Raw genomic sequence first — 85,263 nt, forward strand, 5'->3', positions numbered from 1 at the left:
ATCATCTTCTGGATAATGGACTCTTTCATTTCTTTGGAGTAGCGAGTCATAACAGCCTCTTTTTGTATGCTCTCAATTATTGAGAGTCATGAATCAAAAGAGGCGACATCTATCCTGACACAGCGGGATTGTTTATTATTACTATTTGTAGTTGTATTTGTAATAACAGAAATAAGCGTAATCCTACTACTTGGTCTGCTGGTGGTTGCTGTGGATTCGATGTCAGTTGATTAAATTCATGACTCAGTTCATTTTGCAGTGTAGCCTGTTGCAAGTTGAGTGCTTGTATAGGTGGTTGGCTTTGAGGTTCACCATTTATGGCTGGTAATATTGCGATCAGTTTACATTGTATATTTACTATGTCATTTGCTTTTTTTATAAGTTTACAGAGACAGGCGCTGTTCTCTGGGTGAGAACACTCCTGTGCTTTTACAGTTTGGAAAAAAACTGGAAGAAATAGGAGGGCTGTAAATAATTTTATCACTTTGATTGTTTCCATAGATGAAAATAGAGTTCTGATTTAAGGTGTAATAAATGCATTCGATTCGTTCCGGGGCTGATTCCCTTTACCTGGCCTGACGAATTTTCGGCGCGAGCCTGAAGCGGAGGTGTTGAGTGGTAAACGAACACCAAGACTTCGAAGTTAGTTTATATATGATGGTAGTTTTTTTGAATCTAATGCTTGGTTTTCAAACCTGATCTGTTTTTTGTATGATTCGTACTCATCTTTTAAAATCAAAGTTTGTAAAAAATAACTAAATGCTTCTGTGTAATCTGAAGGATTCGCTGTTTTTTTGTGGAGTAAAATATCTTTAGATAAATCATCTAAATTCAAAGCTGAAATAAAAATTTCGATTTCAGACTCGCTCATGTTTTTTAATAAACTATCCCAGGTTGGCGCTATCCATACTAAACCGTTTCCATATTCTGGAAAGCCGGAATAACAACATTCTGAATTAAAATAGAAGGCTGAACCATCTATCATTTCACCAAATACATGCCATATGTTTTCATCACCTAATCTTATCCAAACATAGGAAATAACGAATTTTATGTTTTCTTTTGAAATTTTAACCAAAGGTTTGTACTCAATCATACCATGCATTGGCACGCCCCTTATGTGACCATTGATCTCCGGGTCGTCAAATTCATCTTCAGATTCACAGAACCAATGTGTAAACGCTCTATAGTCATGCCATCCTTGATCTTGATCTTCGCACTCTCGCCATAGAAAAGGCTCAATGTAGTCAAGGTTGAAAGCACTGATTCTATTGTACAAATCGTCTTCTATAAAGAGGCTAATGCTTTGATAAACCCCAATATCAAGAGCTTCCATTAGAGAAAAAATATCTTTAGCGGAAAAGTAACTTAGGATTAATGCCCTGAGTGTAGGTATGCTTAAAACTCGAAAAAAATCACCTGCATTAGCCTTTGTCGTTGCACTTAAAGTTAGAGCTAATAAAAGTATTGCGAATACAAAATATGATCGTATATGGATTAGCATTATCATTATCTCGGTTAAGTTGAGCGTTCGAGTATAGTCACTTAACGGGTGGTTGGGGTAAATTCTGCTCACCAGGGTTCCACCCGACACATCAAGGGTGAAGATTGACCCAGGCGTTATTCCTACTTAACAAAAGCTTCATCACTGTCATTGTTATTATTTTGTTCATAGTATTCAGGGAAATCTTCTCGATCCACTTGTTTCATTTGATCTAGTTGTTTCTGGAGCCATTGTTTAGAACGATCATAAATATCTTTCTCGGAGAGTTTTGGATCAGTCTTTCTGATAGAATTACCAATAATTCTAATTACTTCTTGCACTAATTGAGGACGTAAGTCATCAGGTACTCTATTTCTAAAAAGAGACTCGACATGCTCTGTTAATAACAAATCTTCATTTGTCACTACAAGACAGCCATCAGGTTGAGCACAAATTTTATAGGTGACTGCCAGAAATAATAGAGCTGCACGATTGGTCATCATTTCAATATTCAGTTTTAAAAGCTATATGTCGGACCGATAGTATAGGCATAACAAATGCCTTCTGCTCGTTTCAGGCTTCGACCTCATCCGAAGTGCCTTCCAAGTAAGGTGGAAGCAGGTGTTGACCTGCAGAAAAATCCTCAAAGTATCGCAGAACCGGTAAATAATATTCTTACTCCCGTCCCTCGGAACAGCTGCTGACCGGCACTTTTGAGAACCCCTGCCCTGAATTAGCTGGTCGATCATGCTGGGTATTTCTATCTTTCATGATCATTGGAAAAGTTCGGACCGTAGGCTATTGACCATACAGCTACTGAAGAGTTTTTATCTTCGCAATCGCTAAACCCAAAGGTTTTTCATAATATTCTTGGTAATGACTTAATATATCTTCAACAGTATGAAAATAGATATTAGAACCTCCTATTTTACCTATACAAACATTATCTCCAATATGAATAAATGTATGAACAAGTTCCTTGTTATTTAAAATTACAACAGTAATGAAATGATCCTTTATGTCTGAATCTTTTAGGGCTGTAAGGTGAGGGTAAAGTTTATCATGATATGATGTTGAATTGACCTCCATAAAAGTCACAAATTGAAAGCAGGTTGTTGGAGTTTTTTTACCTTTATAAAGGTCGCTAAAAGTTTTATTTCCTGGTAAACGATCTTCTAATTCTGGAGGTAAATCATCAAAAATATTTTTTAATCCTTGATTTATACATTTTATGAATCGTTCTTGCCATGAATTTGAAGGTTTGTAGTCGTGATTTCCATCTTGGGTTTTGATGTTAAAAGATATAACCTTTTTTGGCGTGTTGTCACCAATTATCTTAGCTAAATCATTATCTCTTTCATTACCATCGATGCAGTTAAAAAGATCATCTTCTATTTCAAATGGAAGATACTTTAATACCGCTTTCTTCTCCAGGCCACTTTCAAGTAACCCAGTAAAAATGCTGTCTCTTTTTTTAGATCTATCAATCTTGATAGAGACTAATGGCTCTACAGATTCCAAGGACATGCTATAGAACGCAGCCTCAGTTTTTTGTAAATCGCAAGCGTTCTGTTTGTTGGCCATGTCTGTTGTTGGGAACAATCCATGATTTGAAGTATTACTGATCGGTGTGCTCATGATTAGACTCCTTTTTTCTTTATCAATAGTGCTCAGAGTCGCCATCATGGTTAAAGTTCATAACATTGTGGGCAGTATGCATGACAATGGGCGGCAGTATAGCCCTCTGGGCTTCTGACGGCCAACGCTGGACGTGGTGTTATGTTCTTGGGCAAGTCTGTGCTATAACTCAGGTGTGTATGATCGGGATGCTTTAAAGACGATGAATTCTTTGGAAATAGCAGAGTCTTACTTCCAACTCTCAAACGACAGTAACTTTGATGAAATTACAAAGCTGTTTTGTGAAAGTTCTACCTACAAATCAGGAAATGGAGAGCTTTTTCTGGGAGTGAATGACATCATGTCTGTGCAGAGGCTTTATCATGGTATGTTTGCAAGGCTCGAGTGGAAAGTAATCAGCGTCACAGAAACCAAGCCTGGGATAGTTCATTTCAATTTTAACTTTGTGGGTGAAACTCACACTGGTGAGACAGTAGAGTATTCTGGTTTGGAAGATGTAGTCGTGTATGATGGTAGAATTCAGCACATCCAGATTCAACGCCTTTAAACCTTGCAGCCTCTTATAACAAGCCCATTACCTTGTTTCATAAGTAGTTTCTTCTATAATTGTCACGTCAGATTCTGGGTTTAGTACCAGAAAAGATACGTGAGTCTGTTTTATGAAAACACTAATTCCTTGTCTACTAATTATCATCCTTTCTCTTGCTGGTTGCAGTACGAATAGCTCGGACGAACTGGAGTCCGGACCTTTGGCTGGTTCTGATCGGGATGAGCATGGTTGCATTGGCTCTGCTGGCTATCTTTGGTGTGAGCGTACACACAGCTGTGAGAGGCCTTGGGAACTCGCCCGCAAAGCTGGATTTGAAAACTCCGAGAAGGGCTTTTTAAACTATTGCAACCAGCTTAATAGTCACTAAACATGAGCTTGAGCCGATTAAACGAACGGTTCAAATTAGATGGGGATATCATTTAATTGGTACCGGTGGGCGGACTCGAACCGCCACGCCCGCAAAGGCGGGGGATTTTGAATCCCCTATGTCTACCAATTCCATCACACCGGCACTGTTTTTCAGAACTGAGCTGTCCTGAGAAGATGTGGCGTAGTATACATAACCCCGTACCGTTTTCAACAGCCGTTCTGCGTTGAGTGTTGGGGGGCAGCGTTTCTGTTCGTATTCTCTTTATCTTCCTCATCGTGACTGAAGCAAACGTGTGTGGAATCTTGCCTGACAGGACCACAGTTTTGCAGTATATTGACGCGTTTTTTTAAGAAATGGCCCTGTTCAACCGGAGTTGTGTTTCGAACGGGTCGAGTTGCTTCTGGCTGTTTAGTCTTCTAGTACGAGACCACACACATAATTATGCGCGTCAGTGATTTTGATTTTGAGCTGCCCGACGAACAGATTGCCCGTTTTCCTGCCCGGGAGCGAACCGGTAGTCGACTGTTGCGGCTTGATGGTCCTACAGAAACCATTACCCATGGGCAGTTTGCCGATGTAGAAAATCTGATTGAGCCCGGCGATCTGCTGGTTATGAATAACACCCGGGTGATTCCTGCCAGATTGTTTGGCCGAAAGGAAACCGGTGGCAAGCTGGAAGTTCTGATAGAGCGTATTTTAGAGGAACGAAAAGTTTTAGCGCACGTTCGCTCCAGCAAAGCGCCAAAACCGGGCAGTCGTATCTTTCTGGCTGATGATTGCATTCAAGCTGAAGTGACGGGGCGACAGGGAGCGCTGTTTCTCATGGACTTTGATAAGCCTGTGCTGTCTCAGTTAAAGGAGCATGGTCATATGCCCCTTCCTCCCTATATTGATCGTGAAGATGGCAGTGCGGATCGCCTGAGGTATCAGACGGTGTTTGCTCAAAAAGACGGTGCTGTGGCAGCACCTACTGCTGGCCTGCATTTTGACGAGGCTATGTTGCAACGTCTGAAAGATAAAGGCGTTGAGCAAGCTTTTGTTACATTGCATGTAGGCTCTGGCACCTTTCAGCCAGTTCGGGTTGATAATATTGCTGACCATAAAATGCATTCTGAGTACATAGAAGTACCAGAAAAAGTCTGTGAGGCAGTCAAAGCAGCACGTGCCCGGGGGAATAAAGTGGTAGCAGTGGGGACCACGTCGGTACGTTCCCTGGAGTCGGCCTCCAGAGGCGGGGAAATCAGCCCCTTCTTCGGCGATACCGATATCTTTATTTTTCCGGGTTATGAATTCCGTTCCGTGGATGCCATGATCACGAACTTCCACCTTCCACAGTCAACATTACTAATGCTGGTCAGTGCGTTTTCAGGTAAAGACGCCATACTTCGGGCCTATAACGAGGCAGTGAAAGAAGGCTATCGATTCTTCAGTTATGGCGATGCCATGTGGCTGACCCGAAAAGCCTGAAAAAGAAAGTCGAACGTCGGGCTTGAAAAAGTCCGGACCCGTTCCCACTTTAAAAGCTGGTTAAATTTTGGAAATGAGTCAGATGAATGCAGTCTGCTGTGTCATCTGAATTGAGAGGCTCATGAGTAGAGAAGAGTGCTTCATGCAGTTCGAAGGTCTGGCCACTGATGGTGAAGCTCGGCGTGGACGGCTGACCTTTCCCCGCGGCTCGGTTGAAACGCCCTGTTTTATGCCCGTTGGCACCTACGGCACTGTTAAAGGCATGATGCCCAGGGATATTGCCGACACCGGAGCGGAGATCATTCTCGGGAATACGTTCCATCTGATGCTGCGTCCCGGTACCGAGATTATTCGAGAGCATGGGGATCTGCACGATTTCAATCAATGGCAGGGGCCAATTCTGACAGACTCGGGTGGTTTTCAGGTATTCAGCCTGGGAAAATTGCGCAAGATTACTGAAGAGGGGGTTTCATTCAAGTCGCCTGTGGATGGTTCCCCGGTATTCCTGAGTCCGGAAGTGTCCATGCAGGTTCAGCGTGAGCTGGGTTCTGATATTGTCATGATCTTTGATGAATGTACCGATGGCGAAGCCACAGAAAAAGAAGCAGAAGAGTCTATGGAGTTGTCTCTTCGCTGGGCAAAGCGATCCAGAGAGGCTCACGGCGACAGTCCTTCAGCCCTGTTTGGCATTATCCAGGGTGGTATGTTTGAGCATCTGCGTGATCGTTCCCTGGAGGGGCTGACCGAGATCGGCTTTGATGGTTATGCCATTGGTGGTCTTTCTGTGGGTGAAACCAAGGAAGACATGATGCGCATTCTGTCACACATCACCAATAAAGTTCCTGAAGGCCATCCCCGTTACCTGATGGGTGTGGGCAAGCCAGAGGATATTGTTGAAGCCGTGCGTCGTGGGGTGGATATGTTTGACTGTGTGATGCCGACCCGAAATGCCCGAAATGGTCATCTCTTTGTGGATGAGGGTGTCATTAAAATTCGCAACGCCGTTCATAAGCGGGATAACCGGCCATTGGAAGAAAGTTGCGACTGCTATACTTGCCAGAATTTCAGTCGCTCCTATCTGCATCATCTGGACAAATGTGGTGAGATTTTGGGTTCTATGCTCAATACAATCCACAATCTTCGCTACTACCAGAGGGTCATGACAGGTTTGCGAGACGCCATTGAACAAGGTAAATTGGATAACTTTGTCGAAGAGTTCTACCAAAAGCGTGGTCAACCAGTACCGTTATTGTGAGGTGGGTACGGCCCTGTTTTTGTTGTAACGGAATTTAACTGTGTATTGTTTTTAAGGAGTATCTGAATGATCCCATTCATCAGTCCGGCATTTGCTGAAGCGGCTGGCTCAGCCCCTGCGGGTCCTGGCATGTACGGTCAGCTGATCATGCTGGGAGGTTTTGTACTGATTTTCTGGTTGTTGATCTGGCGCCCGCAGTCCAAGCGTGCCAAGGAACACAAAAACCTGCTCAGCAACCTGTCTAAGGGGGATGAGGTCGTCACCACTGGTGGTATCGTTGGCAAGGTCATGAACACTACGGATGAGTTTATTACCCTTAAGGTTGCCGAGAATATCGAGCTGAATTTCCAAAAATCTTCAGTGGCTGCTTCTCTGCCCAAGGGTACTATTAAAGCCATTCAGTAGCAGCCATGAGCTAATTAAGAGCCATGTTTTAAAGAAATAATTTTTCTGCATCGCCGATGATGAAAAATTTTTCATGATAAAAAGCGCGACCGGAAATCGAGGATGGTTTCCGGTTATTTCTGGAGAAACGGACTTTGCCTGAGTATCAGGGAGAGTTTTTGTTCCTTGAACAGGCTCCTGATCCAGGCATTTAATATATAGAACAGGAACCGGTGGGCCATGCTCAATCGATATCCGCTGTGGAAGTACCTGCTGATTGCAATCATCGTTGCCCTTGGCTTTGTGTACGCTCTGCCCAACTTGTACCCCGATGATCCTGCTATTCAGATATCGGGCGCCAGTTCAACAGAAACCATGAATGCTGGTGTGCAGGGTAAGGCACAAGAAGCGCTGACCAAGGCCAATATTGAGGTCAAGGCCAGTGATAACAAAAATGATGCCTTGTTGATTCGACTGAAGCATGCTGATCAACAGCAGTTGGCTAAGTCGGTGATTAAGGATGCGCTGGGCGATGATTATATTGTAGCGCTCAATCTGGCACCGACGACACCGGAATGGCTGACTTCTATGGGGGCTTATCCCATGAAACTGGGTCTGGATTTGTCCGGCGGTGTGCACTTCCAACTGGAGGTAGATACGGAGCGGGCCGTTAAGACCAAGCTGGATATTTCCAATACCGAAATTCGCACGCTGCTGCGCAAGGAAAGACTGCGCTATCGCACTATGCCTGAGCGTGCTGACGGTGCCCGCCAACTGGCATTTCTGGATGAAGCGACTCGTGACAAAGCCGAGCGTCTTATCAAGCGTGAGTTTCCTGATCTGCTGGTAGAGGCAGAAGATCTGGGAGAGCGTCATGCTGTTTCCTATCGTTATTCCGAACAGTACATCCGTGAACTGGAAGATTATGCGGTTAAGCAAAACCTGACGACGGTTCGAAACCGTGTTAACGAGCTGGGTGTTTCTGAGCCTCTGGTGCAGCGTCAGGGACGAAACAGTATCGTTGTTGAGCTTCCCGGTGTTCAGGATACCGCAGAAGCCAAGCGTATTCTCGGTAAAACCGCTAACCTTGAGTTCCGTCTTGAGGCGCTGCCCAATGCTCCCCAAAGCACTACAGAGACGTTCGATTATCAGGGGCGCACCGTTAATCTGGAGCGCGACATTATTATTACCGGTGAGCGTGTTTCCAGTGCCCAGTCCAACTTTGATACCGAAAGTGGACAGCCTCAGGTAAACATTAGTCTGGACAGTACCGGCGGTAAGAAGATGAATAACGCCACCCGGAATAATATCGGGCGCAGCATGGCGGTCATCTTCATTGAGCAGAAGCCTGTGACCCGAAGTGAGACCCGTGAAATTGACGGAAAATCTGTCAAGGTTAAGGTGCCTGGTTTCCGTGAAGAAAAACGAGTGATCAGTCTGGCCACTATTCAGTCAGCGCTGGGTAACCAGTTCCGTATTACCGGCCTTGATTCGTCCAGTGAAGCCTCTGAGCTGGCTTTGTTGCTCAGAGCAGGTTCACTGGCAGCGCCTATGTACTTTGTGGAAGAGCGCACAGTCGGTCCAAGCCTGGGTGCCGAGAATATTAAAATGGGGCTGGACTCTACTCTGATGGGGCTTGGTCTGGTCGTTATGTTCATGGTGGTGGTCTACCGGGTGTTTGGTTTGCTGGCGAATATTGCCCTGACCATAAACCTGATGTTGCTGATTGCTGTCATGAGTATCTTTGGCGCTACCCTGACCATGCCTGGTATTGCCGGTATCGTTCTGACGCTGGGTATGGCAGTGGATGCCAACGTGCTGGTGTTCTCGCGTATTCGGGAAGAGATTAAGCTGGGGCGTCCGGTGCAGCGTGCGATTCATGATGGTTATGACCGTGCTTTTGTATCGATCTTTGACGGTAATATTACCACGCTTTTGGTGGGCCTCATTCTCTTTGCCGTCGGAACCGGTCCAATCAAGGGCTTCGCTGTGACTCTGTCTATCGGTATCGTCACATCCATGTTCACCGCGATTATGGTGACCCGCTCACTGGTGAATCTGGTGTACGGCGGTCGTCGTGATCTGAAGAAACTGAGCATCTGAGGTGGTCTCAATGGCAGATAAGAAAGCAGCCCAGAGCGATAAAGTAGCCCTGAGCTATAAAACCATTAATTTTATGAAGTTGCGAACCTACGCAACCATTCTTTCCGTTGTCATGATCGTGGGCTCCCTGGCTTCTCTGGCTACCAAGGGAATCAACTGGGGGCTGGATTTTACGGGGGGTACCCTGATTGAGCTGGTTTATGATCAGCCAGCGAACACGGAAGAGATTCGTAACCAGCTGGGTGAGGCCGGTTATAGTGATGCCGTTGTTCAGGAGTTCGGTTCTGTGCGTGATATTCTGGTTCGTATCCCCGGTGATGATCCGGCTCTGGGTCATAATATTGCCAAGCTTCTGGACCAGAATCACGATGGTAGTGTTGTCGTCAAGCGAGTAGAGTTTGTTGGTCCTCAGGTGGGTGAGCGACTGAGAGAGCAGGGGGGGCTGGGTATGTTGATGGCCCTGGGGCTGGTGATGCTTTATATCGCTTTCCGATTCCAGTTCAAGTTCTCTGTTGGTGCCGTTCTGGCGCTGACTCATGACACTATTATTGTCTTGGGGTTGTTCTCCTTTCTGCAGTTGCAGTTTGACCTCACAGTTCTGGCGGCGATACTGGCGGTCATTGGTTACTCCTTGAACGATACCATTATTGTGTACGACAGAATTCGTGAAAACTTCAGGAAACTGCGAAAGGGGGGTGCTGATGAAATCATCAATGTATCCCTGACCCAGACACTGGGTAGGACATTGGCCACTTCTGGTACAACCTTGATGGTGTTGCTCTCACTTTTCCTGTTTGGTGGAGAGATGATCAATGGTTTTGCCACAGCCCTGATTGTGGGTATTGGTGTGGGTACTTATTCCTCCATCTATATTGCGTCTAACCTGCTGATTTACATGAAGATCAGTCGTGAAGACTTGATTGTTCCTGTTAAGGAAGACGATGCTGATCACAGACCCTGATGGTTGTCTTTATCAAGTCTTTTTATGGAGACTCCTGTTAGCCTGATGAAAAACCGGCCTGTAAAAAGGTCGGTTTTTTTGTGGTGCGCCAAGTATGGCGCTGTTCGAGTATGCGTGTTGGCGGCTGGATGGCTTCGAGCTGAAAGTCCACTATCAGACCGGCAGCATTTGCTCTTTTTCTCGGGCATTGATGCTCATAGGAACCGAATTAGCGTTTGGGGCGTTATCTGCAACTGTCTGCCTGTGGGCGAAATGGTCGGGACGCCAGATGATGGATGGAGCGATGATCGTGGTCAGCTCTATTGTGGTGGGCTTTCATTCAGATAGGAGTAGTTTGTGATTTAATAAATCAGTGATTCTCCCATGTTGAGGTGTCAGTATGCTGAGTCAGAATAATACTGCTCTGGTCATTGTTGATGTTCAAGGTAAGCTTGCCACATTGATGTATAAGCAGGAAAAAATGCATGATGCGCTGGTGAAAATGATCAAAGGGGCTCAAAAGCTTGAGTTGCCTGTTTTCTGGCTGGAGCAGCTGCCCGAAAAACTTGGACGAACGACTCCCGAGGTTGCCGATGAGTTGGAAGGTGTCTCTCCTATAGCTAAGGCATCATTCAGTGCCTGTGGGCAGAAGACGTTTATGGACTCGCTCAAGGCTTCAGGAAAAACACAAATTCTGTTGGCAGGTATTGAGGCTCACATATGTGTCTATCAAACGGCTCTGGATTTAATGGCTTCGGGTTATGAAGTTGAAGTAGTGGTAGATGCGACATCCTCCAGATCAGAGCATAGCAAGCGACTGGCGTTAGACAAGTTGGCGCGCATGGGGGTTGAGATGACCAATGTTGAAATGTCACTGTTTGAACTGATGAGAACAGCAAAGTGCGATGTTTTTCGAGATGTGGCTAAACTGGTGAAGTGATTTTGCCTCACAAGTGAGCCCTACCCCAAGAAGGGTAAGGCTCTGGTAGATCAGCGTCCCATATTGTCATGGGCAAATGGGCGAATGCGCTGCAGTACTTCTTTGAAGCACTTGGGGTTGGCGGCGACGACCTGCCCCTTGTCAAGGAAGTCGTGTCTACCGTTAAAATCGCTGCACAGACCGCCGGCTTCCTGAATCAGCAGTATGCCGGCCGCCATATCGTATTTCTGCAGGCCGAATTCCCAGAAAGCATCCAGACGGCCGCAGGCCACGTAGGCCAGATCCAGTGCGGCAGCACCAGCACGACGAATGCCAGCTGTATCGCCCAGCAGGGAGCGCATCATGTTCAGGTAGCCATCCAGATGGTTCAGGTGGTTGCCCGAGAATGGAATGCCAGTACCGATTAAAGCGCCTTCAAGGCTCTTGCGACTGCTCACGCGAATGCGTTTGCTGTTCAGTGTGGCGCCTTGTCCACGGCTGGCACAAAATGCTTCGTCGCGAATGGGGTCGAGCACAACAGCGTGTTCAATGCGGCCACGGAACTGACAGGCGATGGAAATAGCAAAAGTAGGAATGCCACGGATGAAGTTGGTAGTGCCGTCCAGTGGATCAATGATCCAGAGGTAGTCCTTGCCTTCATCTTTTCCTTCAATAATTCCGGACTCTTCGCCAAAGAATCCGTGGTCGGGGTACGCCTTCTTTAAAGCGCCTATAATGACTTTCTCGGAAGCTTTGTCTACTTCAGTGACAAAGTCGTTCCGGTCTTTTGCCTGCACCTTGAGGCTCTCGAGGTCCTGGTGGGCGTGAAGGATAATTTCGGCGGCTGAGCGAGCTGCTCGCAAGGCCATATTCACCATGGGTTGCATAGGCTGGACTACGTCTGACTGTGAAAGATCAAAATGCTGACCGAGGGGGTCGGCAGCCTGGTACTGGTACAGACTGGTTTCCTTCTCCGGAATCATAAAGCTCCGGTTGCTGGGCCAGTGACTGGGAAAACAGGCGGTGGAGTATAGCAGTGTTATTTGTGGTTAGGAACCTTTCGATGTGTTTCTGTGCAGTATCTGTTTAACGATGATGCTCAGGATGAGGGTACGGGTTGTTATCAGTTTTTCGGTTACGGCTAATAGAGACTTCGCTCTCGTGGCTGTCAGTCATTGTTTGGGTTACACTCCCCGATTGGATTGTTTGCATCATAAAATTCGTCCGCTACAAAATTTGGATGCGTTTTATGGTTCTTGATGAGCTTTTGGCTCCTTTTGTGGTTCAAACGAGATATTCCCCAGTGAGTGACGCAGTCGCAATTGAGCCATTGGTGCTCGACAATATTTCCATTATTCTGATCAATACCACTCATCCGGGTAATATCGGAGCGGCGGCAAGGGCTATGAAGACCATGGGGCTCAGCAAGCTGGTGTTGGTAGAGCCGCAGGAATTTCCCTCAGGTAAGGCTGATGCACTGGCATCCGGAGCTGATGATCTGCTGGTCAATGCCCGAGTGGTCAGGACTTTGGAAGAGGCGGTGGCGGACTGCCACTTTGTGGTAGGTACCAGTGCCAGAGTCAGAGGGGTGTCACTGCCTCTTGTGGATCCACGTGCCTGTGCTAACCAGATTCTTTGTGAAGCAAGTTCAGGGGATATTGCTCTGGTTTTTGGCAGGGAAGATCGTGGAATGACTAATGAAGAGTTACAGATGTGTCATCTACAGGTGCATGTCCCCACCAATCCAGATTTTAGCTCTCTGAACCTCGGAGCCGCTGTTCAGGTGATGACTTATGAATTAAGAATGGCATGGCTGGCCATCACCCGGGGCGAGGTGCCGCTGCCTTCACCGAGAACCCATGATCTGGCATCTCAGGATGATGTGGAGCGTTTCTATGAACATTTGTATAAGACGCTGGTACAAATTGGCTTTCTTGAGCACAGCAGTCATGAGAAGATCATGGCTAAGCTCAGGCGGATGTACGGTCGCATTCGTCCAGACCGCGTCGAGCTGAGTATTCTGAGAGGTATTTTGTCAGAGACCGGAAAGTTTGCCGGTTGTGGTGATAGGGCCGGAAATATTCAAAAGAAGTAAGAGTGAAGATTCAAAAATAACAGTAGTTACTAGATAACAAGTGACGTATTGACCCATGCTAAAACGTTTAAAAGAAGACATAAGAACGGTCATGGAGCGTGATCCGGCTGCTCGGAGCACCTTTGAGGTTCTTACCAACTATCCGGGGCTTCATGCTTTGTTGTTGCATCGTGCAGCGCATAAGATCTGGAAATCTGGTTTCTGTTGGTTGGGTCGGTCACTGTCTACATTCAGTCGCTGGTTGACCGGCGTAGAAATACATCCTGGTGCCAGCATTGGTCGACGCTTCTTCATAGATCATGGGATGGGCGTGGTGATCGGTGAGACAGCCATCATTCATGATGATGTGACTCTTTACCATGGTGTGACGCTGGGAGGAACTTCACCCAACAGGGGGAAAAAACACCCTTCCAATCAGGGTAAACGTCACCCGACGCTTATGCGGGGTGTTGTGGTCGGTGCTGGTGCCAAGGTGCTCGGTCCCTTTGTTGTGGGCGCAAATGCCAAAATTGGTTCTAATTCAGTGGTAGTCCGTGAAGTGCCTGAAGGTGCGACCGTGGTGGGCATACCGGGGCGTATCGTCAAAAAGCGCGAAGAAGTGGACAGTCGGCGCCAGAAAATGGCTGAAAAAATTGGTTTTGATGCTTACGCAGTTACCGAAGATATGCCCGACCCTACGGCAAATGCAATATCTGTCATGTTGGATCATATGCAGGCAGTGGATGGCCGTATAGAGGCACTCTGTAGCACACTTAGGGAGCTTGGGCTTGATTGCGGTGACAAGCAGCTGCCTGAATTAAGGGAAGAAGACTTTGCCAGCGTCAAATCCGATACCGAAGATGAGGCTTTCTCGACCCCATAATTTGCTTGGACGCAGAGCGCTGCTTGTATACAATAGCGTCGGCTTATAGGTCGCAGCACTTTTGTAGCACCCTTGAGTCGCATTTCTGGATGGTTGGGCAGTTGATTATTAAGCTAAATCGACTGCTTTAAAATTCCTGACTTAGTCTCTGTTTGATTCTTTTCTAATCCTTCCTGCTTTGGCTGGTTTAAGGCTAAAAGGGGGCTTTCACGCTATTATTTATAATACTTGACTAAATTACTAGGGTATTCCATAATCCGCACGAATACTGATCCTGTCGTGGTTTCTATACGTATGCAGGGTGAAGCGGCTGTCGGGACAGGCAGCAAATCAGTAGATCGGATTCTTTAGATAACACCGGCTCATGTCGGCTAGTTCGGAGATGGTGCCAGCATGCGATTAACAACGAAGGGGCGTTATGCCGTAACCGCTATGTTGGATCTGGCCCTTCATGCTGATGAAGGTACGGTGGCACTGGCTGATATTTCCGATCGCCAGGGTATTTCTCTGTCCTATCTGGAGCAGCTGTTCTCTCGTCTCCGTCGGGAAGATCTGGTCTGCAGTGTTCGGGGGCCCGGAGGCGGTTACCGCCTGAGTCGTGATATGGATGAAATCTATGTGGCAGAAGTGATTGACGCAGTTAATGAATCGGTCGATGCCACACGATGTCATGGCAGTGGTTCCTGTCAGAAGGGAGCTAAATGCCTTACCCATGATCTCTGGCATGATCTCAGCCAGCAAATCCACGAATTCCTTAGTGGTATCAGTCTTGCTGATCTCGTTGCCAGACGTGAAATTCAGAGTGTTGCAATCCGTCAGGATGAGCAGCAGGGACTGAAAAACAAGAGCGCGATCAATAGCCTTCTTTGATGAGGGGATGTTATTTGATCGCAGGGACAAACAGCCTTGAGCGACTCGGGCATCACGAATGCCCGAGAGCCTGGAGATGTACGGGATGAAACTACCTATATACCTGGATTATTCAGCAACAACACCGTGTGATCCCCGCGTTGCTGACAAGATGAGTCAATGTCTGCTATCTGAAGGCAATTTCGGTAATCCTGCATCCCGTTCACATGTATTTGGCTGGAAGGCGGAAGAAGCAGTTGAAAATGCTCGCAGGCAGGTTGCAGACCTATTGAATGCTGACCCCCGTGAAATTGTCTGGACTTCAGGTGCTACTGAGTCTGATAACCTGGCTATTAAAGGTGTGGCGCACTTCTACAGCAAAAAAGGCAAGCACATCATTACTTCCAGGATTGAGCACAAAGCGGTCCTGGATGCCTGCCGTCAGTTGGAGCGTGAAGGCTATGAGGTGACCTACCTTGAACCAGACTCTGAAGGCATGATTACCACCGGGCAGGTCAGTGATGCCTTGCGCGAAGACACCATTCTGGTCAGTCTCATGCATGTCAATAATGAGATTGGTGTGGTTACTGATATCGCAGCCATTGGTGAAATCACCCGTGCTAACAAGGTTCTGTTTCACGTAGATGCCTCCCAGAGTGCTGGCAAGCTTCCAATTGATCTGAGTAGCCTCAAAGTGGATCTGATGTCTTTATCTGCTCACAAAATGTATGGTCCTAAAGGTGTGGGTGTTTTGTACGTACGTCGCAAGCCGCGTGTTCGTATTGAGGCTCAAATTCATGGTGGCGGTCATGAACGTGGTATGCGTTCAGGTACTCTTCCTACTCATCAGCTTGTGGGTATGGGTGAGGCCTGTCGTATCGCCAGGGAAGAGATGGGTGCTGACAACGAGCACAGCCTGAAACTCCGTCAGCGTTTTCTGAACAGTATTTCAGACATGGAAGAAGTGCATGTCAACGGCAGCCTTGAGCACCGCGTTGCTGGTAATCTCAACATCAGCTTTGCCTTCGTAGAGGGTGAGTCTCTGATTATGTCCCTGAAAGATCTTGCTGTTTCTTCCGGATCGGCCTGTACTTCAGCCAGTCTGGAGCCGTCTTATGTGTTGCGCGCACTGGGCGTCAGCGATGAACTGGCACACAGTTCACTGCGTTTCAGCTTTGGTCGTTTCACAACGGCTGAAGAAGTGGATTATGCTGTCGCCCAGGTGAGAGAGGCTGTAGAAAAACTGCGTGAGCTGTCGCCTCTGTGGGACATGTACAAAGATGGCGTAGATCTGAGTACTGTTCAGTGGGTAGCACATTAATATCGAACCGGGTGGGAGGAAAATATCATGGCATACAGTGAAAAAGTAATCGATCACTACGAGAATCCCCGAAACGTCGGCAAGCTTGACGACAAATCTGATAAGGTCGGTACCGGGATGGTCGGAGCACCTGCCTGTGGCGATGTAATGCGTCTTCAGATTCAGGTCAGCGACGAGGGTGTGATTGAAGATGCCCGTTTTAAAACCTACGGGTGTGGCTCTGCTATTGCCTCCAGCTCTCTGGCAACAGAGTGGATGAAAGGCAAGACGCTGGATCAGGCATCGGAAATCAAAAACACGGATATTGCCGAAGAGTTGGCGCTCCCTCCTGTGAAGATACACTGTTCAGTACTGGCTGAGGATGCGATCAAGGCTGCAATCGACGATTATCGTACCAAGCACGGCGAGTCTTAAGGTTAATGGTATTCCATTGGCCTATTGGATTTATGTATTGAGTTGGAGTATTTCATGGCGATCACCATGACAGAGGCCGCAGCCCGGCATGTAAGGGGTCAACTGAAGAAGCGCGGCAGGGGGCTTGGCATCCGTGTTGCGGTGCGAACTTCTGGCTGCTCGGGCATGGCTTATGTGCTGGAGTTCGTGGATGAAACAGCTATAGACGAGTTGTCTTTTGAAAGTAAGGGCGTCAACATATACTCCGATCAGAAAAGTCTGGTCTACCTTGATGGCACTGAGCTTGATTTTGTCAGGGAAGGTTTAAATGAAGGCTTTCAGTTCAACAACCCCAATGCATCCAGTGAATGCGGTTGTGGTGAGAGCTTCAACGTTTGAACGCTCGCTTACAGTGATATCCATGCAGTCTGAACCCACCCCTTTTTGAATGCATTGAAGAGTCTTTCATCACTCAGGTGGCGAAGGGCTTTTTGTCATTGGAAGGTGAGCATAATAAAGGTTGCGTAATAAATAGGTTTCGGGATTTCAGGCATTTTATTTGCCCATATAATTCCGACCTCTACTCATTTGGAATGTCTGGTATCGTGGTCGATTTAACTAAGAATTTTTTCGAGCTGTTTCAATTGCCTGTCGGATTTCAAGTCGATCAGGCGTTATTATCCGAACGATATCGTGAATTGCAAAAGTCTGTTCATCCTGACCGGTTTGCTGGTGAAGATGAGCGTCAGCAAAGGTTGGCGGTTCAGTACGCAGCCTATGTTAACGAAGGGCTCGAAACACTGAAGTCGCCTCTCAATCGTTCTCTTTACTTGCTGGAACTCGCTGGGCGACCCGTTGATCTTGAAAATAATACGGTTATGGATACGATCTTTCTGATGGAGCAGATGGAGCTGAGAGAAGCTGTCAGCGAAATTCGTGAACATCAGGATCCTGAATCTGAACTAGAGCGGCTGATGGCACAGGTGAATCAAATTATGGCAGATTATCAAAGCGAATTTGCCTCTCTCTGGCAAAAGGGGGGTGAGGCTTCTCTGGAGCAGGCTGCGGCTGTCGTTCAAAAAATGCAATTCATGGTGAAGCTGTCTGCCGAAATGGAGCAGTTGGAAGCCGAGCTTCTGGGTGATTGAGAATCGAATATGGCACTTCTTCAGATATCTGAGCCCGGGCTGGCTCCGGAGCCTCATCAGCAAAAACGCGCAGTAGGCATTGATCTGGGAACTACCAACTCTCTGGTAGCGACGGTTCGATCCGGCTCTGTGGAAACATTACCTGATCATGATGGTTATCATATCCTGCCCTCAGTCGTTCGATACGCAGAACAGGGAGTTGAGGTTGGGCTGGCAGCTAAAGCTCACGTGATAGATGATTCACTGAATACTATTGTCTCAATTAAACGACTGATGGGGCGTGGTCTTGAAGATGTCAATACACTGGGTGAGGTGATGCCTTATCACTTCGGCCGGTCAGAAAGCAGTATGCCTCTTATAGAAACCCGTCGTGGTGCTGTCAGTCCGGTTGAAGTGTCTGCTGAAATTCTTCGTTCATTGGCGCAGCGTGCCAGTGAAAGCCTGGGGGGTGAGTTGGATGGTGCGGTCATTACCGTACCTGCCTATTTTGATGATGCACAACGGCAGGCGACTAAATATGCAGCCAAGCTGGCCGGGTTACACGTATATCGGCTTTTGAATGAGCCTACAGCAGCAGCTGTTGCCTACGGTCTGGATGTCGGGTCTGAAGGAGTTATTGCTGTCTTCGATCTCGGTGGTGGTACCTTCGATATCTCTGTACTCAGGCTTAAGAAAGGCGTGTTTGAAGTCATGGCTACGGGGGGGGATTCGGCACTGGGTGGTGATGATTTTGACAAAGCGGTTGCACGTTGGATTCTGGAGTCTGCTTCTGTGTCTGAAACGGATCTTGATAGTGGTAGTTACAGGTCGGTAATGACTGAGGCCTGCAGGGTCAAAGAGTTCCTGACTGATTCAGATAGCGTATCAGTTGCCTTTGCCGGCTGGCAGGGTGAACTGAGCCGTGTTCAGTTTAACGAGCTGGTAAAGCCACTGGTTTCTAAAACCATCAGAGCGTTCAAGCGAGCCTTGCGTGATGCAGGTGTTAAGGCTGCTGATATTCATGAAGTGGTTATGGTAGGTGGTTCTACTCGTGTGCCTTTTGTTCGTGAATCTGTGGCCGAATTTACTGGCAAGAAACCACTGACGTCTATTGATCCGGATCGGGTTGTTGCAATGGGTGCTGCACAACAGGCTAATGTGTTGGCAGGGAATAAGTCTGCTGAAGAAATGTTGCTGCTGGATGTAATTCCTCTGTCGCTCGGTTTGGAAACCATGGGTGGACTGATGGAAAAAGTCATTCACAGGAATACGACTATTCCAGTCAGTAGGGCTCAGGAATTTACCACTTACAAAGAGGGCCAGACAGCAATGGCCATTCAGGTTCTGCAAGGTGAGCGAGAGCTGGTGAGTGATAACCGTTCGCTGGCGCATTTCGAATTGCGCGGTATTCCCCCAATGCCTGCGGGTGCTGCCAAGATTCGTGTGACTTTCCAGGTTGATGCAGATGGTCTGCTGGATGTATCCGCGGAAGAAATGGCTACGGGTGTCAGAAGTAGTGTGCAGGTCAAGCCTTCCTTCGGTCTGACCGATGATGAAATCGCTCGTATGCTGAAAGAGTCCATGAGCAGTGCTGTCGAAGACCGTGATGCCAGAAAACTGCGGGAGCAGGAAGTAGAGGCTGATCGTTTAACACAAGCTTTGGTAACGGCACTCGAGGCTGATGGGCGTGAACTGCTGAGTGAAGATGAATTTAACCGACTGGTGGCTGACCTTGAAAGCCTGGGCGCTGTGAGGCGTCAGGGCGATGCAGAGGCCATCAAGCTCGAAATTGAACGTATCAGCAAGGCCAGTGATGAGTTTGCTGCCCGGCGTATGAATTCTGGCATACGAAAGGCACTCTCGGGCCATAAGATTGACGAATTCAAGGAGTCCTGAACATGCCACAAATCGTATTTCTGCCTCATGATGAAATCTGCCCGGAAGGGGCCGTGATTGAGGCTGAGGCGGGAATGACCGTATGCGATGCGGCTCTGGCTAATGGCATTGAAATTGAACATGCCTGCGAAAAGTCCTGTGCCTGTACGACCTGTCATGTGGTTGTCCGTGAAGGCTTTGACAGTATGGAGGAGGCGGATGAGCTGGAAGAAGATCTGCTCGACAAAGCCTGGGGTCTGGAGCCTGAGTCTCGCTTGAGCTGTCAGGCGGTGGTGGCTGAAGAGAATCTGGTGGTGGAAATACCCATGTACACGCTTAACCAGGTGTCAGAAAAGCATTGAGCCTGCTGTGCTTTCGATTGAGAGACTCTTATGAGTCTCTTTCTCTCTGCTGATTAGGTCACCGGATATAAGGTAGAAAGATTATGAGGTGGACAGACATCTTCGACATTGCTACTGAGCTGGCTGATGCGCACCCGGATGTTGATCCGAAATTTGTTAATTTTGTTGATCTGAGAGCGTGGGTGATGGCTCTGGAAGATTTTGATGATGATCCGGCGCGTTGTGGAGAAAAGATTTTGGAAGCTATTCAGGCGGCCTGGATTGAAGAGCTTGAGTGATCAGTCTGACTGGCAGGATCAATGAGAACCTTGCAGTCATCATTGATCTTTTTTCTTTCAGTTAACGGTAGTTAAGGGTTTCAGGGTGAAGTATTTGCCCTATAAAGAGTATTCTCCCTGTGTCCTTATGTCGCAAAATATAAAGAAATGGTCTGTTAAAATTAATTTTGATATTTCTTCTGATGCCATCGACAAAGCACGTTTGAGTGATTGCTGAAGCTTCAGTCCCCAATTCATTGACTTTTATGGCGCAGTTTTGTTGAATGCCGGACAAGAAGATCCCTTTTGAGGAGCCGACTAGCATGCCTCCTAAAGTCACCCTACCTTGTTGAAATAAGCATTCCAGGCCCGTGTTTCTCAACACAGAACTCAACTCAGTTCCAGAGTAGCTTTCAAAGGCAGGTAAAGTAAGATCTATTTCTGGCACAGCTTGCAGTGACGCAAGTAAATTGGCCATTATTTCAGGAGATGCCGTTGAGAGTGCTGTTCCTTCCGGTGGCAAAACCAGTACCATTTCATAGTTTCCACGGTAGGGAACCGTTACTGCTTGCCACTCATTTTGGATAGCGTACCCTGTGTGTCGTATCTCTTGATGTAAAACTCTTCTGAGGTGTACATTTGTACCGTTTTCCAGAGTAAAGAGTCCTCCTCCGTTTTTACGATAGAAAGGTTGCTTCCACAGCCCTCTGAAGTAAACAGAATTTATGAGAATGAGTGCGGTCTCTGTGTTCCATTGATTGGCACTGCAAAAAGATCGAATCATGCCATGGGTTAAATAGCAGAACTCTTGATTAAGCTGTTCAGCGAGTGCTTTTAAGGATGGCCTGTTGCGGAAGTCAATGTTGTCATGAATAGCCGTGCTCATCTTTTCGGCTTCCCTGCGATAGGAATCCTGAAGCTGGTACCGGGAGGCTAATAATAAAGCGTTGCCGGCAGTGTAAACCACGCTTTGCCCTGGACTGGCACCTGGTGCTTCTGTTGTGGAAGAGGAGGGAGAATTCCTTTCCAAAAATTTTGCCAGTAACTCCTGAGTAGTGTCGGAGGCGCCCGCGAGTAAAGCCGACAGAGCCTGAAAGAGACTGTCAGGGGAAAAAATAAAATTTGAATCTGGCTGCGCTTGCGCTGCCAACATAAAAAGCCGCATCACCCATTTTAATTGTTGGGAGTGTTGTGTTTCTGGTTGAGCTGGCGGGTCAGCAGGTGCCGGGTGGCAGATTGGGCAGACTAGAAAATCATCATCATTATAAACATTCTTGCACTTCTGGCATACATGAGGGGTAGCCTGAAGGGGAGTTGATGTTGATACAAAGAAAAATAATAACAGTGTAAGCCGGATTGCCCCGTATCCAGAAGAGCGTCTGGTTATCCTGTCTGTTAAAGTCATATTTATCCTTGTCATGTTAAGTTATTCAGAAGCCAAGACAATTGCTAATTACCCTGCACTCCCGCGAGTGCGTTAGAATTGTAGTTGCTCATTGAGAACACTGCTGATAATTGGCATGGAATATCCGGGGTGACATTGTCTTGAAATTCGATGACCTGAATTTGGTTTCGACTTGTATGATTTTGTGCGGATAAAACTGACACTGAGATAGTGATCGTTTACAATGCCATCCAAGCTTCCCCAATGACTGGAGGTAGCGCATTGAATTATAAACTTGACCTGTAATGGGCCAATAGAAGAACGTTTGGAGAGTGTAATGGCCGTAGAGCGCACTTTGTCAATTATCAAGCCTGACGCTGTTGCTAAAAATGTCATCGGCGAAATTTTTAGCCGCTTTGAAAAAGCTGGCCTCAAAGTTGTTGGAACCCGCATGGTTCAGCTGAGCAAAGAGAAGGCAGAAGGTTTTTATGCTGAGCATAAAGAGCGTCCTTTCTTTAACGATCTGGTGTCTTTCATGACCTCGGGCCCTGTTGTTGTATCGGTTCTGGAAGGCGAAAACGCTGTTGCTCATCACCGTGAGCTTATGGGAGCTACCAATCCGGCTGAAGCCGCTGCCGGGACTATCCGTGCTGATTTTGCTCAGACTATTGATGAAAATGCAGTGCATGGTTCGGATTCTCCGGCTTCTGCTGCCAGAGAAGTGTCCTACTTCTTTGAAGATGCAGACGTTTGTCCTCGTACTCGATAATGACATAACGGGGTATTCATGCTGTCCCCTGAAATCAGGGTTCAGGTGTGCCCCGTATTTTTATCTATGAAAATGCCGTGGCTATTGTGGTTTAATGGCGCACATGTTTTTTCGTGAATCATTTTTCATTAACTCAATGTCGGCCTCCCACAGTCTCTCATCGCAGTTAATGAGAATGCAGCCATTTCAGGAGTGTATTTCATTCCGGGCGAGGAATAATGCGTGCCCGTCCTATGGCTGTCGTGCGTCATGTAACGCTCATGGCTTTTTGAGGTATTAACAATGTCAGAGTTGATCACCGTAAGTGCTGAGGCCGGTGAGGTTCAGAACGAATTCGTCAACTTGTTGGATCTGTCCCGCAATAAGATGGTGGATTTTTTTCTCAGCATAGGTGAAAAGAAGTTTCGTGCCGAGCAGATGCTCAAGTGGATTCATCATTTTGGCATCGATAACTTTGATGAAATGACCAATATCAGCAAAACCCTCAAACAAAAGCTGAAAGAGGTGGCTGAAATTCGTGGTCCCCAAGTTGTCAGTAGCCAGTTTTCTGAAGATGGCACCTGCAAGTGGGTAGTCAGAGTCACTTCGGGCAGCTGTGTTGAAACAGTTTATATCCCGGACGGAAAGCGTGGCACCCTGTGTGTATCTTCCCAGGCAGGCTGTTCACTGGATTGCAGCTTCTGCTCAACCGGCAAGCAGGGTTTTAACTCCGACCTTACTGTGGCCGAAATTATCGGTCAGGTCTGGATTGCTGCGCGTCACTTTAATAATGTCCCCGCAAAGAAAGATCGTTCTATCACCAACGTCGTAATGATGGGGATGGGCGAGCCTTTGATGAACTTTGATAATGTGGTCGACGCCATGAATCTGATGATGGACGACCTCGGTTATGGTCTGTCCAAGCGCAGGGTGACGCTGAGCACCTCGGGTGTTGTTCCTGCGCTGCGTAAATTGGGTGAAGTGACTGATGTATCTCTGGCTGTCTCACTTCATGCTCCTAATGACGAATTGAGGAATGTGCTGGTTCCGATCAACCGCAAGTATCCACTGTCAGAATTGCTGGATGCGATCGATCAATACATGAGCGGGCTTCCTGACAAACGTGTCGTAACCATTGAGTACACGCTACTGGCCGGAGTGAATGATCAGCCTGAGCATGCGGCCCAACTGATTCAGTTGTTGAAAAACGTCCCCTGTAAAATCAACCTGATCCCCTTTAATCCGTTCCCGCATTCCGGTTACCAACGCCCCAGCAATAATGCTGTACGTCGCTTTCAGGAACAACTGCAGGAAGCTGGCTTTAATGTGACTGTGCGCAGGACTCGTGGTGACGATATTGACGCTGCCTGTGGTCAGCTGGTGGGGCAGGTTGCTGACAAAACACGAAGAAGTGAACGCTATATCACTGCTCGCCAGGTGAATGCCAGCTGATTAGAGTATCCGGTTGTCAATTCATTGGCTTTGATAACAGCTTGTTTGAGCTGAAAGTTACGATAGTTGGGGGCAAATTTCTGTGGCCTTGGCTATCCCGGTTCACTTACTATGTTCAAAATAATTAAAAAACGGGGAAAAGCATGATCGCAAAACTGAGAATCAGTGCAGTTTTGTTCAGTATCATCCTGAGTGGCTGTGTGACAAGCGGTGGGCCTGAGCCCGTCAATGAAAACGAAGCTGTCCGTAGCTACCTGGAACTGGCCAGAGGATATGTGCAACAGGGCTTAACCGAGAAAGCAGTTAAGCCTATCAACCGGGCGTTGGAGATCCAGCCTCGATCAGCTGATGCTTATGGCATGTTGGGGCTGGTTTATCAGCTTCAGGGAGAGGCAAGTCTAGCTGAAAAATCCTTCAAGGAAGCTCTTTCCCTGAATTCTGATTCTTCTGAAATTCATAATAACTTCGGTGTTTTTCTCTTCAGTCAGAACCGTCTGAGCGAAGCCTACCGCGAATTTGAGAAGGCCGCTGATGACGTTCGGTACAGTAGCCGAAGTCGAGCTTATGAAAATCTGGGGTTGGTGGCATTAAGACAAGGCCGCTTAACCCTGGCTGCGGAGCATTTTGACAAGGCTCTGAAACTGAACAGTAATTTACCCCGTGCAAGTCTGGAATTAGCAGCAATACTTGAGAAGCAGGGCCAGTTTCGTGAAGCCTGGAAGCACTATCAGGTCTTTACCCGTCTTTCCCGTCAGAATGAGCGATCCCTGAGACTGGGGGTTCGTTTGGCCAGAATCAATGGTGATCAGGATGCCGCAGCCAGTTATTCTTTGCAATTAGGGCGCTTATTCCCTTCTTCCACTGGAGAGGGAGTGCGGAGTAGAAGCAGTTATGAATACTGATGAGCAAAACAGTGAGGAAGGTCTGGAGGCGGATGCTGATCATTCTCCGGGCCGGTTACTTCAATCTGGAAGGCATAAAGCAGGACTTTCAGTGGAGGAAGTTGCAGATCGACTGAAAGTACCAGAGTCGTATATTCTGGCCATAGAGAGTAATGAGTTTGAGGCGTTGCCAGGCTTGGTTTTTGCCCGGGGATACGTCAGATCTTATGCCCGGGTTCTTGAACTGGATGGCAATGAGCTGGTGGATCACTTTGATCGTTTCACTGGGCACAGAGGTTCAGAAACTACTCACCTTAAAGCGGGCACTTCTTTGATAAGCCGGCGTCCGATGTCTCCTTTGCTTGCCTGGGGCGCGAGCCTTCTCACCGTTATTCTGGTGGGCGCGGGCAGTTATTATGAATGGAATTTGGACGACCCTTCTGTTTCCCCGTCGGGAGTGAATTCCCGGCAACAGGCTCCCGTTCTTATTGAGCCTGAAGCAGAATTAGAAAAGGACGTTCTACCTGCTGTTGCCCATGACAGTGAAGAATCTGTTAGTCAGTCTCAAGGTTCTCTTTCGGAAACTGATGGCGCTTTTCCCGAAGTTGAGAATGCCCTTCCTGAAGCCGTTAGCCCCCCTCCTGAAGTTGAAGGCGCCGTTCCTGAAGCTAACGGCTCTCCCTACGAAGCAGATGGCTCTCTGGTCAGTCTGGCTGTTGAGTTTGCAGAGGACTGTTGGATCCAGATCAAGGATATGAGTGGTCATGACCTCTATACCGATGTTCACAGAGCGGGTTCTAATCTGAGGCTCGAAGTGCCTTCTTCCGTTCAGGTCCGTTTTGGCAATGTTAAAGGTGTGGCGGATCTCAAGTTTGATGGCAAAAAAGTCGCGATCAAGGCACCTGAGCCCGGCCGCAGGGTAGCAAGCCTGGTATTGGAAGCGGGCTGATTAAGATACGGATTCCGTGACGAACCTATCTGTCATGTACTCGGGGCTCCGGAAAAGTTATAGTTGACGCTTTTGCGTTGGAATAAGCATTTTTGAGCAATTGTTGCCGGTCTGTAGTAACACTTCTGGCATTATCTGCCATTATTACCTGTTCACCAACGCTACTTTAGAGGATTGAGAGGACCTCAGAACTTGGCAAAGCAACTTCAAGCCATTCGCGGGATGAATGACATCCTGCCAGATCAGAGTCCAGCCTGGCAGTATCTGGAATCCAGACTCCGTAACCTGATGGCGACCTACAGTTATCGCGAAATCAGAATGCCTGTGGTTGAGCCCGGTCCTCTGTTTAGCCGGGGTATTGGTGCAGGTACGGATATTGTCGAAAAGGAAATGTATACCTTTGAGGATCGCAACGGCGAGAGTCTTTCTCTGCGTCCTGAAGGTACAGCGGGTTGTGTACGTGCTGGTATCCAGCATGGTCTGCTTTATAACCAGACACAAAGACTCTGGACTATGGGCCCCATGTTCCGTTATGAGCGCCCACAGAAAGGACGTTATCGTCAGTTTCACCAGTTCAGTGTTGAAACCTTCGGCATGGCTGGCCCCGATATTGACGCAGAACTCATATTGTTGACTGCCAGGCTCTGGAAAGAGCTGGGTATCCATAAACATGTGCGTCTGGAACTGAATACTCTGGGAACATTGGAAGCTCGCCAGAATTATCGTGAGGCTTTGGTCGAGTACCTATCCCGCTTTGAGCAGGAACTGGATGAAGACAGTCGAAATCGTTTGAGTATTAACCCTCTCAGAATTCTCGATAGCAAAGATAAGCGCACCCGGGAAATTGTTGCAGATGCCCCTGTACTGCACGATTATCTGGACGCTGAATCGGCCGGGCATTTTGAAACCCTGAAAAGTATTCTTGATGCAGCAGGGATTTCTTATGATGTCAATCCACGTCTGGTTCGCGGGCTGGATTACTATAGTCGGACCGTGTTTGAATGGATAACAGAGAGTCTTGGCGCACAGGGAACCGTCTGCGGTGGTGGCCGCTACGATGCCCTGGTTGAATTGCTGGGTGGCAAGCCAACACCGGCAGTAGGGTTTGCCATGGGGCTTGAGCGTCTGGTGTTAATGTTGGAAACACTCAACCTGGTTCCCGGGTCAGTTCATAAAACCGTTGATGTCGCAGTCGTCACCCGAGGGGAGGGTGTCAGTGCTAAAGCTCTCCCTATGATCGAGCAAATAAGAACAGGTGTTCCAGGCGTGCGCATTTTGGTGAATTGCGGCGGAGGCTTTAAAGGGCAGATGAAGAGGGCCTTCAGCAGCGGAGCTGATTACGCTTTCATCGTTGGAGAAGATGAGTTGGCCAGTCAGTCGGTATCCGTTAAGCCTTTGTCAACGGATGGTGAGCAGGAGAGCATGGGTATTCCTGCTGTGGTTGAATTTTTGAAAAAGCGAATTCAGGAGTAAAGCGTGAGTCGCTCAGATGAAGAAGAAGTAGAACTGCTCAAAAACCTCTGGCAGGAATACGGAAAGCCCGTTGTTGCCAGTGTCGCTATCACAGTCATCGCTATTTTTGGCTACAAGGCTTACCAGAAGAATCAACTGGAGACAGCAGCTGCTTCATCACAGCTTTACCAGAGTCTTCTGGAAGCTACCCAGACAGCTCATGGACAGCCACTGTCAGAGCAGCAGAAATCCACCGTTAAACACGTAGTGGAAACTCTGCAGTCTGATTATGAGAGCACTGATTATGCGGCTTTTGCAACGCTGTTTCAGGCTCGTGAACAGGTTCTGGATAACGATCTTGAGGGTGCTCGTTCTTCTCTTGAATGGGTGCTGGCTCAAAAGCCTGATCTGGAAGTTGAGTTGGTAACTCGTGCCAGGTTGGCGCGAGTGATGCTCAGCCAGTCTGGCGATAACGCTCAAGCAGCGCTGGATGTCCTGACCAAGGCCAAGTCAGAAGCCGGTTTTGTAGCTACAATCGAGTCTGTTCGAGGCGATGCGTATCTGGCGATGGGTCAGAGAGACAAAGCACGTGAATCCTATGAAAAGGCACTGGAAGCCGCCCGCACCAACGGAGAGTCCCGGCCTTTGCTGCAGTTCAAACTGGATGACCTGGCAGCCAACATAAAAGAGGGCTAATGGATGGAAAGGATAATCAGATCACTGCTGATCGTTTCCCTGACACTGGGGCTGGCTGCCTGCAGCCTTTTTTCCGATGATGAGGAAATAGTCCGCAAACCAAAACCTCTGACTGAGTTTGAACCAGATATTGAGTTGAAAGAGGTCTGGTCCAAAAGCATCGGTAAAGGTGTCGAGGACAGTTATGAGCGGCTGGTGCCCTCTGTATCTGGCGACGTAATTTATGTTGCAGGCGCCCAAGGAAATGTCTCTGCCCTGGATCTCGGGTCCGGCAGGGAAATCTGGAAGAAGAGTCTGGAATTACCCGTCGGTGGTGGTATTACTGCTGACTACGGAATGTTACTTATTGGAACCCTGGACGGTCATGTCATTGCTCTCAGAGAGGAAGATGGCAGTGAGCTCTGGAAAGCCAGAGTGAGCAGTGAAGTCATTTCTTCTCCCCAAACTAATGGCCGTGTTGTAATGGTCCAGAGTATTGATGACACCATTACCGCTCTGGATGCTGAGACCGGTAAAGAGCTTTGGCATCAGGAAAACCTGCAGCCTGCTCTGACTTTGAGAGGCTCCAGCACACCCCTTATTGAGGGGGAAGCTGTCTTTGTAGGGCTCTCCAATGGTGAGGCGAAAGCATTCAGAGTTAATGATGGAGGTCCTTTGTGGAACAGTCGTGTCTCTCTTCCTAAAGGAACCTCCGAGCTGGAGAGAATGGTCGACATTAAGGCCGAGCCACTGGTTGTAGGTGACAATCTGTTTATGGTCAGTTTTCAGGGTAATGTAGCTGCCCTGGATATGTATAGCGGGCGTATACGCTGGAGTCGAGAGCTATCGAGCTACAAATCCATTGCGGAAGGTTTTGGATCTCTGTATCTGACCGATGACAGCAGTTATATCAGTTCTCTGGATCAACGCAGCGGTGCGGTTAGCTGGAGGCAGGATAAGCTGGAATATCGTTTGCTGACAGCACCGGCGACTTACAGCAGCTTTGTGGCCGTAGGTGATTTGGAAGGCTATGTTCATCTTTTGTCTCAGGTTGATGGTGCCATGGCAGGTCGCTTTAAGGCGAGTTCATCGGCGATTAAAGCACCTCCTGTGGTATCGGGTGATTTTCTGTATGTGCTCAGTGCTGACGGTATCCTGACTGCGCTGAATCAAAAGTGATTTGCTGAATTAAGCAGTGAGTTTGGCAAAGGAAGAAAGCCGGGCTGAACCTCAGGAGGTTCGGCCCTTTTTCTGTTATTAGAATGCTGGGAATCTGTTGCCATTGGGCTTTAAGGCCCTGTTCAAACAGGTTTCAGGACAGATTGTTCCCTCTTGAACGGCAGTTTGTCTGTAACTGGTTAATCTTTGGGGGTATTCAATAGCCCCTGTGGAATGAAGTCTATGGTTCCTGTAATTGCCCTGGTGGGGCGACCCAACGTCGGTAAGTCTACTCTGTTCAATCGTCTGACGCGCTCTCGTGATGCTCTGGTTGCTAATGTAGCCGGTCTTACTCGTGATCGTAAGTATGGGGAAGGCAGAATGGGCTCCAGGCCCTATATCGTTGTTGATACCGGCGGTATCAGTGGTGATGAGGAAGGTATTGATTCGGCTATGGCAGAACAATCCCTGGCGGCTATCCGGGAAGCAGACATTGTTCTGTTTCTGGTCGATGCCAGAGCCGGATTGACGGCCGCTGATGAAATGATTGCTGATCATCTGCGTAAGCAAAACAAACAGTACCATCTGGTTCTTAACAAGACGGATACCGTTGATGCTGATCAGGCAGAAGCTGATTTTGCCGTTCTTGGTTTTGGTGATGCCTTTCATATTGCGGCCGTTCATGGCCGTGGTGTCAAAGGCATGATTGAAGGTGTCCTCGAAGAAGTGATGGGCCCGGAGTCTGATGAGTTTGAAGAAGATGAAGAGGACTCGGAAACGGTCAAGGCCAGAGGTATCAAGATTGGTATCGTTGGGCGCCCGAATGTTGGTAAGTCGACACTGGTCAATCGTTTGCTGGGTGAAGAACGTGTTGTCGTTTATGATCAGGCCGGAACTACCCGCGACAGCGTTTACATACCCTATGAACGCTGGGGGCAGGATTACACTCTGATCGATACGGCGGGCGTTCGCCGCCGAGGTAAAGTCCATGAAGTGGCTGAAAAGTTTTCGGTCATTAAAACTCTTCAGGCTATTGAAGATGCCAATGTCGTGGTACTGGTTGTTGATGCCAGGGAAGGTATCGTGGAACAGGATCTGCATTTGCTGGGCTTTGTACTGGAGGCAGGTCGTGCCGTTGTGATTGCCGTTAACAAGTGGGACGGCATGAAAGAAGAAGAGCGAAAAAAGGTAAAAGAAGAACTGGCCAGAAGACTCGAGTTCATCAATTTTGCCCGTATACATATGATCTCTGCCAAGCACGGCACAAATGTTGGTCATCTCTACGATTCCATTGATGAAGCGTATGAGTGTGCGACTCGCAAGTTGTCTACTAACCAGCTGACACGAATTTTGGAAGATGCTACTAAAATTCACCAACCGCCCATGGTTCGAAATCGTCGTATCAAACTGCGTTATTGCCATGCGGGAGCTATGAACCCGCCAACTATCATTATTCACGGCAACCAGACGGAGGAAGTACCTGCTTCCTACAAGCGCTATCTGGAAAATACCTTCAGAAAGGTTCTCAAGATCATGGGGACACCAATTCGTATTGAATTCCGTTCTTCAGAGAATCCTTATGCAGAACGCAAAGTCGTTCACAAGAAGAATCCTGGCGGTGAACGGAAGGTGACTCATAAGCGTCGTATTATTGAGCTGAAAGGCAAAAAGACGGACGGCAGGAAGAAGAAGCAGAAATCCCGCCGTTAGAGATTGCTTAATCAGATAAAAAAACTGGGTGCAAATATTGCGCTCAGTTCCATTCTATCCAGTGTCTAAATGACCAGCGACATGATTATTCAATGGTTTACCGGTTGGAATGGAATTTATTGAGACTTTCGTCAAATTAAACAGTTGTTTGAAAATAGTTATACTGTACATTGGTACTTACTATGATTTGAGATTGCATTGACATGAATACCGATGAGCAGTTAGTAAGTATTGTCCAGCAGTTCTTCCATGCAGTACCCCACTGTCGTATATTGGGGATGAAGCCGGAGCATGCATCTTCTGAAAATGTTATCGTCAGCATGCCGTTTAACGAAGAGCTGGAGGCCAACCCGGGAAGTGGTATCATTCATTCAGGAGCGATAACAACCTTAATGGATAGTGCTTTTGGTGTAGCCGCCTGCATTAGTCTGCCCGATTTTGAGACCTGTCCTACCATTGACCTGCGAATTGACCATTTGGGGTTTCCTGATCCTTTCAAGCCGGTTCGCTGCTCTGCTGAAGCCTATCGAGTCACTAAAACCGTTGTCTTTACCAGAGGCGTGGCCTACCAGGACAACCTTAGCGAACCTTTTGCTCATGGTGTGGGGACCTTTATGAGATCCGGGCGAACGTTGAGTCAAATGGCTAAGAGGCTGGCAAAATGAACATTCAGAACGGTTTTCGAGAGGTTTTGCTTCAGGCCAGGGCGACCAGTGATTACAGTCGTCTGACGGAGCTTCTGCCCTACGCCAGGAAAATTGGTATGCGTTGCCAGTCCCTGGGTGATGATGCCCTTTTCGTTCTGCCTGAAAACAGGGAGAACACAGGTAATCCTGTTTTGCCAGCACTCCATGGCGGAGTGCTGGGTGGTTTCATGGAAATGTCTGCTGTCATTCACCTGATGCTGTTTATGGATGAACCTAAAATTCCCAAGATTGTGGATTTTTCTATTGATTATTTGAGAAGCTCAAAAGTTCAGGATGTTTTTGCTGAATGCGATGTGGTGAGGCAGGGTAGTCGGATCGCCAATGTTTCGATCACTGCCTGGCAAAGCCGCAGGGAAACACCGGTGGCTACAGCCAGAGCACACTTCCGGCTCGATAGCTGATACTGCCTGACTTCATCCACTCAGGCGTGACTGTAATTCATGTCTGAGTGGTGCTTTCCTGAACACTTCCTGATACATTCCCCGACAATTATCTATTGATACAGAGAAGGCCATGAGTGGAACCTTTAATTTAGCAATTTATGATGCACAGAGTCTTGCCGGGGAAGCTGTGTTGACCGTTTTGGAAGAGAGTCATTTAGTACCTGGTGTGGTCTATCCACTGTCAGGATCTGAAGAGTCCACTGAGCCTGGTGATGAGGCTACAGTCACTTTCAAAGGCACTGAGCTTGATGTTCTCAGTGCGCTGACGTTTAACTATGCCGATGCCGACCTTCTGATTATCCCCGCTGGGTCACAAGTTAATCCTGAGGTTCTGAATCTGGCCGGTGAGGATGGCTGCCGTGTGGTTAATGGCGCTATCGGTGCTGAGGCCGAGATATACTTACCAGGTCTGTCGGATGCGGCCAAGCTGAAAGGCTTGCAGGAGGTGGCTATTCCTGCCAGCCCTGCTGCTTTGATGCTTCAGGTCATGAAGACTCTTCAAAACGCAGTGGGTATTGATTCTGTCAATGTCATGGTCAACCTTTCATTGGCTGAAAGTGGTCAGAAAGGGATTGAAGAATTGCGTGGGCAGACGATTGACCTGCTCAGTGGCAAACCGGTCAGGAAACAGCTTTTTGAGCAGCGAATTGCTTTTAATGTCTTGCCTCAAGTGGGTGATGTCACTGAGGGGGGCTTTACATCAGTGGAGCGACTGATCGCAGAAGAACTTGTGAAGGGGCTGGATCAGGATGATCTCAGGGTCAGTGCTACTTGTGTGCGTGTGCCTGTGTTCTTCGGTGACAGTCTGGCAGTGCATCTGGATCTTGATCGTTCAGTGGATGAGCAGACTATCAGGCAGCTTCTTACCGGGATCGCTGGCATTGAGTTGGCAGCCGTTGATGAAATGCCTTCTGTTGAAACCGTCGCGGGAAAAAATGTCATTGTTGTTGGCCGGATTCGTCAAAATCCGGACCATGCTGATCAAATATGTCTCTGGATTGTCGCCGATCCTGTGCGGTGTGGCGCAATTCAGGCATTGGCGGTGGCAGAGATATTGCTAAAAGACTTTTTAAAATGATAACTTAGCTAAGAATAGTGACAGTTCCCTATTGAAATTGTCAGAATGATTTTTTGTCCCGGGGCCTTGCCTTGAACGGGTAGAGGCTTCCTGACTATTAACTGTACCGGTTTTACGGCTATGAACGATCATAGTTTTTGATGTATTCCATGTTGGATACACAATGGGCACCTGTCTTCTGTTTGAGGGTACCGCATGCATCTGAAAAGCCGTTTATTATAAAAATAGTCGTCAGTGAAAAAACCTTGAGACCGAAAAGGCGAGGGTTGAGAGGTGTTGATGACCGGAATTAAGCCGTGTCTGACTCGGTTCTGCTTCTGGCGTCGATGTAAGGTGTGTTTACGGGCGGGTTTGCTTATACGCGCAGATAACAAGGATTCATAATGAAACTGCAAAAGCTTGTAGCAGCTATGGTCATATCGGGAGCAATGGGTTCCGGTCTGGCTAATGCGCTGGGGTTGGGTGAAGTGCGCTTAAATTCTGCACTCAATCAACCGCTGGATGCCGAGATTGAATTGCTGCAAGTCAGAGAGTTGACCCGGAACGAGATTCTGCCCAATCTTGCCACTCGTGAAGATTTTCAACGGGCAGGGCTCGACAGGCCTTTCAGTCTATCGGGCCTGAAGTTCAAAACCATTCTGAGAGAGGATGGCACGGGCTTTATTCATGTCACCAGTAATCAGGTTATTCGTGAACCCTTCCTTAATTTCCTGCTGGAAGTGCACTGGCCCAGTGGCCGCTTGCTCCGGGAATACACCATGCTGCTCGATCCGCCTGCCTTCAGCCAGGAACCAGCGGCTCCGGTAACCCCTGCGTTTACCCAGACGTACAACAGTGGTTACCCTTCGCCTTCACGTGGTCAGAATGTGAATCCGTTTGACCAGAGGGGTTTCTCTGAGAGCCAACCTTCCAGCTACCAGCCAGAAGAAACAACCAGACCTATCCGGGGGACACCGGTCAGGGAACAGCCTATTCGCACCGGTATTGGTAACTACTCCGGACAAAGCCAGTCAGATACTTATAAAGTGCAGCCTAATGACAATCTTTGGAATATTGCCAAAAGTGTCAGGCCTGCCAGTGATTTGAGTGTTCAGCAGACAATGCTGGCCGTGCAGAAGAAGAACCCTAAAGCCTTTATTGAAAACAATATTAATCGTCTCAAAAAAGGGCAGGTGTTGCGTTTGCCTGACAGAGTGGAAATTGAAGAAGTGAGTTTCCAGGATGCTGTTGGTGAGGTGGCTCGACAGAATCGTGAATGGCAGGCTCGTCTTGAACAACTGGATGCAACTCGACGAAGCTCTGCTGTAACAAGTGATGACGATGCTGGCAACAATGGGCGTTTGTCGATTGTTGCCACTAATGACAGCACCGGTGCTGGCAGCGATCTGGGGGGTGGGGCAGCAAATTCGACAGCCACGGCCCTGCAGAGTGAGTTGGCAATGACTCGTGAGAAGATGGATGACTTGACTCGCGAGAATGAAGAGCTTAAGAGTCGTTTAAAAGATCTCGATGATCAGATCAGTACCCTGAAGCGGCTGATAAATCTGAAAGATGATCAGATGGCTGCCTTGACGCAGCAGCCCGGAGGGGCAACGGAGCAAGAATCGCTGGAAAGCAGAACGCTTCCGACACCTGTGCAGCCATTACCAGAATCTGAGCCTGGTTTCCTGAGCTTCCTGTTCAGTCATCCCCTTTATCTGGCTTTGTCAGCTCTGCTTCCATTAGGTTTAATTGCGGCTTTGCTAGTCTACCGTCGGCGCAGGCAGGAAGAAGAGGATGAGATTGAGATTGAGGAAGAGTCCAATCTGGAACCTATGACACTGATTTCTGATGAGCCTCAGGAGGGGCGGGAAGAGTTCGAACTGGATGAGACGCTTGAAATTGATGAAGACACTTTGCTGGCAGATGAAGAACAAGAAGAGACGACTCAACAGACCGACGATGCGATCAGTGAAGCCGATATCTATATTGCCTACGGCCGATTTCCACAAGCTGTTGAGTTGCTGGAGAAAGCCATTGAGAATGAGCCTGATCGAGCAGATTTGAGACTCAAACTGCTGGAAGTTCATGCTGAAAATAATGATCTGGAGAGCTTTAAAGACGCTCTGGCGGGTGTTGAGTCGCTGGATGATCAGGATGCCCTTCGTCAGGCTGATGCCTATAAAGCCCGCTTCTCATCTGAAGCATTCTCCGAAGAGGCTTTTTCCGGAGATATTGCTCCGCAAGCGGCTATTGAAGAAGATGATGATCTTGAGTCATTTGATCTGAATGAAGCACTCGGCGATGAAAGCGATGTTGATCCTGACGCCGAACTTGGTGATCTGGATTTTGATCTGGATGACTTGGAATTAGATAATGAGGTCACTGAGTCCACTGATGATCTGGACTTCCAGCTGGATGATTCTGATCTCGAGTCTGAACAGGTCAGGGATGATGCTTCTCAGGCTTTTGATGGGCTGGAACTGTCGTCAGAGTCGGCAGCAACTGCTCAGGAAGAGAATTCAGCTTCAGTCGATGATCTGGATGTTCCGGGGCTCGAATTGGATGAAGTCGGTCTTGATGCGGAAGAAGAGTCTCTGGGTCTTGGTGATGGGCTGCCGGATTTGGAATCAGTTCTGGAAGATGATGATCTGGACTTCCTTTCTGATGATGATGAAGCGGCAACCAAATTGGATTTGGCAAGAGCTTATATTGACATGGGTGATAATGAAGGGGCCCGGGATATTCTGCTTGAGGTGCTGGAATCTGGCAGCGACGAACAAAAGCAGGAAGCTCAGGCATTGATGGAGCAAGCGGGTTAACAGACTTTAATCATGACAGACAAAGCCCGGAATAGACCCACTCCGGGCTTTTTATTCATCTTTCTACCCCTACCAATTCTTTCTGCCTCCTGATAAATTTCCCTCCTTTTAATGAATGGAGTGAGTGTTTTTCATGCCGCGATTAGCTGCCAGTGTTCAATATGATGGTTCCCGCTACCACGGTTGGCAAAGTTTGAAGTCAGGGCTTCCCTCGGTTCAGGCTGCTGTAGAAAAGGCGTTGTCAAAAGTAGCCAATCATCCTGTCGCTGTCGTTTGTGCAGGAAGAACGGATGCCGGTGTGCATGGTTGTAACCAGATTATTCACTTTGACACTGAGTCAGTTCGTAGTGGCTACGGCTGGACATTTGGTGGGAATTCCAACTTGCCGGATGACATCACCTTCAACTGGGTCCAGCCTGTCAGTGAAGACTTTCATGCTCGCTACTCTGCTTTGTGGCGCAGATATCGCTACATAATTCTTAATCGCCCGGTGAGACCTGCTCATCTGCCCAGAGGTGTCACCTTTTACTACCGTCCACTGGATGTAGAGTGGATGAATATTGCCGGGCAGTACCTCATGGGTGAACATGACTTTGATTCTTACCGTGCGGTGCAGTGTCAGGCGAAACATGCGGTTCGTGAAATTCAGCACCTGAATGTTTACAGGCATGGCGATATGGTTGTGATAGATGTCAGGGCGAATGCGTTTCTTCATCATATGGTAAGAAACATCACGGGTGTTCTTCTGGAGATTGGTGCCGGTAGAAAGCCACCTGTCTGGGCAAAAGAAGTGTTGGATGCCAGAAGTCGTTCTGAAGGGGGTGTTACAGCAAAGCCCCATGGTCTTTATTTTGTCGATGTAGGTTACCCGGCAGAGTATGAACTGCCAAAAAGTGAACCGAACCCTTTCTTTGTAGCTTCGGCGCTGCCCTGGTGACCCGGAGGTTCCTTGACAACCCGGTGTCCTGTGGGGTCTGTTATTGAATAGGGCATCTGGCTTTATCGATTAGTATCCTTTACAGCCGCGAAAATGCTTTTTCGTTCATGGCTATTTTAAGGCAACCAGGGATGGGTGATGAGAAAACGACATATGTCTACAGTAGGCTTTATTGTCTTCGTTGCAGCTCTATTGGTGTTGAGTGGATTCACTCGGGCCGGATCACTGGAATGGGGCGGTCAGGAGGAGGGGGTCTGTCTGCAGGAGGGTTCGAAGGAGCGAGACCAATGGAGTCAGAATATTAAAAAAAAGTTTAACTGGCTGCCTCACTTCAGCGGTGGAAGATTGGCCTATTCCCGGTCTTGTGATCAGGACAAAATGCAAGACTGGGAGGTAGATGAAGATGAGGTGGTTTCTGGAGAAGGCAGAAGGCTGAATGTTTTCCGATGGCGCAAGCAGTTTTATCCATTAACGTCAGAGCGCAAATTTGGTGTCCTTTATCCGGTTCGGTATCTGCAGCAACGTTTGAGCTTTCAATTCAGAGATAGTCGCTACTGTCTGGTATTGAACAAGAATAAGCGCTTTGAAAGCCTTTCCTGGGAGCAGTGTCTGCAATCTGTCGACACTCGCTGGTTATTCGATCTGCCAACTGATCCTGGTGAGGATGGGTTGATAGGTCTGGCAGGAATTGACAGTAATCAAGATGGTGTTCGTGATGATGTTGAACGGTTTATTGAGAGAGCATTAGGAGGTTCTGAAAAGGAGAGGAAAGCTGCTCTGTCATTTGCCAATAGTCTCCAGAAAGAGTTGATAAGCGCATATGACCAAAACGCAGTGATAGCTCTTGAGCCAGAAACAGGCGCCGCACTGGACTGTATGTCATTTGTTTTGGAGGATAAGGCAACAAAGTTTCTCTTGGAGTTAGAAGCAAAAACATACAATACGTCAGAGAGATTGAGGGCATGGAACAAGCTAAACAGTTACTTCAGCGGTATGACATTCACTTTGACTGATGATTTGGAGAGTCAATGTAACTTTAAACGTGAACAGCAGAACTAAATATTCAGGGAAGAATATGAAAAATTATTTGATAGTGCTGCTTTTGCTAGCGGCTTCAATAGTGAATGCAAATGAATGTCAGGTTTCTCCACCCGAATTGGCTCTTTACTACGGTAATGGGATGTTTAATAGTCAAAAAGCTGCTCGAGAGTCAAGGAATAGCTTAATTCGACTGATGAGAAATCAGCTGCCCGGCTACAGGATCAACTATAAGCTTTCTTATAACTACAATGAAAACCCTGTCGATCAAGTACTCGAAGTGGCGCGACAAAAGCTGCTGCAGGATTACAGTAATTTTTTGTTGTGGCTTTCGGGTCTGGAGTTGGCACCGGACTGGTTCCGGGAAGGGTTGGAGCTGATTGTAACCAGCTATGATGCATTCAGTTACCTGTTCGACAGTGATCTTCGCAGGCATATCAGTCAATACACGCAAGACATCAACCAATGCCGGAAGGTTTTGCTAGCAGCCTGTCGGACTTAAGCGTCCGTAGCGAGGATTGCAAGAAATTGAGGATAAAAATTTCTGCTTCTGAGGAGAATAGCGAGCTATTTGACGAAGAAGCAGGAATTTTTAGACCAATTTATTGCAACCGCAGTAGGACAGTCTTAAGTCCGACAGGCTGCTAGTGGCTCATTCTCAGGGGAACTTTTATGGTAATGAGTCCTGGCGTTCGGTTTATCAGACTTCGACTGCCGGTATTGCCTGGAATGAGTTGAAGTTAATGGGCATGGTGTCAGTGGCGACTCCGGCCAGTCAGGTAGGTTATCCCTTGAGTTATCCAGTTGATCAGCAGAGTGTGACCCGATACCTGACGCTTTTTGATGATCTGGTGATTAATTTATTGAGAAGCGCTGCCTTTGGACCTTTACCTGCCAATGTAACAAACAGTACTGTGAGCGACGACTGGAAAAATCATAGCTTTGGGATGAGTTATGTTTTAGGTGATCCCAGTGGCCAGTTGTTGAAGGACCAGATCAGAAGCGTTGCCTACAGTCTGGAAACCTTACCCTTTGATCGGCAGCCGGTAGACTCATCGGCGCTGGCATCTGCAGGCTATGATCCAACAGCCCGGATACTGGAAATCGAGTTTGTGGGTAGTGACAGTCTCTATCGATATTACGATGTGCCTAAGAGTGTCTATCAGGATTTGCTGTCTGCTGACTCTGTCGGTCGTTATTACAATCTGGCCATCAGGGGGCAATACCCTTCCAGGCGTTTGAACTGAGGTGAGTCTTACTCTTGATTTGGCTCTTGTCTTTTCAGTATGAGACAAGAGTCGGCTGTTTCTGCTAACATCCACCTTCTGCTTTCAGATCCTGTTTCATTTCCTGCTCCTGCAGGGGGAAGCTGTATGGAAGCATCCTGTTCAATGACTCCCATCGCTTACTCATCATAGAAACCTTATTGAACCGGTTTGTCTGATGATCGGGAGAGTTCGCTGTCATCGAATGCTATTGGCGTTCTTTATCAGCTATAGGCATTAGGAGAGGTATCGTTGAAGACTCGGATCAAGGTCTGTGGAGTCACCTCTGTAGAAGAAGCGCTGGAAGCGGTTAATGCGGGTGCTGATGCACTGGGTCTGGTGTTTTATGCGCCCAGCAAGCGGTTTGTGACCGTCCGTAAGGCTCGAGAAATTGCCACGGCAATCCCACCTTTTATCACCCTGGTGGGTTTGTTTGTTGACGCTGAGGAATCCGTTATCCGGGAGGTTCTGGATCACGTCCCGCTGGATCTGTTGCAGTTTCATGGCAATGAGACCGATCAGGAGTGTGAGCGATGGCGAAGAAGATATATCAAGGCACTCAGAGTACGTCCCGGGACGTCTGTTAAGGAAAGTGCTGCCGCTTATCCCGGTGCCTGTGGTCTGCTTCTGGATTCTTATCGTAAAGGTATACCCGGCGGAACCGGTGAGGCTTTTGACTGGCAGTTGATACCGGACAGTCTGGATAAGCCCGTTATTCTGGCGGGTGGTCTGAATCCTGAGAACGTTTCGCAAGCCATAGAACAGGTTGCGCCCTTTGCTGTCGATGTCAGCAGTGGTGTAGAGAATGACAGGGGCAAAGACCCCGAAAAGATGAAAGCCTTTGTCGAGGCGGTAAAACAATGACTGTAGATTATAAGACTCTGGATTATAAAAAGTTGCACGAGCTGCCGGATGAATCCGGTCATTTTGGTCGTTTTGGTGGACGCTATGTCGCAGAAACACTCATGTGTGTTCTTGAAGAGCTGGAATTGACCTACAAGAAGCTTTGGAATGACCCCGATTTTCAGGCTGATTTTGACCGTGATCTGGCTCATTACGTAGGCAGGCCCTCACCGCTCTATCATGCTGAGCGCTGGTCTGAAAGTCTGGGTGGTGCACAAATCTACCTGAAGCGTGAAGATCTGAATCATACCGGTGCCCACAAGATCAATCATGCAATTGGTCAGGCGCTGCTGGCCAAACACATGGGTAAAAAGAGGATCATTGCCGAAACCGGTGCAGGTCAGCATGGTGTAGCTACCGCCACGGTTGCCGCGAGGCTGGGTCTGGAATGTATCGTTTACATGGGTGCCAAAGACGTTAAACGTCAGGCGTTGAATGTTTACCGAATGAAGCTGCTTGGGGCCACAGTTGTGCCGGTAGAGAGTGGCTCTCAAACACTGAAAGATGCTATCAACGAAGCACTCCGTGACTGGGTAACCCGTCCGGAAGAAACCTTTTATATTCTGGGAACGGTTTGTGGTCCTCATCCGTACCCGGAAATGGTGCGTAATTTTCAGAGTGTTATTGGTCGTGAAGCTCGCAGGCAATGTCTGGAAATGACCCGGCGTCTGCCCGATGCTCTGGTAGCCTGTGTAGGTGGTGGCTCCAACGCTATGGGATTATTCTACGAATTTTTGCAGGATGAAAACGTCAAAATCTACGGTGTTGAAGCCGGTGGTCACGGTGTTGAGTCTGGAGAGCATGCTGCAAGAATGTCTGGAGAGAGGCAGGGCGTTTTCCAGGGGCAGCGCAGTTTCCTGATGTGTGACGACGATGGTCAGATAACTGAAAGCTATTCAGTATCGGCTGGTTTGGATTATCCGGGAGTAGGCCCCGAGCACAGTCATCTCAGATCTGTGGGTCGTGCTGAATATCCCTGTGTCACAGATGATGAGGCTCTGGCTGCATTCAGAAACCTGACACGTATGGAAGGTATTATGCCGGCTCTTGAGAGTTCTCATGCCCTGGCTTTTGCTGAGCAGCTGGCTCCAACCATGGAGAAAGATCAGATTATTCTTGTCAACCTGTCTGGTCGGGGCGACAAGGATATTCATACCGTGGCTGAAATTGATGGACTTACGTTCTAAGCATTGAGGGAGAAATCATAATGAGAATTAAACCATGCTTTGAGCGATTGTCTTCGGAAGGTCGTAAGGCCTTGATGCCCTACATGACGGCGGGTGATCCGGCGGATAAGACCGTAGACATCATGCACAAGATGGTAGCCAGCGGTGCTGATCTGATCGAATTGGGTTTCCCGTTTTCGGATCCCGTGGCTGACGGACCGGTGATTGCAGAGGCTCATGAGCGGGCATTATCACAAGGTGTTACATTGAATGACGTTTTTTCAATGGTAACTCGCTTCAGGGAAAACGATAATACGACCCCGATTGTCCTGATGGGCTACCTTAACCCGGTAGAAGTTATGGGTTATGGGGTGTTTGCTGCGCGGGCCGCTGAAGCCGGTGTCGATGGTGTACTGATTGTTGATTTGCCCGCGGAGTTTGCTGGCGGTCTGGTTGAGCATTTAAAGCCCAGGCAGATTGATATGATCAACCTGATTACGCCCACTACCACCGATGAGCGCATTCAAAAGATCTGCTCTGTTGCTTCAGGGTTCGTATATTACGTTTCAGTGAAGGGAGTGACAGGCTCAAACAAGCTGGATCTCGGCAGTGTTCAGTCCAGAGTGGCTCACATCAAAGGGTTTACCGACCTGCCTGTTGGTGTCGGTTTTGGTATTCGTGATGGTGAGTCTGCAGCAGCCATTTCTTCGGTTGCAGATGGTGTGGTAGTAGGGTCCCTGTTGGTATCCGAGCTGGCCAATTACCAACGCCAGGGCGAAGGTGCTATCGACCGGGTCTCTGGTCATCTACAAGCAATGCGTCAGGCAATGGATAAAGGTTAACCCGATGAATTAAGGCGATAGACAATAGGGAGTGCCCTGAACATTCAGGCGCTCTCTATTTTCAATCTTGCCAATAGACAGGTAGCGTGAATGAGTAACTGGCTAGTCGATAAATTGATACCTTCGCTGTCACGTTCTACAAGTCAGCAGAAGAGCAGTAATGTGCCAGAAGGATTATGGCGCAAGTGTGTTAAGTGTGAGTCGGTTCTGTATCGCCCAGAGCTTGAGAGAAATCTGTACGTTTGTCCAAAATGCAGTCACCACATGCGTATCGGTGCCCGAAAGCGTCTGGAGTACTTTCTGGACAAAAGCACTACTGAAGAATTGTTCTCTGAGATAGAGCCTGTCGATAAGCTCAAGTTCCGGGATTCAAAGAAATACAAGGACCGTCTGGCATCTGCTCAAAAGCAGACGGGTGAAAAAGATGCTCTGGTCGCTATGAAAGGCCAGCTGGATGGTCTGCCTGTGGTTGCTGTGGCTTTTGAATTCAGCTTTATGGGTGGATCAATGGGTTCTGTTGTTGGCGAGAAGTTTGCCCGTGCCGCAGAGCTGAGTCTGGAACTCAAGGTTCCTTTTGTTTGTTTTTCAGCCAGTGGTGGTGCCCGCATGCAGGAGGCTTTGTTTTCCCTGATGCAGATGGCAAAAACCAGTGCGGCATTAGAGCGAATGAAACAACAGGGAGTACCTTATTTCTCTGTGCTCACAGATCCCGTTTATGGAGGTGTATCTGCCTCTTTGGCTATGCTGGGTGATGTGAATATTGCCGAGCCCGGTGCATTAATCGGTTTTGCGGGTCCACGGGTGATCGAACAGACGGTTCGTGAAAAGTTGCCTGAAGGTTTTCAGCGTAGTGAGTTTCTGCTGGAGCATGGGGCAATCGATATGATTGTTGATCGGGGCGAAATGCGTTCGACGGTCGCTCGACTTTGCAGAAAAATGCAGGGAATGGCTTCAGTGCCTGTTGAGTCGGATTCGGAATTCGGTGCAGATGGGGAAGACGTGATTACTGCAACTGGGTGATACCTGTAAAGTTGGCCGGAGATTTCAAAAAGTGCTTTTTTCTTGATCTTGCACAACGGTGAATATACGTTGTTGGGCTTAATGTGGCTATGCGTCCTGAAGTTGCTGTTTTTTTAAATCAGAGTGAGCGCAGGGGATTTTTAAAATCATCTGAGTTGCTTTAAGTGCAGTATTCTGGCTATGTCTACTACGTCTGCACTGATACGGTAGTAAGCTACGTATTCAGTTCCGGCAACAGGTAGCTTTCGATATAAGCGTTCCTTATGGCCTGCCTCTGGGAATGCTTCAATTTGCTCCAGGGTAGCCGACATAAATTGAGCGATTTTGCCTGCAGCATTTGGGTGTAGTCGATCAAGGTGTTCGATATGACTGAGGAAGTCATCCTCGGCTCGTTTTGATATTCTTGACTTCATGGCTTTTTAGACAGACTTTCTTTGGCTTCTGTCAAAAAGTCACCCAGTGGTCTTGTAGAGACTTCTCCAGAGTCAATACCCTCTAGTGTCTTTTCAACCTCTTCTATTTGCCACGCTGTCTTGTCAATCAGATCATTCACAGCTTCACGGATTAGATAAGAGACGTCTCGATCTCTTATCCGTGCTAGCTCATTAAGTTTATCAAGCGTTTCCTGTTCAAATTTTACGCTTTTGACTGCCATGGGCATAGCGCTGCTCTCTCTGGAGTATTTTGCAGTAGTTCAAGGTAGTACGACCTTTCACAAATAACAATAATAAGCTCAGGGGTATTTAATTTGAGGCATGTTTAGCCTCGCCAAAATTCATTAGAGATCACCCGTTCAAAGCCAGACGTAGAACGATTTGAGTGGTTGGAATGACATCAGCAATAGCTGCTACGAGTCTTTATGTACTGTTAGTTAGTCGCACTACACTAGATATTTATTAATGAGTTAGTCTGGCCAAAATTCATCATTGATCACCTGTTCAAAGGGCCACTCGCATTGTGTGGGAAATGTCGTTTCTGGTAGGCCAGTCTCTTTGAATGCTCTGATTTTTGCAGCGTCGTAAGCTTCGGCAGCTGCCTCAGGGAGTCTGGGCTTAAGTCCCGGATTTTCCTCAATGAATTTTTTTAGGCGGAATCTTTGTTCTTTGATTGAGCCCTGCCAGCTTGTGCTCCTGTTTTCAGGTTGGAATTTCCACTTCAAAAGATGCATGAGCAATACGTCCAGTCGATGACTCAGCTGGCGATATTCGCTTCTGCCCATGCTTTCGATTTCCTCGAGAATGTTATCCAAATCCAGTTCTCCCAGTCGACCCTGACGGATTAAATTGGCTTGTTGCTGTGTCCAGCTATAAAAATCAGTCTCGTAAAGCTGTTGAGTCATCGAAATTCCCAACAATGGATTCACCCGAAGGTCAGATGTAGAATGATTTGAGCAAATATGCAACCATACGTCCCCCAAGATGTTCTTCTAAGGAATCCCCTGCATGACATACCAGCAAAACGGTCAGCCTCCCTTCGAGCAGCTGTCTGATTGGCTTGACTGGTTGGAAAACACCCGGCCTGAACACGAAATGGAACTTGGGCTGGACAGTATAAGAAAAGTGGCTGAAAGGTTGGATCTTACAAAACCTGCTCCTTTCGTTATCACGGTTGGTGGCACTAATGGTAAGGGGTCAACGGTCGCTATTCTTGAGTCTATTCTCTCGGCTGCTGGTTACAAAGTAGGCGTCTACACCTCTCCGCATCTGCACAGATTCAATGAGCGTATTAAAGTCAATGGTGTTGAAGCAAGCGATGAAAGCCTGTGTGCCTCCTTTCAAAAAGTGAACGACGGGCTTGGCGGTGACTGGCTTTCCTATTTCGAATTCGCAGTGCTGTTGGCCGTAGATGTTTTTCAGAAAGAAAAAGTAGACATTGCGCTTATGGAGGTTGGGCTGGGCGGTCGTCTGGATGCCACTAATGTGATTGAGCCGGATGTCTCCGTAATCACTACAGTAGGGTTGGATCATCAGGACTGGTTGGGTTACAGTATTGAAGCGATCGCAAAAGAAAAAGCAGGTATTTTTCGCTCCGAAAAACCAGCCATATTTGGTGGTGTGGAGACTCCAGGCAGTATCGTCGATCAAGCTGTCAGGCTGGAGTCAGCTCTGTACAGAAGAGATAAAGAATTCGAGCTAAAAGAAGAAAGTAGAACATGGAGTTGGAAGGGTTTAAACAAAACGGGTGAATGTATTGAGTATGTCGACCTGCCTATGCCCGCATTAGTTATTGATAACGCTGCTACTGCTCTGCAAGCAATTCAGTTTTTACCTGATGCTGTAAGCCGTGATGCAATCGTAGAAGGTTTAAAAATATCGAGCCTCCCTGGTCGTTATGAAAAAGTGATGGAGATCAATAAAAGGGGGAAAAAAGTTCAGGCTATTCTCGATGTTGCGCATAATCCGCAGGCAGCAACAAAGCTGGCAGAGCGCCTGAAGGCAGATCCGGTCTCAGGAAAAACTCGTGCACTGATTGGGATCTACAAAGATAAGGATTATCACGGAGTTATCGAGTCTCTGTCTGAAGTGGTCGATGAGTGGGTGGTTGCCGATTTTGATTCGCCCAGAGCGCTTGATAAGACTGTTCTGAGTGAAGCGGTTGCCAGATATTCTGAACTACTGCCTGTTATCGCTGAAAATGTAGAGTTAGGTTTTCAGCAACTAAAAGAAGTATCAACTAGCAGGGACAGGGTGCTTGTTGTGGGTTCGTTTTTGATGGTTGGTGCAATTTTGTGCGGTGGTGCTGAAGTTTCTCCTTCGAATTGATTTATCTTCTATTATTGTCTCGTTTTCCTGAGTGTATTTAAGGTTATTTTGTAAAGTTGTCGTTTAATGCAGGTGGTTTTCACTGATGATCATGTGTAGGATTAACCCCTTTATCGTAATGCTGCGTGATGGTTAGATAAGTCTGTCGATCACAAACTTCCTGGTTTTGCAATACCTGCTAGAGCTATTTAGTCAATAAATAGTAGGTAATTTTTAAGCTGCTTTTCAGAGAGAGTGTAATCTGAAGGGCGGTAGCGTGAATAAATGCTGGGTATATTTTTTATTTTTCGGAATTTTAAAGAGTAAAAGTCTTGCTCGGCGAGAATGTCAACTATCATAAAATCCGAAGCTTATGCAAGAGGTTTGTTTGTTGTCAGAACTGGCTCAGCCAGCTTAAAGAAGTCGGCAGGTGAAAATTAAGCAATGATTGAGAGAGTGTCTGGTGCGATTGACTAAATCCGAGCAGCAAGCCATTGTGACAGTTATCCGGCAGCTTGACCCTGATGCTGAAATTTGGCTTTTTGGATCGAGAGTTGATGACCAGGCCAGAGGTGGGGATATAGACTTACTGATTCTGTCGCATAAATTGAACTCGGCGGATAAACAGAAGATCAGGTTAGCGCTCTATGAAAAGCTGGGAGAACAAAAAATAGACTTGGTCATTGCTGCTGATGATTCTGACCCATTTACTCGAATAGCATTGGCAGAAGGAGTTTCTCTGTGAATGAAGGCAAAGCCGAAAAACGACGGGTAGCGATAAAAGAAGACCAGTTGTTGCTATTGCAGCAACAGTTGGAAAGCATGAAGCACATGGAGGAGTTGCTTGAATGGTCTTTGGCTCGTTGCCAGTCTGTGAGCCTTCAAAAGGAAAGCATGCCAGAGCTTGAAGATCTGGAAAAGTTTGAATCCCTCACCGCTCGCTTTGCCCGTTTTAATGACATCTTGCTGCAGAAAATATTCCGCCTGATCGATGTTATAGATCTGGAGCATGGAGGTACCGTTCGCGACAGAATCAACCGGGCTGAGAAAAAAGGTCTGATTAATAACGCCATTGAATTTATAGAAATTCGTGAACTGAGAAACAGTATTGCCCATGAATATCAGCCAGAGGCTTTGACCCTGATTTTTCCTCAGGTTCTCAAATTTGTGCCAGTATTGCTTGATGTTGCTGAGAGGGTTAGGGGGTATTGTCGGCGGTATGATGGTGGTTAGCATCACTCTTGCTGATGTTGTAGTCAGGGTTTAGGACAGGGAAAAATCATGAAAATCCCTGAAGTCCTTGCTGGGCAGGCACTTTCATGATTTTCTCGTGGGTGTATACGACAGGTTAATACCATTGAGAATCACAAACGAACATGCGGCCCATATTTGCAACGTGCTTCAGCATTACTTTGGTGCCAAAACTGACATCTGGCTCTTCGGCTCAAGAGTTGATGATAACCAGCGTGGCGGTGATATTGATCTCTATATAGAAACCGACCTGCAAAGTCCGGAAGCGGTTTTTGATGCCAAACTCCACAGCCTGGTGGACATCAAACAGCACATCGGTGACCAGAAAATTGACCTGGTCATTTACCGACGAGGAAAACGCCGGGAAGCGATTCACCATGAAGCCAGAAGTACCGGGATTCGACTCAATGGCAACAGAGCTGGGGTAATGAATGAGTAGCGGACGACAAATTGCAGACGTTACCGGGCGCACCCTCTGGATTTGTGACCGACATGCCTTGCGTCTTGAATGGGTGATGGCCGAAGTGGAAAGCCTGTTTCCATTAAGTGTCAATGCATTTGACAACCTTACCCCGACTGAAGTGGCTTACATGGACCAATTTTCCACCCGGTTCAGTAAATTACAGGATGCCATGGGGGTAAAACTCTTTCCTCACGTTCTGGATTTAGTGGGAGAGCAGGGGGCACTGAACACCTTTATCGACAAGCTCAACCGGCTGGAAAAAATAGGGGCCATTGATAATGCAGCCCAATGGCCTTTATTTCCTGAGATGCGTAATGCTTTTGCCCATGACTACCCGGAAGACAGCGAACTGAACGCCGAGACATTGAATCGAGCCATGCCGCTGGCCAGCAAGTTGTTAAAGGTCTACCGCAATATTCGGGATTTTGCCTTGCGCTATGGTGCTATTTTGCCTGGGGAGTGCAACGGTGGCTGACAACATTAAAATCGAATACGGAAAGTTCAAACAGTCATTAACACTGCTGGAATCTCAATACCATCATCAGCAGACACTTGATCACACATTACCCGGCTGGCTGCAAGAGGCAGTATCGGAATCCGTTATCCGGCGATTTGAAACCTGTTATGACCGTCTCTGGAAAGTGCTAAAACGCTATTTGAAAATCAGTCTGGGGTTACCCGACGTTCCCAACAGCCCGAAACCGCTATTCAGGATTGCCAATGAAAATAGACTATTGCCGTCGGATATTTCGCAATGGTTGATCTATGCGGATAGCCGTATTGATACATCTCATGATTATGATGGTGAAAAAGCAAAGGTAGCACTTGATTTAATGGGTGATTTTATAAAAGATGCGATTGCCCTATACGAGACCATGAGCGGAGAACACTGGGAATGAACGGTTCTACCAATCATCCCCCGGAACCCATTGACCTGACGCGCGATGAACGGATGCTACTACAGGCATTGCTAAAAAAACATTTGCCCGATATCACAGTCTGGGCTTATGGCTCAAGAGTCACTGGCAAGGCCCATTTCGCATCGGATCTTGATATGGTGATCTTTTCCGGCCCGGAACAAGCGATTGCGATAGCTGAACTTCGGGAAGCGCTGGAAGAAAGTAACCTGCCATTTCGGGTCGATCTTTTTGTTTGGGATCAGGTGCCTGAGAATTTCCGGAAAGTGATTCTAGAGAAGTTTGTTGTTATTCAATAAGCTATATGACCCGAGAAACAGGTCATGGCCGCACAGAAAGCCGGATGTATTTTATCAGTGATATCTTCGATGAGTTTGTGAATTTTTCCTTCGACTACATCAGCTCTGCAGAGCTAACGGCTGAGCAATTGGGTAAGGCCAGCCGGGAGCATTGGCACATCGAGAATAAACTTCACTGGAAACTTGATATTGCGATGAGAGAAGACGAGTGTCGCATCCGAAGAAATGACGGAGCAGAAATTTTAGCAGGCTTTAGACATATTGCAGTCAATCTGCTGAACAACACGAAAACCTTCAAAGCAGGTCTGAAGAGAAATTAAAAGATAGCAGCTATGAGTACACGCTTTCTGGCTGAAGTTCTTGTTGGGCAGGCACTTTCATGATTCTGCCGTGCCGCTGGCGTGACCGATATGCCCAGGAAGGCTTCTCCGGGATTGAACAGGATCGAGCTCGCAGTGGCCGTAAAAAGCAGATTGATGCCGCTGAGATTGTGAGTCTGACCACAAACACCCTTCCGGAAAATGCCACTCACTGGAGCACCCGAACTATGGCTGCTGTTAGCGGTATCAGTGAAAGAAGTGTTCGCAGGATATGGCATGCATATGGCCTCAAGCCTCACCTGGAAAAGACATTCAAGGTGTCCCGAGACCCGAAATTTGTGGAGAAGCTTGAAGATATTGTCGGACTTTATCTGTCTCCTCCTGAACATGCGTTGGTGCTGTGCTGTGATGAAAAAAGTCAGGTTCAGGCGCTCGATCGAACACAGCCTGGTTTACCGTTGAAGAGAGGGCGTGCCGCAACAATGACTCATGATTATAAACGACATGGTACAACCACTCTCTTTGCAGCGTTGAATGTGCTTGATGGTGCTGTCATCGGTCAGTGCCAGCAGCGTCATACTCATGTGGAATGGTTGAAGTTTCTTAAACAGATAAATAGGGAAACGGCAAAAGACAAAGAGCTGCACCTGATTTGCGACAACTATGCGACTCACAAACACCCGAAGGTGCGAGAGTGGCTGGAAAAACATCCTCGTTTTCATATGCATTTTACGCCAACGTCAGCATCATGGTTAAACATGGTTGAGAGATTTTTTCGGGATCTCACGAGTCAGCGGTTACGCCGTGGTGTGTTTATCAGTGTGCCAGAGCTAGTCAGCGCGATTGATGAATATATTGAAAAACATAATCAAAATCCCAAGCCGTTTATCTGGACTGCTAAGGCAAATGACATCTTAGAAAAAGTCGTACGGGCTAATCGCCGGTTAAGTTGCAAAAAGAACGACGCACTACATTAGGTGGTATTGTCGGCGGTATTATGGTGAGTAGTGAATAAGCAGAAGTGCGATTTAGCTGCATGAGTTTAGACGTCATCTGCCTTGAAAATGACCGCTAAGATATGGTGTCATTTTCCGGGTTAAGGAAAATTATGAAAGTTTTGATCGTTTTTGGTACACGTCCTGAAGCCATTAAAATGGCGCCTGTCGTCAAAGCATTATATTCACACCCCAAAATTGAAGCCCGAGTTTGTGTGACAGCGCAACATCGGGAAATGCTTGACCAAGTATTGAAGTTATTTGAAATAGAACCAGATTATGATCTGAACATCATGCTGCCAGGTCAAACATTGACCGATATAACCAGCAATATTCTAAAAGGTATGGAATCCGTTCTTCGCGAGTGTAAGCCAGATGCGATTTTGGTGCATGGTGATACTACAACAACTTTGGCAACTTCACTGGCTGCATTTTATCAGCAAATACCCGTGGGGCATGTTGAAGCAGGCCTTAGGACTGGAGATTTGTATTCACCGTGGCCAGAAGAGGCGAACCGAAAAATTACTACAGCTATTGCTAAATGGCACTTTGCGCCCACGGAAAGTGCGAAAGCCAACTTGCTAGCCGAGAACGTTGCGAAAGAAAATGTCCTGATTACTGGTAATACAGTCATTGATGCGCTGTTGGAAGTAAAAAATAAACTGGAAAATGATCATGAGCTTCAATCACGTTTCTCAGATCAGTTTGATTTTATTGCCAACAATTCCAGGATTATTCTGGTTACTGGTCATCGCCGGGAAAGTTTTGGTGATGGCTTCGAGCGCATTTGTGAAGCACTGGCAGTAATAGCCAAGCAGAAACCCAACGTACAGATCATTTACCCGGTACATTTGAATCCAAATGTCAGGGAACCCGTTAACCGGTTGTTGAGTGACATTGATAATATCCATTTGATCGAACCACTGGACTACTTGCCTTTTGTTTGGTTAATGAACCGTTCGGATATTATCCTGACCGATTCTGGTGGGATTCAGGAAGAGGCTCCGTCTCTTGGTAAGCCAGTGTTGGTAATGCGTGACACAACAGAGCGTCCAGAAGCGGTAACGGCAGGTACCGTCAAATTGGTTGGTACGGATTCTTCAAGAATTATTGATACCATTACTACTTTGCTGAATGACAGCAAAATCTACGAAAAAATGAGCAAAGCCCAGAACCCATATGGGGATGGTAAAGCCAGCGACAGAATTATCGGTCATCTGATCAATTCATAATTTTTATCTTCTTTTTTGCTGCCGTTATGCGGCTTTTCGTATGGGTTGGTTTAGGACAAAAATCACCCATTCCTGGATACAAAAACAATGCATGACTCAACATTTAAAACAGTTTCAGTAATAGGTCTTGGTTATATAGGCCTACCTACAGCGGCCATGTTTGCTTCCCGCAAGATGAACGTTATTGGGGTGGACGTGAACCAGCAGGCTGTTGACACCATCAATGATGGTAAAATCCATATTGTTGAGCCCGATCTGGACATGCTGGTGAGTGCTGCTGTTACTGCTGGTTATCTGCGGGCAACAATAACACCTGTACCTGCAGATGCTTTTTTGGTGGCAGTACCAACTCCTTTCAAAGAGGGGTACGAACCAGACCTTTCTTATATTGAATCGGCAACCAAAGCCATTGCTCCGGTACTTAAAAAAGGCGATCTGGTTGTACTGGAATCCACCTCACCGGTGGGTGCCACAGAACAAATGGCGCAGTGGATTGCAGATGCCAGACCGGATCTGTTGGTACCGTTCAGTGAAAAAGAGAATGGTGACTTATATATTGCCCACTGCCCTGAACGAGTTCTGCCGGGCTATGTGGTAAAAGAACTGGTAGAGAACGACAGGGTCATCGGCGGTATTAACCGCGAAAGCTCCCAAAAAGCGGTTGAACTCTATAAAACCTTTGTAATGGGTGAATGCATTATCACCAATGCTCGCACTGCAGAAATGGCAAAGCTCACCGAGAACGCATCCAGAGATGTATCCATCGCTTTTGCCAATGAACTGTCTGTGATCTGTGACGAGCTTGATGTCAATGTTTGGGAATTGATTGAACTGGCAAACCGTCATCCACGAGTGAACATACTACAACCAGGTCCTGGTGTAGGTGGTCACTGTATTGCTGTTGACCCTTGGTTTATTGTCAGCAAAACACCAGAAAAGGCCAGGCTGATTCGCCAGGCACGGGTAACAAATGACAGTAAGCCTGCATGGGTAATTGAAAAAGTTAAACAGAAAGTGGAGCAACTTCTGGCAGACCATCCCAATAAAAAGCGGGAAGAGGTTACTGTTGCCTGCTTTGGTTTGGCGTTTAAGCCAGATATTGATGATTTACGGGAAAGCCCGGCACTGCAGATTACCCGAGAACTGTTTAATACCTTAGATTGTAAAGTAATTGTCGTTGAGCCGAATGTAGAATCCCTGAAAGAAGATTTTGAGCTGGTGAATCTGGATACAGCATTTACCAAAGCGGATATATATGTACTGTTGGTTGATCATTATCAATTCAAGCGATTTAAACCTTCGGTTGGTTATACGGTTGATACTAGGGGTATCTGGGTTTAATAAAATAATCGCGGCAAGCTTATGCGATGCACAATGAAAGACTTTACCACGATTTTTCTATTATTAAATTAAGTATAAAATTAAGCTCAAAAAATGATGACTGACAGGAAAAATTGGTTAATAAAATTTTATCTTATATGTATAATTATACCTGTTTTTTATTTTCCAGGTGAGGGCGTATTCCAGGGTACTAGTCTCGATGGCTCATTTACTCTCCCCATCTCTCTTTATGTGCTATTTTTTGTTATCATATTTCGATTAAGATATATTAAAAGATTACTGTACAAAGACAGTCAATTGATTTTTATTTTTCTCATCTTCTCAACATTATCATTTCTTTTTGTTTCTATACTTAGTCAAAATGCAGACCCTAGTTTATATCTTATTTCTATAGTTCCGTTCATACTCTCATATTGTGTCGGATATGTTATAAGTGAACTTTATGTTAATAAAGAAATAGACCTAGCGGAATGTCTAAGATTGACCTGTGCTATATCTACATTCTTTTGCATACTACATATAGTAGCCTCCATAGAATCGTATGGTTTTTTAGAAGCATTTGCATTCAGGGGGGAAGACAGTATTTTTGGTTTTTTTTCGATTTATCAAAAACTAGTCTATTATCCGACCATTCTTAGTTGCATATTTATAATCTCACTATTTCAAAAAAACAAAGTCTATTCAGCAATCATTCTTGTAGATATTTTAATCATAGGCTCAAGGGAATCGGTTTTAATATCAAGTATTGGCCTATTGTCTTACATACAATATCTTTATAAAAGCGGTGAGTATTATAGAGCCCTGATTTACACTTGTGGTGCTGCTTTTGTTGTTATTGTTCTAGTTTTTTCCTCATCTTTTTGGCTTGGAATGCTGAGTGAATCCGTGCTAATAAATAAATTTATTAGCATTGCACATTCAGGTGATATTTCCGCTGGTAGATTGAGTGCTATCAATAAGGTTTTTAGCGAAACAGGGGAAGATTTAAATATTTTTTGGGGTACAGGCTATTCCATGATAGTAGGTGACTTTAGAACACCACATAATCAGTTTCTTGAGGTGTTTTTAAGAGGAGGTCTAATAAGCACGGTTGTTTTTCTACTTGTTATAATTCACTCTGTAAGTAATGGCGTGAAGGCTGCTATGCACTCCGACTATAAAGATGGAAGTACATATTCTCTTCTTATTGTAATGTGTGTAATTATTTTAATTTCATTCAATGTTAACACGCCACTAAGGGCACCATTTTCTGGAATTTTATTTGGAACAATTCTTGGTTTTTTCTTTAATACTAAGTTAAGGAAAAATATTTGAGCATTTTTGTTTTAAGACTGTTTCAACAAGGGTTACTATTTTTAAGCGTATTTTTAACACTGACGTTTGGAGGTGAAGAAGTATATGTGAGATTTAATGAAATAATATTTATTTTATCTTTACTTACCTGCGTTATTCAGCCAGTTCTTAATTCAATTTGGAGGGGAGTTTTACGATTAAGCAGCGTTTTAAATGTAACATTTATACTCCTTTTAGTTTTGTTGCCAATAGGCTTGATGCACAGCACGAGCACTTTTCTAATCTTAATTTATTTATCGTTCAGAATTCTAGAACGATTTTTTTATGTAGATTGTGCTATAAACCATGGAATTTATCGCTCACAGAAGAACCTATCTTTAGTATATTTTTTTGAGTTACTTCTTCTTTTTTTTTCATGGCTACTGTCTAAAGATGATATTAATCTTACAGTAAGATTAATGGCTTCCATTTTAGCTTATAGTATTACACTGATGGCTGTTTTGATATTTAGTAAAAATCTATTACTTTATCATTTTAATGTAAGGTCTTTTTTACAAGAAGCGTCGAAATTAATCGATGAATCTATACGATCACTGGGTTCTTTTTTTTATTTCCTAATTTTTACTATTTTGGCGGGTATGGACAGGTTATATATTCAAGATTTTGCAGATAATCAAAGCGTAGATTTCGTTACTTCTTACTTGTTTTATTTGTCTATATTTGTAGCTTTTTTTGGATTATGTACTTTTAATTTTGATCAGATAAGAAAGATGATTCTAGATAAGAAGGAAGTTAAGTATAGAAACTTTATTCTTCCTGTATTTCTTGGCTTTCTCTCTATCGCTGCAGTCTTATGTTTTTTAAATGTCTTTTTCGTTGATTTTTTAAATATATTAAAAATTCCACAAATTAATCTAATTGAAATCCTATTTTTGTCGATATTTGTTTTTTCTATTTACGTAACAATGCTTGTTGCTACTTCGCTTATACAAGCAGGCAGTTTTTTTTTACCCATTGTCATTGGACTTTTTCTAGTCATAACGAAAGTAATAATCAGTTTCCTGTATGAGCCTTGTCTGGCTAATATTATTACGTCTTTATTCGCAATAGTATTTGCTATTTTTCTATACAATAAGTCGATTATAACCACTTAAGTATATTTATAATGAAAGTTGTAATTTTTGGTAAGGTATCACCACCTATTGGTGGAGTAACAAAATCAGTTGAAAATTTAACTAATTCTCTAAAAGCTAAGAATATTAATATTGTTTTGTGTCAAGGCTTGGATTTTGTTGGCGTGATTAAAAAGGGTAGAGAAGCTTTTCTTCATGCAAATTGCTCTATCCAATGGAAGCGTTTTCTTTTAACGTTACTAGGGAAATTATTTTTTAAAAAAAACATATTTACTGTACATGGATCTGTTTATGAAGTAGAAGGATTTCGAAATTTATTTAATAGGCTATCTGTTTATTTCTCTGATGGCGTTATAGTTTGGAATAAGGGTGTGTATGATACCATAAAAAGTTTTTCTCCTAACAAGCCGATCTTGAAATCACCTTGCATATACAGGGAAGGTTTCTGTTTTAACATCAATGATACGTCTTACTTCGATCGAAAGGATGGGTGTCAATATATCCTCTTATATGCCCATACAAAAACAAAATTCAAACAGAATGATATTTATGGCGTTGAGTTTGTTTTAAAAAATTTACACTCATTTCCTGATAATGTTTATTTGGTTTTTCAGGATTTAAGCGGACAATACTTAAATGATGTCAAAACCATTTCTGATGTTGTAAAAGACAAAATTATTTATCTGAAAGGTGAGGTTGATTTTCCAAGCTTACTTTGCTCTATTGATCTGTATATAAGACCAACATCAATTGATGGGACTTCAATTGCAATACTGGAGTCTCAAGCACTTAATATTCGTGTCCTTGCTAGCGATGTAGTAGAAAGACCTAGAGGTGTCACTTTATACAGATTTATGGACGACCTTGATTTTATTAAAAAAATAAAAACATCCTTAAATGATCAGAAGCCACATTTAGGTAGGCAGGAAATTGATTCTATTGATAGCTATATAGGCTTCCTGAGTTCAATCTAGTACAAGATTAAAAAAACTTTGTGCAAATATCTTGTGGTGAACTAACTCTTCAGGTTATTTATTAAGTAAATTTTTAATTAAATTTTATTCATGAATATTAAAGAAATAATATATCAGAAGTCACCTGTTTGTCTGCAAAATCTATTCTGTACAATGTACGGTTATATTGAAAGCAAAAAGAGATTTAACGATCAGTTCAGATTTTTTCTTTCTGATCTGATATGCAAAGAGTGGCTTGGAAAAAATCAAATTGAATATTATAAAAAGCAAAAAATTACAAACCTTATTTTTTGGTCAGTGAAAACACCTTTCTATTCAAAATTCATTACTAAAGATTTGAGCAAGATTGTTACTAATCCTTATGATGTGCTTTCAGAAATGCCTATTTTGACTAAGGAGACTGTTGTTAATAATTACGCTTCTTTGCATAATAAAACAACCACTCAAAACTACCTCATAAAAACAAGTGGGACTACAGGTAAAGCTCTGCGCATGATTAAAACATACAATGATACAGCCATGCAGTGGGGGGTATGGTTTCGACACAGGCACAGATTTGGCGTGAGCTATAAGGACTTAAGTGTAAATTTTACAGGAAAGCTGGTTGTACCTAGTAAACAGGTTAAGCCTCCCTTCTGGCGATACAATAAAGCCCAGAATCAATATCTCATTAATATGCAGCATATTAATGGAAAAAACATTGGTTGCATCGTTGAGTTTCTGAATACTATTTCACCTGTATTTTATAGTGGTTATCCAAGCATTATCTCTGAAGTATCTAGGCTAGCGAATAGTTTTGGTCTTGCACTAAATGAAAGTTCAAAACCGAGAGTCATCTTTTGTGGTGCAGAAAACACCCTTGATTACCAAAAGGATGAAATGTCTATATTTACTGGTGCAATTATCACCGATCAGTATGGGCTAACGGAAGGCAACTGTAACCTATCCAAGTGCTTACATGGCTATTACCATGAGGACTTTGAGTTTTGCCATGTGGAACTTATTGATGAAGTAACATTACCAGACGGTAGAAAGAGGGGGCGCCTAGTTGGTACAGGCTTTTATAACGAAGCCTTTCCATTGTTGCGTTATGACACGGGAGATATTGCTATTGCTATGCCTGATGACTTTAAATGCCCTTGCGGTAGGCATAGTAAGGTTTTTCATAGTATAGAAGGTCGAGTTGATGACTATGTGCTGACAGTTGATGGTAGAAAGGTAATGCGTTTTGACTATCTATTTAAAGATACCGGTGATATCGAAGAAGCTCAGGTTGTGCAAAACGAATTAAAGAAAATCGCCATTCGTATAAAACTACGCTCTGGAGAAAATATTGGTTCGTTAGAAAAAATACTGCGTCAAAGAGTCAAGGACATTATCTGCCCCCAACTTTTGGTTGATTTTTACTATGTTGATCAAATAGAAAAATCTTCAACCGGTAAATTCAAAGCTGTTGTTAACAATATCGAGCATTAAGATTGTGTACCAAATCCTCCAAAACATGTCCACCGGTGAAACCACACTGGTTGAAGCTCCGTCTCCCAAATCTAAAACCGGCCAGCTATTAATACAAAGTAAAACGTCGCTAATTTCTGCTGGCACGGAACGTATGCTAGTTGAATTCGGTCAGGCCAACCTATTAGAAAAAGCACGACAGCAGCCAGACAAAGTAAAAATGGTGATCGAAAAAGTGCGTACCGATGGTTTGGCTGCCACACTGGATGCCATCAAGTCGAAACTGGATCAGCCATTGCCATTAGGCTATTGCCATACGGGTGTCGTACTTGAAACGGGCAATGGTGTTACAGGGTTTTCTGTTGGTGACCGAGTGGTCAGTAATGGCCCTCATGCAGATATTGTGCGGGTGCCACAGAACCTGTGTGCGAAGATTCCAGATAATGTAGACGATGAATCGGCAGCCTTTACCGTCCTTGCAGCGATTGGCTTACAAGGCGTTCGACTGGCCCAACCAACGCTGGGTGAATGCGTGGTGGTAACCGGCCTTGGTCTAATTGGTTTGTTGACGGTTCAGCTGCTTCGTGCCCAAGGTTGTCGGGTACTGGGTGTTGATTTTGATGAAGATAAATTGGCGCTGGCTCGGTTGTTTGGTGCTGAAACGGTTAATCTTGCTCAGGGTGAAGACCCAGTTGCGGCAGGTATGGCGTTTTCCCGGGGTAAAGGCGTGGATGCCGTATTGATAACCGCCAGCACTAAATCTAATGATCCAGTGACTCAAGCTGCACGCATGAGTCGTAAACGTGGCCGCATTATTATGGTAGGGGTTACCGGGCTTAATCTGAGCCGGGCGGACTTTTATGAAAAAGAGCTCACTTTCCAGGTTTCCTGCTCTTACGGTCCAGGGCGTTACGATAGCAACTATGAAGAAAAGGGGCAGGACTATCCAATGGGTTTTGTCCGATGGACTGAGCAGCGCAACTTTGAAGCCATTCTGGATATGATGGCGGATGAGAGGCTGGATATGAAGCCATTGATCTCTCATCGGTTTGTTTTTAATGATGCCCTGAAAGCCTATCAAACCTTAACGGATGAACCGAATACATTGGGTATACTTTTGCAGTATCCGCAGCAAACGTTTGAGGCGTTGCGCGTTGAACGGGTGATGTTGTCTGATGAGGCATCGGTTTATCACCCCAATGATCCGGTATGCGGGTTTATTGGAGCTGGCAATTATGCATCACGTATTCTTATCCCTGCGTTTGAAAAAGCCAGGGCAAAATTTCACACTATTGTTACTAGCGGAGGTGTAAGTGGTGTTCATCATGGCAAGAAGGCTGGTTTTACTGAGGCTTCCACCTCTGTTGATGACATGCTGGCTAAACCTGCTATCAATACCGTCACCATTGTCACTCAGCACAACAGCCATGCTGCTTTTGTCGCTAAGGCTTTGCAAGCAGGCAAAAATGTGTTCGTAGAAAAGCCACTGGCTCTCAATCATGATGAAATCGACGGTATAGTTGAAGCGCTGGGCGTAGCGGAAATTCAGCCGCGTTTGATGGTTGGTTATAATCGACGCTTCTCCCCACAGATTCAGAAAATGAAAACTCTGTTGGATGCTATAAAAGAACCCAAGTCTTTTATAATGACCATGAATGCGGGAGCTATTCCGGCTGATCACTGGACTCAGGATCCAGCTGTCGGCGGTGGACGTATATTAGGTGAAGCCTGTCACTATATTGATCTAATGCGGTACCTCGCGGGCAGTCCTATAACCAGTTATCAGTCCACCCAGGTTGGTAACGTGCCTTCGGTGGCGATTCGGGAAGACAAAGCAGCCATTATGTTGAATTTTGCTGATGGCTCTTTTGGTGTGATCCACTACCTTGCTAATGGTGGTAGCAGTTTCCCCAAAGAGCGTATTGAAGTATTCGCTGCCGGTGCTACCCTACAGATCGACAATTACCGCAGGATGACCGGCTACAACTGGCCCGGATTTAGAAAGATGAATCTGAATAAACAGAACAAAGGTCAGGAAGCTTGTGCTGAGGCATTTCTAAACTCTATTCGTGAGGGAAGGCCTGCACCAATTCCACTGGAAGAAATTATTGAGGTGGCACGAGTAACGGTGGATGTGGTTGATGCCTTGCGTGAGGGTTAGGTTTTCCAACTCTTTGCTACTGTAGCGCTGACTGCTGTGGCTGTCGAAGAGCGAAGTCAGCTGTTATCAGCTTTCAATTTTGTTCTGACTATATGGAAATAGGGAAAGCATTAAATGTCAATTCTACAATATTCAATGATTTGACCTGTTTCCAAATTCAATTTCTAAATTTATAAGAATTCGTGCTCAATAAAATCAATACTTACAGAAAACTCGGTATTGTAAATCTCGCCGATGTTTTGTTTTATCGCTTGAAAAAAAAGGCAGGGTTGTACCAAAAACAGATGCCAGTTTCTTTTTTACCGGTCAAACCTCTGTTTCGTGGTGATTGCGTTAATCGTGCTTTTGGTGATAAGTGTGCGATTCAACAACAGGCTGACGAACTCTTGTCTGGCAAGTTTACTTTTTTTTCCTGCCAGACTGTGCAGTTACCCGTTCCTCCGAAATGGCGTTGTACTCCTGAGGGTGTTGAGGCAGGTAATGCAACGACGCACTGGTCAGCTATTTTGGATTTCAATCCAGAAGTTGGTGATATCAAGCGAGTATGGGAGCTTTCTCGTTTTGACTGGTTGCTTGTTTTAGCAAGAGCCTTTTGTCATACCCAAGAGACTCGCTATCTAGATGCGCTTAATCACTGGCTTATAGATTGGTGTCGGGAAAATCCAGTCAATGGCGGGCCGAACTGGAAGTGTGGGCAGGAAGCATCAATAAGAGTGATGCAGACACTGCTGGCGGCTTTTATTTTGGGTGAGCACTCAGAACCCAAATCAGTTATGGTTGATTTTGTGCTGGCACATTGTCATCGGATAGCACCCACCTTGGCATATGCTATGGCACAGGATAATAACCACGGTACCAGTGAAGCTGCTGCACTTTTTATCGCTGGTATCTGGCTTCAACAACTACCCATTACGCTTGTTAAAGCAGAGGATAGGCTCGATGCAGAACACTTTGCTAAAGTGGGTCGGAGATGGTTGGAGAATCGAGTTAACAAGCTTATCGAAAACGATGGCAGTTTTTCTCAGTACTCGGTGAATTATCACAGGGTCATGTTAGATACCTACAGTATGGTTGAGTTCTGGCGTAAGCAATTGTCAGAACCGGCTTTCAGCTGCACATTCTATCAAAAGTTAAAAGCGGCTACTGAGTGGCTGTGCATGATGACCCAACCAGCAACCGGTGATGCACCCAATCTTGGAGCTAATGACGGTGCACGATTATTTGTGCTCTCAGATACCGATTACCGTGATTTTCGGCCTTCTGTACAGTTGGCCAGTGCTCTATTTAATAAACACCGGGCTTATCCCCCTGGTGCCTGGGACCAATCTTTGTCATGGCTTGGTATTGATGTAAAAGATACCCATTACCTTGTGCGGTTTTCCAATTGTTTTGATCAAGGTGGGTATTGCTTTCTTAGTGATCTTGCTTCTGATACTGAGCTTTATTTACGTTACCCACGTTTTCGTTTTAGGCCTAATCAGGCTGATCTGCTCCATCTTGATCTCTGGCATCAGGGTAAAAATATTATTCGTGACGGTGGTAGTTTTAGCTATAACACAGGTGAACCTTGGCAGAGTTATTTTCCCGGTACAGCAAGCCACAGCACTGTACAATTTGATAACAGGGATCAAATGCCCAAAGTTAGTCGTTTTCTTTTTAGTGATTGGTCAGAGCCATTTAAGGTTTCCAGTATCACTTATGAAAGAGGAACCCAAGTTTGGTCTTGTGGCTATCGTGATGCTTGGGGTGCTGAACACTATCGCAAAGTTACCTTGGGTTCCGGTTGCTTAATAGTGACTGATAAGATCAAGGGATTTAATGAAAATGCAGTGCTTCGTTGGCGGTTGATGCCTGGTAATTGGTCTTTAGATGATAATCAGCTTTCCCTTGATGGCATTCGATTAACAATTAACAGTCATTCAACATTAACACGTATCGAACTAATAACCGGTTTTGAGTCACGTCACTACGGTGAAAAGACGCCGCTGCCAGTTCTGGAAGTTGAAGTTAATACCTGTTCAACTATTGAGACTATTTTCGTGTTTGAATGACAAAGAAGTCACAAATTCAATTTTTAAAAATCAAAATCTATATACAACATTTATCAAATGAAGCTTCTTTACTTCCATCAACATTTTAGTACGCCAAAAGGTTCAGCAGGTATTCGTTCCTATGCAATGGCCAAACGACTGGTTGAAAAAGGCCATCAGGTCACTATGGTTTGCGGTTCATACAGTGGTGGACATACCGGGTTGGAACAACCTTTTGACAAAGGTGTACGTCGGGGTATGGTGGATGGAATCAATGTTATAGAGTTCCAACTTGAATATTCCAATCAGGATGGCTTTGTTAAACGTACAACCCTTTTTTTCAAGTTTGCCCTGAAAAGTATTAGCGTTGCACTTTCTGAACACTATGACTTGTTGTTTGCCACCAGTACTCCTCTGACAGCAGCCATACCCGGTATTATTGCTCGTTGGTTGCGTGGTAAGCCGTTTGTTTTTGAGGTGCGCGATCTTTGGCCCGAACTACCCAGAGAGATGGGTGTCATTAATAACCCTATAGTGCTTTGGGCTATGGGAAGGCTAGAATGGGCAGCCTATAAAAGTGCTCATCGGTTGATTGGCCTCTCTCCGGGAATAGTCGATGGTATTGCCCGACTGAATATTCCACGTCATAAAATTGCCATGATTCCAAATGGTTGTGATCTGACACTTTTTGGTAATGCAAATGCTAAAAGCTGGCGTCCATCAGGAGTAAAGGATACTGATTTAATGGCCGTTTTTGCGGGGACTCATGGTATTGCCAATGGTCTGGATTCAGTTCTTGATGCAGCTCTGGTTTTAAAGAAAGATGGTAGAAATGATATTAAATTCGTTCTTATCGGCCAAGGTAAAGTTAAAGAAAAAATGATAAGACGTGCTAAACAGGAAGGCTTGGATAATATTATTTTTCATGATCCTGTTAGTAAAGAAAAACTTTCTGGATTAATGGCTGCGACTGACGTAGGTTTGCAAGTCCTTGCAAATGTACCAGCATTTTATTATGGCACTTCACCCAATAAATTTTTCGATTATATTGCCTGTGGCCTTCCTGTGCTAAATAACTACCCAGGGTGGCTGGCAGATATGATTAATGAAAATGATTGTGGACTTACAGTTCCGCCTGAAGATGCTAAAGCTTTTGCAGATTCGCTGGTGTATTTGGCAGATCATCGTGAAAAGTTACTTGGGATGAGTGCAGCTGCTAGTAAACTAGCAAAAAAAAGGTTTGATAGAAGTAAACTATCACAGCAATTTGCTGATTGGCTGGTCACAGGAAGTTCTAATAATGCTTAAGCGTCTCATAGATATTTTTGGTTCGTTTGTTGGCTTGATTATTTTCAGCCCTGTTATTGGTATAATTTATTTAAAAATTCGAAAATCTATGGGTAGCCCTGTTCTTTTTCGTCAAACTCGTCCAGGTAAAGACGGCAAACCTTTTGAGATGGTCAAGTTTCGTACCATGCTCGATGCCTATGATGAACAAGGTTTTCCTTTGGCAGATTGCGAACGAATGACAGATTTCGGCCGCTGGTTGCGAGCAACAAGCCTGGACGAGCTACCAGAACTCTGGAATGTTTTAAAAGGTGATATGAGCTTGGTAGGTCCAAGACCTTTATTGATGCAGTACCTATCGCTGTACTCAAAAGAACAGTATCGACGACACGAGGTTAAACCTGGAATTACAGGTTGGGCTCAAATTAATGGTCGAAATGCTATATCTTGGGATGATAAATTTAAACTCGATATATGGTATGTTGAGAATCAATCATTCTGGCTTGATGTAAAGATTTTGTTTTTGACTATAAAGAAGGTGCTACTTAAAAAAGATATTAGTGCACAAGAACATGCAACAATGCCATTCTTTACCGGGTCTGATAAAGACCTTACTAATCAAGAGTTAAATAGTAAGAAAGGCTAACACAGTTATGGAACTTCTAATTCTTGGTGCAGGTGGGCATGCTAAAGTTGTTGCTGACGCGGCCTTGGCTAGTGGCCAATGGAGTGGTGTTGCTTTCCTGGATGATCGCTTTCCAGAGTTGAAGTTTATTGGTAAATGGTCTGTGATTGGCCGTGTCACTGATCTAAAAGACTTTATTGATAAATTTCCGTTTATGGCACTTGGCGTAGGTGTTAATTATGATAATCACCGCTTGACGTGGCTTGAACAAGGTTTAAAAGCGGGTGCACAATTCCCTCCGGTTATTCATCCTTCTGCAGTTATAAGTCCATTTTCTAAAATTGGGGCTGGTACTGTTGTTTTTGCTGGTGCTATTGTCAACGTGGATTCTGAAATTGGTAATGCTTGTATTCTGAATACAGGCTGCACTGTAGATCATGACTGTATGATTGGAGATGGTTCACATATTTCACCCGGGGCATCACTTGCGGGCTGTGTTTCTATAGGCAAGCGGGTCTGGGTAGGAATGCGAGCTTCTGTCATTCAGGGTTTATCAGTATATTCTGATGTGGTCATTGGTGCGGGTGCTGTAGTAATTAATGATGTACCGGTTGGAGCTAAAATGATTGGTGTACCTGCTAAGCGAGTCATTTGAACATAAATGCTTTAAATTATTGCATTTATTTCCTTCCTTGATTTTTCAATGTTTATATTTTTAGTGATTACTACATAAATGCTTAATAACAATTTCTCACCTTGGCCTTCTTTCACTGAGGAAGAAGCCAGCGCTGTTTCACAAACCTTGCTCTCTAATAAAGTTAACTACTGGACTGGAACGCAGGGCCGGGAGTTCGAAAAGGAATTTGCTACTTGGTCTGGCACAAAACATGCGGTAGCCGTAGCAAATGGGACACTTGCTCTTGAACTTGCCTTGAAAGCTTTGAACATCCAATCAGGAGACGAGGTAGTTGTCACATCCCGTACTTTTCTTGCATCAGCCAGTGCTATCGTTTTGGCGGGTGCCATTCCAGTATTTGCTGATGTGGACAGAGATTCGCAAAATATAACCGCAGAAACCATTCAGAAGGTTATAACACCTAAAACGAAAGCTGTTATCTGTGTACATCTGGCAGGTTGGCCCTGTGAAATGGACGACATTATGGATTTGGCTGATCGCCATAACCTGTTTGTCATTGAAGACTGTGCTCAGGCTCATGGTGCTACTTATAAGGGCCAATGTGTTGGCTCTATTGGTCATATTGGCGCCTGGTCTTTTTGTCAGGACAAGATTATGACAACGGGCGGAGAGGGCGGCATGGTCACGACCAATGATGAAGGATTATGGAAAAAAATGTGGTCGTATAAAGACCACGGTAAGTCATATGATGCAGTTTATAAGACTCAGCATCCGCCGGGCTTTCGGTGGCTTCATGAGTCATTCGGTAGCAACTGGCGGCTCACGGAAATGCAGTCTGCTATAGGCCGTATTCAGCTTCAAAGAATGTCAGAATGGAGCAATAAACGACAGATTAATGCAGAAGCTATAAGAGATGTGTCTCGGGAATTTGCAGCTTTGCGTATACCTGAAGTCCCACAGTATATTAAACATGCGTTCTATAAATATTACCTTTTTGTTCAGCCTGAAAAACTGAAGGAAGGGTGGACAAGAGATAGGGTTGTTGCTGAAATTCAATCCAGGGGTGTTCCTTGCTTGCATGGTTCTTGTTCAGAAATTTATATGGAGAAAGCATTTGATAATACAGGGCTTCAACCTGAGCAACGACTCCCAGTAGCTCAAGAACTAGGAGAGAGTAGTCTAATGTTTCTTGTTCATCCAACTCTAAAAGATGACGAAATAAATAAAACTGTAGAAGTTCTTCGAGACGTTATGCGTCATGCCTCTCAAGTTGAGCTTTAACCTTTGGGTTTGATAAGAATGCGCAACACACTGCTCTCTCTCCCACGCTCAAGTAAACGGCTAGTTGCATTGCTATTCGATTCAATAGCAATAATCTTCTGTTTGTGGATGGCGTTTTATATTCGCCTGAGTATGGTTGACCCCTTTACTCGCTATTATCCAGCCTTTATTGTTGCTGTGGCAGTCACCTTGCCTTTTCTGGTTAAAATGGGACTTTATAGAGCTGTCCTGCGGTATATGGGCTCTGACTCTCTTATCGTCATCTTTAAAGCATGTTCCTATGCTGCTATCTGCCTGATGTTGGTTGGGTTTCTCTCCGGACAGGCCCAACTTCCACGCTCTATTCCTTTTATATACTGGCTCCTGTTGCTGCCGACTATGACTATCACACGCTACGTGATTAGAAGCTGGTTATTAGAGGAATCCATAGCAGATATCTTTCCTGAATTTTTCCCTAGCAGGCAAAGGCACTCACGCCGGGGAATTCCTGTCGCCATTTATGGCGCCGGGGCTGCGGGAGTGCAGGTGATGTCCGCTTTAGACAGGGGGATTGAGTACCAGCCAGTCGCTTTTTTAGATGATAAGCCGGACAATGCCGGTCGTGCTATTCAAGGGAGGCGTATATACCGACCCTCAAGTTTCGGGCAAATGGTGCAGGAAACAGGCGTTCAGGAGGTGTTACTGGCCATACCCTCTGCGAGCAGGCTAAGGCGAAAAGAGATTGTTCAGACACTTGAGCAGCACGGACTGCCTATTCGAACAATACCTGCCGTGTCTGATCTGGCTAGCGGTCGAATGAAAATGCAGGAAATTCAGCCTGTTGATATCGGTGACGTCCTTGGCAGAGACGAGGTGGAGCCAAGACAAGATCTCTTGGAAAAGTGTATCACTGGTAAAGTGGTGATGGTCACTGGCGCAGGTGGTTCTATTGGTTCTGAACTCTGTCGGCAGATTCTTAAAAGGAAGCCTTTATGTCTTGTGCTTTATGAGCACAGTGAGTTCAGCTTATATTCTGTCGAACAGGATTTAATAAAGACACAAAATAGTTCAAATGACTGTAAAGCGGTTCAGATTGCAGCAGTGCTGGGTTCGGTCAATAATCCGGAGCGATTAATTGAAACCTTGCGAAGATTTTCTGTGGATACGGTTTATCACGCTGCTGCCTATAAGCATGTACCTATTGTTGAACATAATATAGAAGAAGGTTTACGAAATAATACGTTAGGAACACTTTATGCCGCACAAGCCGCGATTGTTACTCAGGTAGAGCGCTTTGTCTTGGTATCTACTGATAAGGCAGTGCGGCCCACAAATGTTATGGGTGCCTCAAAGCGCCTGGCAGAAATGGCTTTGCAGGGGTTGGCTGCTGAACTTTCAGTAAAACTGTTCCACTCGGACAGGTTTGGCGTTGTGGCAGAAACAAAAATACCGGTTAATACCTGTTTTACAATGGTCCGGTTTGGAAATGTATTGGGTTCCAGTGGCTCTGTCATCCCGGCGTTTCGTGAGCAGATCCGGGTTGGTGGCCCTGTGACGGTGACTCATCCAGACATCAATCGTTATTTTATGACAATTCCAGAGGCTGCTCTTTTGGTGATTCAAGCCGGTGCTATGGCCAGCGGAGGTGAGGTTTTTGTACTGGATATGGGGAAACCTGTCAAAATAGCCAATCTGGCAAAGCGGATGATTAATTTATCCGGCTTAACTCTCAAAGACGAAAGTAATCCTGAAGGTGATATTGAAATTGTCTACACGGGTTTACGCCCTGGTGAAAAGCTCTATGAAGAACTGTTGATTGGAGACAATGTGGCAGGTACCAGCCATCCTAAAATCAGTATGGCTATGGAAAGCAAAGAATCCTGGAATGACTATAGACTGGCTTTGGAGACTATTTTTGAGGTGGCACGAGATGGGCGTTTCACTGATCTGAGAAATCTGCTTTCCAGCTATGTGAATGGTTTTAGTCCAACGTCTGATGTTGTGGACTGGATGGATCGGTCCAGACAAGCTGAATCAAATCCTGAGCGAGCGGTTTTGAACTATCATTGAGTTGTCGTTTGCCAGGGTTTTTGCTTAATTCCTGTCTATATTGATCGGCTCATATTTCAGAAATGATCGGTGAGCCAGATGCAAAATGTTATGAAAAATCCACTATTATCCGTTGATGAATACCTGGAGTCTGAAAAGGCGGCTGAATCAAAAAGAGAGTATATCAATGGATATGTCTTCCCCATGGTGGGTGGCAGTCGAACGCATAACTTGTTGACAGTTTCTCTTGCAACGAGGCTTCATCAGCATCTTTCTGGCACTGGCTGTGATGTCTTTGCTTCTGACATGAAAGTCAGTGCAGGCTCTGAAAGTGATAATATCTTTTTCTACCCCAACATAATGGTGTCCTGTGGCCGTGGCTCTGGTGATGATTATGTTGAAGAGAATCCAAAACTGATTATTGAGATTTTTTCGAAATCCACAGAACAGCATGATCGTTTTGCCAAACTTGAGGCATATACTCAAATAGCGACCTTGGAAGAATACATGCAGGTTTCTCAATATGAGTTTCTGGTGGATCTTTACTGGCGAGAAGGGAGTCAATGGTGTACACAGCGTTACGAAGAAGCAGACTCTTTGTTATTGTACTCAGTCGCTCTCGAACTTCCCGTTCTGGATATATACAAGGACATTACGGCCAAAATTCCGGGTCCATCGCCTGCTCATAGTTCCAGGGGCATTCTTTTGGAAAAGTAGAGGAGGGTAGCTCTGTCTCATCTGAGGCGTCTTCTACAGCGTCCGAGTAAGCTTCAACCAAAATCTCTGACAGTTTGCTTTTCAGTCCCGGATTTTTTCTTAGAATTCGCCTGATCTGCTTGCGTTGCTCTCGGATCGTTCTTTCCCAGCTTTGGCCAGTCTGCCTTTTTTCAGGCTGGTACTGCCATTTCAACAAATGCATGAAAAGTACGCATATTCTGGACTCTAATGCCCTGTAGTCACTGCGACCCATGCTCTCAATTTCCTCAAGGATATTTTCCAGATCGAGTTCTGTCAGGCGGCCCTCACGGATCAGTTTTGCCTGCCTCTGGGTCCAGCTGTAAAAATCAGTATCGTATAAATCACGCACAAAAATGACCTGCTGTTTTATAGGATTTCATAGTTACTGTTCAGTTTATCTTATGGACTGAGAAGTTTTAGGGCCAGAATTCAGGATTGATAGCTTGCTCATAGCTCCAGGGACGCTCCTTGGGAAAAGTGGAAGGTGATAGTCCTGTTTCTTCAGCGGCATCTTCGACGGCTCTTTTGTAAGCAACAGGAAGCATAACATCAATTTTGTGTTTTAGACCCGGAGAATCCTGTAGAATTCGCCATGCCTGCTTACGTTGCACACGGATGGTTCGTTCCCAGCTGTGGCCTGTTTGTCTTTTTTCTGGCTGATGCTCCCATTTCAACAAATGCATAAAGAGTATTTCCAGCCGGGACTGCAAGGCTCTGTAATCACTGCGACCCATGCTCTCAATTTCCTCAAGGATATTTTCCAGGTCGAGTTCTGCGAGGCGACCTTCACGAATCAGTTTTGCCTGTCTCTGAGTCCAGCTGTAAAAATCGGTATCATACAAGTCTCGCATAAAGGCTACCTGCTTTGTCCGTTATCCCATTTTCCTTCATTCTATCTTACTCACTTTGTGCTTTACGAATCTAAACTGCGCTCATTAAGATAGCTCAAGTTTCATTTATAGGGCTGGGCGTAGTTTAATACAAAATCAGTAGGTGATACTGACTGCAGCCATGAGTACACTCAATACTCCGGCTCGTTTTGTTCTGAAATTTATACTCGAAGTCATCAATCCGAAAGGCTCCTGAGGGTTTGTTTTACCCTCGACTTTTTGCTGTCAGAGCCTGAAGAAATGGTGTTATTCGTACTTCTATATTGTCAAAACATTGGCTGTGCTGTCTGGGTGTTTATTCTGGAGTCTGTCCTGAGTTCTTTATAAAATCAGTCATTTACATTCAATGGTTCTGTTGTATTCATAGTTTTTTTTCCATCTGTTTGGTTTTTTTTAAAAATCCGTCTAGAACTGAAAATAACGGTTTCAAGATATCTGAAGCCAAACGTTAATAATCAATAAGGAAGTTTGATTATGAATACATTTTTCTCAAGCATTGCTCTTTCCAGCCTTTTAATATTCTCTAGCGGTTCATTTGCCAATAGCGACGAAAAAGAACAGGTCGTTAACGTCAACACAGCCACCGTTCAGGAATTGGACGAAAAGCTTATAGGCGTAGGCAGACGAACAGCAGAAGAGATAGTAAAACACCGTAAAGCACATGGTCCTTACAAGAATATGGATGACCTTGATCAGGTGAAGTTCATCGGTGAAGCCTTTATGAAGAAGAACGAATCCAGGATAATTTTCGAAGAGTAGGGAATCACATATACAAAAAGCCCGTCCATAGAGACGGGCTTTTTGTATGTTGAGTACGTGTTTCAAAACCGATAATCTAGCCTGAATAAAGACTTATGCAGGAGTATTCCTTTGACCTTTACCTGGATTGATTGGGTCATTGCGGCCATAGTGGCTGTTTCCTCTCTTATCAGCCTTAAACGTGGCTTTTTCAAAGAAGTTCTCTCTCTTCTGACCTGGGTAGTGGCCATTTTTGTGGCCTGGACTTTTAACGGCAGTGTTGCGAACTTGTTAACTCAGTATGTAGAAACCCCGTCTGTTAGAGTGATTTCCGCATCAATTTTGCTTTTTGTCGCAACGCTACTGGTGGGCGGGTTGATTAATCGATTATTTTCAGAATTGGTTGAAGCCACCGGTCTCACTGGGACTGATAGGATACTGGGTATGGTTTTCGGCGGGCTCAGAGGCTGCTTGCTTGTGGTGCTTGTGGTGGGATTAATGACTTTTGCTCCATTAGAGAATGACGAAGCATGGCAAGATTCGGTATTATTGCCGCACTTTTTGCTACTTGCAGACTGGTCCAGACAAACAGTGGTCCAGTGGGTTGAACCTATGTTGCAAGCCGGTTGAAATAATCTCTGAAAGCTTCCCGGGAACAGGCAAACGTCCAGAGGGCGCTTTCTGAACTTTTGAGAAAAAATAGGCTCTAAAGACAGCTATAAGCACAAAAAACAGGGTTTTTCTGACTTTCAGGTGACCTTGCCAGAGCTTTGGAGCCGCTGATCCAGCCTGAGGATGTGAGAAATGTGTGGAATTGTCGGTATTTCGGCGACAGTGAATGTTAACCAGCTGTTGTTCGATGCGCTGACCGTGCTTCAGCACAGGGGGCAGGACGCAGCCGGTATGGTGACCCTGGGAGGAGGGCACTTTTATCTGAGAAAAGATAACGGGCTGGTCCGTGATGTCTTCAGAACCCGGCACATGAAAAAACTGGTGGGCAATATGGGCATCGCTCATGTTCGTTATCCTACCGCAGGTACTTCCAGCTCAGCCGAGGCCCAGCCGTTCTATGTTAACTCTCCCTATGGTATTGCCCTTGCCCATAACGGGAATCTGACCAATGCCCAGAGCATCAAGCAGGAACTCTTTGAAGAAGATCTTCGTCACATCAATACCAGCTCTGATTCAGAGATTCTGCTGAATGTCTTCGCCCATGAACTGGAGCAGTCAGGCAAGCTGCAGCCCAAGCCGGAAGACTTCTTCCAGGCGGTTCGTCGAGTCCATGAGCGTTGCGAAGGTGGCTATGCTGTCGTCGCCATGATTAATGGTCACGGTATCATTGGTTTTCGTGACCCTAACGGTATTCGCCCCCTGATCTTCGGTAAGCGGGAAAGCGAAAAAGGCACAGAATATATGATGGCTTCTGAATCCGTCGCTTTGAGTGCCTCTGGTTTTGAAGTTATTCGTGACGTCGAGCCAGGCGAAGCTGTCTTCATAGACTCAAATAATCAGCTGCACACATTCCAGTGTGTTCAGGGCACCAAGCATCCTTGTATTTTTGAGTACGTCTATCTCGCCCGCCCTGACTCCATTGTTGATGGTATTTCTGTCTATCAGGCTCATCAGAGAATGGGGCAGATCCTTGCTAACAAGATTCTCAGAGAGTGGCCAGAGCATGATATTGATGTTGTGATGCCTATTCCTGACACCAGCCGGACATCAGCACTGGAGATTGCCAACCGATTGGGGCTTCCTTACAAAGAAGGCTTTGTTAAAAACCGCTACATTGGTCGCACATTCATCATGCCTGGTCAGGAAGTCCGCGAGAAATCCGTTCGCCAAAAACTCAGTGCCATTCAACAGGAATTTGAAGGCAAGAATGTCCTGTTAGTCGATGACTCCATTGTCAGAGGCACGACCTGTCAGCAGATCATCGAGATGGCCAGAGACAGTGGCGCAAAGAAAGTCTATTTTAGCTCTGCTGCTCCTGCGATTCGCTTCCCAAATGTTTATGGGATCGACATGCCAACATCAGAAGAGCTCATTGCCTACGATCGGACTGACAAGCAAATCGAGCAGGAAATCGGGGCAGATCGTCTGATCTTTCAGGATTTGGATGATCTTAAGAAAATCGTTTCTTCGTTGAATCCCGACATTACCGACTTCGACTGTTCTGTTTTTGATGGTAAATACATTGCCGGCGGTATCGATAGTGAATATTTAAGCCGTCTTGCTGCCAGCAGAAACGAAGAGACCCGGGCTAATGCGGGAAGCGATTCGATCATTGACCTTCACAATGATGAAGAGCTTGCCTGATTTTTCCTTGAACACTATGTTCATAGAGTCGAGCCCCTGTTAGCCTTGCTAGCAGCCTGTCGGACTTAAGGCTGTCCTACTGCGGTTGCAATAAATTGGTCTAAAAATTCCTGCTTCTTCGTCAAATAGCTCGCTATTCTCCTCAGAAGCAGAAATTTTTATCCTCAATTTCTTGCAATCCTCGCTACGGACGCTTAAGTCCGACAGGCTGCTAGTAGGGGCTAATCTGAGTCTGGTTTAATTAGCAAGGGAGTCATTTATGTCAATGTCAGGTTCACAGCAAATTACAGTTGGAATGCGTGAGGCAAAAAGCAGGTTGTCAGAACTTGTCAGACTGGCAATTGAAGAGGATGCCGATATCATTATCACACAGAGAAATAAGCCTGTTATGAGATTGGTTCCTCACGAAGAGTAACCTGAAAGTAGAGGTTTTGGTGCTCTGAAGGGGCGGATTGAGATATCCGATGATTTTGATAATACACTCGATGATATAATCGATCAGTTTTATAGAAATTTTGATTAATAAGGTTTCTTCTTAAAAAATTATTCTTCAGATACAGATCCATACCTCAAATCTTTCATCCTCACCCCAACCTCAAGATCACAAGCCAGAGTCGCCAGTTTCAAGCTTAACAATGCCTGATCTTTCTGCTTTACTACTTTCCCTGCTGCCCCTTTAGACTCCTCTCCCAACAAAAAGATATTACTTATTTCCTGATGTTCCAACATCAGGGAGGTGGCTCCTTTATCTCCCACACCCTGAACTCCGGGCACATCTCCAACACCTGTAATGGCCCAGAACTGGGTTAGCCTGTCTGCTCCAAAGCCATAAAGTTTTTGGACGCTATCTCTCTGATAATCGAATTTCTGGAAATGATCACGCAGCTTTATCTGAGGAGCATTCAGCAGTTGCAGAAAAATACGGTCTGTTGAAAGTATGGTGGTTTCGACATTGGCTTTTGATGCCTTGGAGGCCACAGAAGCAATAACGTCATCTGCTTCCAGACCCGACTTTCTGAATGTTCTTACCCCCATGTTCAGGAAAGCCCGGTTGAAATCTCCCAGCCTTTTTCTTAATGGTTCGGGCATGGGCTTGCGGCCCTTTTTATAATCAGGGAAAAGATTATGTCTCCAGGTAGGAGGATTACCATCGAAAACCATCAGGCAGTGGGTTGGCGATGTTTCTTTTATGGCTCTTGTTAGTGAAGCGACGGTGGCTGAAATAGCTCCGTCTATCTGGCTGTCTTCATCAGGAGCCCTGACAGCAGCGTGTACTCTTCGGATAAGATTAAGAGCATCAATCAAAAGCAGGTGAGGGGGCATTCTGTTTTTCCTGAACAGCCATGGGTGAAAACGGTTAGGTATCTAACCATGTTAACCATTAATCATCGTATTCCCAGATTACCACATTCAGGGGTCGGGGATTTTCTTTTATCTTCTGAAAACTCAGTAGCCAGGGTGGTTATTTCTACTGTCAACTGCGGTTTTTTTTCGTTATCGTTGGCCTTGTCAGCCATCTGGGATAGGTCTGGCTGAAGGTTTTCCCACGCTGCATCGAAAAGTCTCAGCAAGACATATACCCGGAACCTTGGGATTTTAAGCTCATAAACAGCCCAGAGCGGTATATAGGATCAGAAATGAAAGATAACGACGTAAGTAATAATCAGGATCAGTGGGCGTTTGAAACTCAGGCTATCAGGACAGGTGTCATTCGCAGCGGTGAAAGAGAGCACAGTGAAGCTATTTACCTGACTTCCAGCTTTACTTACGACAGTGCTGAGCAGGCCCGGGCAGTGTTTGCCGGTGATGAGCAGGGCAATGTTTACTCACGCTATACCAACCCTTCGGTGAAAATGTTTGAAGACCGCATGGCAGCCCTTGAAGGGGGAGAGCTGGCCTGTGCCGCCTCCTCAGGCATGGCGGCTATCCTGGGCATGTGCATGGGATTGTTGAAAGCCGGCGATCATGTAATCTGCTCTCGCAGTGTTTTTGGAACAACGGTCACCATTTTTGCGAAATACCTGGGCAAATTTGGTGTAAAAACGACTTTTGTTGATTTCACGGATTACCAGCAATGGCGAGATGCGATGTGCCCTGAAACGCGCCTTCTTTTTCTGGAAACGCCTTCAAACCCTTTGGGTGAAGTAGTCGATCTGGAAATCATGGCCGCCATTGCTCATGAGAATGATGCTTTGCTGATGGTTGATAATTGCTTCTGTACACCGGCTCTTCAGCAGCCTTTGAAGCTTGGCGCAGATATTGTTGTCCACTCTACTACCAAGTTTATCGATGGTCAGGGACGCTGCATGGGGGGAGTGGCTGTCGGCAGCAAAGATCTGATCAGTGAGATGCATCTCTGGCAACGGGCGGCTGGCGCTTCAATGAGCCCTTTTAATGCCTGGAATTTCTACAAGTCTCTTGAAACACTGAACCTGAGGGTAGGTGCCCATTGTCGCAATGCAATGGCACTGGCACGTTGGCTGGACGAGCATCCTGCTGTCGAAAAGGTACACTACAGTGGCCTTGAGTCGCACCCTGGTCACACTCTGGCAAAGCGTCAACAGAAAGCCTTTGGCGGTGTTCTTGCGTTTGAAGTGAAAGGCGGCCGGGAACAGGCCTGGACAGTGATGAATGCCGTAACTTTTATTTCCAGAACGGCTAATCTCGGGGATACCCGCACTACGATCACTCATCCGGCCACCACGACACACTGTCGTCTCTCTGAGGAAGACAAAGCAAGGGCCGGTATTACTGAGAATTTGATCCGGGTTGCTGTGGGTCTTGAAAACCTCGAAGATCTGAAGGCGGATCTTGATAGGGGGTTAGCCCTGCTTTAAATCAGCCCCCCTGGAGCAGAAAAGGAATTCTGTCCTTTTGTGTCGATTGACCGATAAAAAAGCTTTGAACACAAAAAACATTGTTCTACTCTGCGATCAATGTTTTTTACTATAAAAATCAAGGCCTTCAAAGAATAATAACGGTTCCCTATTAATGAGTGAAGTCAATCAATGTATTCATGCTCTGAATACGATTATCCGAGGCAAGGATCTGGAAATTCGGCTTGCGGTGTGTTGTCTTCTTGCCCGTGGTCATCTGCTCATCGAAGATCTGCCCGGAATGGGTAAAACAACGCTGGTTCATGCACTGGCTCGGGTCATGGGCTTAGGTTATCAACGCGTGCAGTTTACCAGTGATTTGTTACCCGCCGATATTACCGGGGTTACCGTTTTTGATAAAAATACCGCCAACTTTACCTTTCAGCCGGGACCGGTTTTTTCCCAGTTGTTGCTGGCGGATGAAATCAACAGGGCTTCACCCAGAACGCAAAGTGCCTTGCTTGAAGCCATGGAGGAGCGCCAAGTCTCGGTCGATGGACAGCCACAATCCTTACCCGAACCTTTTTTCGTGGTGGCAACCCAGAATCCTGTGTATCAGGAAGGCACTTTTCTTTTGCCAGAATCCCAGCTCGACCGATTCTTGATGAGATTGGAGCTGGGCTATCCTGACCCCGAATCAGAGAAAGCCATTTTGAAAGGCGAAGCCGGCAGGGTGGAAATGGATGCGCTGCCTGCGATCTTCAATGCCGATCAATTGATCAAAGCTCAGAATGAATCAGCCCGGGGACATGTCGGGGAGATGTTGCTGGATTATGTAATGAGGCTTATTTCACGAACCAGAGAGGTGGGTTATTTCAATGTTGGGCTCTCGCCACGAGCAGGTCTGGCATTGATAGCGGCTGCAAAAGCCTGGGCCTGGATGGAAGGTCGGGACTATGTTATTCCCGAAGATGTTCAGGCTGTGTTTGTCCCTGTTGCCGATCACCGGTTAAAGGCGAAAGAAAAGAGTCAATCGGTCAGGGAGTTGCTGACGGGCACTCGCATCATGGGATGAAACGTATGCCAGCAGCCGCTATCAGACAGCGATATCACCAATGGCTGGATCGACGCATTCCACCAGCGCCAAGGGTGACTCTGGATCAACAGCGGATATTTATCCTGCCCACAATAGGGGGCTATATCTGGCTGTCTGTTACTGTACTCATTTTTATACTGGCGGCCAATTATGCTAACAGTCTGGCCTTTGGCCTGTCCTTTTTTATGGTCAGTCTGTTTATGCTTTCCATTCTTCACACCTGGAAAAATCTTGCGGGGATGACTCTGGTTTCAAAGTCTGCTGATTCGGGTCATGCAGGGGACTTGATATCAGTTCATCTGCAGTTGCAGTCAGGGGGCCGGGGGCGACAATCTGTGCGATTAGGCTGGCCTGAAAATGAGCAGGTGACCTACTCATTCGAAACCAATCAGGACTTCACTCTGCAGGTAAAAGCAAAATCCAGAGGCTGGTTTCGTCCGGGCAGGATGAAGGTAGAGAGTGTGTACCCTCTGGGGTTTTGCAGGGCATGGAGCTGGGTCCAGCTGGAAATGCACACCCTGATCTATCCCAGGGCTGATTTTTCCCACCCTGTTCCAAGTCTGCTGGGAGTAGGAGAGGAGTCCGGTAGACAAACACGATCAGGGCAGGATGATTTTGCCGGTTTTCGCCGTTATAAAGAGACGGATCTTTCGGGTCATGTTGATTGGAAAGGCTATGCGAGAACCAGTGAGCTGAATACCAAGCTGTTTGAGGAACCTTTAGGTCATCAGGTTAAGCTCTGCCTGCAGCATAATCCCGGTGTAAGTCTGGAAGATAAACTCTCTGTTTTGGCTGGATGGTGTCTGGAATGTGAAGCCAGTAACAGACCATACAGTTTGTCCGTTCCCGGAACAGAGTTGGCTGCCAATATAGGGCATAAGCATTCAAAAGAGTGCCTTGAAACTCTGGCGTTATTTGCTTCTGGCTCTGATAGGGCTCCGGGTATTAAAAGGTCCGGAGGTGAACGTGCTGAGTGATGCTCAGGTGAGCAGAATCTCAACATTGTGGTTAATTGCCGCACTTCTGTCAGTCTTGTTCCCCATTTGGAAGCAAGTTCCGTTGCTTATTATTCTGACAGGTTGTCTTTCCGCAGGCTGGCGGATTGCCATTTTGCAGGGTAGAGGGCATTGGCCACCTTTTTTATTGCGCCTGGGGCTGATCCTGATTGCTCTTGTTTCGGTGGTGGTCAGTTTCAGGCCATTGATATCCCTGGAATCATCGGTCTCTATTCTGGCCGCAGGTTATGCATTCAAACTACTGGAAATGAGAAGCCAGCGGGATGCGCTGGTTGTCGTTTACATCGGCTATTTTCTGGTGGCAACAGCCGTTCTGTTTTCCCAGACGTTATTACAGACGCTATACCTTATGTTTTGTCTGGTCATGTTGATTGCGGCTCAGCAAGGTTTGTTCCGGGAAATGGATACGACACCTGTTGTATCGAGTATCAGGTTTGCAGGTCTTCTGGCTTTTCAGGCGGCTCCTTTAACCATTCTTCTGTTTATCCTGGTACCTCGCATGGGGCCGCTTTGGTCAGTACCTCTTCCTGATAACAGTGGCAGAGTCGGTTTAACCGATGCCATGACTCCGGGCGATATAGCAAGACTCAGTCGTTCAGATGAATTGGTGTTTCGTGCCCGCTTTGCAGCTGATGTGCCACCCGCTCAGCAAAGATACTGGCGGGCTGTGGTGCTGGATCAGTTTGATGGCAAGACTTGGAAGCAGACGGACAAGCTGTTTTCTGTTGCCGCTATGTCGCAGAAAAATTGGGTCAGTAAGCAGCCTGTTACTGAAGGGTGGTGGAAGAATCGTCTGGGAAGTTATCAATATGAAGTCATGATGGAGCCTACCGGAAAACCATGGATGTACTCCCTGGGAGCTGTCGGTACAGTGGCTGAAAAAAGTTATTTCTACAGGACAATGAGGCTGGCATCGGAGCAACCGGTTGACAGTCGACTGCTGTACTCCCTGGATGGGATGTTGCCCCGGGCTCGATCTGTCTCTATGCCTGGCTGGCTTGTTGAGTTGAATACCCGGATTCCGGTAGTCGGAAATGATAGAAGTCGGCAATATGCGCTTAGACTGTTCAACCAGGCCGGTGAGGATCCCGTGAAAATGGCGGGTCGACTACTGTCGCTGTTTCGTCAGGATGACTTCTACTATACCCTTTCCCCACCTTTGTACGATCAAAGTTCCACGATTGATCAATTTCTGTTTGAAGGTCGGCGAGGTTTTTGTGCCCATTATGCGGGTGCATTTGTTTATTTGATGAGAGCAGCAGGTGTTCCGGCCAGAGTCATCGGTGGCTATCAGGGCGGAGAGTTCAAGGAAGATGAAAACCTGATTCAGGTCCGACAGTTCGATGCTCATGCCTGGGCTGAAATCTGGGTGGCAGGGCAAGGATGGTTGAGGTTTGATCCTACCGCCGCAGTTTCACCCCAGAGAATAGCATCTGGCCTGGAAGCAGCTATTGGCCCTGCCGAAACTTTTTTGCCAGACAGTCCATTATCTCTCTATCGTTATCGTCAGTCAGGCATTATTAACAGAGTCAGGCTGGTCTTTGAGAAAGCAGAATATCAATGGCAGAGGTCGGTCGTGAACTTCAAGCAGGATCAACAGGAGGCGTTTCTGAGAAGCCTGCTGGGCGATAAAGATTTTTACTGGCGGCAGGCGACGGCTCTGGCGCTGGGGGTAAGCTTGATATTGGCCGTATTATCGCTGACTTTATTGTATCGTCGGCAGTCGCTACCTCCACTGCAGAAACTCTATGCCCGCTTCCTTAAAAAAATGGCCAGAAAAGGTTTTGTCCCGAGAGATGGCGAAGCAGAGTTGAGTTTTGCACGCCGTATCTCCAAATCAGATGATACGCTCGCAGAGCCTGTGATGTCTTTTTGTGAGGCTTATATACAAGCAGCTTATGGGGAAAATGGTTCGGAAATGCACGAGCTGAAGCGGCTTCTGACTCGTTTTTAGAGTCAGGGAGAGTCTTGCACAGGAGGCTTCGGCATCTTCTGGCTCAAGTAATGGTTAATATATCCCTGGATTTTCTGACCTTCCTCTGTGCTGGGGCAAACCAGATAGACTTTGGGCGGTCTGGTTCCATAAGTGTGGCTGCTCATGTATCGGCTGACAGCAATACAAGCGACAGTCGCCGCTCTTTGAGGGGTAAGATTCAGTTCAGAGCTGAAGATGGGGATAGCGATGCTCGACAGGTTTTTCCTGTGAGCGGCTTCGATGGCCGATTGGTAGGCGCTGACTAATTCTGAATGAACAGTCCCGGACTCAGCCTTAGGAAGTATGGCATGTACCATATGACTGAAGCCTCTGCACTGCAAAGCGGGGCTGGCTGTAATGGCGGCCAGCCCCGGTTTCATCTTTTTAATGGCTTCCCGAAACCCTTTTCTTGACAGGCCGGGATCAATCTCGGAAAGCTGACTCAGTAAAGCTGTTTCGTTGGGTGATCCCATGGGGGTGTAGGGACAGGCAATGACTTCAATCGGTGGGTTGCGTAACTCATTCATCAGGCTGATATCCCCGGACATCAAAAAGACTTCTTTTCCCAACAATTGGTCGGAAGGTATTTTGACATCCGTTTGTACCTGGGTGATGGTCGATTGTTCTTTCGGGGGGGTGAGCAAAAGTTGAAGAGGTCTGACAAAATCCACCAATTCGTGGATCCCTTCAGTAGGGTGGTCCGGAGTAAGATCATCCAGGACAGCTGGCCAGTCACCGGCGATCACTCGATTCACAAGCCTGGAGCAGGCCTGCATATCTTCCAGCATTCCCTGTTTGTAGATTTTGGATTGCAGGCTCTTGGCCCGGGTTAGCAGTTTGTACTGAAGCTCCAAAAAGAGGTCAGTCTCTTCGGCCAGTGAACTGACATCAATACCAATACGGGCAAAGTCATTTCTGTAATGTTGGGCGGTTCTATTGATCTGAGGCTGTGGATTTTCATCCCGTTTGATGTTTCGAAGTTTTATTCCTGAATAAGGGTTGTCGCCTCTGGCCCTGGCTTCCTGAAGCAAGGCTGCAGGGTCTTCCAGTACCCGGGTTTTCCGGTTCCAGGTAAAGGCTGAGCGCAGTTTATGTTTTACCCAGCTTTTGAAAAGCTGCCAGTTGGATGCTGAACTGACCGAATCAGACGTTGGAATCATGCTTGAGCCAGAAAATCTACCGATAGTCTTAAGTATAATCAGTTCATCCCTGATAGGGATTCACAGGGCTGAAAGGTATCTGGCAAGGTTGGCTGACAGAGTTGGCCGGAAAAGTTGTCGACTTTCCAACGAATTTTTATGCTGGTTTGAAATACAGCGTCAATTCTCCCATCGATCACACTTCTGGCATTCAGAGTTAGAAAAAAAATCCCCGCACAATGGCGGGGATCTTGTGACGACAACCAGGTCACTGATCAGCTTGCTTTAGCGATAACCTCATCGGCCGCCTTCTGATAGGACTCTACCTGATCAAAGTTCAGGTAACGGTAGACTTCACTGGACATGGAATCCAGATTTTGTGCGTATTCCATGTACTCTTCAGCCGTAGGGATTTTGCCCAGAATCGCGCCCACAGAAGCCAGCTCGGCAGAGCAGAGGTATACGTTAGCGCCATCACCGAGACGGTTCGGGAAGTTACGGGTAGAAGTAGACAGCACAGTGGCGCCTGGTTCTACACGTGCCTGGTTACCCATACACAATGAGCAGCCCGGAATTTCGGTGCGAACACCGCTGTCCTGATAAATGCTATAGTAGCCTTCTTCTTCCAGCTGGGCCTTGTCCATCTTGGTAGGAGGAGACATCCAGAAGCGGGTTTGCAGAGGCTCCTTGTTCTGCTGCAGCAGTTTACCGGCCGCGCGGAAGTGACCGATGTTGGTCATGCAGGAGCCCAGGAAAACTTCGTCAATCTTGTCGCCTGCCACGTCAGACAGTGTACGGGCATCATCTGGATCGTTAGGAGCACACAGGATAGGCTCTTTGATTTCAGACAGGTCTATTTCAATCACTTCAGCGTATTCAGCGTCAGCATCCGCACGCATCATCGTCGGATTAGCCAGCCACTCTTCCATCTTGCGAGCACGGCGCTCCAGAGTACGAGGGTCACCATAACCTTCGCTGATCATCCAGCGCAGCATCGTCACATTTGATTTCAGGTATTCGGCGATGGACTCTTCAGAAAGCGTGATGGTACAACCGGCAGCAGAACGTTCAGCAGAAGCGTCAGACAATTCGAAAGCTTGTTCCGCTGTCAGGCTCTCGAGACCTTCGATTTCCAGAATGCGGCCAGAGAAGGCGTTCTTCTTGCCTTTCTTCTCAACCGTCAGCAGACCTTGCTTGATACCGTAAAGAGGAATGGCGTGAACCAGATCACGCAGGGTGATGCCGGGTTGCATTTCGCCCTTGAAGCGAACCAGAATGGACTCAGGCATATCCAGAGGCATAACACCGGTAGCCGCAGCAAAGGCTACCAGACCGGAGCCGGCAGGGAAGGAAATACCCAGTGGGAAACGGGTGTGAGAGTCTCCTCCGGTACCGACCGTGTCTGGCAGCAGCATACGGTTCAGCCAACTGTGGATGATACCGTCACCCGGGCGCAGGGACACACCGCCACGGTTCATGATGAAGTCTGGCAGAGTGTGGTGAGTTTCAACATCAACAGGCTTTGGATAAGCTGCTGTGTGACAGAAAGACTGCATCACCAGATCGGAAGAGAAGCCCAGACAAGCCAGGTCTTTCAGTTCGTCGCGGGTCATTGGACCCGTAGTGTCCTGAGAACCTACGGTGGTCATTTTGGGCTCGCAGTAGGTGCCAGGGCGGATGCCTTCAACACCGCAGGCCTTGCCAACCATTTTCTGGGCCAGGGTAAAACCTTTGTCGGAGGCTTTGGGAGCAACAGGACGACGGAAAATATCAGAGTGTCCCAGACCCAGAGCTTCACGGGCACGGTCAGTCAAACCACGGCCTATGATCAGGTTAATGCGGCCGCCTGCTTGAACTTCGTCCAGGATGACGTCGGATTTGAAGTCGAATTCAGACAGCACTTCACCGGATTCAGACAGGATTTTGCCGTCGTATGGACGGATTTCAATCACATCCCCCATGCCCAGCTTATCAACGGGGGCTTCAAAAACCAGAGCGCCAGCATCTTCCATAGTGTTAAAGAAGATAGGTGCTACTTTACCGCCAATACAGATACCGCCGGCACGCTTGTTTGGCACACCCGGAATGTCATCACCAAAGAACCATAATACCGAGTTGGTAGCGGACTTACGCGAAGAGCCGGTACCCACTACATCGCCCACGAAGGCAACGGGCAGGCCTTTTGCCTTGATTTTGTCGATCTGCTGCAGAGGGCCGATCACGCCGTGCTCTTCAGGTTCCAAACCGTCGCGCGTCATTTTGTACATGGCACGGGCATGAACCGGAATATCGGGACGAGACCAGGCATCTGGTGCAGGAGAAAGGTCATCGGTGTTGGTTTCACCAGACACCTTGAAGACGGCAACCTTGATACTTTCCTGAACCGTCTGGCGCTGGGTGAACCACTCGGCATCTGCCCAGGACTTCAGAACAGCCTTGGCGTGTGCGTTTCCGGCCTTGCTTTTCTCTTCAATGTCGTGGAAAGCATCAAACACCAGCAGGGTGCTTTTCAGTTGTTCTGCAGCCAGCTCCGCCAGTTCGGTGCTGTCCAGCAGTTCTACCAGCGTCTCAATGTTGTAGCCACCGTGCATCAGGCCCAGCAGTTCAACCGCTTTATTTTTATCCAGCAGTGGGGATTCTGCTTCGCCTTTGGCAATGGCGGACAGGAAACCGGCTTTTACGTAAGCAGCTTCGTCTACGCCGGGCGGAATGCGGTTTTCCAGCAGGTCCAGCAGATACTCTTCTTCACCGACTGGCGGGGTTTTCAGCAAGGCTACCAGTCCGGTGACTTGCTCAGCGCTCAGTGGCTTTGGTGGGACACCCTCTGCTGCACGCTCTTCGACATGTTTTCTGTAGGCTTCTAGCACGGATCAACCCTCATCATCTGTGCGGCCTGTCCGGTCACTTTTCCCGTAATCTCTACAGCGGTGGGCCAGACAGTTGCTGATGTTCCTGTGAATGTAGGTCCTGCACAATATGGCTGGGCGGGTAGAGAAGAAAGCTCTGACGGATACCACTGCTCCTCCTCCAGAACAGGAGTTCACTTTAGATTACTTTCATGCCCATGGCGATGTGTGCAGGCATCGTATACCGGTGGGAATTATTCTTTACAGATTAGCAGTGAAAAGAACTGTAACCATTGCTTCTTCAGCCAACCGGGCGCGGGCAGTATATCGGATAGCGTTATTCAAGTTAAGTGAAGCCCGCAATCTTTGGTATAAATTTGGTGAATAATGGTTGGGCCGGTCGGTAAAGCCCTTGTTGTGCCGGTTTTTCTCGTACATTAGTGATTATTGCCGCAAGTATTGAGTGAAAGTAATCTCATGGTGAACAATCTTGATTCATGAGAACAGGCGTCATCTGCTGACATCCCTAACAATCCTTAGTATTCCTTTTTTCCACGTTTCAAAAGTATCTAATATTGACTCAAGATCCTGGATGTAAATATCCAGGTTAGAAAGTTTATTAATGTATTTGCCATCACCGATATAAACCATACTATGAAAAACTAAAGGTTTATCTCCAGTATTGGAAGGTTGGCTTGTTATTTGTACAATATCTCCAAAGATCAGATCCTTTTCTCCAGTAAATTCATTGACCTTTATGTTCGAAAGTGATTGGTAAAAAGAGTCATGAGTGTTATATCTCGTGGACTTTAAAATCGGAAGCCCAAAGTGTAAATAATAAGCAAAATCATGACATACCCCTTCTATCGGTGAATTATTTCTTGGATCTAAAACAGTACAAACATTAATAAAACCTTTTGTTATGACATCAGAAAGTCTCTTTGTTAATGGGAGATTTTTTTCTTCTTATCGACTGGTAAAATGATCTATAAAAACCTCATCAGTTTTTGAAATAGAGTCACAGCCTGAGGTTTTGTCTATCTGAAAGCTGCCACTGATTCAGGTGTCAGTTACTCACAACACAATATCCAACACAATTACCTTGTTCCATCGCCTCCAGAAGACCGGTGCCACTGTTTCATATCGTGCAGCTCGTTCTTTTCCGACTGCATCTGCCATTTGAGCAAATACAAAAATAGCTGTTCCAGACGACTCCGTAAGGTTCGGTATCGAGCCTTGCCTATGTCTTCAACTTCCTCGATCAGGTTGTCCCAGTTGAGTTACACGAAATGACCTTGCCTGATCAGCTCGGCTTGATGATAGGACCACGTGAAAAAATCAGTGTCATACAAGTTTTCCATAAAGACCTCCATTGCCCCTACCACTGTAGGCAATTAACAAAAGGGAATAAATGAATTACCAAAACACAGGTCGTAAGTAATGAGACCCGCTACACTGCGGCATTGCATTGCCGTCTGATAGTAGGAAACACCATCCTTTACACTGGGGAGGATGACGACATCCGTATCGGGCGCATGCCATTTTTTCTATTCCGGATGATCCTTGGTGTTGTGCTGCCAGGATTTGTATTCTTCTGAAAAGGAATAATGATCGGCCGGGAATCAGCCGATCATTTAAGCGGGTGGCTTCAGGCGCCTTTGATTTTGTCGTAAGTCTTGTAGAGAACTGCTTCTTCTTTAGTAATTCGCTTGCTCAATGCCCTTAAAATGTTGTTGCAGTCCTGCTGAAAGTTTTCAATAGTATTATCGTTATTTTCATACAGGCTGAAAAAAATCATCACTTCGGCGGAAATCTTATCCATATCAAGTGCATAGTCAGTCAGGGTAGACTTCAGGCTTTCATCATTCTCAGCGGCTTCTCTCAATACAGGATAAAGGTACTTATCTTCTTTGTTTAAATGGGCCAACAGCATTTTTTTGGCGGAGAGTATTAAATTCTGACCTTGCTGGTTACCAATGCCAACTTCACGTGCTTGTAAAAGTAAGTCACTGATTTGCAGATGTTCGTTTTTGAATTCCTCAATTAACTGAGACATTTTTTTGTTCACTCCTTGAATATAAAGGTTACTAATAGTTTAGGACGTAATTCCCACATATGTTTCAAATCATCAATTATTAAGCGTTTTGAGCGGCTGGCTCACCATCTGGGCGTTTTTCATGGAGTCGTTACCAAGCACCTTCGTCCTCATCACGGCTGTAGGCGGCAGTTGACATTGGCTCGGAAGCGGTAACTTTCAAGGTAGATGTCGCCTCAACTTATGCAGCTAAATCACAATGCTGCTGATTCTCTGATCGCTCAGGGTTAAGCCATACCTCTGCCGGTAATTGCCAGTTTCTGGTTTCACGGCTTC

At 46.3% G+C, this 85,263-nt stretch carries 83 protein-coding genes, 1 tRNA gene and 2 pseudogenes; 69 read left to right on the top strand and 17 right to left on the bottom strand.

Annotated elements, in window-relative coordinates; all coding sequences use genetic code 11:
• Positions 1-643: 643 nt before the first annotated feature.
• From KBW69_RS15860 to KBW69_RS15870, 3 genes are all read right to left on the bottom strand, one after another.
• Complete coding sequence (locus KBW69_RS15860; RefSeq protein WP_257281477.1) at positions 644-1,504, bottom strand: hypothetical protein; 861 nt, start codon at positions 1,502-1,504, stop codon at positions 644-646.
• Between the two features lie 122 nt (positions 1,505-1,626).
• Positions 1,627-1,986 (bottom strand): hypothetical protein, encoded by a 360-nt coding sequence (locus tag KBW69_RS15865; RefSeq protein ID WP_257281478.1) that lies wholly within the window; start codon positions 1,984-1,986, stop codon positions 1,627-1,629.
• A 310-nt stretch (positions 1,987-2,296) separates the two neighbouring features.
• Complete coding sequence (locus KBW69_RS15870; RefSeq protein ID WP_257281479.1) at positions 2,297-3,121, bottom strand: hypothetical protein; 825 nt, start codon at positions 3,119-3,121, stop codon at positions 2,297-2,299.
• A 202-nt stretch (positions 3,122-3,323) separates the two neighbouring features.
• Between KBW69_RS15870 and KBW69_RS15875 the strand changes: the two genes are divergently transcribed.
• Complete coding sequence (locus tag KBW69_RS15875; RefSeq protein ID WP_257281480.1) at positions 3,324-3,668, top strand: hypothetical protein; 345 nt, start codon at positions 3,324-3,326, stop codon at positions 3,666-3,668.
• A gap of 427 nt (positions 3,669-4,095) precedes the next feature.
• Here the strand turns inward: KBW69_RS15875 and KBW69_RS15880 are convergent.
• Positions 4,096-4,182 (bottom strand) — tRNA-Leu (locus tag KBW69_RS15880).
• 300 nt (positions 4,183-4,482) lie between these two features.
• Between KBW69_RS15880 and queA the strand changes: the two genes are divergently transcribed.
• The 7 genes from queA to KBW69_RS15915 all read left to right on the top strand — a co-directional run bounded on the left by queA (position 4,483) and on the right by KBW69_RS15915 (position 11,130).
• A complete protein-coding gene (queA, locus tag KBW69_RS15885; protein ID WP_257281481.1) occupies positions 4,483-5,508 on the top strand; it encodes a tRNA preQ1(34) S-adenosylmethionine ribosyltransferase-isomerase QueA in 1,026 nt (341 codons plus the stop codon).
• A gap of 142 nt (positions 5,509-5,650) precedes the next feature.
• Positions 5,651-6,763, top strand: a complete 1,113-nt coding sequence (gene tgt / locus KBW69_RS15890; protein WP_257281533.1) for a tRNA guanosine(34) transglycosylase Tgt — start codon at positions 5,651-5,653, stop codon at positions 6,761-6,763.
• 66 nt (positions 6,764-6,829) lie between these two features.
• A complete protein-coding gene (yajC, locus tag KBW69_RS15895; protein WP_257276090.1) occupies positions 6,830-7,168 on the top strand; it encodes a preprotein translocase subunit YajC in 339 nt (112 codons plus the stop codon).
• Between the two features lie 219 nt (positions 7,169-7,387).
• The gene (gene secD / locus KBW69_RS15900) at positions 7,388-9,250 is read left to right on the top strand and encodes a protein translocase subunit SecD (RefSeq protein ID WP_257276091.1); all 1,863 of its coding nucleotides are present in this window, start codon (positions 7,388-7,390) and stop codon (positions 9,248-9,250) included.
• 10 nt (positions 9,251-9,260) lie between these two features.
• Positions 9,261-10,211: a protein translocase subunit SecF gene (gene secF, locus KBW69_RS15905; RefSeq protein WP_257276092.1), complete on the top strand. Its 951-nt coding sequence runs from the start codon at positions 9,261-9,263 to the stop codon at positions 10,209-10,211.
• A 94-nt stretch (positions 10,212-10,305) separates the two neighbouring features.
• Complete coding sequence (locus KBW69_RS15910; protein ID WP_257276093.1) at positions 10,306-10,551, top strand: hypothetical protein; 246 nt, start codon at positions 10,306-10,308, stop codon at positions 10,549-10,551.
• A 39-nt stretch (positions 10,552-10,590) separates the two neighbouring features.
• Positions 10,591-11,130: an isochorismatase family protein gene (locus KBW69_RS15915; RefSeq protein WP_257276094.1), complete on the top strand. Its 540-nt coding sequence runs from the start codon at positions 10,591-10,593 to the stop codon at positions 11,128-11,130.
• A gap of 50 nt (positions 11,131-11,180) precedes the next feature.
• Here the strand turns inward: KBW69_RS15915 and KBW69_RS15920 are convergent, their stop codons facing one another.
• Entirely contained in the window at positions 11,181-12,092 is a 912-nt protein-coding gene (locus KBW69_RS15920; protein WP_373690705.1) for an inositol monophosphatase, read from the bottom strand.
• Positions 12,093-12,412: 320 nt separating this feature from the next.
• Between KBW69_RS15920 and trmJ the strand changes: the two genes are divergently transcribed.
• From trmJ to iscX, 10 genes are all read left to right on the top strand, one after another.
• A complete protein-coding gene (gene trmJ / locus KBW69_RS15925) occupies positions 12,413-13,204 on the top strand; it encodes a tRNA (cytosine(32)/uridine(32)-2'-O)-methyltransferase TrmJ (protein ID WP_257276095.1) in 792 nt (263 codons plus the stop codon).
• Between the two features lie 55 nt (positions 13,205-13,259).
• Positions 13,260-14,066 carry a serine O-acetyltransferase gene (gene cysE, locus KBW69_RS15930; RefSeq protein ID WP_257281482.1) on the top strand — a complete coding sequence of 269 codons (807 nt, stop codon included), beginning with the start codon at positions 13,260-13,262 and terminating at the stop codon, positions 14,064-14,066.
• A 393-nt stretch (positions 14,067-14,459) separates the two neighbouring features.
• Positions 14,460-14,936, top strand: a complete 477-nt coding sequence (gene iscR, locus KBW69_RS15935; protein WP_257281483.1) for a Fe-S cluster assembly transcriptional regulator IscR — start codon at positions 14,460-14,462, stop codon at positions 14,934-14,936.
• A gap of 85 nt (positions 14,937-15,021) precedes the next feature.
• A complete protein-coding gene (locus KBW69_RS15940) occupies positions 15,022-16,236 on the top strand; it encodes an IscS subfamily cysteine desulfurase (RefSeq protein ID WP_257281484.1) in 1,215 nt (404 codons plus the stop codon).
• A 27-nt stretch (positions 16,237-16,263) separates the two neighbouring features.
• Positions 16,264-16,650 carry a Fe-S cluster assembly scaffold IscU gene (gene iscU / locus KBW69_RS15945; RefSeq protein WP_257281485.1) on the top strand — a complete coding sequence of 129 codons (387 nt, stop codon included), beginning with the start codon at positions 16,264-16,266 and terminating at the stop codon, positions 16,648-16,650.
• A 54-nt stretch (positions 16,651-16,704) separates the two neighbouring features.
• Positions 16,705-17,028, top strand: a complete 324-nt coding sequence (iscA, locus tag KBW69_RS15950; protein ID WP_257281486.1) for an iron-sulfur cluster assembly protein IscA — start codon at positions 16,705-16,707, stop codon at positions 17,026-17,028.
• 245 nt (positions 17,029-17,273) lie between these two features.
• Positions 17,274-17,777, top strand: coding sequence for a Fe-S protein assembly co-chaperone HscB (hscB, locus tag KBW69_RS15955; protein WP_257281487.1), 504 nt, complete (start codon positions 17,274-17,276; stop codon positions 17,775-17,777).
• Between the two features lie 9 nt (positions 17,778-17,786).
• Positions 17,787-19,652: a Fe-S protein assembly chaperone HscA gene (gene hscA / locus KBW69_RS15960; RefSeq protein ID WP_257281488.1), complete on the top strand. Its 1,866-nt coding sequence runs from the start codon at positions 17,787-17,789 to the stop codon at positions 19,650-19,652.
• A 2-nt stretch (positions 19,653-19,654) separates the two neighbouring features.
• Entirely contained in the window at positions 19,655-19,993 is a 339-nt protein-coding gene (fdx, locus tag KBW69_RS15965) for an ISC system 2Fe-2S type ferredoxin (protein ID WP_257281489.1), read from the top strand.
• An 83-nt stretch (positions 19,994-20,076) separates the two neighbouring features.
• Entirely contained in the window at positions 20,077-20,271 is a 195-nt protein-coding gene (gene iscX, locus KBW69_RS15970; protein WP_257281490.1) for a Fe-S cluster assembly protein IscX, read from the top strand.
• A gap of 61 nt (positions 20,272-20,332) precedes the next feature.
• Here the strand turns inward: iscX and KBW69_RS15975 are convergent, their stop codons facing one another.
• A complete protein-coding gene (locus tag KBW69_RS15975) occupies positions 20,333-21,670 on the bottom strand; it encodes a serpin family protein (protein WP_306674571.1) in 1,338 nt (445 codons plus the stop codon).
• A gap of 301 nt (positions 21,671-21,971) precedes the next feature.
• Here KBW69_RS15975 and ndk point away from each other — a divergent pair, with 301 nt between their 5' ends.
• From ndk to accD, 20 genes are all read left to right on the top strand, one after another.
• Positions 21,972-22,403: a nucleoside-diphosphate kinase gene (ndk, locus tag KBW69_RS15980; RefSeq protein ID WP_257281491.1), complete on the top strand. Its 432-nt coding sequence runs from the start codon at positions 21,972-21,974 to the stop codon at positions 22,401-22,403.
• A 282-nt stretch (positions 22,404-22,685) separates the two neighbouring features.
• Positions 22,686-23,834, top strand: a complete 1,149-nt coding sequence (gene rlmN / locus KBW69_RS15985; protein ID WP_257281492.1) for a 23S rRNA (adenine(2503)-C(2))-methyltransferase RlmN — start codon at positions 22,686-22,688, stop codon at positions 23,832-23,834.
• Between the two features lie 143 nt (positions 23,835-23,977).
• Entirely contained in the window at positions 23,978-24,736 is a 759-nt protein-coding gene (pilW, locus tag KBW69_RS15990) for a type IV pilus biogenesis/stability protein PilW (RefSeq protein ID WP_257281493.1), read from the top strand.
• The gene (locus KBW69_RS15995; RefSeq protein ID WP_257281494.1) at positions 24,726-25,664 is read left to right on the top strand and encodes a helix-turn-helix domain-containing protein; all 939 of its coding nucleotides are present in this window, start codon (positions 24,726-24,728) and stop codon (positions 25,662-25,664) included. The genes pilW and KBW69_RS15995 overlap by 11 nt, the downstream gene beginning before the upstream one ends.
• A gap of 192 nt (positions 25,665-25,856) precedes the next feature.
• Complete coding sequence (gene hisS, locus KBW69_RS16000) at positions 25,857-27,137, top strand: histidine--tRNA ligase (protein ID WP_257281495.1); 1,281 nt, start codon at positions 25,857-25,859, stop codon at positions 27,135-27,137.
• 3 nt (positions 27,138-27,140) lie between these two features.
• The gene (locus KBW69_RS16005; protein ID WP_257276206.1) at positions 27,141-27,812 is read left to right on the top strand and encodes a tetratricopeptide repeat protein; all 672 of its coding nucleotides are present in this window, start codon (positions 27,141-27,143) and stop codon (positions 27,810-27,812) included.
• Between the two features lie 3 nt (positions 27,813-27,815).
• A complete protein-coding gene (gene bamB, locus KBW69_RS16010) occupies positions 27,816-28,970 on the top strand; it encodes an outer membrane protein assembly factor BamB (RefSeq protein WP_257281496.1) in 1,155 nt (384 codons plus the stop codon).
• A gap of 222 nt (positions 28,971-29,192) precedes the next feature.
• On the top strand, positions 29,193-30,659 hold the full coding sequence (gene der / locus KBW69_RS16015) for a ribosome biogenesis GTPase Der (protein ID WP_257281497.1): 1,467 nt from the start codon (positions 29,193-29,195) through the stop codon (positions 30,657-30,659).
• A 203-nt stretch (positions 30,660-30,862) separates the two neighbouring features.
• On the top strand, positions 30,863-31,324 hold the full coding sequence (locus KBW69_RS16020; RefSeq protein ID WP_257281498.1) for a PaaI family thioesterase: 462 nt from the start codon (positions 30,863-30,865) through the stop codon (positions 31,322-31,324).
• Positions 31,321-31,767 carry a PaaI family thioesterase gene (locus KBW69_RS16025; RefSeq protein WP_257281499.1) on the top strand — a complete coding sequence of 149 codons (447 nt, stop codon included), beginning with the start codon at positions 31,321-31,323 and terminating at the stop codon, positions 31,765-31,767. Before KBW69_RS16020 ends, KBW69_RS16025 begins: the two co-directional genes overlap by 4 nt.
• Before the next feature lie 112 nt (positions 31,768-31,879).
• Positions 31,880-32,887: an Asd/ArgC dimerization domain-containing protein gene (locus KBW69_RS16030; protein WP_257281500.1), complete on the top strand. Its 1,008-nt coding sequence runs from the start codon at positions 31,880-31,882 to the stop codon at positions 32,885-32,887.
• A 383-nt stretch (positions 32,888-33,270) separates the two neighbouring features.
• A complete protein-coding gene (locus KBW69_RS16035; protein ID WP_257281501.1) occupies positions 33,271-35,688 on the top strand; it encodes a FimV/HubP family polar landmark protein in 2,418 nt (805 codons plus the stop codon).
• Positions 35,689-35,821: 133 nt separating this feature from the next.
• Positions 35,822-36,625: a tRNA pseudouridine(38-40) synthase TruA gene (gene truA, locus KBW69_RS16040; protein WP_257281502.1), complete on the top strand. Its 804-nt coding sequence runs from the start codon at positions 35,822-35,824 to the stop codon at positions 36,623-36,625.
• Positions 36,626-36,763: 138 nt separating this feature from the next.
• Positions 36,764-37,684: a hypothetical protein gene (locus KBW69_RS16045; protein WP_257281503.1), complete on the top strand. Its 921-nt coding sequence runs from the start codon at positions 36,764-36,766 to the stop codon at positions 37,682-37,684.
• Between the two features lie 16 nt (positions 37,685-37,700).
• On the top strand, positions 37,701-38,165 hold the full coding sequence (locus KBW69_RS16050) for a hypothetical protein (protein WP_257281504.1): 465 nt from the start codon (positions 37,701-37,703) through the stop codon (positions 38,163-38,165).
• Positions 38,166-38,310: 145 nt separating this feature from the next.
• Positions 38,311-38,910: a KTSC domain-containing protein gene (locus KBW69_RS23850; protein ID WP_257281505.1), complete on the top strand. Its 600-nt coding sequence runs from the start codon at positions 38,311-38,313 to the stop codon at positions 38,908-38,910.
• 270 nt (positions 38,911-39,180) lie between these two features.
• Positions 39,181-39,792, top strand: a complete 612-nt coding sequence (locus tag KBW69_RS16060) for a phosphoribosylanthranilate isomerase (RefSeq protein WP_257252526.1) — start codon at positions 39,181-39,183, stop codon at positions 39,790-39,792.
• Positions 39,789-41,018 (top strand): tryptophan synthase subunit beta, encoded by a 1,230-nt coding sequence (gene trpB / locus KBW69_RS16065; protein WP_257281506.1) that lies wholly within the window; start codon positions 39,789-39,791, stop codon positions 41,016-41,018. The genes KBW69_RS16060 and trpB overlap by 4 nt, the downstream gene beginning before the upstream one ends.
• A gap of 17 nt (positions 41,019-41,035) precedes the next feature.
• Positions 41,036-41,839 (top strand): tryptophan synthase subunit alpha, encoded by an 804-nt coding sequence (gene trpA, locus KBW69_RS16070; RefSeq protein ID WP_257281535.1) that lies wholly within the window; start codon positions 41,036-41,038, stop codon positions 41,837-41,839.
• 90 nt (positions 41,840-41,929) lie between these two features.
• On the top strand, positions 41,930-42,859 hold the full coding sequence (accD, locus tag KBW69_RS16075) for an acetyl-CoA carboxylase, carboxyltransferase subunit beta (RefSeq protein WP_257281507.1): 930 nt from the start codon (positions 41,930-41,932) through the stop codon (positions 42,857-42,859).
• A 146-nt stretch (positions 42,860-43,005) separates the two neighbouring features.
• Here accD and KBW69_RS16080 read toward each other — a convergent pair whose 3' ends face one another.
• From KBW69_RS16080 to KBW69_RS16090, 3 genes are all read right to left on the bottom strand, one after another.
• Positions 43,006-43,272, bottom strand: a complete 267-nt coding sequence (locus KBW69_RS16080) for a type II toxin-antitoxin system RelE/ParE family toxin (RefSeq protein WP_257276503.1) — start codon at positions 43,270-43,272, stop codon at positions 43,006-43,008.
• Entirely contained in the window at positions 43,269-43,514 is a 246-nt protein-coding gene (locus KBW69_RS16085) for a CopG family ribbon-helix-helix protein (RefSeq protein ID WP_257276502.1), read from the bottom strand. The genes KBW69_RS16080 and KBW69_RS16085 overlap by 4 nt, the downstream gene beginning before the upstream one ends.
• A gap of 249 nt (positions 43,515-43,763) precedes the next feature.
• Positions 43,764-44,198 (bottom strand): DUF29 domain-containing protein, encoded by a 435-nt coding sequence (locus KBW69_RS16090; protein ID WP_257252533.1) that lies wholly within the window; start codon positions 44,196-44,198, stop codon positions 43,764-43,766.
• Between the two features lie 103 nt (positions 44,199-44,301).
• Here KBW69_RS16090 and folC point away from each other — a divergent pair, with 103 nt between their 5' ends.
• From folC to KBW69_RS16205, 23 genes and pseudogenes are all read left to right on the top strand, one after another.
• Positions 44,302-45,621: a bifunctional tetrahydrofolate synthase/dihydrofolate synthase gene (folC, locus tag KBW69_RS16095; RefSeq protein WP_257281508.1), complete on the top strand. Its 1,320-nt coding sequence runs from the start codon at positions 44,302-44,304 to the stop codon at positions 45,619-45,621.
• A 442-nt stretch (positions 45,622-46,063) separates the two neighbouring features.
• Positions 46,064-46,345, top strand: coding sequence for a nucleotidyltransferase domain-containing protein (locus KBW69_RS16100; protein ID WP_257252536.1), 282 nt, complete (start codon positions 46,064-46,066; stop codon positions 46,343-46,345).
• Positions 46,342-46,833 (top strand): hypothetical protein, encoded by a 492-nt coding sequence (locus tag KBW69_RS16105; protein WP_257281509.1) that lies wholly within the window; start codon positions 46,342-46,344, stop codon positions 46,831-46,833. Before KBW69_RS16100 ends, KBW69_RS16105 begins: the two co-directional genes overlap by 4 nt.
• 124 nt (positions 46,834-46,957) lie before the next feature.
• Entirely contained in the window at positions 46,958-47,290 is a 333-nt protein-coding gene (locus tag KBW69_RS16110) for a nucleotidyltransferase domain-containing protein (protein WP_257281510.1), read from the top strand.
• A complete protein-coding gene (locus KBW69_RS16115) occupies positions 47,283-47,789 on the top strand; it encodes a hypothetical protein (RefSeq protein ID WP_257281511.1) in 507 nt (168 codons plus the stop codon). The genes KBW69_RS16110 and KBW69_RS16115 overlap by 8 nt, the downstream gene beginning before the upstream one ends.
• The gene (locus tag KBW69_RS16120; protein WP_257276500.1) at positions 47,782-48,213 is read left to right on the top strand and encodes a nucleotidyltransferase substrate binding protein; all 432 of its coding nucleotides are present in this window, start codon (positions 47,782-47,784) and stop codon (positions 48,211-48,213) included. The genes KBW69_RS16115 and KBW69_RS16120 overlap by 8 nt, the downstream gene beginning before the upstream one ends.
• Positions 48,210-48,530 (top strand): nucleotidyltransferase family protein, encoded by a 321-nt coding sequence (locus KBW69_RS16125; RefSeq protein ID WP_257276499.1) that lies wholly within the window; start codon positions 48,210-48,212, stop codon positions 48,528-48,530. Before KBW69_RS16120 ends, KBW69_RS16125 begins: the two co-directional genes overlap by 4 nt.
• A gap of 44 nt (positions 48,531-48,574) precedes the next feature.
• Positions 48,575-48,850, top strand: a complete 276-nt coding sequence (locus KBW69_RS16130; protein ID WP_257281512.1) for an ISAs1 family transposase — start codon at positions 48,575-48,577, stop codon at positions 48,848-48,850.
• Between the two features lie 44 nt (positions 48,851-48,894).
• Positions 48,895-49,827 (top strand): annotated as a pseudogene (locus tag KBW69_RS16135) (IS630 family transposase); the annotation flags it as partial.
• A 131-nt stretch (positions 49,828-49,958) separates the two neighbouring features.
• Entirely contained in the window at positions 49,959-51,077 is a 1,119-nt protein-coding gene (wecB, locus tag KBW69_RS16140) for a non-hydrolyzing UDP-N-acetylglucosamine 2-epimerase (RefSeq protein WP_257274207.1), read from the top strand.
• An 87-nt stretch (positions 51,078-51,164) separates the two neighbouring features.
• Positions 51,165-52,418 carry a UDP-N-acetyl-D-mannosamine dehydrogenase gene (gene wecC, locus KBW69_RS16145; protein WP_257281513.1) on the top strand — a complete coding sequence of 418 codons (1,254 nt, stop codon included), beginning with the start codon at positions 51,165-51,167 and terminating at the stop codon, positions 52,416-52,418.
• 297 nt (positions 52,419-52,715) lie between these two features.
• A complete protein-coding gene (locus KBW69_RS16150) occupies positions 52,716-53,732 on the top strand; it encodes a hypothetical protein (RefSeq protein WP_257281514.1) in 1,017 nt (338 codons plus the stop codon).
• Between the two features lie 437 nt (positions 53,733-54,169).
• The gene (locus tag KBW69_RS16155) at positions 54,170-54,865 is read left to right on the top strand and encodes a hypothetical protein (RefSeq protein ID WP_257281515.1); all 696 of its coding nucleotides are present in this window, start codon (positions 54,170-54,172) and stop codon (positions 54,863-54,865) included.
• Positions 54,866-54,876: 11 nt separating this feature from the next.
• Positions 54,877-55,818: a hypothetical protein gene (locus KBW69_RS16160; protein ID WP_257281516.1), complete on the top strand. Its 942-nt coding sequence runs from the start codon at positions 54,877-54,879 to the stop codon at positions 55,816-55,818.
• A 90-nt stretch (positions 55,819-55,908) separates the two neighbouring features.
• The gene (locus KBW69_RS16165; protein ID WP_257281517.1) at positions 55,909-57,294 is read left to right on the top strand and encodes a hypothetical protein; all 1,386 of its coding nucleotides are present in this window, start codon (positions 55,909-55,911) and stop codon (positions 57,292-57,294) included.
• Between the two features lie 133 nt (positions 57,295-57,427).
• Positions 57,428-59,434, top strand: a complete 2,007-nt coding sequence (locus tag KBW69_RS16170; RefSeq protein WP_257281518.1) for a bi-domain-containing oxidoreductase — start codon at positions 57,428-57,430, stop codon at positions 59,432-59,434.
• Positions 59,435-59,616: 182 nt separating this feature from the next.
• Positions 59,617-61,485: a heparinase II/III family protein gene (locus KBW69_RS16175; protein ID WP_257281519.1), complete on the top strand. Its 1,869-nt coding sequence runs from the start codon at positions 59,617-59,619 to the stop codon at positions 61,483-61,485.
• Positions 61,486-61,542: 57 nt separating this feature from the next.
• Positions 61,543-62,772: a glycosyltransferase family 4 protein gene (locus KBW69_RS16180; RefSeq protein WP_257281520.1), complete on the top strand. Its 1,230-nt coding sequence runs from the start codon at positions 61,543-61,545 to the stop codon at positions 62,770-62,772.
• Positions 62,765-63,397, top strand: coding sequence for a sugar transferase (locus KBW69_RS16185; RefSeq protein ID WP_257281521.1), 633 nt, complete (start codon positions 62,765-62,767; stop codon positions 63,395-63,397). Before KBW69_RS16180 ends, KBW69_RS16185 begins: the two co-directional genes overlap by 8 nt.
• A gap of 7 nt (positions 63,398-63,404) precedes the next feature.
• On the top strand, positions 63,405-64,031 hold the full coding sequence (locus tag KBW69_RS16190; RefSeq protein WP_257281522.1) for an acetyltransferase: 627 nt from the start codon (positions 63,405-63,407) through the stop codon (positions 64,029-64,031).
• Between the two features lie 78 nt (positions 64,032-64,109).
• On the top strand, positions 64,110-65,294 hold the full coding sequence (locus KBW69_RS16195) for a DegT/DnrJ/EryC1/StrS aminotransferase family protein (protein ID WP_257281523.1): 1,185 nt from the start codon (positions 64,110-64,112) through the stop codon (positions 65,292-65,294).
• A gap of 108 nt (positions 65,295-65,402) precedes the next feature.
• The gene (locus tag KBW69_RS16200; protein ID WP_257281524.1) at positions 65,403-67,343 is read left to right on the top strand and encodes a nucleoside-diphosphate sugar epimerase/dehydratase; all 1,941 of its coding nucleotides are present in this window, start codon (positions 65,403-65,405) and stop codon (positions 67,341-67,343) included.
• Positions 67,344-67,433: 90 nt separating this feature from the next.
• Complete coding sequence (locus tag KBW69_RS16205) at positions 67,434-68,039, top strand: Uma2 family endonuclease (protein WP_257281525.1); 606 nt, start codon at positions 67,434-67,436, stop codon at positions 68,037-68,039.
• Here the strand turns inward: KBW69_RS16205 and KBW69_RS16210 are convergent.
• Both KBW69_RS16210 and KBW69_RS16215 read right to left on the bottom strand, forming a co-directional pair.
• A complete protein-coding gene (locus tag KBW69_RS16210) occupies positions 67,975-68,409 on the bottom strand; it encodes a DUF29 domain-containing protein (RefSeq protein WP_257252778.1) in 435 nt (144 codons plus the stop codon). The two genes, KBW69_RS16205 and KBW69_RS16210, sit on opposite strands and share 65 nt — an antisense overlap.
• Before the next feature lie 67 nt (positions 68,410-68,476).
• Positions 68,477-68,911, bottom strand: coding sequence for a DUF29 domain-containing protein (locus KBW69_RS16215; RefSeq protein WP_257252780.1), 435 nt, complete (start codon positions 68,909-68,911; stop codon positions 68,477-68,479).
• Between the two features lie 513 nt (positions 68,912-69,424).
• Between KBW69_RS16215 and KBW69_RS16220 the strand changes: the two genes are divergently transcribed.
• From KBW69_RS16220 to KBW69_RS23855, 4 genes are all read left to right on the top strand, one after another.
• Positions 69,425-69,709 (top strand): helix-hairpin-helix domain-containing protein, encoded by a 285-nt coding sequence (locus KBW69_RS16220; RefSeq protein WP_257252781.1) that lies wholly within the window; start codon positions 69,425-69,427, stop codon positions 69,707-69,709.
• Positions 69,710-69,820: 111 nt separating this feature from the next.
• The gene (locus KBW69_RS16225) at positions 69,821-70,318 is read left to right on the top strand and encodes a CvpA family protein (protein ID WP_257281526.1); all 498 of its coding nucleotides are present in this window, start codon (positions 69,821-69,823) and stop codon (positions 70,316-70,318) included.
• 174 nt (positions 70,319-70,492) lie between these two features.
• The gene (gene purF, locus KBW69_RS16230; protein ID WP_257252783.1) at positions 70,493-72,004 is read left to right on the top strand and encodes an amidophosphoribosyltransferase; all 1,512 of its coding nucleotides are present in this window, start codon (positions 70,493-70,495) and stop codon (positions 72,002-72,004) included.
• 295 nt (positions 72,005-72,299) lie between these two features.
• Positions 72,300-72,419, top strand: coding sequence for a type II toxin-antitoxin system Phd/YefM family antitoxin (locus KBW69_RS23855; protein ID WP_368736458.1), 120 nt, complete (start codon positions 72,300-72,302; stop codon positions 72,417-72,419).
• A gap of 128 nt (positions 72,420-72,547) precedes the next feature.
• Here the strand turns inward: KBW69_RS23855 and KBW69_RS16235 are convergent, their stop codons facing one another.
• Positions 72,548-73,327 carry a 5'-3' exonuclease H3TH domain-containing protein gene (locus KBW69_RS16235; protein WP_257254163.1) on the bottom strand — a complete coding sequence of 260 codons (780 nt, stop codon included), beginning with the start codon at positions 73,325-73,327 and terminating at the stop codon, positions 72,548-72,550.
• Between the two features lie 62 nt (positions 73,328-73,389).
• The gene (locus KBW69_RS16240) at positions 73,390-73,575 is read right to left on the bottom strand and encodes a hypothetical protein (protein WP_257254164.1); all 186 of its coding nucleotides are present in this window, start codon (positions 73,573-73,575) and stop codon (positions 73,390-73,392) included.
• Positions 73,576-73,641: 66 nt separating this feature from the next.
• On the opposite strand from KBW69_RS16240, the gene KBW69_RS16245 reads away from it, so the two are divergent.
• The 4 genes from KBW69_RS16245 (at position 73,642) to KBW69_RS16260 (ending at position 78,886) form a co-directional block, all read left to right on the top strand.
• Entirely contained in the window at positions 73,642-74,841 is a 1,200-nt protein-coding gene (locus KBW69_RS16245; RefSeq protein ID WP_257281527.1) for an O-succinylhomoserine sulfhydrylase, read from the top strand.
• A 154-nt stretch (positions 74,842-74,995) separates the two neighbouring features.
• Positions 74,996-75,895, top strand: a complete 900-nt coding sequence (locus KBW69_RS16250) for a MoxR family ATPase (RefSeq protein WP_257281528.1) — start codon at positions 74,996-74,998, stop codon at positions 75,893-75,895.
• 5 nt (positions 75,896-75,900) lie between these two features.
• On the top strand, positions 75,901-76,893 hold the full coding sequence (locus KBW69_RS16255; RefSeq protein ID WP_257281529.1) for a DUF58 domain-containing protein: 993 nt from the start codon (positions 75,901-75,903) through the stop codon (positions 76,891-76,893).
• Between the two features lie 7 nt (positions 76,894-76,900).
• Complete coding sequence (locus KBW69_RS16260) at positions 76,901-78,886, top strand: DUF3488 and transglutaminase-like domain-containing protein (protein WP_257281530.1); 1,986 nt, start codon at positions 76,901-76,903, stop codon at positions 78,884-78,886.
• A gap of 2 nt (positions 78,887-78,888) precedes the next feature.
• On the opposite strand, the gene KBW69_RS16265 is transcribed toward KBW69_RS16260, so the two are convergent.
• The 4 genes and pseudogenes from KBW69_RS16265 to KBW69_RS16275 form a co-directional block, all read right to left on the bottom strand.
• Positions 78,889-80,067, bottom strand: a complete 1,179-nt coding sequence (locus tag KBW69_RS16265; RefSeq protein WP_257281531.1) for a macro domain-containing protein — start codon at positions 80,065-80,067, stop codon at positions 78,889-78,891.
• A gap of 254 nt (positions 80,068-80,321) precedes the next feature.
• Positions 80,322-82,913, bottom strand: a complete 2,592-nt coding sequence (gene acnB / locus KBW69_RS16270; RefSeq protein ID WP_257254170.1) for a bifunctional aconitate hydratase 2/2-methylisocitrate dehydratase — start codon at positions 82,911-82,913, stop codon at positions 80,322-80,324.
• 1,076 nt (positions 82,914-83,989) lie between these two features.
• A pseudogene (locus KBW69_RS23860) lies at positions 83,990-84,160 on the bottom strand (DUF29 family protein); the annotation flags it as partial.
• 380 nt (positions 84,161-84,540) lie between these two features.
• A complete protein-coding gene (locus tag KBW69_RS16275; RefSeq protein WP_257281532.1) occupies positions 84,541-84,948 on the bottom strand; it encodes a hemerythrin domain-containing protein in 408 nt (135 codons plus the stop codon).
• Positions 84,949-85,263: the final 315 nt, after the last annotated feature.

It is taken from the genome of Endozoicomonas sp. ISHI1 (assembly GCF_024606225.1).
Lineage (GTDB): Bacteria > Pseudomonadota > Gammaproteobacteria > Pseudomonadales > Endozoicomonadaceae > Endozoicomonas_A.

Bases quoted from the DNA above. Each gene is read 5' to 3' on its own strand.
- KBW69_RS15860 (WP_257281477.1), bottom strand. From the start codon at position 1,504: ATGCTAATCCATATACGATCATATTTTGTATTCGCAATACTTTTATTA.
- KBW69_RS15865 (WP_257281478.1), bottom strand. From the start codon at position 1,986: ATGATGACCAATCGTGCAGCTCTATTATTTCTGGCAGTCACCTATAAA.
- KBW69_RS15870 (WP_257281479.1), bottom strand. From the start codon at position 3,121: ATGAGCACACCGATCAGTAATACTTCAAATCATGGATTGTTCCCAACA.
- KBW69_RS15875 (WP_257281480.1), top strand. From the start codon at position 3,324: ATGAATTCTTTGGAAATAGCAGAGTCTTACTTCCAACTCTCAAACGAC.
- queA (WP_257281481.1), top strand. From the start codon at position 4,483: ATGCGCGTCAGTGATTTTGATTTTGAGCTGCCCGACGAACAGATTGCC.
- tgt (WP_257281533.1), top strand. From the start codon at position 5,651: ATGCAGTTCGAAGGTCTGGCCACTGATGGTGAAGCTCGGCGTGGACGG.
- yajC (WP_257276090.1), top strand. From the start codon at position 6,830: ATGATCCCATTCATCAGTCCGGCATTTGCTGAAGCGGCTGGCTCAGCC.
- secD (WP_257276091.1), top strand. From the start codon at position 7,388: ATGCTCAATCGATATCCGCTGTGGAAGTACCTGCTGATTGCAATCATC.
- secF (WP_257276092.1), top strand. From the start codon at position 9,261: ATGGCAGATAAGAAAGCAGCCCAGAGCGATAAAGTAGCCCTGAGCTAT.
- KBW69_RS15910 (WP_257276093.1), top strand. From the start codon at position 10,306: ATGGCGCTGTTCGAGTATGCGTGTTGGCGGCTGGATGGCTTCGAGCTG.
- KBW69_RS15915 (WP_257276094.1), top strand. From the start codon at position 10,591: ATGCTGAGTCAGAATAATACTGCTCTGGTCATTGTTGATGTTCAAGGT.
- KBW69_RS15920 (WP_373690705.1), bottom strand. From the start codon at position 12,092: ATGATTCCGGAGAAGGAAACCAGTCTGTACCAGTACCAGGCTGCCGAC.
- cysE (WP_257281482.1), top strand. From the start codon at position 13,260: ATGCTAAAACGTTTAAAAGAAGACATAAGAACGGTCATGGAGCGTGAT.
- iscR (WP_257281483.1), top strand. From the start codon at position 14,460: ATGCGATTAACAACGAAGGGGCGTTATGCCGTAACCGCTATGTTGGAT.
- KBW69_RS15940 (WP_257281484.1), top strand. From the start codon at position 15,022: ATGAAACTACCTATATACCTGGATTATTCAGCAACAACACCGTGTGAT.
- iscU (WP_257281485.1), top strand. From the start codon at position 16,264: ATGGCATACAGTGAAAAAGTAATCGATCACTACGAGAATCCCCGAAAC.
- iscA (WP_257281486.1), top strand. From the start codon at position 16,705: ATGGCGATCACCATGACAGAGGCCGCAGCCCGGCATGTAAGGGGTCAA.
- hscA (WP_257281488.1), top strand. From the start codon at position 17,787: ATGGCACTTCTTCAGATATCTGAGCCCGGGCTGGCTCCGGAGCCTCAT.
- fdx (WP_257281489.1), top strand. From the start codon at position 19,655: ATGCCACAAATCGTATTTCTGCCTCATGATGAAATCTGCCCGGAAGGG.
- iscX (WP_257281490.1), top strand. From the start codon at position 20,077: ATGAGGTGGACAGACATCTTCGACATTGCTACTGAGCTGGCTGATGCG.
- KBW69_RS15975 (WP_306674571.1), bottom strand. From the start codon at position 21,670: ATGACAAGGATAAATATGACTTTAACAGACAGGATAACCAGACGCTCT.
- ndk (WP_257281491.1), top strand. From the start codon at position 21,972: ATGGCCGTAGAGCGCACTTTGTCAATTATCAAGCCTGACGCTGTTGCT.
- rlmN (WP_257281492.1), top strand. From the start codon at position 22,686: ATGTCAGAGTTGATCACCGTAAGTGCTGAGGCCGGTGAGGTTCAGAAC.
- pilW (WP_257281493.1), top strand. From the start codon at position 23,978: ATGATCGCAAAACTGAGAATCAGTGCAGTTTTGTTCAGTATCATCCTG.
- KBW69_RS15995 (WP_257281494.1), top strand. From the start codon at position 24,726: ATGAATACTGATGAGCAAAACAGTGAGGAAGGTCTGGAGGCGGATGCT.
- bamB (WP_257281496.1), top strand. From the start codon at position 27,816: ATGGAAAGGATAATCAGATCACTGCTGATCGTTTCCCTGACACTGGGG.
- der (WP_257281497.1), top strand. From the start codon at position 29,193: ATGGTTCCTGTAATTGCCCTGGTGGGGCGACCCAACGTCGGTAAGTCT.
- KBW69_RS16020 (WP_257281498.1), top strand. From the start codon at position 30,863: ATGAATACCGATGAGCAGTTAGTAAGTATTGTCCAGCAGTTCTTCCAT.
- KBW69_RS16025 (WP_257281499.1), top strand. From the start codon at position 31,321: ATGAACATTCAGAACGGTTTTCGAGAGGTTTTGCTTCAGGCCAGGGCG.
- KBW69_RS16030 (WP_257281500.1), top strand. From the start codon at position 31,880: ATGAGTGGAACCTTTAATTTAGCAATTTATGATGCACAGAGTCTTGCC.
- KBW69_RS16035 (WP_257281501.1), top strand. From the start codon at position 33,271: ATGAAACTGCAAAAGCTTGTAGCAGCTATGGTCATATCGGGAGCAATG.
- truA (WP_257281502.1), top strand. From the start codon at position 35,822: ATGCCGCGATTAGCTGCCAGTGTTCAATATGATGGTTCCCGCTACCAC.
- KBW69_RS16045 (WP_257281503.1), top strand. From the start codon at position 36,764: ATGAGAAAACGACATATGTCTACAGTAGGCTTTATTGTCTTCGTTGCA.
- KBW69_RS16050 (WP_257281504.1), top strand. From the start codon at position 37,701: ATGAAAAATTATTTGATAGTGCTGCTTTTGCTAGCGGCTTCAATAGTG.
- trpB (WP_257281506.1), top strand. From the start codon at position 39,789: ATGACTGTAGATTATAAGACTCTGGATTATAAAAAGTTGCACGAGCTG.
- accD (WP_257281507.1), top strand. From the start codon at position 41,930: ATGAGTAACTGGCTAGTCGATAAATTGATACCTTCGCTGTCACGTTCT.
- KBW69_RS16080 (WP_257276503.1), bottom strand. From the start codon at position 43,272: ATGAAGTCAAGAATATCAAAACGAGCCGAGGATGACTTCCTCAGTCAT.
- KBW69_RS16085 (WP_257276502.1), bottom strand. From the start codon at position 43,514: ATGGCAGTCAAAAGCGTAAAATTTGAACAGGAAACGCTTGATAAACTT.
- KBW69_RS16090 (WP_257252533.1), bottom strand. From the start codon at position 44,198: ATGACTCAACAGCTTTACGAGACTGATTTTTATAGCTGGACACAGCAA.
- folC (WP_257281508.1), top strand. From the start codon at position 44,302: ATGACATACCAGCAAAACGGTCAGCCTCCCTTCGAGCAGCTGTCTGAT.
- KBW69_RS16115 (WP_257281511.1), top strand. From the start codon at position 47,283: ATGAGTAGCGGACGACAAATTGCAGACGTTACCGGGCGCACCCTCTGG.
- KBW69_RS16125 (WP_257276499.1), top strand. From the start codon at position 48,210: ATGAACGGTTCTACCAATCATCCCCCGGAACCCATTGACCTGACGCGC.
- KBW69_RS16130 (WP_257281512.1), top strand. From the start codon at position 48,575: ATGTATTTTATCAGTGATATCTTCGATGAGTTTGTGAATTTTTCCTTC.
- wecB (WP_257274207.1), top strand. From the start codon at position 49,959: ATGAAAGTTTTGATCGTTTTTGGTACACGTCCTGAAGCCATTAAAATG.
- wecC (WP_257281513.1), top strand. From the start codon at position 51,165: ATGCATGACTCAACATTTAAAACAGTTTCAGTAATAGGTCTTGGTTAT.
- KBW69_RS16155 (WP_257281515.1), top strand. From the start codon at position 54,170: ATGGCTTCCATTTTAGCTTATAGTATTACACTGATGGCTGTTTTGATA.
- KBW69_RS16160 (WP_257281516.1), top strand. From the start codon at position 54,877: ATGAAAGTTGTAATTTTTGGTAAGGTATCACCACCTATTGGTGGAGTA.
- KBW69_RS16165 (WP_257281517.1), top strand. From the start codon at position 55,909: ATGAATATTAAAGAAATAATATATCAGAAGTCACCTGTTTGTCTGCAA.
- KBW69_RS16170 (WP_257281518.1), top strand. From the start codon at position 57,428: ATGCTAGTTGAATTCGGTCAGGCCAACCTATTAGAAAAAGCACGACAG.
- KBW69_RS16180 (WP_257281520.1), top strand. From the start codon at position 61,543: ATGAAGCTTCTTTACTTCCATCAACATTTTAGTACGCCAAAAGGTTCA.
- KBW69_RS16185 (WP_257281521.1), top strand. From the start codon at position 62,765: ATGCTTAAGCGTCTCATAGATATTTTTGGTTCGTTTGTTGGCTTGATT.
- KBW69_RS16190 (WP_257281522.1), top strand. From the start codon at position 63,405: ATGGAACTTCTAATTCTTGGTGCAGGTGGGCATGCTAAAGTTGTTGCT.
- KBW69_RS16195 (WP_257281523.1), top strand. From the start codon at position 64,110: ATGCTTAATAACAATTTCTCACCTTGGCCTTCTTTCACTGAGGAAGAA.
- KBW69_RS16200 (WP_257281524.1), top strand. From the start codon at position 65,403: ATGGCGTTTTATATTCGCCTGAGTATGGTTGACCCCTTTACTCGCTAT.
- KBW69_RS16205 (WP_257281525.1), top strand. From the start codon at position 67,434: ATGAAAAATCCACTATTATCCGTTGATGAATACCTGGAGTCTGAAAAG.
- KBW69_RS16215 (WP_257252780.1), bottom strand. From the start codon at position 68,911: ATGCGAGACTTGTATGATACCGATTTTTACAGCTGGACTCAGAGACAG.
- KBW69_RS16220 (WP_257252781.1), top strand. From the start codon at position 69,425: ATGAATACATTTTTCTCAAGCATTGCTCTTTCCAGCCTTTTAATATTC.
- purF (WP_257252783.1), top strand. From the start codon at position 70,493: ATGTGTGGAATTGTCGGTATTTCGGCGACAGTGAATGTTAACCAGCTG.
- KBW69_RS23855 (WP_368736458.1), top strand. From the start codon at position 72,300: ATGCGTGAGGCAAAAAGCAGGTTGTCAGAACTTGTCAGACTGGCAATT.
- KBW69_RS16235 (WP_257254163.1), bottom strand. From the start codon at position 73,327: ATGCCCCCTCACCTGCTTTTGATTGATGCTCTTAATCTTATCCGAAGA.
- KBW69_RS16245 (WP_257281527.1), top strand. From the start codon at position 73,642: ATGAAAGATAACGACGTAAGTAATAATCAGGATCAGTGGGCGTTTGAA.
- KBW69_RS16250 (WP_257281528.1), top strand. From the start codon at position 74,996: ATGAGTGAAGTCAATCAATGTATTCATGCTCTGAATACGATTATCCGA.
- KBW69_RS16255 (WP_257281529.1), top strand. From the start codon at position 75,901: ATGCCAGCAGCCGCTATCAGACAGCGATATCACCAATGGCTGGATCGA.
- KBW69_RS16265 (WP_257281531.1), bottom strand. From the start codon at position 80,067: ATGATTCCAACGTCTGATTCGGTCAGTTCAGCATCCAACTGGCAGCTT.
- KBW69_RS16275 (WP_257281532.1), bottom strand. From the start codon at position 84,948: ATGTCTCAGTTAATTGAGGAATTCAAAAACGAACATCTGCAAATCAGT.